Raw genomic sequence first — 90482 nt, 5'->3', positions numbered from 1 at the left:
AACTGTCGGAAGAAGCGTCGGCGCCCGGGTCGCTCTCGCGGCCGGCGCCGATGAGCGGTGTCTACGCATGCCCAGCCGCCCCGTCAACACCCGGCACGACAAACATGGGAAAATCCGCGACGGACCCACGGTGGCCGCCTAGGACCAACGTCGTCGATCAGGGGCCCGATCGGCGGCGGCACCATATCGCCCTCTCACAGCCAGGTTGCGGGGGCGGGGCGACTCTCGCTGCATTCGCGTTTCGCGGCCCGATCGCGTATAGGGGGGCTCACATCCCATTCGAGACGAAGATCATCGAGCCATGGCGACGGCGTCGTTCGACACCGCCCGGCGCGCGGCCAGCGCCGTTTCCCCGATCGAGAAGAGCCCGGACTTCCGGCCCGAGGGCCTGCCTGGACGGCCGGTCTCGCTCGTCGGTCTCACGCGGGCCGAGCTGAAGGAGAAGCTCCTCGCCATCGGCGTCGCCGAGCGCGAGAGCCGCATGCGCGCGGGTCAGATCTGGCACTGGGTCAATTTCCGCGGCGCCACCGACTTCGACGCGATGACGAATGTCGGCAAGGGGCTGAAGGCGGAGCTTGCCCGCGCCTACACGCTGGACCGGCCGGAGGTCGTCAACCAGCAAGTCTCGCGCGACGGCACCCGCAAGTGGCTGCTGCGCATGGCGCCGACCGGCAAGCACGACCACAACCGCGGCGCCGAGATCGAGTGCGTCTACATCCCCGGCCCGGATCGCGGCACGCTCTGCGTGTCGAGCCAGGTCGGCTGCACGCTGACCTGCTCGTTCTGCCACACCGGCACGCAGCGCCTCGTGCGCAACCTCTCGGCGGCCGAGATCGTGTCGCAGCTCGTCGTCGCCCGCGATCAGCTCGGCGACTGGCCGGGTCAGATCCCCGGCAAGGACGCCGCGAGCGAGGCCAGCCGGCTCGTGACCAACATCGTGTTCATGGGCATGGGCGAGCCCCTGTACAATCTCGACAACGTGCTCGACGCGCTCGGCGTGATGTCGGACCAGGAGGGCCTCGGGCTCTCGCGTCGGCGCATCACGGTCTCGACCTCGGGCGTCGTTCCACAGATCGAGCGACTGGGTGCCGAGGGGAACGCCATGCTGGCGATCTCGCTGCACGCGGTGCGCGACGACCTTCGGGACGAGCTGGTGCCGCTGAACCGCAAGTACCCGATCGCCGAGCTGTTGAAGGCGTGCCGCGACTATCCGGGCCTCAGCAACGCGCGGCGCATCACCTTCGAGTACGTGATGCTGAAGGGCGTGAACGACTCGGATGCCGATGCGCGCGAGCTGGTGAGGCTGCTCAAGGGAATCCCGGCCAAGATCAACCTGATCCCGTTCAATCCCTGGCCCGGCAGCGCCTACGAGTGCTCGGACTGGGACCGGATCGAGCGCTTCTCAGACATCGTGTTCAACGCGGGCTACGCCTCGCCGGTGCGCACGCCGCGGGGCCGGGACATCCTGGCGGCCTGCGGCCAGCTCAAGAGCGAGACCGAGAAGCTGCGCGCCCGCGCCCGCATGCTGATGGAGGACGGCCTCGGCGCCGAGGGCTTCTACGCCGCCCCGGAAGCGAACGACTAGGTCCCGGGATCCCAAAGGGCCTGAGGCGTGTAGCCCCAGAATTGGCTCCTGCGGCCCGGCAAAGCCGGGTCGAAGGAGCCAAATGCAGGGCTCTGCCCTGCACCCGCGAAAGGCCTCAGGCCTTTCGAAACCGGGACTTTGCCGCGCGTCAGATCACACCGTCGGCGCGGAGCGCGTCGATCGTGGCGCCGTCGTAGCCGAGTTCCGCCAGGATCGCCGCGCTGTGCTCGCCGAGCGCCGGCACCGGGTCGAGACGCGGCGCGTAGGCCGCGGTCCGGCCGGGCGGCAGCAGCGTCGGCAGGGGGCCGACCGGCGAGCCGATCTCCCCGAACTGCCCGCGAGCGTGCAGCTGCGGATGCGCCCAGAGATCCGCCATCGTGTTGACGCCGGCATTCGCGATGCCGGCCGCGTCGAGCCGGACCATCACCGCCGCGCGGTCGAGCCCTGCGAAGGCCTCCTCGATGGTGGCGGCGAGCTCGGCCCGCGCAGCGCTGCGCCGGGCGTTCGAGCTGAAGCGCGGGTCCGCGATCAGCTCCGGCCGCTCCAGCACGCGGGTGCAGAACAGGGCCCATTCGCGCTCGTTCTGGAGGCCCAGCATCACGGTGCGCCCGTCGCCGGTCGGGAACGGGCCGTAGGGATAGATCGTTGCGTGCGACGCGCCCGCCCGCGGCGGCGGCTCCGCCCCCTCGAAGGCGTAGAGGAGCGGGTAGCCCATCCACTCGGCCATGCATTCGAGCATCGAGATGTCGTAGCGGGCGCCCCGGCCCGTGCGCTCGCGCTGGATCAGCCCGGCCATCACGCTCTGGAGGGCGTACATGCCGGCCGCGATGTCGGCGATCGAGTTGCCGGCCTTGGCGGGCGCGTCCGGGCCGCCGGTGACCGACAGGAAGCCGCCCTCCGCCTGGATCAGCAGGTCGTAGGCCTTCTTCTCGCGGTAGGGCCCGTCGTCGCCGTAGCCGGAGATGTCGCAGACGACGATGCGGGGGTTCTTCAGCGAGACCGCCTCGTACGAGAGGCCGAGCCGGGCGGCGGCACCGGGGGCGAGGTTCTGCACCAGCACGTCGGCGCGCTCGACCAACCGGTCGAGGATCTCGGCGGCCCGCGGCGCCTTGAGATCCAGCGTCAGACTCTCCTTCGAGCGGTTGGTCCAGACGAAGTGCGAGGCCATGCCCCGCACCCGCTCGTCGTAGGCGCGGGCGAAGTCGCCGGTGCCGGGACGCTCGATCTTGATCACCCGTGCGCCGAGATCGGCGAGCTGGCGGGTGCAGAACGGGGCCGCGATGGCGTGCTCCAGCGAGAGCACGGTGATGCCGTCGAGGGGACGGGGCTTCGCGTGCGCGCTCATGCGAAGCTCGCCTGCATGCCGACGCGGCCATCCGCAGTGAGCGTCCAGGCCTCTCCCCTCCCCTCCCCCATCATGCGGGCCGAGACGGTGAGGGGGGCGCCATCGATGACCGGGGTGAGCCCGCGGAAGCGGAAGGTCTCAGGAATGCGACCCGCGAGCCGGGCGGCGAGGTGGAGGAGCCACGTCGCCTGGAGCGGCCCGTGCACCACGAGGCCCGGATAGCCCTCGACCTCCAGCGCGTAGGTCCGGTCGTAGTGGATGCGGTGGCCGTTGAAGGTGAGCGCCGAGTAGCGGAACAGCTGGGTCGGGCCGGGCTCGACGGTCTCGGAGAGGTCGGCCTGCGGCACGCCGCCCGCGGCCTCGAGTGGCTGGCCGGTGCGGCCCGGCGTCATCTCCCGGTAGACGATGTCGTGGCGCTCGGAGACGGCTGGGCCGCGCGCCGTCTCGAAATCGTGGTGGACCGCGACGAAGCAGAGCGGACCGGTGCGCCCGTGCTTCACCTGCACGTCGCCGATGCGGGAGATGCGCCGCACCCGGTCGCCGACGCGAAGCGGATCGCGGTGGACGATCTCGCCGCCCGCCCACATCCGGCGCGGCAGCGGCACTGGTGGCAGGAAGCCGCCGCGGGCCGGGTGGCCGTCGGGGCCGAGTTCGTGCAGCGGCCGGATCGGGGGCGAGAGGCACCAGTGGATCGCCAGCGGCGCGACCTCGCCGGGCTCGGGCACGCCCGGATCTTGGTCAAGCGTCGCACGGAAGGCCCGGACCGTCTGCTCGGAGAGCTGGTCCTCCGCGGTCTCGGTGCGGCCGATCCACCCGCGCAGGTGGTCGAGGTCGAGGGGGCTGGCGTCCATCGGGCTCATTCTGGCGGGGCTCGCGATCCGCGCGACCTTGTCACACCGGGCGCGCCGCGCCCAAGACGGCTTTCTTCTCGCACCCATAAGGCGGTGCTATGCGGCGGGTCTCCCCGCCTGGCTGCCGGACGACACGTGCCATGGACCTGCGCCAGCTCCGCTACTTCGTCGCCATCGTCGAGCAGGGCTCGTTCTCGCGGGCCGCCGAGGCGCTGCGGGTGGCCCAGCCGGCGCTCAGCCAGCACATGCGCCACATGGAGGCGGAACTCGGGCTGCCACTGCTGCACCGGGGCCCGCGCGGCGCGGTGCCGACGGAGGCCGGCTCGCGGCTCCTCACCCATGCCCGCGCCATCCTCGACCGCTTCGCGGAGATCCCCGACAGCGTGCGCGGGGCGGACCGGCCAGTGACGGGAGACGTCCGCATCGGGTTGCCCGGCACGGTCAGCGAAATTCTGTCGGTACCGCTGATCGAGCGGGTGCGGGCCGAGCATCCGGGCATCCGGCTGCGCGTGGCTGAGGCGATGAGCGGCTACATCCTCGACTGGCTCAACCGCGACGCCGTCGATCTCGCGGTTCTCTACAATCCGGCAGCGCCGAAGGGCCTCGTGCTGCGCCACGCGCTCACCGAGGAGCTGTGCCTGTTCGCGCGCGCGCCGGGCGCGGAGCCGGGCGCGGATCTGCCGGACGGTCCGGTGCCGCTGGCGCGCGCGGCCGCCCTGCCCCTGATCCTGCCCGCCCTGTCGCACGGCCTGCGCGACCTGATCGAGGAGGCGGCCCAGGCGGAGGGCGCCGCCGTGACGCCCGGCATCGAGATCGACTCCTACGCGCGCATCAAGGAACTCGCCGCGCGGGGCCACGGCTTCGGGATTCTGCCCCGAGCGGCGGTCGCTGCGGAGCTGGCGGCCGGCCGCTTCCGGGCTTGGCCGATCGGCAGCCCTCCCCTGCGGCGGAGGATCTACCTCGCCCATGCGGCCGACCGGCCGCTCTCGGCGGCCGCAGCGGCGGTGTCGTTCCTCGCCTGGGACCTGCTGGGCGATTTGGTGCGCTCAGGGGTCTGGCCGGCCGAGTTGGCGGGGTAGCGGCGGTCCTGCCAGACCAAGCATCGCCGACGCCGCCGCGATGCAACCGCCCCATGCGGTGAGGGGCATGGTGCCCAAGACCGAAAGCGGGTATTAGACTCAACTCCGCAACACGATTCGAGACCGCTTCGTCCGCGACCTGAGCGCGCCGTCACGCGCCCGTCCGGCCCGGTCGTGAGAGCCTGACTTTGCCGTTTCCCCATCTGCCCGCCGCTATCGCGCGGGCGCTCGACGAGCGCGGCTACGCCGAGCCGACCCCGGTGCAGAGCGCCGTCCTTGAGGCCGCCGGCGCGGGCCGCGACCTCCTCGTCTCGGCCCAGACCGGGTCGGGCAAGACCGTGGCCTACGGGCTGGCCATGGCCGGCACGCTGCTGGGCGAGGCGGAGACGCTGCCGCCGGCGGGCGCCCCGCTCGCACTGGTGATCGCGCCGACCCGCGAACTCGCCCTCCAGGTCCAGCGCGAGCTGTCCTGGCTCTACGCCCCGGCCGGCGGCCGCGTCGTCTCCTGTGTCGGCGGAATGGATCCGCGCCGCGAGGCCCGGATGCTCGCCGACGGCGTCCACATCGTCGTCGGCACGCCGGGGCGCCTGCGCGACCATCTGGAGCGCCGCAACCTGCATCCCGAGGCGCTGCGCACCGTCGTCCTCGACGAGGCCGACGAGATGCTGGATCTCGGCTTCCGCGAGGATATCGAGTTCATCCTCTCGGGCACGCCCGCTGAGCGCGCGACCTTCCTGTTCTCGGCCACCCTGCCGCGGGACATCGAGGCGCTGGCCGAGCGCTACCAGCGCGACGCGCTGCGCCTCGCGATCAAGAGCGAGGTGCGGGGCCACGCCGACATCAGCTACCGGGCGATCCGGGTGGTGCCGCGCGAGATCGAGCACGTGGTGCTCAACGTGCTGCGCGAGGCCGACGCGCCGACCGCGATCGTGTTCTGCAACACCCGCAACGCGGTGCGCCATCTCCAGGCGAGCCTGACCGAGCGCGGCTTCTCGGTCGTCGCGCTCTCGGGCGAGCTCGGCCAGGGCGAGCGCAACGCCGCCCTCCAGGCGCTACGCGACGGGCGCGCCCGGGTCTGCGTGGCGACCGACGTGGCGGCCCGCGGCATCGACCTGCCGACGCTGAGCCTCGTCATCCACGCCGACCTGCCGCACGATGCCGAGGTGATGCAGCACCGCTCGGGCCGCACCGGCCGCGCCGGCCGCAAGGGCGTGAGCGTCCTGCTGGTACCGAACGCCCGCCGCCGCCGGGCCGAGCAGATGCTGGCCATCGCCAAGGTGACGCCCGAGTGGATGGGCCCGCCCACCGCCGACGAGATCCGCCGGCTCGACGGCGAGCGCATGCTCGCCGACCCGCTCTTCAGCGAGCCGCCGGGCGAGGAGGACGTGGCGCTGGCCGAGACGCTGCTGGCCGAACGCAGCCCCGCCGAACTCGCGGCCCTGCTGGCGCGGGTGTACCGCACCCGCCTGCCGGCGCCCGAGGACGTCACCGATCCGGGCGACCGGGGTGGCCGCGCGGTCACGGGCCGCGCGGCCTATGACCCGATGGACGCCGAGCGCATCGCCGCGATGGGTCCGGCCGTATGGTTCCGGCTCAATCTCGGCCGGCGCGACAACGCCGACCCGCGCCGCCTGCTGCCGCTGCTGACCCGGCGCGGCAAGGTCGACCGCGAGGTGATCGGCGCCATCCGCATCTTCGAGCGCGAGACCAAGTTCGAGATCCGCGGCGGCGCGGCCCGCCAGTTCGCCGAGGCCTTCGCCCGCAACGGCTCGCCGGAGATCCAGGTGGAGGCGCTCGGCAACGAGGGTGCGCCGCCGCCGCGGGACTTCAAGAGCCCCCGCGCGACCAAGCACAGCCGTCACGTCGAGCGGGGTGCCGAGCATCCGGCTGGGGCCAAGCCCCACCGCAAGGGCAAGGTCGCCCGCGCGCCGCAGCAGCAGGGCTGAGGCCGCCGCTTCTCCGCCGTCTCCCCCTTCTCCCCGCTGGGGCGGGCCGGAAGGGGGAGACGACAGGCTCAGCTCTTCAGCCGGTAGCCTGTGCGGAAGATGTAGGTCACCGCGCCGAGGCAGAGGACGAGGAACAGCATCGTCATGCCGAGGCTCGCGGCGATGCCGATGTCGGCCCGGCCGAAGAAGCTCCAGCGGAAGCCGCTGATCAGGTAGACGACCGGGTTGGCGAGGCTCACCGTCTGCCAGAAGGGCGGCAGCATCTCGATGGCGTAGAAGCTGCCGCCCAGGAAGGTCAGCGGCGTGATGATGAGGAGCGGCACCATCTGCAGCCGCTCGAACCCGTCCGCCCACAGGCCGATCACGAAGCCGAACAGGCTGAAGGTGACCGCGGTCAGGAGCAGGAAGGCCAGCATCCAGAACGGGTGCTCGACCCGCAGCGGCACGAACAGCGCCGCGGTCGCCAGGATGATCAGCGCGATGATGATCGCCTTCGAGGCCGCCGCGCCCACGTAGCCCAGCACCACCTCGACCGGCGAGATCGGCGCGGACAGGATCTCGTAGATCGTGCCGGCGAAGCGCGGGAAGTAGATGCCGAAGGAGGCATTGGTGATGCTCTGGGTCAGCAGCGAGAGCATCATCAGGCCCGGCACGATGAACAGGCCGTAGGGTACCCCGTCGACCGTGTTCATGCGCGCGCCGATCGCCGCGCCGAAGACCACGAAGTAGAGCGAGGTCGAGATGACGGGGGCCAGGATGCTCTGCGTCGCGGTCCGTAGGAAGCGGTGCATCTCGAAGACGTAGATCGCCCGGACCGCAGGCCAGTTCATGCCATTCATGGTTCAGGCGCGCTCCCGCATCAGCCCGACGAAGATGTCCTCCAGCGAGCTCTGCCGCGTCTGGAGGTCGGTGAAGCTGATCCCGGCCTGCGTGAGATCGTTGAGGAGCCGGGTGATGCCCGTGCGCTCGGCCTGGCTGTCGTAGGTGTAGACGAGTTCCCGGCCGCCCGCGCCGAGTTCGAGGCCGCGATCCGCGAGCGTCTCCGGCAGGACCATCAGCGGCTCCGCGAGCTGGAGGTTGAGCTGCTTGCGGCCGAGCTTGCGCATCAGCTCGGCCTTCTCCTCGACCAGGATGATGCGCCCTTTCCGGATCACGCCGATCCGGTCGGCCATCTCCTCTGCCTCCTCGATGTAGTGGGTGGTCAGGATCACCGTGACGCCCTGGTCACGCAGCCGCCGCACGAGGCGCCACATGTCCTGGCGCAGCTCCACGTCCACGCCCGCCGTCGGCTCGTCGAGGAACAGGAGGCGCGGCTCGTGGGAGAGCGCCTTGGCGATCAGCACCCGCCGCTTCATGCCGCCCGAGAGCTGCATCATCCGGCTGTCGCGCTTCTCCCAGAGCGAGAGATCGCGCAGCACCCGCTCGATATGGGCGGGGTCGCGCCTCAGCCCGAACAGGCCGCGGGTGAAGCTGACCGTCTTGATGACGGTCTCGAAGGCGTCGGTGGTCAGTTCCTGCGGCACGAGGCCGATCGTGGCGCGCGCCTGCCGGTAGTCGCGGGCGATGTCGTGCCCGTCCACCGTGATCGTGCCGCCGCTCGGCGTGACGATGCCGCAGATGATGTTGATCAGCGTCGACTTGCCCGCGCCGTTCGGCCCGAGCAACGCGAAGATCTCGCCGCGGGCGATCTCCAGGTTCACGTCCGCGAGGGCCGATAGGCCGGAGGCGTAGGTCTTCTGGAGATTCTGGATCTGGAGAATCGGCGGCATCGCGGTCAGCGTTTCGAAGTCGGCGCCGAGGTAGCGCAGGGTTGCCCCGGTGGCGACCGCGCGGGCCGCGATCCGGTCACGGGATGGTCCGTCGCGTGCCGAACGGCACATCGGGGGCGGGATTATTCTCTCAACCCGATGGCCGCCCGAGCTTCAGACCGGTGCGAGACCGACCGCCGCCAGCGCCGCGGCGACCTCCGCCTCGTCGAGGGCACGGATCACCGGCCCCGAGGTCCAGACCAGATGCGGCCGGATCGCGTGGCCCGGATAGATCCGGGCGAGCAGGCTCGCGTAGAGCGCGATCTGACCGGCCTCAGCCTCCGGCAGGGCGTCGCCCTCCGGCGGGCGGCCGGTCTTGAAGTCGCAGAGCCAGACCGTGCTGCCTGCCGCCGCGAGGCGGTCGACCCGGCCGAAGACAGGCCGCTCGACGCCGCCGACCACGACCCGGCCCGACAGGCTCACCTCCGCCCGCGCGGTCGGGGCGAAGAGCGGCGCGAGGTCCGGATCCTCGATCACCCGGAGTGCTGCGCGCACGATGCGCTCGCGCTGCGGCTCGGGCAGGGCCGGCGCGCGGGCGCCCACATAGGTGCGGGCCGCGGCCCGGCGCTTAGCCGGCTCCAGCCGGGGCAGGTGCTCCAGGAGAGCGTGGATCAGGATGCCGCGGCGTCGCGCCTCGGCATCGGCCTGCCGCGGCGGGATGAGGCGCTGGCCGTCCGCCGCCTGCATCGCGCCCGAAGGGCTGAGCGGCGGGAGCGCCTCCGACTCGGCCGGGACCGGCGCGTGCAGCCAGACCGGAACCGCGGGCGGCTCGGGCGCGGGCGGGCTCTCGGGCGAGGCCTCGCCCGCCGCTTCCCCGTCGTGCCAGAGCGTGACGGGACCGTAGGGCGTCTCGCGCGCCTCGCCCTCGCCCAGAGCCCGCTCGAGCCCAGCCCGGATCATCCGGCACCACGCGGCCTCGGTCTCGCGCTCGTGGCCACGGTAGGGCGCGATCACCAGCCGGTCGGCGGCCCGGGTCATCGCCACGTAGAGCAGGCGGTTGTGCTCCTCGCGGGCCCGCGCCTGGAGGGCGGCTCGGGCCCGGCCGAGCGCGGCGCAGTCGTAGGCGCGCGCCCCCGACCAGACCGGCGGCAGCGCCTCCTCCTCCGCCATCGGCAGGAGCGGCGGGTCGTTGCGGCCGAGCGGCTCGCAGCCGTCGATCACCACCACGACCGGCGCCTCCAGGCCCTTGGCGCCGTGCACGGTCATCACCCGGACCTCGTCGCGGCCCGATTCCATGTCGCGCTTGACCGTGTGGCCCTCCGCCGAGCCGTGGTAGCGCGCCAGGAAGCCACCGAGCGAGGGCGCGTCGAGGCCCTGCTCGGCCTGGGCGGCGGCGGCCAGAAAGACGTCGATGGCATCGCCCGCCTCGCCACCAAGCCGGGCGACGAGCTTCGCCCGCCCGCCGCGCGGCCCGAGCAGCAACGCGTAGAAGCCGAACGGCCCCTCGGCGCCGGCGAGCCGGATCCACGAGGCCAGCGCATCCCGCCCGCGGATCGCAGCCAGGTCGCCGGCCTCCGCGCGGCGCTGGAGCGCGTCCTCCAGGGTCTCGGCGAGGTCGCGCCGGGCGGCGATGCGCACGAGGTCGTCGTCGTCGAGCCCCACCAGCGGCGTCTTCAGCGCCACCGCGAGGGTCAGGTCGTCGGCCGGCAGCAGCCCGGCGCGGCCGACCGCCACGAGGTCGGCCACCGCGATGTGGGCGGCCACATCCAGCCGGTCCTGGCCGGCCACCGGCACGCCGAGGCCCTTGAGCGCGCGGATCACCTCCTCGAAGGCGGCGCCGCGCTTCCTCACGAGCACCAGGATCTCGCCCGGACGCCAGACGCGGCCCTGCGCGTCGCCCGCCGTGGTCCAGGTGCGGATCGCGCGGGCGATGCGCCGTGCCGTGAGAAGCGCGGGCGCTCCGGCCTCCGGCGCGTCCACGGGCGCCGCCCAGGCGTCGGGCTCCTCCTCCTCGGCGGGCTCGGCGATCGGCCAGAGCTCGACGGCGCCGGGGGCGGTGGGCCGGGCGCTCGCGTGCACGGTGCCGATCGCCGCGTCGCCGAAGGCGAGGCCGCTGTAGTGCTCAGGGACAGCGAAAACCGCGTCGACCGCGCGCAGCACCGCGCGGGTCGAGCGGAAGGAGAGCGTCAGCGGCACGTCCTCGAAGACGAGCTCGGCGCTTCGCGCCTCGCCCACCCAGGCGAGCCGGGTCGCAGCGAATTCGCGGGGGTCGGCACCCTGGAAGCTGTAGATCGACTGCTTCGGGTCGCCCACCGCGAAGCGGGTGCGGTTGAGGGCGCGCGCGCCCTCCCCTACCGCGAACTCGGCGGTGATGCGGCGCAGGATCTCCCACTGCTGCGGGTTGGTGTCCTGCGCCTCGTCGATCAGCACGTGGTCGACGCCGCGGTCGAGCTTGTACAGAACCCAGCCGGCGCCGACCCGCTGCAGCAGGTCGAGGGTCTTGTGAATCAGGTCGTCGAAGTCGAGCGCGCCGAGCCGGGCCTTCTGGGCCTCGACCCGGCGGTGGATCTCGGCGGCGAGCACGAACAGGGCCCGGGTGCGACCGTGCGCGCGGGCGGCGCGCAGGCGATCGAACAGCGGCACGAGGCGGTCGCGCTCGGCGAGCATCGCGGCGCGCACCGGCTCCGGGACGGCCTTGGTGCCGAGGCTACGATCGGCCTTGGGCAGGTCCTTCTCGGTGAAGAAGACCCCGCGATAGAGGTCGAGCGCGCCTTCTGTCTCACGGGCGGTGCGGGCGGCTTCGAGCGCGTCGGCCAGCCCCTCGTCGGTCTTGGCGCCGGTGCGCAGGCCCGCGATCAGCTCGGCGAGGTCGGCGGCGCAGCCGTCGAGGATCACGGCCTCCAGGCTCTCGTCGGTCTCGCCGGCTGCGAGTCCGAGTGCCCGGTGCAGGCGCTCGAAGCGCGCCTCCAGCCCGGCCGCGTCGCCGAGCACCGCGCGGGCCGCCATCGCGCCGCGGATCGCACGGCGCAGCGCGTCACCCGTCGCCTCGGGGGCGACGCGGGCCAGCGCCTCGCTTAAAGTGGGGTTCCCCGCCACCGCATCCGCCAGCACGTTGGCGGTCTCGACCTCGAAGGCCTCGCGGGACTGGGTGTCGTCGAGCACCACGAAGCGGGCCGGCACGTTCGCCTCGAAGGGGAACATGTGCAGCAGGCGCTCGCAGAGGGCGTGCAGGGTCTCGATCTTCAGCCCGCCCGGGGTCTCGACCGCGCGGGCGAAGAGGCGGCGGGCCGCGTCCAGCCGCTCGCGCGAGGCGCGCTCGCCGGTCAGGCGCTCCAGCTCCTCGCCGAGCGCGGCGTCGTCGAGCGTCACCCAGCGCCCGAGGCGCTGGAACACCCGGATCGACATGTTGGCGGCCGCCGCCTTGGTGAAGGTGAGGCAGAGGATCCGCCCCGGTGCCGCACCGTCGAGGAGGAGGCGCACCACCCGGTCGGTGAGTACCTTGGTCTTGCCCGCGCCGGCGTTGGCCGAGACCCAGGCGGAGGCGCGCGGGTCCGCCGCGCGGCGCTGGTTCGCCTCGGTGATGGCGTCGACGACAAGGCGGTGCAGCGTGGGCGCCTGGGCGTTCATCGTGACGGGCTCGCAAGGGTACCGAAGGCGGGCGCATGAAATGCGCCGTTCGCCCTCCCCCCTCTGCGGGGGAGGGTGGCCCTCGCGTCAGCGAGGGTCGGGAGAGGGGAGCGACGGCACCGGATGAAGCGCCGCCCTTCATGCAGGCCTCGCCCTTTCCTGAAGCTGGGTTCCCCTCTCCCCCCTTGCTGTGCAGGGTACCCTCCCCCGCAGTGGGGGGAGGGAAGATGCAGCGATGTCGCGCCCATCACGCTTCCCCCTCCCCCGCCAGCGACCATTCGAGCACCCGCGCGAGGTGGTCGTACGCGCCGTAAGCCCGCGCGTATTTCGGGTACGGCCGGGAGACGTAGGCCGCCTCGCCGGTCATGAAGCGGGCGACCAGACCGCGCAGGCGCTCCGCGTGCTCCTCCACGATCTCCGGCACGCCGCGGGTCTCGCCGCGGGGCGTCTTCACCGGCATCGGCGTAAAGGCTTTGCGCCCGCCCGAGGCGTAGACGTAGAGCAGGTCGGGCGCGGTCGCGGTCTTCGGAAAACCCTTGAAGGCGCCGGCCATCAGCATCGCGGCCTCCAGGGTCAGCTGCGGCGAGAAGCCGGCGAAGACCTCACGGTTGCTCGGCGGCAGGCCGGTCTTGAAGTCGACGATGCAGGCGCCGCCGTCTGCCCGGCGCTCGATCCGGTCGGCCCGGGCGCGCAGCGTGAAGGTCTCCCGGCCCATCGGGATCTCCCAGCGGCCGTAGATCTCGGGATGCACCGCCTTCAGTCCCGCGCGCCGCTCGACCTCCCAGGGCAGGTAGGCGTTCGCCATGCGCTCGTAGCGCGGCCACCACTCGGCGTAGAGTTCCGGATAGGTGTCGATGATCGGCGCAAAGGCGTCGTAGGCCACGCTGTCGAGATACTCGACCGCGACGTCGAAGGCGGGAAGCCCCTCGGGGAAGCGCGCGGAGAAGCGCGCGAAGATGTCGTGCACGATCGAGCCGCGGTCGCTCGCGCCGGGCTGGGCAGCCAGCGGATCGAGCGGGTCGAGCCCGAGCACGTGGCGCGCGAAGATGCTGTAGGGGTCGCGCACCAGAGTCTCGACCTCGGTGACGCTGAGGGAGCGCGGGAACAGGGCCGGGTCCGGCCGGGGCTTCGGCTGTGAAAGGCGCGGCTGCGGCGGCAGGGTGTCGATCGCCGCCACGTATCCGAGGAAGCGCCGGCCCCGTGCCACCGCCTCGCCCCAGGGCGCCTCGCCCGCGAAGGCGCGCACGCGCTGAAGCAGCCGCGAGGGCACGGTCGGCGCGCCCTCGCGCTTGGCCGCCCGGGTGATGACCGCATCGCGCGGCCCCAACCCCTGCACGAAGTCGTGCGCCATCTGGCCGATGCGGCGCTCGGGCGGGTCGAGGCCGACGCGCTCGCGCATCGGACGGTTCAGGAAGGCGTCGGTCGTCGCCCGCATCGGCCAGACACCCTCGTCGAGCCCGGCCAGCACGATCCGGTCGGCCGTGAGCAGGCGCGCCTCCAGGAGGCCGAGGACGCGCAGGCGCGGGTGCGGGGCGGCACCCGCACAGGGCACCATCCGCTCGGCCGCGAGCGCGGTGAAGAAGGCCGGGTAGTCGTCGAAGCGGCCGGGCAGCAGGTCCGGGTCGGTGAGTTCGAGGTCGTCGAACAGGGCGTCGAGGCAGTTCAGCGAGGCGTCGGCGGTCTCGATGGCGTCCTCGGGCGCAGCGGTGAGCCGGTCGCAGGCGGCGCGGTGGCGGCCGGCGAGCGCCACGAGGTTGCAATCGCCCCCCTCGCCCGGCCCGGGGAACGCCGCGAACGCCTCGTCCAGCTTGTCGAGGAGCGCGGCGGCAAGATCCCAGTCGATCTCCTTCAGGCGGCGTTTCGCCCGCGGCTGGCGCTCGGGCGCCCCGGCGCGCTCGGCGGCGAGCGCCTGCCGGATTCCGTCGAAGCCGGGCCTCGGCGCCGGCCCGCGCAGGACGCCGATCTCCAGGGCGGCGGCACCGCGTACCACGTCGGAGCGGGGCATGCCGAGCAGCACGAGCGGGTGTGCGAGCAGGGCCAGCAGGCGCGCGGGGATCGCGTCGCCCTGCCGACGCAAGAGGTCGGCGGCGAGTTCGGCAGCCAGCCGCGCGAGGCGCCCCGCCGGGCTGCGGGCGAGCGGCACCCCGGCGCCGTCCTCGGCGACGATGCCCCAGCGGGCGAGTTCCTGGGCGACGCGGGCGGCAAGCCCGCGGTCGGGCGTGACCAGCGCCGCGGTTGCGCCGAGCACTTCAAGAGTCTCGCGCAGCGCGATCGCGGCGGCCAGCGCCTCCTCGCGCTCGTCGGCCGCCTCGACTACGCAGAGATGGGCGAGACCGTGCGCGGCTTTGCGCGCGCGCTCGGCCGGGTCGAGGCGGGCCCAGGCGTCCGTGGTCTCGGCCGGGCGCAGGGCCTGCGACAGCATCGCGGCGCGCGCCGCCGATTCCGGGTCCGGCCGGCCGAGCTCGACGACGGCCGCGCGCGCGATGTTCAGGCCCTGCCGGCCGAGGAGCCGGTGCAGCACCGCCTGCGGATGGCCGTGGGCGATCTCGCGATCCTCGCCGGTCCCGGTCTCGATGGCGTCCCAGCCGGCCGCGTCGAGGTCGAGGTCGAGGCCGGGCAGCACCACGGCGCCCCGGGGCAGGCCCGCCACCGCGGCGATGAGCTTCGTGGTCGCCGGCACCGACCCGGTCGAGCCCGCGACCACGACGGGGTCCGCCGGCCGCTCCCGGGCGAGGCGCTTGGCCTCGGCCAGCACGAGGCCGCGGGCCCGTGAGACGGGATCGCTCATGCCGCGCTCGTCGAGGATGCCCGGCCAGAACTCGGCGGCGATGCGCACGAAATCGAGGGTGAGGCCGAAATAGCGCGAGTACTCGGCCTCGACGGCGCTGCCGATCTCCGACCAGGGCAGGCCCTCGACGGTGAGCGCGTCCATCAGGCGCTCCAGATCGGCCGCGAGCCCGACCGCGTCGGCGGGCGAGGAGGGCACGAGGAACGGCACCTCGGCATCGAGCGGCAGGAGCTTGCGGTCGACGGTCGCCGCCCAGGCCTGGACGAGGCGGGCGAGGATCAGGCGCCGCTCCAGGGGCGGCATCGGCGCGCTCAGGGGGTCGGGCCCGTTCTCCAGGAGGGGCTCGGCCGCGAGGTCGAGCTCCGCCTCGTCGGCCTCGCCGAGCGGGATCATGCGCGGCAGAAGCGCCGCCCCGCCGAGCCGGCTGCCGAGGAGGGACGCGAAGGCGCGCGCGGCCCGGCGCGTCGGCAGGAACAGGGTGACGCCCGCGAGCGCCAGCGGGTCATGCCCGAGATCGCCGACGAGCCGCCCGTCGAGCAGGGCGTCGGCGAGCGTCGGCAGAAACGGGGCACCGCGGCCGATGGTGAAGATGTGGGACTCGGACATCGGGAGCTTGGGCGATCCGCTCGGCAGCGCCTGGACGCACGGGCGGCATCACGCGTCCGCGCATCCTGACTTACGTGTTCTACGTCCGTTCCACAATCGCGAGGCCGATCTCGGGCGAGGTTTCTCAGGGATGGCGGGCGCTCGCCTTCACGCGCTCCTCGGCCGCCTGGATCGCCTCGGGCGTGCCGACATGGAGCCACTGGCCGTCGAGGCGCAGGCCGTAGAGGCGCTCGCGCGCGATCGCCCGGTCGAACAGGAGGTTGAGCGAGAAGGCGCCGTCCGGCGTGCCGGCGAAGAGCTCGGGCTTCAGGATCGCCACGCCCGCATAGATGAAGGGCGCGACCGCCCGCTCGCCGCGCCGCTCCAGGCGCCCGTCCGCCGCCATCACGAAGTCGCCCGCGCCCTCGTAGCCGAGGCTCGTCGCGGTTGGGGCGACGAGGAGCAGGATGTCCATCGCCTCGGGCTGCCAGCGCTCGATCAGGCGCGCGAGATTCGGGGTCGGCCCCTCAAGCCAGAAGGAATCCGAGTTCATCACCACGAAGGGCTGGGTGCCCACGAGGTCGAGCGCCTTCTTCACGCCGCCGCCGGTCTCGAGGAGCGTCGCGCGCTCGTCGGAGACCACGATGTTCGGGGTGTCGCGCCGGGAGACGTGCGCCTCCACGAGGTCGGCGAGGTAGTGGACGTTGACCACCGCCGTGTCGATGCCGGCCTCCGCCGCCCGGTCGAGAGCGTGGTCGATCAGCGCCTTGCCGGCGACCTCGACCAGCGGCTTCGGGGTGGTCGCCGTGACCGGCCGCATGCGCTTGCCGAGGCCCGCCGCGAGGACGAAGGCGCGGGTGATGCTGGGCTCGCTCATGGTGAGGTCCTGGGAAGCGGTCGTCTTCGAGGGGTCAGGCCGGCGCGACGAGGCCCGGCATGTGCCGCGCGTGCCAGTCGCGCAAGGGGGCCAGCGCCGGGTGCTCGAGGTTGCGGGCGAGGTAGCCCTCGATGCGCGGCAGGTGGGCGAGGTAGCCCGGCTTGCCGTCGCGCTTGTCGAGGCGCGCGAAGATACCGAGGATCTTGGTGGCGCGCTGGGCCGCCAGCAGGGCGTAGGCGGTGGCGAAGCCCGTGACGTCGAAGCCGGGCTCGCGGGCGCGGCGCTCGCGGGCGTAGAGGCCGAGCAGGCGCAGCTCGAACTCGGCACTGGCATCGACCCGCGCGTCCTGCAAGAGCGAGGCGACGTCGTAGGCCGGGTGGCCGAGCACCGCGTCCTGGAAGTCGATCAGGCCGACGCGCTCCAGCCCCTCGCGGTTGGGCAGCCAGATCAGGTTCGGCGAGTGGTAGTCGCGCAGCGTCCAGGTCGGGCGGGCGGGAATCGCGCCGCGCAGCGCCTCGGCCCAAAGGTCGAGGAACTCGGCCCTGGCCTCCGGCGCCAGGGAGACGCCGCGGATGCCGGGCGCGTACCACTCGGGCAGCAGCTCGGTCTCGAACAGCAGCGCTTCCAGGTCGTAGGTCGGGATGCGGTGCTCGACGCCGGCGGCCACCGGCAGGACCGGCGGCAGCTCGGTGGCGTGGAGCTTGGCCAGCAGCCGCGTCGCCTCGACGTAGCGCTCCGGCCGGGGGCCGCTCGCGTCCACCACCGGCTCGGTGCCGAGATCCTCGAGGATGAGGAGGCCCGCGTCGAGATCCTCGCCGTAGATGCGCGGCGCCGAGAAGCCGAGCGCCCGTAATCCCCGGTCCATCGCCACGAAGGCGTGCACACTCTCGGCGAGTTTCACGATGGCGCTGTAGGGCTTGCCGTCGCGCACCGGCGGGCCGTCAGCGCGCGGCGGCGAGATCATCAGCACCGCCGTGGTGCCGTCCGGATTGGTCAGGCGCTGGTAGGCCCGGGAGGAGGCATCGCCCTGCATGTGGGCGCGCTCGGCCAGATCCCAGCCCGCGCGCACCATCAGGGCGCGCACGGCCCGGGCCCGCTCGATGCGGTCGCGCATGCCACCCGTCCCATCGATGCGGGCGAAGCGCGAACCCTCGCCGAACTCCGGACGAAGGGACAGATCGACGGTGAGCACCGGGCCCGCGCGGGGCGGCAGCTGCTCGGGCCACTCGACCAGCGTGATGGCGGACTCGGTCATCTCGTCGAAGCCGAGCTCGACGAGTTCGTCGGCGCCGCGCAGGCGATAGAGGTCGGCGTGCACGATCATGCGCCCGTCCCGGCCCGTATAGGGCTGGACCAGGGTGAAGGTCGGGCTCGGCACTTCGAGGTCGGGATCGCCGGTCAGCTCCCGGATGAGCGCGCGCGCCAGCGTGGTCTTGCCGCCGCCCAGGCCTCCCGACAGGGCAACGACGTCGCCCGGCAGCAGGAACTCGGCGAGGAACAGGCCGAGATCCTCGGTCGCGCCCTCCTCGGGCAGCACGATCTCCCAGGGCTTGGACTCCCCGGGATCGCGGCCCTCGGCGGGCGCCTCGTGCGCAGTCGGATCGTCCTGGTCCAAACCCGCTCCTCCGCGGTCCCCGCGCCTCCTGCCGATCCGGTCCGGGCTCGGCCGCGATGCCCGGATCGTCCGACGACCGCGCGAACGCGGGCGCTCTCGATAACACGACAAGTCGTAGCCGAGGATCGTTAACCGATCATCGCGCTCCGACGCAGCGCGTCCCCGGCGCGGCCCAAGCTTGACAGTGGGCCGCTTTCGCGGAACCGCTCCCGCTCGCAGTCAAGGAGAAGCCTTCCGATGGATGCCCTGTTCGCGCGCCTGTCGCCCCTCGCGCCCTACGCGCTCGCCGCCCTGCGGATCATGGCGGGTCTCCTGTTCCTGGCGCACGGCACGCAGAAGCTGTTCGGCTTCCCACCCTCCAGCGGGCCGGCGCCCGAGCTGCTCTCGCTGCGGGGCATCGGCGGGGTGATCGAGATCGTCACCGGCGCCCTGATCGCGCTCGGCCTGTTCACCCGGCCCGCGGCCTTCCTGGCCTCCGGCCAGATGGCGGTGGCCTACTTCCTGTTCCACGCGCCGCGCGGCTTCTACCCGGCCGTGAACGGGGGCGACGCCGCGATCCTGTTCTGCTTCGTCTTCCTATACCTCGTCACCGCCGGGCCCGGAGCGCTGAGCCTCGACCGGCGGCGCCCGCGGGTCTGAGTCTCGATCGTCGCGTGTGCCGCGGATCCGCTCTCCCCGCCGCGCGGGGAGAGGGGGCAGCCATATTCACCCGATGATCTTGTCCACCGTGATCGGTAGGTGGCGGACGCGCTTGCCGGTGGCGTGGAAGACCGCGTTGGCGACCGCCGCCGCGGTGCCCACGATGCCGATCTCGCCGAGCCCCTTCACGCCGAGTGGGTTCGCCCGGTCCTCCTCGTCCACGAAGATCACCTCGATGTCGTGGATGTCGGCGTTCACCGGCACGTGGTACTCGCCGAGATTGTGGTTCATGAACCGGCCGAGGGTGGTGTCCATCATGGACTCCTCCTCGAGAGCAGCGCCGATGCCCATGACCACGCCGCCGAGGATCTGGCTGCGCGCCGTCTTCGGGTTGAGGATCTTGCCGGCCGCGATCGCCGAGACGACGCGGGTCAGGCGCACCTGTCCCAGTTCCTCGTCGATCTTCACCTCGGCGAAGATGGCGGAGTGGGTATAGGCCTCGTACTGGCTGTTGAAGTCCTTGTCGGGCGCGGCCTGACCGACGGCCTCCAGCTTCTCGACGCCGGCCGCGCGCATCACGTCCACCAGCGCCACGCGGCGGCTCGCGTCGCCCGCGACCTCGATATGGCCGTCCGCGAAGGCAACGCGCTCGAAATCGACGTTGGCGAGGGGCGAGTTGTCCATCTGGCGCGCCAGCCGGAAGATCTGCTCGCCGACGTCCCGGCAGGCCTTCATCACGGCGGTGCCCGAGGATGCCGCCGTCCACGAGCCGCCCGCGATCGGCGCCTCGGGGAGCCGCGTGTCGCCGAGCTTCGTCGTCACCGCCTCCATGGGCAGGCCGAGCGTGTCGGCGGCGATCTGGGTGAGGATCGTGTAGGTGCCGGTGCCGATGTCGCCGGTGGTGTTGCCGACCTCGAGCCGGCCGTCGGCCGTCAGGATGGCGTGGGCGCTCGTCTGCATCATCATCGATTCCCAGACACCGGTGGCCATGCCCCAGCCGACGAGCTCGCGGCCCTCGCGCATGGAGCGCGGCTCCGGGTTGCGCTTCGACCAGCCGAAGCGCTCGGCGCCCTGCTCGAAGCAGCTCTTGAGCGCCTTCGAGCCGAAGGGCTTGTCCTCCTGGGTCTGGTCCCGCTCGGTGTAGTTCTTCAGCCGGAGCTGGATCGGGTCCTGGCCGGTGGCGTGGGCCAGCTCGTCCATCGCCGTCTCGATGGCGAAGACGCCCGTCACGGCACCGGGCGCCCGCATGTCGGCGGGCGTGAAGGTGTCGAGCTTGGCAAGCTTGTAGGTCAGGGCGACGTTGTCACACTTGTAGAGGATGCCCGACCAGTTGACGACGACCTCCTGGTAATCCTCGAACTGCGAGGTCGGCGCCAGCGCGTCGTGGCGCAGCGCCTGGAGGGTGCCGTCCTTATCGGCGCCGAGGCTGATCGTCTGGATCGCCTCGGGGCGGAAGCTGAAGGTCCACATCTGGTCGCGGGTCAGCGCCACGCGCACCGAGCGGCCGAGGTCGCGCGCGGCCAGCATCGCCAGGAAGAGCTGGTATTGCGGCCGCAGCCCCGAGCCGAAGCCGCCGCCGAGATACGGGTTCATCACCCGCACCGCGTCCTTGCTGAGACCGAAGACGTTGGCGAGGTAGCCCTGGCTGTTCGAGACGCCCTGGATCTTGTCGTAGACCGTGTAGGTGCCGTCCTCCTCGACGATCACGGTCGAGGCGTGGGGCTCCATCGGGTTGTGGTGCTCGGTGGCCAGCGTGTACTGCTCGCGGACCTTCACTGCGGCTGTGTCGAAGGCCGCGTCCGCGTCGCCCCAGGGCTTCGGCGGCGGCTTGATGCCGTTGCGCTTCATCGGCGGGTCGTAGGCCAAGTCCCCGACCTTGGTGAGGTCGACGGTCGGTGCCTCCGCCTCGTAATCCACCCTGACCAGCGTCGCGGCGTGGCGCGCGGTGTCGAAACTCTCCGCCACCACCAGCGCGACCGGCTGGCCGCTGTAGTGGATCTTGTCGTCGTAGAGCGCGCGGAAGGGCGCGCCGGGCGGCGCGACCTGATCCTGGTAATTGTAGTTCAGCCAGGCGGTGCGCGGCCGGTTCTCGTGGGTCAGCACCTTGACGACACCGGGCACCGCCTCGGCGGCGCTGGTGTCGATGCTCCGGATCCGGCCCTTGGCGACGATGCCCGACACCACGTAGCCGTGCAGGAGGTCGGGCGCCGAGAACTCGCCCGCGTACTTGGCGAGGCCCGTCACCTTGGCGGGGCCGTCGATGCGGCTGCGGGGCGTGCCGACGAAGGTGTCGTGCCCGGTGGAGGAGAAGGTCTGGGTCATCGGCGGCTCACTGGATGCGCTTGTCGGTGACGGACTGGGGCGTGCCGGCGGCGGCCTGTTCCAGGCCCCGCACGATGGCGCGCCGCGCGAGTTCCACCTTGAAGGCGTTGCCGTGCTGGGGTTTGGCCTCGGCGACGACGAGGTCGGCGGCGGCCTGGAAGCTCTCGCGGGTGGCGGGCTTGCCCTGCAGCAGCGCCTCCGCCTCCGCGTTGCGCCAGGGCTTGTGGGCGACGCCGCCGAGCGCGAGTCGGGCGGTCCTGATCGCGTCGCCGTCGAGGTCGAGGGCGGCGGCGACCGAGACCAGCGCGAAGGCGTAGGAGAGCCGGTCGCGCAGCTTCAGATAGGTGTAGTGGCGCGAGAAATCCTGGTCGGGCAGGTCGACCGAGACGATGATCTCGCCGGGCCTCAGGTTGGTGTCCTTCTCGGGCGCATCGCCCGGCAGGCGGTGGAACTCGGCGAAGGGGATGCTGCGCTCGCCCTCCGGCCCGCTCACCTGCACCACGGCCTCCAGGGCGGCGAGCGCCACGCACATGTCGGAGGGGTGCGTGGCGATGCAGTGCTCACTCGTGCCGAAGATCGCGTGGATACGGTTGACGCCCCCGATCGCCGGGCAGCCGGAGCCGGGCTGCCGCTTGTTGCAGGGCGTGCCCGTGTCGTAGAAGTAGTAGCAGCGGGTGCGCTGCAGCAGGTTGCCGCCGGTCGAGGCGGCGTTGCGCAATTGCGCCGAGGCACCGGCCAGGATCGCGTCGGCGAGCAGCGGGTAGCGCGCCCGGACCCGGTCGTCGTAGGCCACGGTGGCGTTGGTGGCGAGCGCGCCGAGCCGCAAGGATCCGTCGTGCTCCGCGATCTCGCCGAGCGGCAGGCGGGTGATGTCGATGAGCCGGCCGGGGCGCTCGACGTCGTACTTCATCAGGTCGATCAGGTTGGTGCCGCCCGCGATGAAGCGCGCGCCGTTCGCCCCCGCGAAGGCCTGCACGGCCTGCGCAACCGTCTCGGCGCGGACGTAGTCGAAGCGGTTCATCGGGCGCCTCCCTGGGCCATCACGTCCTCGATCGCGTCCACGATGTTGGTGTAGGCACCGCAGCGGCAGATGTTGCCGCTCATCGCCTCGCGGATCTCGTCGCGCGAGCGGGCGTGGCCCTCGTTCATCATGCCGACCGAGGAGCAGAGCTGGCCCGGCGTGCAGTAGCCGCACTGGAAGGCGTCGTGCTCGATGAAGGCCTCCTGGATCGGGTGCAGGCCGTTGGTGCCCGCGCCCCCGTTGGCGAGGCCGGACAGCCCCTCGACCGTGGTGATCTCGGCCCCGTCCTTCATCACCGCCAGAGTCAGGCAGGAATTCACCCGGGTGCCATTGACCAGCACCGTGCAGGCGCCGCACTGGCCGTGGTCGCAGCCCTTCTTCGTGCCGGTGAGGTCGAGATGCTCGCGCAGCAGGTCGAGCAGGGTGGTCCAGGGCGCGACCTGAAGGTCGCGGTGCTGGCCGTTGATGGTCAGGCTGATGCCGACCTTCGTGTCCGCCGCGACGGGCGAACCGCTTTCGATGAGCATGGAGACCTCGCGAGAACGATGAGGCGGACCGGGTCGCGGCCGTAGAAGAAGGCGTTCCATCCGCTGCGGGGTCTCGCGCCGAGGGGCGCGCGGACGGCGAGCGGACGGGTTTGCCGGGCGTCGGGCGCCCGGTCTCACCTCACAACAATTCCAGATTGTCCCTGTTCCCGGCCACCGCCGCGGCGGGCCTGCCACCGTTTCGCTCGGCCGGTGCATCGGCTAACCCTGTGGCGGACCACGCACTCAGCCGGAGACAGCCCATGGCGGCGCTCGACGCGATCCTGAACGACATCGACAAGGACCTCGACAACGCGCTGGAGCGCCTGTTCCGGTTCCTCAGGATCCCGTCGATCTCGACCGACCCGGCCTACGCCGCCGAGTGCCGCAAGGCCGCCGACTGGCTCGCGGCCGACCTCACCGCGCTCGGCTTCGAGACAGGCGTGCACGAGACCAGCCTGCACCCGGTGGTGCTCGCCCACAAACCGAAGCCCGGCACCCCGCACGTGCTGTTCTACGGTCACTACGACGTGCAGCCGGTCGATCCGCTGAGCCTCTGGGAGACGCCGCCCTTCGAGCCGCGCATCAGCGAGGGCGCGGATGGGCAGCGCCGGATCGTCGGGCGCGGCGCCTCCGACGACAAGGGCCAGGTGATGACCTTCGTGGAGGCCTGCCGGGCCCATATCGCGATGGCCGGCGAGCTGCCCTGCGGCGTCACCATCCTGGTCGAGGGCGCGGAGGAGAACGGCTCGCAGGGGCTGCCCGAATGGGTCGAGCAGAACCGGGACAAGCTCGGCGCGGACGTGGTGCTCGTCTGCGACACCAGCATGTGGGACGCGAACACGCCCGCCATCACCACCTCGCTCCGGGGCCTGTGCTACTTCGAGGTGAAGGTCACCTGCGCCGACCGAGACCTGCATTCGGGCTTCTTCGGCGGTGCCGCGCGCAACCCGATCCACGTCCTGTCCAAGATCCTGGCCGATCTCCACGACGCGGACGGGCGCGTGACGGTGCCGGGCTTCTACGACGGCGTGCACGAGCGCCCGCCCGAGGTGATCGAGCAGTGGCGCGGCCTCGGCCTGACGCCTGAGAAGTTCCTGGGGCCGATCGGCCTGAAGGAGCCGGCGGGCGAGCGCGGCCGCATGCCGATCGAGCTGATCCAGTCGCGCCCCGCCTGCGACGTCAACGGCATCATCGGCGGCTACACCGGAGAGGGCACCAAGACGGTGATCGCGAGCGAAGCCTCCGCCAAGGTGTCGTTCCGCCTCGTGGACGACCAGGACCCGCAGGCGCTGGCGCGCAACTTCGAGGCCTTCGTGCGGGCGCGCGTGCCGGCCGATTGCCGGGTCGAGGTCGTCACCTACAAGGGCTCGCGGGCGGTGAGCCTGCCCTTCGACATGCCCGAACTCGGCCTCGCCAAGGCGGCACTCGCGCAGGAATGGGGGGCCGAGGCCGTGACGGTGGGAGCCGGCGGCTCGATCCCGATCGTGGGCGACTTCAAGCGGATCCTCGGGCTCAACACCCTGCTGATCGGCTTCGCGCTCGACGACGACCGCATCCACTCGCCGAACGAGAAGTACGACGTGCGCAGCTTCCACAAGGGCACGCGCTCCTGGGCGCGCATCCTCTCGGCCTTCGGCGGGGCCTGAGGCCCGCCGGAATCTTTCCTTGTTTGGACGCGCGCTTCGCCGGTCCGGCATTCACCTCGGCGGAAAGCGCTTAGCGGCCGATCCGGCGCGCGACCCAGGCCCACAGGGTCCGGATCTCCTCGGCGGCGAGACCGCCGGGTGCCTGCTCGGTGACGCCGGCACCGAGCGCCAGGGCGTCCTGGTGATCGACCCGCTGGATCATCGCCGGATCCGCCAGCACGCCGAGGGTCGCCAGTTGCCGGGCATAGAGGCCGGTGCGCGGCGAGGGCGGGGGCGGGCACTGGTTGAGCACCAGCGCCACCCGGTCGCGCATGCCCTGCCCCGCCATGGCCCGGATCGTCGGCTGCGCCGCCATCAGGTCGAGGCGGGATGGGCGGATCGGGATCAGCACGAGGTCGGCGAGCCGGAGCGCCAGCGCCGCGCCGCCCGAGCCTGAGCCGGCGGTGTCGAGGATCGCGAGTGTCACGCCCTGCTCGGCCGCCTGGCCGAGGATCTCCGGCAGCTGGGCGATCTCCCAGGGCTGGATCCGGTCCACCGCCGGGTTGCCCCGCGCCCGCATGGCGCCCCAGCCCGCGAGCGAGCCCTGCGGGTCGAGGTCGAAGGGCGTCACCCGCTCGTCGGCCTGGGCCGCCGCGACCGCGAGCGAGGCCGCGAGCGTGGTCTTGCCGGTTCCGCCCTTCTGCACCGCGAGGGCGATCACCCGCAGGCCGGCGGAGGCGCTTCGAAGGGTGTCCCCGTTCACGCCGGCCGTCCACCCAGATCCCCCCTGGCCTTCATCCCGACCGCTCCGCCCCCTGCTCCCCGGCCCGCTCCGATGCGCGGCGTTTGCCCGTGCGCTGCCCGGCGTGACGGGACTGTATTCCCGAACGATCCATCCCGGATCAAGTCGCGCCCCACGGCGCGGATTGCAGGGGCCGGCTCAGTGTCGGCGGCACGGTTACCGGATCGCGCCGCGCTCCCGCGCGTTGGGCCGGCATCCCGACCGACGGGAGAGCGATCGGGAGATCGATGCCGCAGTTCGACAGACGCACGCTCCTCAAGGCGAGCCTCGCGCTCTGCGCAGGCGCCCTGGCCGGCAGCCCCGCCCGTGCCGCGCCCGTGGTCCGGGTCGACGATCCGCGCCTCGCGGCCATCGTCGATCCGGAGGCGGACCTCGCGACCCTCTACGCCGAGGGGCGCTGGTGCGAGGGGCCGTGCTGGGCCCCGGCGCTCGGCGGCCTCGTCTTCAGCGACGTGAAGGCGAACCGCATCCTCGTGCTGGGTCCGGAGCCCGCGCCCGGCCGGCCCGCGACCCTCCGGGCGCCCTCCAACAATGCCAACGGCAACACCCTCGACGGGCAGGGCCGGCTCGTCACCTGCGAGCACCGCGGGCGGCGCGTGGTGCGGCGCGAGCCGGGCGGCTCCCTCACGGTGCTGGCCGATTCCTACGACGGGCGGAAGCTGAACTCGCCGAACGACGCCGTCGAGGGACCCGACGGCGCGATCTGGTTCACGGATCCCATCTACGGCATCACCGAGCCCGAGGAGGGCATCCAGGCCGAGCCCGAGCAGGCGGCGCGCCGGGTCTACCGGGTCCCCGAGCCGGGCCGGGTCGAGGCGATGACCGACGTGCTCGACCAGCCCAACGGTCTCGCCTTCGCGCCGGACGGGCGCACCCTCTACGTCAGCGAATCCGGCGCCGCCCTGAACCCCGAGGGCGGCCGGGCGATCCTGGCCTTCCCGGTCGAGGGCGGCCGGCTCGGGCGTCACCGCGTCTTCGCCGAACTGGAGGCCGGGGTGCCGGACGGACTGAAGGTCGACGCGCGCGGGCACCTCTTCGCCGCCTGCATCGACGGGGTGCGGATCTACCACCCGGACGGGACCCCGCTCGGGCGCATCGCCACGCCGGTGGTCGCCGCCAACATGGCGTTCGGCGCGGGCGGGCGCCTCTACATCGCCGCGTCCCACGCGATCCACGCCATCGACCTCAAGGCCTGAGGAGAGCCGCTTGCCCATCGACCGCCGCCACCTGATCGGCTCCGGCCTCGTCGCGCTCGCGGCCGGCGCGGCGGGCCCCGCCCGCGCGAGATCCGAGGCGCGGACCGCCAGCCCGAGCCGCCCGGTCGGCGCGCTCGAACTCGCCCACCTCGCCGACGCACCCTCGACGCCGACCGGCCTTGCGATCGCGCGCGGGGGCCGGGTCTTCGTGATGATGCCGCGCTTCACCGCCGACGTGCCGGTGACTGTGGGCGAGGTGATGCCGGACGGCTCCGTCCGCCCCTATCCCGATGCCGAGAGCAACCGGCCGGACCCGAAGCGCCCGCAGGCGAGCCTGTTCCACGTCCCGAACGGCGTCTTCGACCGTGACGACACGCTCTGGCTGCTCGATGCCGGCCTGCCCGAGGGCAAGGGCGCGCCGGTTCCGGGCGGCGCCAAGCTCGTCCAGATCGACATCGGCACGAACCGAATCGCGCGCGTTGTGCCGCTCGATTCCGGTGTCTCGCCGACCTCCTCGCTGAACGACCTGCGGGTCGGACGGCTGAACGGACGGCCCGTCGCCTACATCACCGACCAGGGCCAGGACGGGAAGGGCGCGATCCTGGCCGTCGATCTCACGAGCGGGCTGGTGCTGCGGCGGCTGGCCGAGCACGCCAGCACGCAGTCGCAGAAGGGCGTCGTCAAGTTCGTCGAGCGGCGGCCGGTGATGCAGACCAAGGGAGACGGTCCGCCGCAGAGCCCGAAGGGCGGCGCCAACGGCATCGCGCTCAGCCCGGACGGGGCGCGGCTCTACTACGCGCCGCTCATGGCCCGGCACCTCTACGCGGTCGACACCGCCGCCCTGCTCGATCCGGGGGCGAGCGACGCGATGGTCGCCGCCAGCGTGAAGGATCTCGGCGAGAAGGGCCTGACGGGCGGCCTGACCACCGACTCGAAGGACCGGGTCTACCTGAGCCTGCAGGAGCACAACGCGGTGGGCCGGCGCGATCCGGACGGGCGGATCACGGTGCTGGCCGCAGACGACCGGCTGGTCTGGGCCGACACCTTCTGGATCACACCGGAGCGCTGGCTCTACATCTCGGCCGCGCAGGTGAACCGCCGGCCGGAATTCAACGCCGGGCAGGACCTGCAAAGGCCGCCCTACGCGATCCTGCGGGTGCGCATCGATGCCGACCCGGTCGACGGGGTCTGACAGTGAGCGGAGCACCGGGCGCAGGATGCCCGGCCCCGCGGCCCCGGCCCCCGTTTCCCGCAGGCGGGAACGGCACTAGACAGGGCCCCTGGCGATGCGACGCGAAGGCCCGATGAGCGCGAAGACCGAGACCCAGCCGAGCGAGACTGCCGAGGGAGGCGCGGGCAAGCCGGTCGGCCCCGGCGACCAAGTGATCCTGGTGGACGGCTCGTCCTTCATCTTCCGGGCCTATTTCCAGTCGATCAACCAAGACCAGAAGTACAATTCCCGGCCCTCGGACGGGCTGCCGACCGGCGCGGTGCGGCTGTTCTGCACCAAGATCGCGCAGTTCCTTCAGGACGGCGCGGCCGGCACGAAGCCCAGCCATCTCGGCATCGTCTTCGACAAGTCGGAAGGGTCTTTCCGCAAGGAGATGTTCCCGGACTACAAGGGCCACCGCCCGGACGCGCCGGACGACCTCAAGCGGCAGATGCCGCTGATGCGCGACGCGGTGCGCGCCTTCGGCCTGCACGCGATCGAGCTGGAGCGCTACGAGGCCGACGACCTCATCGCCACCTACGCGCGGCAGGCGGAGGCGCGGGGCGCGGGCGTCATCATCGTGTCCTCCGACAAGGACCTGATGCAGCTCGTGGGCCCCCTCGTGCGCTTCTACGATTTCGAATCGGGCGCCAAGGGCAAGCCGGGCTACCGGCCCGAGCGCAACCTCGACGTCGAGGCGATCGTCGCCAAGTGGGAGGGGCTGCAGCCGAACCAGATCGGCGACGCGCTGGCGTTGATCGGCGACACCTCCGACAACGTGCCGGGCGTGCCGGGCATCGGCCTGAAGACGGCGGCCGCGCTGATCAAGGAGTTCGGCAGCCTGGAGGCGCTGCTGGAGCGGGCGGGCGAGATCAAGCAGCCCAAGCGCCGCGAGACCCTGCTCGCCAACATCGACCAGGCCAAGCTCTCGCGAAGGCTCGTGGCGCTGATGGAGGACGTGCCCGTCCCCGTGCCGCTCGACGCCCTGGCGCTGCCCGCCCCCGACCCGGAGCGGCTGGTCGGCTTCCTCAAGGCGATGGAGTTCAACACGCTGACGCGGCGCATCGCCCAGATGCTCCATGTCGATCCGGAGGCGGTGCGGCCCGACCCGCGCCTGCTGCCGGGCGCCAGGGCGCACGGCTACGCCAACGCCGAGGGCGGCAGCGACGCGGTGCCGTTCTTCGGCGATGCCGTGCCGCCCGATCCCGAGACTGCGGCGGCGGGGCCTGAGCGCGCGCCGGGCGCCGCGCCGCCGGAGGGCGGCGAGGTCGATCCCTTCGCCGCGTTCGACCTGCCGGATGCGGCACCCCGCAACAGGGCCCCGCCCGAGCCGACGCCCGGTGGCCTCGTGGCGGCCCGCGCGGCGGAGTCGGTCAAGCCCTTCGACACGGAATCCTACGAGACGATCCGCACGCTCGAACATCTCGACGCCTGGATCGCGGAGGCGCGGGAGGCCGGAATCGTCGCGGTCGATACCGAGACCGACGACCTCGACGCGCACCATGCCGGCCTCGTCGGCGTCTCGCTCGCCACCGCGCCGGGGCGGGCCGCCTATATCCCGCTGGAGCATGTCGCGCCGGTCGAGGGCGCGGGCGAGGGCGACCTCTTCGGCACGGCGAAGCAGGCCACCGGCGAGTTCCGGCGCGTAGCCGGCCAGATCGACCCCGCCGCCGCGCTGAAGCGCCTGAAGGGCCTGCTCGAGGATCCGGGCGTCCTGAAGGTTGGCCAGAACCTGAAATACGACTGGCTGGTGCTCGCCCGCCACGGGATCGAGGTGGCGCCCTTCGACGACACGATGCTGATCTCCTACGTGCTCGACGCCGGCAAGGGCGGGCACGGCATGGACGAACTCGCCCGGCGCCATCTCGGCCACCAGCCGATCACCTTCGCGGACGTGGCCGGCACCGGCCGCAACAAGGTGACCTTCGACAAGGTCGCGATCGACAGAGCCACCGCCTACGCGGCCGAGGACGCCGACGTGACCCTGCGCCTCTGGCGCATGATGAAGCCGCGCCTCGTCGCCGAGCGGCGGGTCGCCGTCTACGAGACCCTGGAGCGCCCGCTGATCGCGGTGATCGCCCGGATGGAGCGGGCGGGCATCCGGGTCGATCGCGACATGCTGAGCCGGCTGTCCGGCGACTTCTCGCAGACGCTCGCGCGCCTGGAGGAGGAGATCCAGGAGGACGCGCAGGAGAAGTTCTCGGTCAGCTCCCCGAAGCAGATCGGCGACATCCTGTTCGGCAAGATGGGCCTGCCCGGCGCCAAGAAGACGCCGTCCGGCCAGTGGGCGACCCCCGCGACGCTGCTGGAGGAGCTGGCACAGGCCGGACACGAGCTGCCGAAGAAGATCCTGGAGTGGCGCCAGCTCTCGAAGCTGAAATCGACCTACACGGACGCGCTCCAGGCCCATGCCGACCGGGAATCGAGCCGGGTCCACACCTCGTTCTCGCTCGCCGCCACCACGACGGGCCGGCTCTCCTCCTCCGATCCGAACCTGCAGAACATCCCGATCCGCACGGAAGAAGGCCGGCGCATCCGCCGCGCCTTCGTGGCCGCCCCCGGCAACCGGCTGATCTCGGCCGACTATAGCCAGGTGGAGCTGCGCATCCTGGCCCACATCGCGGACGTGCCGCAGCTGCGCGAGGCCTTCGCGGAGGGCATCGACATCCACGCGGCCACCGCCTCGGCGATGTTCGGCGTGCCGCTCTCCGATATGACGCCGGATCTCAGGCGGCGGGCCAAGACCATCAATTTCGGCATCATCTACGGCATCTCGGCCTTCGGCCTCGCCGACCGGCTCGGCATCGGCCAGGCCGAGGCCTCGGCCTTCATCAAGCAATATTTCGAGCGCTTCCCCGGCATCCGGGACTACATCGACACGACGAAGCGCCTCTGCCGCGACAAGGGCTACGTCACCACCCTGTTCGGCCGGGTCTGCCACTACCCGCAAATCCGCTCGAACAACCCGCAAGAGCGCGCGAGCGTGGAGCGGCAGGCGATCAACGCGCCGATCCAGGGCACGGCCGCCGACATCATCCGGCGCGCCATGGCCAGGATGGAGGGCGCGCTCGCCGCCGAGAAGATCGAGGCGCGCATGCTGCTGCAGGTGCACGACGAGTTGGTCTTCGAGGCGCCCGAGGGCGAGGTCGCCCGGGCGCTCCCCGTGATCGCCGCGGTGATGGAGCAGGCGCCCGCCCCGGCCCTGACGCTGCGGGTGCCGCTGGTGGTCGAGGCCCGAGACGCCGGCAACTGGCAGGAGGCGCACTGAGGAGGCGCACTGAGGAGGCGCGCGGAAGCAGTCGGGGCCGGCCGCAGAACCGCACGGTCGCGCCTTCGGTTGACGAGGCATCCCCCAGACCTCGTGAGCATCCGATGAGCAATCGCGACATCATCGTCATCGGCGGCTCCTCCGGCGCAACCGCACCATTGAAGGCGATTCTGGGCGCGCTGCCGGACACGCTCGCGGCCGCGATCTTCGTGGTGCTGCACATCCCGGCCCGGAGCCTCGGCCTGCTCGCAACGGTGAGCGCCGCCGCCGCGCGCCTGCCGGTCCACCCTGCGGAGGACGGCCTGGCGATCGCGCCGGGGCACATTTATCTCGGTGTGCCCGACCATCACCTCATCCTGGAGGACGGGCGGATCCGGCTCGGGCGGGGCCCGCGCGAGAACATGGCCCGCCCCTCGATCGACCCGCTGTTCCGCTCGGCCGCCGCGACCTACGGGCCGCGGGTGATCGGCGTGATCCTGAGCGGGCTCCTCAACGACGGCGCGGCGGGCCTCGACGCGGTGCGGCGCTGCGGCGGGGTCGCGCTCGTGCAGGATCCGGCGGACGCGATCGCCGACGAGATGCCGAGGAGCGCGCTCGCGGCGGTCGCGGACGGCCTCACCGTGCCGGCCGACCGGATCGGGGACGTTCTCGCCGACCTCGTGCAGGAGCAGGCCGGCCCGCGCCTGCCGGTGCCGCCCGAGATCCGCCTGGAGGTCGACATCGCGGCGGGCGAACGGATCGATAGCGGCGTGTTGCGGCGCTTCGCCGACCCGGTCGCCCTCTCCTGCCCCCATTGCGGCGGCGTGCTCTCGGAGGTGCGCGGGGCCAGACCCCTGCGCTTCCGCTGCCAAGTCGGGCACGCCTACACCGCGGAGGCGGCCGCCAAGGCCCAGGAGGGCGCGGTCGACGAGGCGATGCGGGTCGCGCTGCGCATCGTCGGCGAGCGGGCGGAACTCGTCGCCCGGATGGCCGTCGAGGCGCGGGAGACGGGCCGCAACGCCGTGGCCGAGATGTACGAGGCGCGCGCGGCCGAGTATCGGGACTATACCGAAACGCTCCGCCGCGCGGTGCTCGACACGTTCGAGCCCCGCGGCGGCGGCGGGGAGCCGGAGGCCTGAGGCGCGCCAGCGGGGCGGCCGCAGGGCTTCGATGGCCGCGGGCGCCCGCGGCGCAAGAGGGGTAAGGGTCGTGGCGAAGAAACCGGCCTCGCAGGCAGCTTCCGAGCGCGCGCGCGTGATCGTCGCCCTGACCGGGGACGGGGCCGATACCGCCGCGCTGGAGCGCTTGCTGAAGAGCCTGCCCCTCGGCGGTGGCGTCGCGATCGTGGTGGTCCTGCGCAACCGCCAGGCGCTCGACTCGGAGCGCCTGGCCGAGGCGCTCCGCGCAAACGGGCGCGCGTTCTCGGGGATCGCGGACGGTGAGCCCGTGCTCGAAGGCCGGATCTACCTGCCCGCTTCCGACCTCCTGGTCGGCATCGAGGCGGGGCATTTCCGCACCGCCGTGCCGGAGGAGCAGGCCGGGCGCCGGGGCACGATCGACAGCTTCCTGGTCTCGCTCGCGCGCCACGCGGAGGGCCACGCCATCGCGGTGGTCCTGGGCGATACGGGCGAGGACGGCACCCTGGGCTTCAAGGCGGTCAAGGAGGCCGGCGGCCTCACCCTCGCCGAGGAGACCGAGAGCACCCGGGCGGGCGACCTCGCGATCGGCAACATGCCGGCCGCCCTCGCCGACGCGATCCTGCCGGTCGAGGAGCTCGCGACGCGGCTCGCGGCCTATATCCGGCAATCGACCCGCGAGGAGGTCGGAACGGGCGCCGACACGGCGGCGCTCGCCAGCATCGCGGCGGTGCTGCGCGACAGGACCGGGCACGATTTCCACGGCTACAAGCCCGGCACCTTCCTGCGCCGGGTGCAGCGCCGGATGCAGGTCGTCCAGCGCAGCGAGATCGGGGCCTATGTCGAGTACCTGCGCGGCCAGCACGAGGAGGTGCAGCAGCTCTTCAACGACCTGCTGATCGGCGTGACCCAGTTCTTCCGCGACGCCCGGGAATTCGCGGTGCTGGAGCGCGCGGTGATCCCGCAGCTCTTCGCGGGCAAGGGGCGCAACGACCATGTCCGCGTCTGGGTGGTCGGCTGCTCGACGGGCGAGGAGGCCTACTCGCTCGGCATCCTGCTGCGCGAGCACATGGCGACCCTGGACGAGGCGCCGCAGGTCCAGATCTTCGCAACCGACCTCGACGGGCGGGCGCTCGCCGCCGCGCGCGCCGCGCGCTACGCCGACACCGTCGCCCGCGACGTCGGTCCGGAGCGGCTGGCGCGCTGGTTCGTGCGGGAGGGCAACACCTACCACATCATCAAGGAGCTGCGGGAGATGTGCATCTTCTCGCAGCACAGCATCATCAAGGATCCGCCCTTCTCGCGCCTCGACCTGATCTCCTGCCGCAACCTGCTGATCTATCTCGACACCGATCTGCAGAGCCGGGCGATCCCTGTCTTCCACTTCGCGCTCCGCCCGGGCGGCGCGCTCTTCCTCGGCACCTCCGAGAACGTGTCGCGCCACGCCAACCTGTTCACGCCGGTGGAGAACCGCTCCCGCATCTTCTGGCGGCTGGAGACCCACGCCCGGATTCTTCCCGACTTCCCCTTCACGGCGGTGCGCCGGCCCGGTCCCGCCGGAACCACGACGGACGAGCGCCCCCGCCACATCGAGGCGGGTCTCGCGCGCCGGGCCGAGCGCCTCGCCGAGCGCCACGCCCCCGCCTACGTGATCGTGGACGAGGCCTGCACGGTCCTGCACTTCTCGGGCCGCACCGGGCGCTTCATCGACCCGGCGGGCGGCACCGCGACCCTGAACCTCCTCCAGCTCGTCCATCCCGACCTGCGCCTCGACCTCCGCACGGCGCTGGAGCGGGCGATGGCGGACCGGAGCCCCGTCCGGACCGAGGGCGTGCGGATGGGGGTCAACGGACACCGCATCATGGTCGAGATCGTGGTGGAGCCGCTCCAGGACGAGCCGGGCCGGCCGGCGAGCTACTTCGTGCTGTTCAAGGACGGCTCGGCGGCGCGCGACGCGGATGCGGATTCCGGTGGCTCCGCCTCGGGCCAGCACGCCTATACCCGCGGGCTCGAGGCGGAGCTGCGCACCACGAAGGACCGGCTGCAGGCGACGATCGAGGAGCTGGAGAGCACCAACGAGGAGCTGAAGGCCTCGAACGAGGAGTACCAGTCCCTCAACGAGGAGCTGCAATCGGCCAACGAGGAGCTGGAGACCTCGAAGGAGGAGCTGCAATCGGTCAACGAGGAGCTGACGACCGTCAACGGCGAGCTCGGCCACCGGGTGCAGGAGCTCGGGCGCATCAACAGCGACCTCAAGAACTTCCTGGAGAGCACCCAGATCGCGACGGTCTTCCTCGACAACGACCTCCGGGTGACCAACCACACGCCCGCGGTCACCGAGATCTTCCACCTCGTCGAGTCCGACGTCGGCCGGCCGATCGCCCACATCAAGTCGCGCATCGCCTACGAGGAGCTGCAGGACGACGCCCGGCGCGTGCTGCGCACGCTCGCCGCCGTGGAGCGCGAGATCACCGGCTCGACCACGGGCGCGCGCTACATGGTCCGGGTCCTGCCCTACCGCAGCGTCGACAACTTCATCGCGGGCGTGGTCGTCACCTTCGTTGACATCACGGCCCGCAAGCTCGCGGAGGAGCGCCAGCAGGCGAGCGAGCGGCGCCTGCGCGCCCTGGTGGAGGGCATGCCGCAGCTCGTCTGGCGGGCGGTCGATGGCGGGCGCTGGCAATGGACCAGCCCGCAATGGTGCGCCTATACCGGCCTGACGGAGGCGGAGAGCCGCGACCACGGCTGGCTCAAGGCCCTGCATCCCGACGAGCGGGCGGCGGTGCTCGCGCACTGGCGCGAGGCCGAGGGCACCGGACAGCTCGCGGTGGAGAGCCGGATCTGCCACGGCGGGACGGGCCTCTACCGCTGGTTCAAGATGCGCGCGACCGCGGTGCGCGACGAGCGCGGCGCCATCGTGGAGTGGCTCGGGACCTCGACCGACATCGACGACCTGCGCCAGCTGCAGGAGAAGCAGGAGGTGATGGTCAACGAGTTGCAGCACCGTACCCGCAATCTGATCACGGTGGTGCGCTCCATCGCCCACCAGACCATGGCGTCGAGCGCGACGTTCGACGACTTCCGCACGCGCTTCAACGACCGCCTCGGTGCGCTTTCCCGTGTGCAGGGTCTGCTCTCGCGGGCGGGCGACGAGTCGATCATGCTGAGCGCCCTGATCCGCAGCGAGCTCGACGCGCTCGGGGCGGCGATGACCGAGCGCGTCAGCCTCGAAGGACCGGACGTCTGCCTGCGCAAGGCCAGCGTCCAGACCCTGGCGCTGGCGCTCCACGAGCTGGCCACCAACGCCCGCAAGTACGGCGCGCTGGCCTCGAAGGACGGCCTGCTCCGCGTGCGTTGGCGGACCTATGCGGACGAGGCGGGCGAGCGCCGCCTCGCCCTGGAATGGACCGAGGAAGGCGTCGTCCGGACGCCTGCTGCGGAGGGCGCGGTGAATGGCGGCTACGGCCGCGAGCTGATCGAGAAAGCCCTGCCCTACGCGCTCGACGCCCGCACGCACTACGAGCTGCGGGATGGCACCGTGCACTGCACGATCGACCTGCCGCTCGAGCGGCGGCGGCGGGACGGTGCCGGTCCGGGCTAGGGCCAGTCTGGCAATCATTCGAGCGCGGCGGCGAGGTACAGTCTACAGCGGAAGGCGTGGCTTGTTTCGTCGTCGCGCGTGGCGAGGGCGCACCATTCGTTGAGCTGCGCCCAGAGGTTCTCGACCCCATGCCACAATCGATCGGCTGTCCGGTACAGAGGGCAGCGTTGCGGTGGGTCGGATGAGCGGGCACCACCGGCTAGGCCCCGATCCGGCGGATCGTCTCGCGCCACGCATCGGACGAAGAGCCACGATCGCAGATCACCCGCTGGATCGGCCCAAGGCGTCTGGCAGCTGCGGGCACGCTCGGGGCTGGGCGAGTTCCGCCGCCGGCCCGGGGATCCGCGAGACGGCGAGCGCCTTGCCGCGACCCTCGCAGACGACGCACTCTCCGGTGCCGCATCCGCCCCGTGAACGGTCAAGCGCCGTAGCGCCCCCGTTTTGCCTGCCGCCTCGGGGCGGGTGATCCGCATCTTCGTAGTCGCAATGCTCGCCGGTATGGCGGCGCACGGGCAGCTCGGCCCACGGTCTAGACGTTCCAGATGAAGCAGGACAGGCCTCAATCAGGCGCATGTGTAGCCAGGGCGTGCGCGGGCGTAGGACGGATGCCTACAGGCGCGGCTGTCTCCAGCTCACAGATCACAGCCGTCGCCGCCGACTTCGCTGCACAGACGGCTCGACAGCTCCATGTCAGGCCCGATCTGGATGGAACTGCAATGCTTGGCTGGTGCAGCCGGCGAAAACGCCCTGACGGTTCTCGGCCACGCGACGGCTCCTCGACCGGGCAGTTGACCTGGGCCGGCTTTGCCCCTAAGTGAGCCGCACCCGAGCGGATCGCCCCACGGCACCGCGACCGGGATCAGCATCGCCGCTGCCGAATCTTGGGCGCGTCGCGATTGGGGGATAGTTTAACGGTAGAACGGTGGACTCTGACTCCTCTAGTCCTGGTTCGAATCCAGGTCCCCCAGCCATCTAATTCAGCCCGCTAAGTCAACGACTTGGCGGGTTTTTCAATGCCTAAACGCCTGCTCGAACGGCTTGCAACACGCCGCAACACGCCCCCTGCTTTTACAATGGGTTACGCTGGGCGGTCGGCGGCTCCGTGCAACACGGATGGAACACGGGCGCCCCTGAAATCGGCGGCCTCACCCTGGCTCCGGAGGGCACTTCTTCCGTGACGATGCGGGCGCCTCGCTGACCATCGGCAAGGACCGATTGAGAACGGCGAGGAGGGCCACTTGAGCAGCTGCGAAACGCTCTTCGGCGGGCAGCTCGATCTGTGGAGGAGAGTGGGGAGGTGCGGTCCGCGGCATGCCTCCCGCATCGCTCCGATATCCCGGAGGGTCGTGAACTCCTTCCCTGCCACGATTTCGGTTTGCAGTCGGCAGGCGTCCCTCTCTCGACGCAAGCCACTCACGGTCATGCCACCGCCAGGGAAGGCGATGGCCGCGGCGACCGCAAGGCGGAGCGGCGTATCCTCGGTGATCACCACTTTCGCTTGAGGACATCCTGCAGCATGGAGCAGTCCAGCGTCAGGTCGGCCACCAGTCGTTTGAGCTTGCTGTTCTCGTCCTCCAGCTGCTTCAACCGCCGGATCTCCGGCACGCCCATGCCGACGAACTGCTTCTTCCAGCGGTAAAATGTCGGCTCAGACACGCCCATCTTCCGGCAGACCTCGTCCACCGTCGCGCCGCTCTCCGCCTGTCGCAGGGCGAAGGCGATCTGCTCGTTCGTGAAGCGTTTGCGGGGCATGGCATCCACCCTCCTTCAGGGTTCAGGATGCCCAAAAACTTGCGCTCAGCGCGGACCAGCTTGCTGGGTCAGGGTCACGGCCTTTGCTCCACGGGTAGCTTGGCCGGCGGAGCCGGTCGGGTGAGCGCAGCCGGCCAAGCGGACAAGGTGGGCACGAACACCTCCGGGGCCGGTGGTCGGTAGCCGAGCGAGGCGTGCGGGCGCATGCCATTGTAGTGTCGTCGCCAACTCCCGATCACGATCTGCGCCTCCTTGAGCGTGTAGAAGATCTCGCCGTTCAGAAGTTCATCTCTCAGGCGCGCGTTGAAGCTCTCGACGTATCCGTTCTCCCACGGCGAGCCGGGGGCGATGTAGGCTGTTTGGGCGCCGACGCCGGTGATCCAGGCCTGCACCGACTTGGCGACGAACTCTGGTCCGTTGTCCGAGCGGATGTGGCCGGGCACACCGCGCAGGATGAACAGGTCGGACAGCACGTCGATGACGTCCGCCGCCTTGAGCGTGCGCGCGACCCGGATCGCCAAGCACTCCCGCGTCAACTCATCGACCACGTTGAGCATCCGGAACTTGCGCCCGTCATAGGTGCGCGCTTCGACGAAGTCGTAGAACCAGACATGATCGCGACGCTCCGCCCGCAGTCGCAGGCACGAGCCGTCCTCGTCCCAGATGCGGCCACGCTTGGGCTGTCTGGCCGGGACCTTCAGCCCCTCGCGCCGCCAGATCCGCTCCACCCGCTTGTCGTGGACCAGCCAGCCGGCCGCCTTCAGCACTGCGCTGATCTTGCGATAGCCGTAGCGGCCATCCGCTCCACCGCAACCACGTCTGGAGCTTCGACTTCGTGCAGGGGCAGACTCACGACGGGCGAAGCCTGCGCATCCTGACGCTGATCGACGAGCACAGCCGGGCTTGCCTCGCGCTGAAGGTGGCGCGGCGCATCAACAGCCTCGGTGTGACCGAGGCACTGGCCGACGCCATGTGCCTGCACGGCATCCCCGAGCACATCCGCTGCGACAATGGCCCTGAGATGATCGCGAAGGCCCTGCGCAAGCGGGCCGCCAAGACAGGCTCGCAGATCCAGTACATCGCCCCGGGCTCACCGTGGGAGAACGGGTACTGTGAGAGCTTCAACGGCAAGCTGCGCGACGAGTGCCTGCGCCAGGAGATCGTCTACGCGCTCCAGGAAGCCCAGGCTGTAATCGCCCTGTGGCAGAACACCTACAACCGCGTCCGGCCGCACGCGTCCCTAGGCTATCGGCCGCCCGCGCCCGTGAGCTTCCCCGATCCGGCCTTCCGCCTACCCATGGCAGCGGCCATGCAGTAGCCTCTCACGCGGCTCGGTCCAAAATACCGGTCAGGTCAGGGCCATACCTCAGGGCGGACCACTTCGGTCGGGGCGGATCAAGGTCGGCGGATGCGCGCTGCATCATGGCTCGGATGGTCGGTGCCACCGCTCTGGAGCCGAGGCTGAAAGCTAAGCAGACGAGGGCGATCAGGAGCAGGTGCTGGATCATCGATCTCGTCGGCGGTCCGCTTGCGTCCGGCCGCCGCCTGGCACGCGGCGCCAGCCTTCTGTCCCGGCGTCGAGATCAGGCTGCGAGCTGCCGGAGCCAGGCACCCAGCATCGAGCCCGGATCGCTGTGCATCGGAAGAACCGCCCGATCGGTGGCGGCGTCGCGCGGCAGGAAGCCGAACCGCCGCTTGAAGGCGCGGCTGAAGGTCTTCTCGTCCGTGAATCCCACCGCGTAGGCGATGCTCGACACGCGCGGCCGCCCGTTGCCCGGGCGCGTGAGCAGCGTCATGGCCCGGGCGAGGCGCCGGTTGCGGATGTGGTTCTGCACCCCGTCATCGGCCGCGAACTGCCGGTAGAGCGTGGCGCGGGAGAGACCGAAGCGCTCGCAGATCATATCCGGTCCGAGGTCCGGTGCGCCGAGATGCGTCTGGATGAAGGCGCGGATCTCGATGCTGACCCGGCGCTCGGCCATGACGGCGTCGCCGGCCGCGGCCGGAAGGGCCGCGCAGCATAGCTTGGCCGCCGCCTCCGCGATGCCGGGATGGTAGGACGCCGCGAGCTGCTCGCTGTGGGCGACCACGTCCTGCAGGTAGGCGGAGAAGATCCGCGTGGCCGCATCGCGCCCGCCGTTGAAAACGCAGCCGTGCAGGCCATCGATCGAGGCGATCCGCTCCCCGAGCACCGCGCGGGGCAGCAGGATGTTCGTCGCGGTCACGGCCGAGGCCGTCATGCTGATCGGCTGGGCGAGGTCGTAGACCACGAAGTCGGAGGGGCGGACCTCCGCCTCGCCGCGCTCCGTGCGCACCACGCTCGTTCCGCCGCGATAGTACTGGACGAGCACATGGTCGAGGCCCTGCGCCGCGGCCTTGCGGGCACTGCGCTCGAGGCTCTGGGCCGGCGCAGAGACCTCGCCGACGAGGACGGTGCCGAGATTGTAGCTGCGCATCCCGATCGACGCGCCGACATGGGTGTCAGCAACAGGCCGGGCGTCGAAGATCGGCGCCAAGTGTTCGGTCCAGGCTTTCCACGCCGCGACAGGATCATCGCAGGGGACGAATTGGGCAAAAGGTGTGTCCGACATCGTCAAGCTATGCAGGAAACAAGTCCAGCCACACGTCGAAACGGCATCCGTTGCTGGACCAGGCCGAAACCCGCTTCAACACCGAGCAGCGTTTCCTAATCGACGCTGGTTGATCGGCGAAAATTCTTAGACCCGACTTCAGCGGCCGGCAATCGGACCGAAATGTCAAAATTTGCGACGATCTCGGTCTCGGAGTTTGCCGCCCCCCCGTGACCGCCGAACGCCTCGGTATATCCGTACTGATTGAGACGAAAAGCGAAGAATATGCGACGTGACGATCCCTAATAGTTCTTTGAGACTCGAGAGCACTTTATTGATTTTCTGTGCGACCAATATCGGATCAATCCGATCAAATCTTGAGAACGGGATTAATTCATCGGGCGCCTGATGGTGACGTCGCCGACGTGCTCGGCCTCTCGCCCGACTGGATCTCAGAATGTCATCCATCACGCTCTCGGCCGCGACGCGGCAGAACCTGCTCTCGCTGCAGGACACCGCGAACCTGCTCTCGACCACCCAGTCCCGTCTCTCGACCGGCAAGAAGGTGACCTCGGCGCTCGACAACCCGACGAACTTCTTCACCTCGCAGAGCCTGACCGCGCGCTCGTCCGACCTCTCGGCGCTGATGGACGGCATCTCGAACGGCATCCAGACGATCCAGGCGGCGAGCCAGGGCATCAGCTCGATCCAGAAGCTGATCGACACCGCCAAGTCGACGGCCCAGCAGGCGATCGCCGACAAGACGGGCGGCGGCGGCGGCGTGAAGGGCGGCGCCACCGCCCAGGCGGCCAAGGCCGCGGGCACCGCGACGCTCGACAATCTCGGCACCAAGGGCCTAGACGGCAGCACGACCTTCGACCTGTCGAGCCCGACCAAGGACGCCTCGCTCGACATCTCGCTCGACGGCGGCACGACCAAGACCACGATCCGGCTCGACTCGACCGCGCTCGCCAATACCGGCCTGACGGATCTCTCGAAGCTCTCGGCCGACGACCTCCTCAAGGCGATCGACTCGCAGATCGCCGGCAGCGGCCTCGCGGGCAAGGTCAAGGCCAGCATCGGCGACGACGGCCGCCTCGGCTTCGCCACCACGGCGACCGGCTCCTCCGCCAAGGTCTCGGTGGCGGCGTCGGGCAACGCGACCGTCGATATCGGCTTCGGCGTGGCCAAGACGCCCCCGAAGGCCGCCACCGTCACCGCCAACGCCGCGCTCGGGCCCACGGCCGATTTCGGCAACGGCGGCAGCGCGAGCTTCACCGTCTTCGACGGCAGCAAGACCGTGACGGTCAAGCTCGACAAGGACACGGTGCTCAACGACAGCGGCAGCCGCAAGCTGGTCGACGCCGCGACCGGTCAGGCCCAGAAGGCCGACATCGTCGACGCGATCAACTACCAGCTCGGCAAGGCCGGCTCGACCGCCACGGTGCGGTTGGGCACCCAGGCGCTCGACGGCTCGGCCAACGTCGACAAGCTCGTCTTCGTCTCGGGCGATACCGGGCCGGACGCCCAGCTCTCGGTCACGGGCGGCACCGACACGACCACCGGGGGAGCCAACGGCACCGGCATCGGCTTCAACACGTTCACGGCCGGGACGAACGCCGCCAGGGCGCCGACCGATTTGCCAAGCTCGGCCTCCACGGCGGGCGCGGGCGCGAGCTTCGCTGCCCCGGCGGGCGGGACGCAAGGGTCGGCCGCCTTCGGCAAGATCCTGGGCGCCCCCACTGCCAACACGGCGATCGTGGCCGGTCTGAGCACCACCTTCACGGTCAACACCAAGCAGATCACGATCGATTCCACCTCGGCGAAGAGCGGCGGCGGTCAACTCGGCAACGCTCCGGCCAACAGCGACATCATCGGAGCGATCAACAAGCAGCTGGCGGATGCCGGCCTGGGCACCGTGACGGCAAGCCTCAACGGCAACAACAGCCTGACCTTCACGGATGCGAACCGGGCCAACCCGGCGCTCGCCATCTCGGTCGCCAACGACCAGATCGGCCTGATGTCGACGCCGTCCACGGTCACGTTCGCGGCCGACTTGGATGCGTCGACCAACCTCAGTTCCAACGGGGCGGAATTCACGATCGGCGGCAAGACGATCAAGATCGATGCCAATTCGCCGGCTGGCCCTTCGGGAACGCTCGGGGCCAACGGGAGTGCGGTCACACGCGAACAGATCGTCGCCTCGATCAACGAGCAACTGCGGCAGACCGGTACACCGACAAATCCGACGACGATCAAGGCCTACCTCACCGGCGCCAAGCTGACATTCGTCGACGGCGAAGCGAGTAGCGGCACCGCTCTCGCCTTCACCTCCGTCAGCAACAGCACCCCCAATCAGGGCCTGACCGCGACCGGAGCGACGCAATCCTCGGACGGTGCCGCAGCGGGGACGCCGACCACCACGCCTCCGGTCAAGGCGTCCATCACGGCGACGAACGCGTTGCCGACGCTGAGCACCCTGACCTTCGGCACCGGCCAGCAGACGACGTTCAAGGTCGGAACCGCGTCCGTCACGCTGGACGGCAACAGCAGCTACAACGGGTCCGGCGGAAAGCTCAGCGATGCCTCGCTCGATGGGTCCCGCCTTGCCAGTGCGATCAATCTGCAATTGCAGGCCCAGGGCTCGACTGCCGTCGCCAGCGTGAACGGCAGCAATCAGCTCGTGTTCAGCGACGGTACCGGCAGCGCGACGGCTCCGAGCGTCGCGACGTCCGCCTCGCCGACCAATCCAGGACTGAAGGACCAACTCGGGCTCTTCGGCACGCCCGCGAAGACGTCGCTCGGCACCAATCTCAACACGGCGTTCCCGGGCGGCAACCTCGCCTTCGGTTCGGGTCAGGCCGCCAGCTTCACCATCGGCAGCACGCAGGTGACGATCAACGGAACGACTGCGAACGGGAGTGGCGGCACCCTCAGCCAGACCCCGACCCTCGCGGCGGCCGTGGGCGCGATCAACAGCCAACTCAGCACGAGCGGCTACTCGGCCTACATCGACTCCGCCTCGGGCAGGCTGACCTTCGTCGGTCCGAACAGCGCCTCGGCGGCTCCCACCCTATCGGGTGTCAGCGACACGATCGGTTTCGGCTTCGGCACCGCCGCCACGACCACGGCCGGCTCCGCGGCGGCCTTCGACGCCGTGAGCGGCAAGATCGACCTGTCGGGCGGGAAGTCGGCAAGCTTCACGATCGGCGACGGAACCACCACGTCCCGCACCATCACGATCAACGCAGCCAGCGTCGGCAGCGATGGGCTGACCAAGATCGGCAGCACCGGCAGCGCCACGAAGGCCGATGTCCTGGCGGCGATCCAATATCAGCTCGACAACAACAGGAACGCCACGACCAACGCCCCGGCGGCCATCCAGGCACGCGTCTCGTTCGACCAGAACGGCGCCCTCACTGTCACCTCGAACGCGGTCGGCGCCTCCGCCTCCGTGTCGCTCAACGCGCTCAGCGACGACATGGGGCTCGGCCTCGGCCGGAACACGGCCGCCAACGGCACCTTCGCGGCCGGCAGCGGCACGGCGGCCGACGCCGTGACCTCGTCGGGCAGCGACGCGACCGACGGCTCGTCCACCGCGACGATCGTCGGGGGCACGCTGAACACGGTCTCCGCCCTCGGCAGCCTGAACGCCGGCGCCAACGCCTCGTTCGACCTGAAGCTCGGCTCCAACCCGGCCAAGACGATCAACGTCTCGACCATCGCCGGGACGACGCTGACCGCGGCGCAGCTCGTCACCACGATCAACCAGCAGATCGCGGCCGATACGGGGCTCGCCGGCAAGGTCCAGGCCAGCATCAACAACGGCAAGCTGCAGATCTCGACCACGACGGCCGGCTCCGACCAGAAGCTGACGCTCCAGGCGAAGGGCACCGACAATATCGGGTTCGGCACCGCGACCTCGACCGCGATGACCTCCACCGGCACCGATGTCGGCGGCAGCAAGGGGGCGAGTTCCGTGCGGCAGACGCTGGCGTCGCAGTTCAACGACCTGCTCGGCCAGATCAGCCAGCAGGCCCGGGATTCGAGCTACAACGGCATCAACCTGCTGTTCCGCACGGGTAACAACAGCAACGACAACACGCTGCACATCGCGCTCAACGAGAAGAACACCTCGGCGGTCGACGTGAAGGGCGTGCGTTTCGACGCGGACGGGCTCGGCCTCAACACCGTGACCGGCGGCTTCCAGACGGACGACGAGATCACCTCCATGATCGAGAAGCTCAACACGGCGACCAACACGCTGCGCACGCAGTCCTCGACCTTCGGCGCCAACCTCTCGGTGGTGCAGAACCGGCAGGAGTTCTCGAAGGCGCTGATCAACATCCTCGACACCGGCGCGGCCAACCTCACCAACGCCGACATGAACGAGGAGGCAGCCAACTCCCAGGCGCTCTCGACCCGCAACTCGCTGGCGGTCTCGGCGCTGTCGCTCGCCAACCAGGCGCAGCAGGGCATCCTGCAGCTCCTGCGCTGAGCGCGCGACGCGACGCGACGCCGGCCGGTGGGACGACCGGCCGGCGTCGTGCAACGGGCCGCCGGCCCGTCCTCAGGATCACGGAGCGGTCCTGGGATCGCCCGTTTTTCGTGGGGCAATCCCAGGACCGGTCACGTGGGCGACGCGCGAGACTGCAGCGCCCGGTCCAGCACGCGCGCGACGTGCTCGGCCCGGCGTCCTAAGCCGTCGTGGATCTGGTGGCGGCAGCTGGTGCCGTCGGCCACCACGAGGTCGTCCGGCCCGGCCTCCCGAAGTGCCGGGAACAGGGACAGCTCGGCCATCGCGAAGGACACGTCGATCGTGTCGGCGCGGTAGCCGAAGGCGCCGGCCATGCCGCAGCAGCTCGATTCGATCACCCGCAGGTCGAGGCCCGGGATCTGGCGCAGGACGGTCTCGACCGCCCCCATCGCGCCGAACGCCTTCTGGTGGCAATGCCCGTGCAGATGGGCGACGCGGCCGCCCTGGTCGGCGAACCTCAGCGCGATCCGGCCGGCCGCGAGGTCGGCGGCGAGCAGTTCCTCGAAGAGCACCGCGCGCTCGGCGAGCGCCCGCGCCTCCGCACCGGGCAGCAGCGCCAGGAACTCGTCCCGGAAGGTGAGCAGGCAGGAGGGTTCGAGCCCGACGACGCGGGCCCCGGCCCGCACGTAGGGCAGCAGCGCGTCGAGGGTGCGCCGCGCCTCGGCGCGCGCCCGCTCGGTCTGGCCCGAGGCCAGGTAGGTCCGGCCGCAGCAGAGCGGGCGCCGCCCCCGGGGCGGGCCGACGCGGTGCAGGCGGTAGCCCGCGGCGCGCAGCACCCGCTCGGCCGCCTCCAGGTTCTCCCGCTCGAAGGCCCGGTTGAAGGTGTCGCCGAACAGGACGATGTCGCGGAACTCGCCCGCGACGTCCTGCGGGTGGGCGAACTCGCCCGCCTCGCGCCAGGGGCTGCCCCAGCGGGGCAGCGAGCGGCGGGCGGAGAGGCCTGCCACCCGCTCCGAGAGCTGCGCCAGCCCCGGCACCCGGTCGCGCAGGTTGAGGAGCGGGGCGAGCGCCGCCGCCGCCCCGGCGTAGAGCGGCAGCTCGGCCACCAGCCGTTCGCGCAGGGGCAGGCCGTGGCGGGCGTGGTAGTGGTGCAGGAACTCGATCTTCATCCGGGCCATGTCGACGCCGGTCGGGCATTCCCGGCGGCAGGCCTTGCAGGAGACGCAGAGGTCGAGCGTCCGCTTCATCTCCGGGCTGGTGAAGGCATCCGGCCCGAGCTGGCCCGAGATCGCGAGCCGCAGGGAGTTGGCGCGCCCGCGGGTAAGGTGCTGCTCCTCGCGCGTCGCCCGGTAGGAGGGGCACATCGCCCCGCCGGCGAGCTTCCGGCAGGTACCGTTGTTGTTGCACATCTCGACCGCAGACCCGAACCCGCCCCAGTCCGACCAGTCGAGAGCGGGTTTCGCGGGCGCCGAGACGCGGTAGTCGGGCTTGAAGCGGAACAGGCTGCGGTCGTCGAATTTCGGCGCGCGCACGATCTTGCCGGGGTTGAGGTGATTGCCCGGATCGAAGGCGTCCTTCACGCTCTCGAAGGCGCGGGTCAGGCGCGGCCCGAACAGCGGCTCGACGAATTCCGAGCGCGAGAGCCCGTCGCCGTGCTCGCCCGAGTAGGAGCCGTGATAGCGGCGCACCAGCTCCGCCGTCTCCTCCGCGATGGCGCGCATCCGGGCGACGTCGCCCCCCTGCTTCATGTCGAGGATCGGGCGCACGTGCAGGCAGCCGACCGAGGCGTGGGCGTACCACGTGCCGCGGGTGCCGTGCTTGGCGAACACCTCGGTGACGGCGTCGGTGTAGTCGGCGAGGTGCTCCAGCGGCACCGCGCAATCCTCGATGAAGGAGACGGGCTTGGCGTCGCCCTTCATCGACATCATGATGTTCAGGCAGGCCTCGCGGACCTCCCAGACGGTGCGCTGCCGGGCGGGCTCCACCACCTCGACCACCGCGTCCGGGAAGCCGTGGTCGCTCATGCAGGCGTCGAGACGCCTGAGGTCGCGCTTGAGCGCCGCGAGGTCGTCGCCCGCGAACTCCGTCAGCAGCAGGCAGTTCGGCTGCCCCCGCGTGATGTCGGCGAGCGTCGTGCGGAACAGCGGGATGTCGGCGCCGAGCACCAGCACGTTGTTGTCCACGAGCTCGACCGCGACCGGCGCCAGATCGACGATGGCCTTCGTCGTCTCCATCGCGGCCCGGAACGAGGGGAAGTGGCACACGCCCATGACCCGGTGGGCCGGCAGCCGCGAGAGCTTCAGCGTCACCGCAGTGGTGGCGGCCAGCGTGCCCTCCGAGCCGACGAGGAGATGGGCGAGATTGGGCCTCGCCTCGATCAGGCTGTCGAGATTGTAGCCGCCGACCCGGCGCTGAACCCTGGGATAGACCCGCTCGATTTCGTCGCGGTGGGTGCCGGCCAGCGCCAGCATCCGCCGGGCGAGGTCGGCGGCGCGCTCGGGGCCCGCGACGCCGTCCGCGTCGTTGCCGGTGAGGCCGAAGCCGAAGGGCGTGCCGTCGTGCAGGAGCGCCTCGATCGCCAGCACGTTGTCGCTCATCTTGCCGTAGCGCAGCGAGCGGGCGCCGCAGGAATTGTTGCCCGCCATGCCGCCGATGGTGCAACGGCTCGCCGTGGAGGGCTCCACGGGGAAGAACCAGCCGTCGCCCTTGAGCCGCGTGTTGAGCCGTTCCAGCACGAGGCCCGGCTCGACCGTGACGGCGCCGCCGTCCGGGTCGTAGGCGCGGACGCCGTTGAAGTGGCGCGAGCAGTCGAGGACGAGGCCCGATCCGATGGGCTGCCCGTTCTGCGAGGTGCCGCCCCCGCGCATGACCACGGGCACGCCCTGGTCGGCCGCGACCGATAAGCAGGCCGCGACGTCCGCGGCGTCGCGGGGCAGAACCACGCCGGCCGGCATGATCTGGTAGATCGAGGCGTCGGTGCTGTAGCGCCCGCGGGTGAAGGCGTCGAAGCGCACCTCGCCCTGCACGGCCCCGACGAGGCGCCGCTCCAACTCCGCGGCCTCCGCCGCCGGAACGGCCTTCGGCCGGACGCTTGCTCCCATGGTCATGCCCTTTTTGTGTTCGGGCCGTCGCCGGGGCGGGCGCGGCCGGAAGAGTGTTCTATAAGACCTCGGCCGGGCTCGGTCTGCCCGGCGCCATTGCCGCACGCGCCGGCCGCATGCCCCGGGAGTGACCGTGACCGTCGACCTGTTCAGCGATACCCAGACCCGCCCGACCCCCGGCATGCGCGAGGCGATGGCCCGGGCCGAGGTCGGCGACGAGCAGTCGGGCTCGGACCCGACCACCAACGCCCTCTGCGCGCGGGTGGCCGACCTCCTCGGCATGGAGGCGGGCGTGTTCATGCCGTCCGGCACGATGTGCAACCTCGCCGCGATCCTGGTCCAGACGCGGGCGGGCGACGAGATCATCGTCGACGACCAGTCCCACATCTACAACACGGAGGCCGCGGGCGCCGCGGCGATCGGCGGCGTCTCGGTGCGGGCGCTGCCCACACGGAACGGCCTCTACACGCCGGAGCAGGCGGAAGCGGCGATCCGCGCGCCGCAGCGCACGGCGCCGCGCTCGGCCCTGATCTCGGTCGAGCAGACCACGAGCTTCTCCGGCGGCTCGATCTGGGACCTCGCGGCGATGCGCCGGATCCGCGACATCGCCCGGGCACGCGGACTCAAGGCCCATATCGACGGGGCGCGGCTCCTCAATGCGGTCGCGGCCACCGGCATCCCGGCGCGCACCTACGCTGAGGGGTTCGACAGCGCCTGGATCGACCTGAGCAAGGGGCTCGGCTGCCCGGTCGGCGCGGTCCTGTGCGGGTCGCATGACTTCGTCACCGAGGCGTGGCGCTGGAAGTACCGGCTCGGCGGCGCCATGCGGCAGAGCGGGGTCCTGGCGGCGGCCGGGCTCTACGCCCTCGACCACCATATCGACCAACTCGCCGAGGACAACGCCAACGCGGGCCGCCTGGGCGCGGCGCTCGCCGGAACGCCGGGCCTCGCCTTCGAGCCGGAGGCGGGGCAGTCGAACATCCTGAGCTTCTCGGTGGCCGGGCTCGGCGTCCCGGCCGCCGCCTTCGCCGATGCCTGCCTCGCGCAGGGCGTGCGCGTGCGGGCGCTCGGGTCCGAGCAGATCCGTGCGACCACCCATCTCGACGTGGATCGCGCCGGCATCGCGCGCGCCGCCGCGGTGATCCGCGCCGAGGCCGAGCGCATCGCCGCGGAGCGCGGGTGAGGATCCCCGTTTCCTCTCCGTCATGCCGGGGCCCCGCAGCGGAGCCCGGGACGACGGCGGGGCAGGCCGGATCGCCGGACGCGATCGCTCCGCGCCGATCGGCAGATTCGGGTCAGGTCCCGGTCCAAGCGGGCTTCTGCTTGGCCAGGAAGGCCTCGACCCCGATCCGGAAATCGCGGCTGCCGTAGCACTCCGCCACCAGATCGTCGCCGTCGGGAAGACCCTCGCCCACCACGCGCCGGATGCCCTCCTTGACGACGCGCATCGTCACGGGCGCGTTGGCGAGGAGCTTGGAGACCATCGTGCCGACGCGCGCATCCAGCACGTCGGGCTCGGCGATCTCGGCGACGAAGCCCGCCGCATGGGCCTCCTCGGCGCTCAGGATCTCGGCCAGCATCAGCATGCGCTTGGCGCGCGCGGCGCCGACAGAGGCGACGACGCGGGCGACGTTGGCGATCGACAGGCAGTTGCCGAGTGTGCGCGCGATCGGGATGCCGAACCTGGCGGACGGCGTGGCGATGCGGAAATCGCAGGCCGCCGTGATCGCGAGGCCGCCGCCGATCGCCCAGCCGTCCACGATCGCGACGGTCGGTACCGGCAGGCGCTCGATCTGGCCGATGCGCCGGTCGATCACCGCCTCGTAGTCCAGCCCGTCCTGCCCGGTCTCGAAGCCGCGGAACTGCTCGATGTCGGTGCCGGCGACAAAGGCCTCGCCACCCGCGCCGCGGAAGGTGACGGCGCGGACATCGCCCTCGCGGACGATGCGCTCGCAGATCTCGCCCAGCGCGTCGTACATCGCCCAGGTCATGGCGTTGCGCGCCTCGGGACGGTCGAACACGACCGCGCCGACCCCGTTCTCGACGGTGTAGTGAACCTGCCCGCTCATGCGCCGAACGCTCCCCGCGCCTTCAGTCCCGCGATCTCGCCCGCATCCATGCCGATCTCGGCGAGAACGCCCTCGGTATGCTCACCGAGCAGCGGCGGATGCCGCCGGATCTGCTGCGGCGTGCCCATCAGCTTCACCGGGAAGCCGATATTGGGCACCGTGCCTTCCAGCGGATGCGGGATCTCGAGGCGCATGTTGCGATGCCGGCCGTGCTCGCTCTCGAACGCCTCCGGATAGGTGCTCATCTTGCCGGCTGGGATGCCCACCGCGAGCAACTCGTCCACCCACTCGTCCGAGGTCTTGGTGGCGAAGGTCGTCTCCAATTCGGCGATCAGCGCCTCGCGGTTGCGCAGGCGCAGCGGGTTGCTGGCGAAGCGCTCGTCCGCCAGCAGATCCTCCCGGCCGATCTGACCGCAGAGCTGAACCCAGAGCTTCTGGTTGGTCGCCCCCATGACGAAGTAGCCGTCCTTGGAGGCCACCGCCTGGTAGGGCGCGCTCATCTTGTTGGAGGTGCCGACCGGGCCCGGCACCACGCCGGTGCCCCAGTACTCGGACGTGTCCCAGATCGAGAAGGCGAGCGCCGCCTCGAACAGGGAGGCGTCGATGTACTGGCCGACGCCGCTCGTCTGGCGACCGATATAGGCGCTCAAGAGCGCGTAGGTGCAGAACAGCGCGCAGCCGATATCGGCGACCGGCACGCCCGCCTTCACCGGCGGCATGCCCGGATGGCCGGTGACGCTCATCACGCCGGACATGGCCTGGGCCATCAGGTCGAAGCCGGGGCGGTCCGCCCAGGGCCCGGTCTGGCCGAAGCCGGAGATCGAGGCGTAGATCAGCCTCGGGTTGATCGCTTTCAGGGTCTCGTAATCGACGCCGAGCTTCTTCACCACGCCCGGCCGGTAGTTCTCGACCAGGATGTCGGCCGTCTCCACCAGCCGGTAGAAGGTCTCGCGGCCCGCCTCGCTCTTCAGGTCGAGCGTGATGGAGCGCTTGTTGCGGTTCATGTTGAGGAAGCCCATCGAGTCGGGCCCCTTCATCTTGAAGCCCATCGCCGAGCGGGTCTGGTCGCCCGTCGGCGGCTCGATCTTGATCACGTCGGCGCCGAGATCGGCGAGCAGCATGGTCGAGAACGGACCGGCCATGACCTGGCTGAAATCGAGCACCCGCACGCCTGCCAGCGGCAGCGCCGCCGCGGCAGTGACGGAGTCGGTCCGGGCTTCCGCCTCCGGGCGGGTCCCGGGGTGGTCGAGACGATCGGTCATGTGTCCTCCAGTTCCGACGGGCGCGGCACGCCCTAATCAATAATTAAATGGGCTCGGGCGCGCGATCCTGGCCGGCGCCCCGGCGTGTTTGGGTTCAGTTCGGGGCGCGACCTGCGCCGAGGGGCTGATCAGCGCCGTTCGCTTCCGCCTTCTGCCGGATGTAGTCCCGGGCGATGCCGACCGTGGTGCCCGTCACGTGCCGCTCCAGCAGCGAGCCCAGGGTCTCGCCATCGCGCGCCTCTAGCGCGGCGATCATCTGCTCGTGCTCCAGCACCGCGGCGCGCCAGTGCTCGGGCGTCTTGCGCATGACGAAGCGGCAGGAATGGATGCGTGTCAGCACCTGCTGATAGTAGGCGTGCAGCGTCGCGTTGCCGGCGATGACGAAGAACGCGTCGTGGATGCGGCGGTTGGCGGCGAGATAGTTCGGCTCGTCGCCGGCCGCGTAGAGGCGCATCATCTCGTCGTGCAGCGCGCGCACGCGGGCGATGTCCGCGTCGGTGGCGGCCGCGCAGGCGAGCTTGCCCGCCAGCCGCTCCAGCGCGGCCATGATCGGGAACAGCTCGTTGACCTGATCCTCGGTGATCCTCGCGACGATGGCGCCGCGATGGGGCATGATCTGCAGCACGCCCTCGGCGGCCAGCACTTTCAGCGCCTCGCGGATCGGCGTGCGCGACACCCCGAAGCGCTCGCAGAGCTGCTCCTCGGGCACCTTCTCGCCCGCGCGGAGCTCGCCCGAGAGGATCATCTCGCGTAGCGGCGCGACGAGCGACTCGTGCAGGCTCTGGCGGATCAGCGTGCTGGAGGACATGGGGCAGCTCCACCGTCTCGCCCGCCCGGCCGGGGCATCGCGGGACAGGACCATTCTCTCACAACCGCGCTCATGTCGAGCCGATCTCCCGCTGCGGCGGCAGCGCCTTCCGGCGCAGGCCGATGCCCGTTTCGCGCAGCAGCTTCGAGATCAGCGGCAGGCAGAGCAGCAGGACGCCCAGCGCCATCATCGTCCCGACGAGGCCGTTCGACCAGAAGATCGAGGCCGAGCCGCCCGAGGTGAGCATCGCCTGCCGGAAGGCGTCCTCGGCCTTGTCGCCGAGTACCATCGCCAGCACGAAGGGCGCCAGCGGGTAGTCGAGCTTCTTGAACACGTAGCCGGCGATGCCGAAGACCAGCGCGAGCCAGATGTCGAAGGTGTGGCTGGCCACCGTGTAGGCCCCGATGATGCAGACCACCGTGATCATCGGGCCCACGATGCGGAACGGCGCGCGCAGGATGTAGGCGAAGAGCGGCACGGTCGCGAGCACCAGCACCACCGCGATGATGTTGCCGAGATACATGCTGGCGATGAGGCCCCAGACGAAGTCGGGGCGCGTGGTGAACAGCATGGGCCCGGGCGCGAGGCCCCAGATCATCAGCCCGCCCATCATCACCGCGGCGGTGGCCGAGCCCGGAATGCCGAGCGCCAGCATCGGCAGGAGCGCGCAGGATCCGGCCGAGTGGTCGGCGGTCTCCGGCGCCACGATGCCCTCCGGCGCGCCCTTGCCGAAGCGCGTGCCGTTCTTGGCGAAGCGGGCGCCGATCGCGTAGCTCATGAAGGAGGCCGCGGTCGGACCGCCGGGGGTGATGCCCATCCAGCAGCCAATGAGCGCGCTGCGCACGACGGTGGCCCAGTAGCGGGGCATCTCCAGCACGGCGCGCGCGATCTCGCGCAGACTGAGCCTGGCCTTCACGCCGTGGAACTGGAGGTTTTCCTCCATCGTCATGATCAATTCGCCGAGGCCGAACAGGCCGATGACCGCGACGAGGAAGCTGACGCCGCCGATCAGCTGATCGAAGTCGAAGGTGAGCCGGCTCTCGCCCGAGATGGTGTCGGCGCCGATGGTCGCGCAGGCGAAGCCCAGCATCATCGAGACCAGCGTCTTGAAGGGCGAGCCGCTCGACATGCCGATGAAGCTCGCGAACGCCATGAAGTACACGGCGAAGTACTCGGCCGCGCCGAACCGGAGCGCGAAGTTCGCCACCCAGCCCGACAGCAGCGTGATGACGATGACGCCGGTCAGCGCCCCGATCCCAGCGGACGAGAAGGCGAGCGTCAGCGCCCGCACCGCCTCGCCCTGCCGGGCCATCGGATAGCCGTCGAAGGTCGTGGCGACCGAGGATGGCTCGCCCGGGATGTTGAACAGGATCGAGGTGGTCGAGCCGCCGAACAGCGCGCCCCAGTACATGCTGGTGAGCAGGATGATCGCCGAGACCGGGTCCATCGAGAAGGTCAGCGGCAGCAGGAGCGAGACGCCGTTCGGCGCGCCCAGGCCGGGCAGGACGCCGACGACGAGGCCGAGCAGCACACCGCCGACCATGATCAGCACGTGATGGGTGCTGAGGGCGACGCCGAAGCCGTCGAGGAGCAGGCTGATGTTGCTCATGGTCCGCGCCTCAGTAGATGCCGACGGCGTTCAGCAGGGGCCCCTTGAGCAGGGGCACCATGAACAGCTTCTCGAAGATGACGAAGTTGACGGCGGCGACGGCCAGGCCCGCCGCGATCGAGGTCGCGAGCCGCAGCCTGCCGGGCACGTACATCGCGTAGACGATGTAAATCGCCATCGCGACGTAGAGGCCGAGCCAGACCGAGAGCGCCGCGAAGGCCACGATCGGCAGGAAGAACAGGATCGCGGCGCGGGCGCGCTCGCCGTCCAGGAAGGGCGGCTGCACCCGGCCTGAGCGGAGCAGCGCCTGCGCGCCGGTGACGGCGCTGCCGAAGACGATCAGGCACCCGACGCAGAAGGGGAAGAAGCCGGAGCTCGGGCCCGATTCTTCCCAGGCGATCCCGTTCTGCAGGGCGCCGTAGCAGACGATCAGGCCGACGAGCGCGGTGGCCGCGGCGGTGGCGATCTCGCTGGACCGGCGTGAGATTTCCATGGGCATGATCCTGCCGTTCCGTCCCGGCATGCGGCGCGGGCGGTGAGCTGTGGTGGCTTCGGTCCCGGATGGACGGCGGCGCCGAGGGCGCCGCCCCGCACCTCAGTCGACGACGCCCTTCAGCCAGCCGTTGTTCTTGTAGTACTCGGCGTAGGTCGCCCGATGCTGCGCGATGAAGGCCTTCAGCTCGTCGCCGGTGAGCGTGCGCGGGATCTGCGCGCCCCGCGCCATGTAGCCCTTGAACTCCTCGGTCTGCGCGACCTTCCGGAACAGGTTCGTGTAGTAGGCCAGCGCCTCCGGCGGGATGCCCTTGGCCGCCCAGATGGTGCGCGGCTGCGCGAAGGACTTGATGTCGAGGCCCGCCTCGACGCAGGTCGGGATCGCGTTCCACGACAGGCCGTCGGCGATGACCGTGGTGTCGGCGAGACGTTTCTCCTCGAACACGCAGAGCGGCTTCTGCACGCCGGCCCGCCACTGCTCCACGCTCTCGCTCGGATTGTTGACGTTGGCCTGGATGTGGCCGCCCGCGACCTGCACCGCGGCCTCGCTGCCGCTCTTGTAGGGGATGTAGGAGAGGTCGATGCCGGCCGCCTTCTCGATGAGCGTCATCAGCGTCTCGTCGGCTTCCTTGGCCTTGGCGCCGCCGACCTTGATGCTCCCGGGCGCCGCCTTCGCCTTCTCGATGAAATCCTTCACGTCCTGAATGCCGGAGGCCTTCGGGTTCACCCAGAGGATGAACGGGTCGAAGGTCATCGCCGCGACCGGCTCCAGATCCTTCAGGCTGTAGGACAGCTTGTTGGCGAGCGGCAGGGCGTAGGCGTCCTGCGTGCCGAAGAAGAGCTTGTAGGGATCGCCGCCCGAGGTCTTGGCGTAGATGAACGTCTCCGCGCCGCTGCCGCCGGCCTTGTTGGTGACGATGACGGGCACGTCGAGCAGCTTGTCCTTGGACAGTGCCGACTGCACGACCCGGGCGAAGAGATCCGTTCCGCCCCCGGGGCCCGCGGCTGCCACGAACTCGACCGGGCGCTCCGCCTTCCAGTCGGCCGCGGCCGGAGACGCGACGGCGAGGATCGCGGCCGACAACACGGCGGCGATCGTGCGCGAATTCAGGGGCATATGCCCTCCCTATGGATAGTTTTTTATCGGCGCCGCGCATCCCGAACGATCGGCCGCGCTTCGCATCAATAATTATAGATACATCTTTGAACGGCTGACAAGCGCGCTGCGGCTGTGCACAGGGCCGGCGGGCTCGCATGGCCGTCCCGGTCGGCTCCCTTGGGCCTGACCCTCGCAGCCTCGATAGCACCGGAGGAGCCATCCTTTCGCCTCGTGTACTCACCGGCGCTTGGGGTTTGGCGATATAGTTCAGCCCCCCCACGATGCGCGGCGGTGTCGCGCCGCGGTCAAGTCGCTTTGGCGTGTCCGGTCACGTTCCTGCCCACTCAGGAGCGTGCAAAGCCATTCATCTGTCGCTTCGAGCCCTTGCGCGCTCTTGCATCATAATTCAGTGTTTGGTCGACCGCCGGCTCGTTCCCGAGGCTGTGCGCCCCGAGGTCTGTCGATGTCCGGTCCCGGCCTACAGCCGAGCATTCGTGTCGTGATCCCCCGGAATTGCCCGCTCCGATGGACTGTACGTGCGGCCGGAAGATCCTGATCAATCAGAATGGAACGGGTGCCCGGAAGAGCACCGCGAGAGGAAGCGCCATGGGATGTGCTGTGCGAGCCGCGATCGGGGCTCTGTTGCTGACCGCTACCTCGGCCCAGGCCTGGGAGCCCACGAAGCCGATCGAGATCATCGTTCCGTTCCCGCCCGGCGGCGCGTCCGACCAGATGGCGCGCACCATCCAGGGCGCGATCCAGAAGGGCAACCTCGTCAAGCAGCCGATCATCATCGTCAACAAGCCCGCGGCCGCCGGCGGCGAGGCGATGCTCGACATCCAGAAATCGGCCGGTGACCCGCACAAGCTCATCACGACGTCGAGCGGCATCTACATGACGCCGCTCGCCACCAAGCTTCCGGTGAGCTGGAAGGACTTCACCCCGGTCGCCATGATGGCGCAGGACGCGTTCGTGCTCTGGGTCAACGCCGCCAAGCCCTACAAGACCGCGCAGGACTTCATCGCGGCCGCCAAGACCGCGACCCCGCCGCTCAAGACCGGCGGCAACGGCTCGAAGCGCGAGGACCATCTCATCTCGGTGACGATGGAGCAGGCGACCGGCACCAAGATTACCTACGTGCCCTACCAGGGCGGCGGACCGGCCTCGGTGCAGCTCGCAGGCGGGCATATCGACGCCAACATGAACAACCCGGCCGAGGAGATCGCCAACTGGCGCTCCGGTGCCGTGAAGCCGCTCTGCGTCTTCTCGCCCAAGCCCATGGAATACACGCAGAAGATCACGGCCGACATGGCGTGGTCGGACATCCCGACCTGCCCGTCGCAGGGCGTGACCGTCACCTACCAGATGCTGCGCGGCATGTTCATGCCCGGCAAGGTGACGCCGGAGCAGCAGGCCTTCTACGTCGACCTGTTCCAGAAGGTCACCCAGACCCCCGAATGGAAGGCCTATCTGGAGCGCAACGCTCTGGTGCCCGACTTCCGCGCCGGCCAGAGCTTCGTCGACTTCCTCACGGAGGACGAGCGCAAGCACAAGGAGCTGATGACCAAGGCCGGCTTCATCGCCACGAACTGAGCGCGGCCCCCGGCCGAGACGCTGACCGATCCCGGAAGGATCCACCATGGCGCAAGCCTCATCCCCGCTCCCCGAGCGCGGCCTGTCGCGCCGGCTCGTCGAGATCGTCGTGGCGCTCTTGCTGATCGGGATCGCAGCGCTCGCCCTCTGGGATTCCTACGGGCGCGGGGCAGGCTGGGACAACGGGCCCGAGAACGGCTTCTTCCCGGCCCGCGTCGCCGCGATCCTGGCGATCGCGGCCGGCGCCGTGCTGGTGGGGGCGGTGCGCCGGGAGGACAGCGTCTTCGTCACCTACGGCCAGCTCCGCCTCGTGGCCCAGGTCTTCGTGCCCCTGTTCCTCTACGTGCTGGCGATCGCGTTCTTCGGCATCTATCTCGCCTCGGCGCTATTCATGGGCCTGTTCATGGTGATGCTCGGCGCCTTCCGCTGGTGGCAGGTCGCGCTCGCCGTCGTGCTCACGCCGCTCGTCACCTTCTGGGTGTTCGAGCTGCAGTTCCGGGTCCCGCTGCCGAAGGGTCCCGTCGAGGCCATGCTGGGCTTCTGAGCCCATCCCGAGGCGGCCGGTCGACGGCGGAGAGATCAGATGGACGACCTCAACCAGCTCCTGCTCGGCTTCCAGGTCGCGCTGACCTGGCACAACGTGCTGTTCATGGTCGTGGGCGTCTTGCTCGGGATCGTGGTCGGCGTGCTGCCGGGCCTAGGGGGGCCGAACGGCGTCGCGATCCTGCTGCCGCTCACCTTCGGGATGGACCCGACCTCGGCGATCATCCTGCTGTCCTCGATCTACTGGGGTGCCCTGTTCGGCGGCGCCATCACGTCGATCCTGTTCAACATTCCGGGCGAGGCGTGGTCGGTGGCCACCACCTTCGACGGCTACCCGCTGGCGCAGCAGGGCCGGGCCGGCGAGGCCCTGACCGCGGCCTTCACGGCCTCGTTCATCGGCGCGCTCTCGGGCGTCGTGCTGATCACCTTCGTGGCGCCGCTGGTCGCGAAGTTCGCCCTGCGCTTCGGCCCGGCGGAGTTCTTCGGGGTCTTCTTCCTGACCTTCTGCTCGTTCATCGGCATGGGCCGGGAGAACAAGGCCAAGATCGTCGCCTCCCTGGCGCTCGGCTTCCTCCTCGCGGCGGTGGGCCTCGACACCATCTCGGGCGACCTGCGCCTGACCTTCGGCTCGCCCGAGCTGATGAAGGGCTTCGACTTCCTCGTCGTGGTGATCGGCCTGTTCGGCGTCTCCGAGATCCTGCTCACCATCGAGGAGGGGCTGCACTTCAAGGGCAAGCGCGCGGCCATCGATCTCGGCGTGGTCCTGCGCACCTGGGCGGGGCTTCCGCGCTACTGGGCGACCCTGATCCGCTCCTCGGTGGTGGGGATGTGGATGGGCGTGACGCCCGGCGGGGCGATCGCGGCCTCGTTCATGGGCTACGGCCTCGCCAAGCGGTTCTCCCGCCAGCCCGACGCGTTCGGGCGCGGCGAGATCGAGGGCGTGCTGGCCCCCGAGACCGCCGCGCACGCCGCGGGCACCTCGGCGCTGCTGCCGATGCTGGCGCTCGGCATTCCGGGTTCGGCGACCGCCGCGGTCCTGCTCGGCGGCCTGATGATCTGGGGCCTGCAGCCCGGCCCGATGCTGTTCATCGAGAAGAAGGAGTTCGTCTGGGGGCTGATCGCATCGATGTATCTCGGCAACCTCGCGGGGCTCCTCATCGTGCTCGCCACGGTCCCGGTCTTCGCCGCGATCATGCGCATCCCCTTCGCGCTCGTCGCGCCGATCATCCTCGTGGTCTGCGCCATCGGCGCCTTCACGGTCGAATCCTCGCGCTTCGACATCTGGCTGATGCTCGTGTTCGGCGTGGTCGGCTACGTGTTCAAGAAGCTCGACTACCCGCTCGCCCCTCTGGTGCTCGCCCTCGTCCTCGGCGACCGCGCGGAGGACGCCTTCCGGCAGGCGCTGCTCGGATCGGGGGGGGACCTCTCGGTCTTCTTCTCGAACGGCCTCGTCTCGACCCTGATGATCCTCGGCCTGCTGCTCCTGTTCTGGGGACCGCTCGGCAGCCTGCGCCAGCGCCTCAGACGCAAGGGCGGCATCGATCGGCCGAACCGGGAGGTTGCCGGTTCCGGAGCTTCGTAAGAGCCTCCCTCCCTACGCGCACGACGCGCAGGGGCGTCGTGCGGGCGGGATCTTCCCACGTCATCGCCTCTGGGCGGATCAGGCTCTTGATAGCGCGCAGCCACCCTTTCAGTTCTCCGGCAGCGTGAGGTCTTTGCGCTCTGCTCGCTTGGGCGATGCGATCATACCGGCTTGACGAGCGCCGAAGCGTGACCATACGTCGGCTGAATGCGGATCGCTCTGCCACGATGGGCTGCCTGCCGCGTGGTCATTGCCGTGGCCGCGCTGTACGCGCTCGCGCTTCAGGCGATCCTGGGCGGCATGCTCATGGCGGGACCGCTCGGACCGGCCCACGCGCTCTGCCTCCAATCTGCCGGATCGGCCGACGCGGATCCCGAGAAGGTTCCGGTCGCCCACGACCATCTCGCCTGCTGCACGGCAGCGCCGCACATCCCCGCCCTGCAGGCTCCGGCGACGACCGCGCTGCCGATCGTCTGGCCGCAGCGCCGAATCGCGGTCCTGGCTTGGCGGCCCGAGGTCGTCGCCGTCCCGCGGGCGCCCCCTCGTTTCCGACACAGCGCCCGCGCCCCGCCCGTCGTCTGATTGATCGCACCACCCGATCTCTTCAGACCACGGACCTATTCCATGCACCGGATCCCACGGGCCGATTTGTGCGCCGCCCTGTCGCTGGCGCTGCTCGCCTCCACGTCGACCCTCGCCCAAACCGCCGCATCCTCGGCCGTCACCCTGCCCGAACTCAGCGTCTCCGGCGCCGCCATCCCTAGTGCGGGCCCGTCATCCACGGCCGGCGAGAACTCCGGCTCCGTCACCGTGCCGAGCGTCGCCCGACAGCGCGCCGCGGTGAACGGCACCGTCGGCTCGGTCGCGTTCGTGGATGCCGCGAGCTTCCAGAACCGCTACGCCAATACGCTGCGGGACGTTCTCAAGGACACGCCCGGCGTCTACGTGCAGGAGCGCTACGGCCAGGAGCTGCGCCTCTCGGTGCGCGGCTCCGGCATCAGCCGCGGCTTCCACCTGCGCGGCCTGGAGATCCTGCAGGACGGCATCCCCTTCAATCTCGCCGACGGCAGCGGTGACTTCTACCAGATCGATCCGCTCGCCCTGCGCTCGGTCGAGGTCTACAAGGGCGGCAACGCCCTGACGTTCGGGGCCACCACCCTGGGCGGCGCGGTCAACTTCGTCACGCCGACCGCCTACACGGCCTTCGCGCCGAACATTCTGCGCCTCGACGGCGGCTCGTTCGGCACGATCCGGGAGCACTTCCAGGTCTCGCGCATCTCAGGGCCCGTCGATGTCCTGATCAACGGCACCGTCACGAACGCGAACGGGTTTCGGATCCACGAGACCCAGCGCACGCAGAATTTCAACGCCAACATCGGCTACCGGCTGGCCCCGGGCGTCGAGACCCGCTTCTATATCGGCGCCTACCTGACCGACCAGAAGCTCCCCGGCAGCGTCACGCTCGGCAGCGCGCTGACGACTCCGCGCCTGCCCAGCCTCGCGGCGATCACCGGCAATCAGTCCCGGCAGGTCGAGACGGAGCGCGTCGCGAACCGCACCTCCCTCGTGCTCGAGGTGGGCAAGCTCGACATCGACACCTGGGCGATCCACAAGTCGCTCTACCACCCGATCTTCCAGGTCATCGACCAGGACGGCTGGACCTACGGCATCTCGCCCCACTGGGCCGGGACCTTCGAGGTCGGCGGCTTCCGCAACGACACCGTCCTGGGCCTGCGCGCCTTCGCCGGCCAGAACTCGGCGTTCCAGTTCGTCAACATCGCCGGCAACCGCGGGGCGCAGACGCTGCGAGCCCTGCAGAGCGCCTCGAACTACGAGGCCTACGGCGAGAACCGGTTCTGGTTCCTGCCGGACGTCGCCCTGATGACGGGCGCCAAGCTGTTCTCGTCGAACCGCACCTACAGCAACAAGGGGGGCTTCGCGGCCAATCCGCGGGTCCAGTTCGGCAACGTCACCTATGAGGGCGTGAACCCGAAGATCGGCCTGCTCTGGCAGCCGCTGCCGGACATCCAGGTCTTCGGCGACGTCACCCGCTCGCGCGACGTGCCGGACTTCTCCGACCTCGTGCAGCAGAACACGCTCAACACGACCTTCGTGCCGTTGCAGGCCCAGCGCGCCTGGACCTACGAGGCGGGCTCGCGCGGCCGCGTCGACCGGCTCTCCTGGGACGTGACGCTCTACCGTTCCGAGATCCGCGACGAGTTGATCAACTTCTCGATCAATCCCGGTCTCAACATCCCGGCCGCGACCTTCAACGCGCCGCGCACCCTGCACCAGGGCGTCGAGGCGGCCGTCTCGCTCGACATCGCCCGCGACCTGACCGGCATCGGCGACACGCTGGCGGTGACGCAGATCTGGACGCACAACGACTTCCGCTTCGTGCGCGATCCGGCCTTCGGCAACAACCGCATCGCCGGCATCCCGGACGACGTGCTGCGCACGGTGCTGAGCTACGTGCACCCGAGCGGGTTCTACCTCTCGCCCTCGGTCGATTGGGTGCCGCGCGGTGCTTTCGCCGACCACGCCAACACGCTGCAGGTACCCGGCTACGCGCTGTTCAACATCCAGACCGGGATGGAGTTCAAGAACGGCGTGGCGCTGTTCGCTGACGCCCGCAACCTCACGGACGAGCGCTACATCTCGGACATCTCGGTCGTCACCAACGCCCGCGCGACGGCAGGCGGTGCAGCGGCCCTCGCAGCCTTCTACCCCGGCAACGGCCGCAGCGTCTTCGCTGGCATCCGGGCTTCCTTCTAACGCCCCCAAGGGCGGCCGATACTCGGCGGCCCCAAGAGCGGCGACCGCTGAGCGGCCGGCCGCCTCACGCGCCACCTTCGATCCCGATCTCAACGGAGTCCGCCATGACCGCGACCAACCGCGCCGTGCTCGCCGCCATCCTGGTGACGATTCCCGCGGCCCAGCCTCTCGCGCACGCCGTGCTCGACCGCAAGGAAGCCTCGCCCAACGCGCCCTACCGCGGTGTCGTGCAGATCACCCATGGCTGCGAGGGGGCGGCCACGACCCGGGTCAGCGTGACCATCCCGGAGGGTGTCGTCGGCGCGAAGCCGATGCCGAAGCCGGGCTGGCAGGTGACGACGACGAAGGGCCCCTACGCCAAGGCCTACCCCTACTACCACGGCCCAATCTCGGAGGGCGTGAAGACGATCACCTGGACCGGCTCCAGCCTGCCGGACGATCAGGTCGACGAGTTCACCTTCTTCGCCCGGATCTCCGACGCCTTCGTGCCCGGCCAGATTGTCTACTTCCCCGTCGAGCAGGACTGCGAAAGGGGCAGCTATCGCTGGAGCGAGATCCCGTCCGCGGGCACCTCGGCCCACGCCCTGAAGCAGCCCGCCCCCGGTGTCCGCATCGTCGCCGCACAGGCGCCCGCCGTGATCGCGAGCGGGGTCAAGGCGGGCGCGCTGTCGATCCAGACGCCGTGGGTGCGGGCCACGCCCGGCGGGGCCAAGGTCGCGGGCGGCTACGTAACGGTCAGCAACACGGGGACGGAGCCGGATCGCCTGATCGGCGGCACGTTTGCCCAGGCCGCACGCGTTGAGGTGCACGCGATGTCCATGGACGGTACCACTATGAAAATGGCGCCCCTCGAGGAGGGCCTGACGATCAAGCCCGGCGAGACCATGAGGCTCGCACCGGGCGGCTACCACCTGATGCTGATGGACCTTAAGGCACCGCTGAAGCCCGGCGTGTCCGTTCCCGGCACGCTGACCTTCGAGAAGGCCGGCAGCGTCCCGGTCACGTTCACGGTCGAGGCGATCGCGGCTCAGACCCCGGCCGCCGGCCATCACGATCATCAGCACTGAACCTCGTCGCAACGCGGTCCTGGCGCCGGATGTCGGCGCCCGGTCGATGCTCGAACGATCGTCGATCCGGCAAGCGTGACGTTCCGAGAGGCCGTACTTCTCTCGGATGCCAGCCACCGCCTGCCGGCGTCGCTCGGGGGCGAACCAAGGTTCCCGAGGCGACGTCCGCCAGCACCTGCTTCTCCAGGGACAGGTCAGCTACAAGCCACCGCAGCCGAGCGTTCTCGCGCTCCAGATCCTTCATCTTCCTGGCCTGATCGACCTGGAGGCCGCCGTACTCCTTGCGCCATCGGTCGTAGCTCTGCTCGGAGATCTACGCCTCCTGAGCTGAGCCAAAGCCAAACTCTTGCCCTGGGCGGTCTGGACCTCGATCTGGCGCAGCGTCAGCACGACCTGCTCCGCGCGCGTCTTCTGACCTCGCCGCTTGTCCGACGCCTTCGATCCCAGTTGATCCTCTCAATCAGCCCGGTCCAAAACCAGCCGGTCAGGTCAAAGGCGGCGGCAGGAGAGCTGAGGAAGCCGACAACGGCCTGACGCAGCCGTCAGGTGGTCGCGATCCTATTGGATCGGAGATAGCACAGGGTAGGCGACGGCGGCGCTGGCACGCTGGACGGCTTGAGGTTGGGAGGCACCCGCTGGCCAGCAACCGGGGTATGAGAGAAACCCGGCGGGTGCATTAGCCGGGGGATCGGACCCCGACGAAAACGACGCTAAGGGCGCATCATGACAGCCGCGAGACGACCTATCATGTGCCGTGCGGTTTAGCGGCTGCTTCCGCCGCCGCCCTGGGGCGCCACTCGGGAGGGCTGGCCCGCGTTCCCGGCCGCGGAGGAATCGTTGGAGATCGAGTCCGCGGGACGGCCGGTTGGAGAGTAGCTGCCAGCGGCTGGGGAGCCGGTCGCGTTGGTCGTGGGAGCAGCCACGCCCGAAGTTCCTGGAGCCGGAGCACCCGGAGCGGGCGCTACACTGGTTTGAGCCACAGCCGCACCGGCAAATGCCACAGCCAGCGGTAGGGCGAATAGGACAGAACGCATTCGGAGACCTCTCTTACGGTTCGGGGGCAAACGTTCGGGAGGGCAGAAGGGTTCACGAGACCGCGAGATGGAGCGGAGCTTGACCAATCGGAAGCTGGTCAGCCTGTCCTTGTAAGGGAACACGTGCCCACCGTGTTCGCGAAGGCGCTGCGCAATCGCATGCCGAGATCGGGCTGCGGACCCAGTAGATCGCGCCCATCACCTCACCGGATCCGGCCCTCCGGCAACCCATGCCTGCCCTCACGCAATGGCCTCTCGGGTGGCTCGGTGCAAAAGTTCGGTGACGCCACAGATCGATGCTGCGCTCAGGGCGCTTATGGGAAGGTGGGTGTCATGGATCAGCTCGAAGAGATGCGAAAGCGCCCGGCATCAAATTTTTCGGCATGAGATGTTGAATAAATCAATCAAGCAATACGACGCTTGGCAGCGTTTTCGGCGCAGCCCAAAATTTGGACAGAAGCTCAGCGCGCCAACCCGGCTGCCGATGCGCGCGCACCACAGGCGGCACATATCGAATGACAAGACCTGTCGATCGAGGCGGCCGTGCTCGCCGGGCTGCAGACAAGCTTGCCGGCTCACGATAGATGGACGCACCCTCACGGTGCTGCTTCGATGCCCCTACTATCCGCCGTCTTATTCCGTATCATCCTAGCCGCCGTAGCGACGGGCGGTCTTTCGCTGCTGGCCGACAGCGCGATACAAGCTCAGTTAGTGCGGGCAGTGGACGAAGAAGCATCGCCTCCACAATACCTACGGTTAGCCGAGAGCGTTGCGATCCGCTGAGGGAGCATCGGCCGCTCACCGAACGTCTGATGCACTGACAGCACCGGTTGCGGCGGCCGCCAGGGTGACGCTCAGCATGCCGAGAAACGCAATCGTAACCATTGGGCGAAAGCCTCGTGCTGTTTGGGGTAGCACGAGCATCGAAAGGTTAACGCCCTCTTAATATTGAGCGGCCCACCGCCGTGAATTTTCACCGAGCCGTTGGCCAGTACAGAAAAGGCAGGGCATTGCTGCCCTGGCCATGCCCCTCGAATGTCGACCCGCTCAACGCCTGGTTCCCGCCGGCCCGGCAGCGTCCCCGCTGCCACTGCTCATCGGGCTGGATCCGTTGCTGTTCATCTGCTTGCTGGGAGCGGTCCCGGTAGTGCTCGGTGAAGCAGAAGGGTCTGTCGAATCTCTCATCGGACCTGCGGCGTTGGACTCCGATAATGAAGAGCCCACGCCTGTGACCGTGCCAGCTTTGTCCATCGCTGAAACGCCCCCGGCGGGGTTCTCCGCAGCAAGCGCAGCACCAGTCATAGCCAAGGTGCTGGCAAGCACGATCATCACCCGCTTCATCGACTGATCTCTCATGGTCATGGTTTACCTCTGAGGAACGTGAGCACGACACTGACGTTCCAGCATTTTTCGATCGCTGAAGCCAAATTTTTTGGGATTATTTCCGCACTAGATTGCTCAGCTTGGCCTCTACGCTACGTTTGGCGCCAACAAGCAGGCTCGGCCAGGATCTGCGCCGTTATGGCCGAGACTTCGCTGCGGTCGGGTTGAGCGGTGCACTGCGCTCGGGCCCCTAGTTCTTATGGCCGCCATCCTCAGGTGGGGCCGCCACCGTTGCAGGATCGCGCCGCCGTTGCGTGCCCGCGTCACGCCAGCGCATACGCGCGCTATCCTCGTTTTCCACAGCGCCTCAACAGCGCTTGCAGCGAGGCTTGAACCACCGCCCACTCCGAGCTTTGTTCATGCTTCGTTCCAACGAGGCAGGCCATGCAGGCGAACCAATCCGATGTGCTTCTCACGGAGGCCGAGACGATCGCGTTGGCCTATCGCAAGGCCGCGCACGGCGACGCTTGGGCCGCGCTGGTGCGAGCCATAGAGGATGCCCTGTCGGATCTCGCAGAAGCCGAGCGCCGATCCCTGCGGAGGGACCGCCTCATCTCGCGGGGCTTCATCCGTGCCGGCTTGCTCGATCAGTGACCGAGCAACTGTGCGACTTGCGAGGGCGTAGATTCGTCATCGCCTGCGATCCCTGCGGCCGGCGTGGCTCATACGGCCTTGATCGCCTCCGCGCCCGCTTCGGGGGGCGTGTCCCCTGGCCTGGTGTCGCTTCGGCATGGCCACCACGATTGCCGACTTGGGCCGGGAGGATCAGGCTGCCAGGGTGAGCGGGCTGATGCGGGGATCATCGCTGATGGGGCGATGCTTTTCTGGGTGATGTAGCGGGAGCGCTGGACGGCCCACTTGTCGCTCTGTTCCAGCAGGATCGCTCCCACAAGACGGGTGATGGCTGCCTCGTTGGGGAAGAGGCCGACCACCTCGGTCCCGTGTTTGATCTCGCCGTTCAGGCGCTCCAGCGGGTTTGTGCTGTGGAGCTCGACCCGGTGTGCGGCCGGGAAGCCCATGGCAGCCAGCACGTCCGGCTCGGCCTCGTCCATCAGCGCGGCGAGTTTGGGCACCTTAGGCCGGAGCTGATCGGCGACGCGCCGCCACTGGAGCCGGGCCGGCTCGCCGTCATCCTGGGCGAGGGCCTGGCGCTGCAGGCGGAGACGACACGCCGCCCGCTGCGCCCAGCATGGGCGAGCACGTTGGGTATGAAGTGGACGCGGCAGCGCTGCCAGGTCGTGTCCATGACCTTGGCCATTGACACCTCGACGCCCTCATGCGCATCCGAGATGACCAGCTTTACCCCGCGCAGACCCCGGCGAGCGCGCTTGCGGAGATAAGTCCCTCCAGAACGTCTCGGCTTCAGAGGGACCGACATTCATGCCCAGCACCTCGTGACGGCCGTTGCCATTGACGCCCGCCGCCACGATCACCGCCACCGAGACGATGCGTCCGTCCTAGCGCACCTTCACGCAGGTCGCATCGATCCAGAGATATGGCTACTCGCCCTCGATCGGCCGGTCGAGGAGCACGCCCAAGCGCTCGTCGATCTCCTGGCAGAGCCGGCTGACCTGCCTCTTCGATACGTCGGTGCCTCCCATGGCTTGGACCCAAGTCGTCCACGGACCGGATCGAGAGGCCCTGGATGTGGGTCTCCTGGATCACCGCTGTGAGCGCCTTCTAGGCCATGCGTCGCGGCTCCGGGAAGCCCGGAAAGGAGCTGCCCTTGCCCAGCTTCGAAATGCGCAGCTTCGGAATGCCCAGCTCGACCGTGCCGGCGCGCGTCTGCCAATCGCCTCTTCGTCATCGGATGCATCGGACGGATGGGCTTTCCGGGACAGGCTCAAGGCCCATCATCTGAGCCACACGGCCGACAGGTCCATAACAGCCTTTCGGTGGCGTATCATCTGACCTCGGTTTAGCGGGCTCTCGCCGAGCGCCCCTGCGAGGCCTTCGTTCCAGGAGCCGCTCAACTTTTTCGATAAGGCGATTGCAGCCGAGTCATGGAGCCAACTCAACAGGATCGCCGCGTGGCATGGCTGGCATGCGAGACTACGCGCTACACGACCGCGCAAGCCGACATTCGCGGAACCCAAACGTCCCGGGGCGCAACGCGCTCAAGTCAAGCGATACGGCTTAATCAGCCGGCCCGGAAAGCGGCTCACGTAAGGCACATTCCCCTCGACCGGGTCGCACGCCGGCCGCAGCTGGGGGCACCGGCAGTGCACCCACGATCCCGCATCCCCTACGATTCGAATCCGCGACCTTTGTCTATGGACAATGGGGCGAGGATCCCTTGAAGCGCAATCTCTTCCACTGCCCCGTTGCACGGCGCAAGCAGTTCGGCTAATCAGGCTCCCGAGCAGCACCCGTAGCTCAGCTGGATAGAGCGTTGCCCTCCGAAGGCAAAGGTCACACGTTCGAATCGTGTCGGGTGCGCCAATCTTCTCAATGACTTAGCTAGTTTGCAGCCCGGCTGGCAGCAGGGTTGCGGAAGCGCTGCGGAAGCAGCGTGCGATCATACGATGATTCGTGTGGTCGAATGCCGCATGCCGGCCAGCGGCCAAGGTTAGAGACCTCGGCCAGCCCATCTGAGCGCCGAGCTCGCCTCTCCAGAGAAGCTACCGCGCATGCCGATCAAGGCCCTGAACGATCGCAAGAAGCTCTCGTCCGACTTCAACGAGGCCAACGACGCCTTCATCGACGTGGTGCTCAGCGCGCTTCAGGCCGGCGAGATCCCGCTCGACCTAGCCCGGGCCTATCTCGCCCATCCGGTCGCCATGATGCACGCGGACGGGGCGCAGGCGGTGGCCAACTATTTCGAGCGCATCCTGTCGCAGAGGCCGAAGATCGACTGGACGCCGGGTGGCTGAGCGGTGGCCATGACGAAGCTGCCGCTGGGCATCACCCCGCGCGGGCTCACCCGCGAGCAGGCCGCGGAATACTGCGGCTGCGAGACCCTGGACGCTTTCGACAATTGGGTCCGGCGCGAGATCGTGCCTGGGCCTATCCCGGGGACCAAGCGCTGGGACCGGCGCGCGATCGATCGCGCGCTGGACCGCCGGTCGGGGCTGACAGCCGACATCGGCCCGTCGATCGACGAGTGGCTGGCCAAGCATGGTTGATCGCGCTTTCTGGAACAGCTCAATCGTGGTCCGGGCTAGCCCCGCGCGATCCAAGCCGTAACGCTCCTTCGAATCGCGGGAGAGAACGTCCGCCGATGCTATCTGGGTCGTAATCTGCAGGTTCTGCGCACACCCAAGTTCGGTCTAGCCGAGCGTGCACCTCGACAGTGGCTACGTGCAACGTAGGATCATCCGAACGCCGCCGGACCGCTCCCCATGCCGCCGCTCTACACGCTCGCCGGGATCCTTGTCTCGCTCGGTGGTTTCGGCTTGGTCGTGGGGCTCCGCAGACAGCGCGCCAAGCAACGCGGTCAGATCCTGGCATTCGCAGGAGACGCTTCCGACACACTGCTAGAAGTTGAGGCGCCGCCCGCTGCGCTCGTAGCACTGCCGGTCGCGGAACCCGCGCCGACACAGATCATCGAGCCGCCACCTGCTCCAGTGCCGAACCTTCCCGCCTTGATGCCGAACCTGCTGGCGCCGAGGCAGGGGCCGCCGCCTACAGCGTCATGGAGAAACGACTTCACGCACCGCTTCCCGCCCCTCCCCAGACCGCAGGCGCCCTCGGCCGCTCCGCCGGCGCCGACACCAGTGCCGGTCGTGATGGGCGTGCCCGTGCCGACACCGCCGCCGCCGCCGCCCACGCAACCGATGCACTATGTGCCACCACCGATGCCTGAGCCGCAGCGGTTGACCTCGAAGGATTTGCTCCGCGGCGCGCGGGCAGCCGCAAAGTTGCCGAGCCGGGGCGCGACCGCGAAGGCGCAGTCCCCGTCGGCCCCGCCCGCTCAGACAGCGTCCGCGCCGATCTCTATCCGGGCGGCTCAGCGGCCCCGCAAAACGCCTGCTCGTGGCGGACACTCACTGCGGGGCTCGAAGTACCTGCTGCTCTACGCCGATGCATGGGGAGGAGTGACGGAGCGGCAGATCCGGCTCGAGCGCGTGACGGAGGATGCGGATTGCGTGCGGCTGCACGCGCACTGCTACCTGCGGGGAGAGCGCAGAGAGTTCCGCACGGACCGAATTCTGAGCCTCACGGACCTTGGGACTGGGCTGCGGATCGCAAACCCGGAGGTGCACTTCACGACCTTGCATTGACGCTACCCTTGCAATCACCTGGCTCGTCGCGATATAGAACAAACGACGAACAAACAGGGGCGGACAGACAGGACGGCGCTCGGTCACGGCAAAATGCTGGCGCGTAGCGGTAAGGTTGAGAATTAGCGGGAAAAGACGGGTTGCTCGCTGACTCCGCTCTCGATCCGTGATCTCTAAGCTCAAAGCTAGAGATGGGATCGTGAACGTGGCTCGCGGTATCAACGTACTTTACTCAAAGGCAAATGTTCGCAGAGGTGATCTAAACTTCCCAAGCTTGGAGCAGGCGCTGAGAGCAAGCTTGGGCAGGCGAATTGGTGGTGTTCAGGTAAGCACGGACGCGAGTCATAGGCGGTACGATCAGTTTCAAGACTACGGAAGTCTTGTGATGAACTCTGCGCAGGTCATGCCACGCGGCATCTTCTTGGAAATCGTCCGCTTCGCGCCGGGGTCGCGCATCCCGCTGATCCAGACGGGTGCCGGCGGCAGTGAGTACCAGCTGCGCAATGCGAACACGCCTCAGGGCACCGAGCTGATCCGCGGGTTTCTATACGCACTGCTAATCGGCGACCACTTCCTGTACGTGAACCGCGAAATCGCGATGAACCGGAACGAGGCCTTCTTGGAGTGGATGCTGGGCACTAAGACCGGGATCTCCACCCCCGATCTCTCGCTCCGGTTCACGCCGACCGTCAACATCGAGGAGTTGCCCTCGGTGCAGCGGATGGTCCTTCGCCCGCGCGAGGCAGCTGATGCAGCGGAGATGCGCGCCGGGCCGGGACAGGTGCGGACCGCCGAAACTCGGGCCGACACCGAGCGGCTATCCGGCTCGACCGTGTTCGGGATACTGAAGGCGGCGCATTTCACGGACGAGCGCATCGCAGCCCTCGAAGCGGAGGGCGTCGACATAGAGCTCAAGCTGGAGGTGTACTTCAAATCTGACGGCTCGAAGTATGAAATTTCGAGGGATCAGGTCTCTGACTTGATCCGAGACGTTCCCGAAGACGAATTGACCCTATATTCTCATGCGGGCCGCGAGCGGTCGGGCCACATCAAGCGGGTGGCTTACCCCGCGCAAGTCGAGACTGAAGGCGAACTTTTCGATCGGCCAAGCATCTCCGGCGCCCTGTGGGACGCCTTCAACCATTTCAACAGACAAGGTTACGTCTAGACGTGAGCAGGGTTCGCAAGCTGGTCGGCAGATGGAAGGGCTTGACGGTCGCCGCCGTCATGGCTGCCGCTGCCGCGCGGTTCGCGCCTCCGGACTTTATCGCGACGGTGAGCGGCGAGCTGATCAACCTCTTCGGCTTCGTGATCGCGGCCGTCCTGCCGGCCATGGCGCTGACCGCCACATCCCTGCGCGGCAGCGGCATGTCCATCAAGCGTCTGATCCAGCTACGCAAGAACCTGGAGCAGCAGATGGATTTCTGGGCCGGGCTCGTGATCATGAGCTTCGCCGGGGTCGCCTTCGTCGTCATGCTCAAGCCGTACGTGGCGTGCCCGCCGGGCGGCGGCACCTGCGCGCCTGCCGTGGCCTTCTCTTACGAAGGATGGGCAGTCGATGCGCGCTGGGCAAACGCGGTCCTCGGCTACATCTCCGGGCTGATCCTATCGCAGCTCATGAACGTGCTGCGGGGCCTGCGCGGGCTGCTCGTCGTGAACTCGGAAGCGGCAATGGGTGAGGCGCAGCAGCGCTTCGATGACCAGATGGCCGAGACTGGGCGGCACATCGCGCAGATACGCAACCCGCCGGGCTACGGGGACACCTTCGAGCTGCCCGAGATGACGGACCAGCGGTAGCCGATGAGGGGCTAACCGCGGCTGCTGCAAATGCGTCGTGCTTTCATCATTTGCAAGGCGGCTGCTCAGGCGCACAGAGCGGCCTCATGATTCACCCACCGAGGGCGAGTTCACGAACGCCTGCGCGATGCGGCCGGTGCTGACGCAAGGCGCCTCCACTGTCAGACCTTCCCACCCGGGATCAGCCGTAGCGCCGGACCGGGCGCCCCCTTCTCCGCTGGTGCCTGACGGGTCTGCCCGAGCAGGCTGCGCAACACGCTATCCCGCTCCGGATCCGAGCCCATCTCGGCCCGCATCGCAGTCAGGGCGGTCTCGACCAGCTCAGCGCGATCCACACCGCAGCGCTCCTCCATCTCGCGGGAGAGCCCCGCCACGCAGCTCATCAGGGCGGTGATCTGCCGGCCTTGCATCTCGACCGCGCGGGTGGCCTGGGTAGCCGCCTCGGTCAGCTTGGCGCACATCCTCCGAGGTCGAGTGAACGACGCGGCCGAGGCGTGCAGTGGCCCAGGCGTCGAGGAGGTCGACCGGGTAGAGCGGCACGCGCCCGGCCTTCTGGAAGGGCGGCCCGCCGCCGAGGCAGGCGAGCTTTGCCAAGGTGGAGACCGCCAACTCGATCCCGTGGCGGTCCCGGAGATGCCGGCTCGCCTCCCAGCGGCGCAGCCGAGGCTTGCCGGCTGCAGGCTTTGGGCAAGGCTCCGCCGGACCCCTCGAGAGGGGCTGTTCAACGCTCGTCATTTTGCAGCTCCTAAGAATTCAGTGCTTCAGGCAGGCCCGAAGCCGCGAGTACGGCCCTAGGACTCGGCGTCGTGTTTCAGGTGCTCACCTTCAGCAATGAGCTTCTTCATATTAGTAATCCCCGCCCAATCGGTCCGAGCGCGCTCGCGGAAGGAGAATGGTGTCGACCAAAACTCTTCAGGGATCTCGATCTGATTGTTGAGCGCTCGCCTAATGAGGGTGGCAAGCGCGTGAGAGGCGCTGGATAAGGTCAAGCGTGCGTTCATCTTGCCTGAGGCCTTGAGCTTCTGCGCAATCTCGTCATGAGTCCCGCAGATGGGCTCGGCGCGCTCCGGTCCGGCCGACTGGCACCGGCCGCACATAATCGGATCGACACCTGCTCCATCGCGTTCGAATAGCTTTTCAGCTGTCTCGACAACGCGTGACCACTCCGGCTCCAAAACCGCCGGGACCGCTGCAGCGATTTCGGCAGCTCGCGTCAAATTGACCCCGTGCCCCTCAACGAACTCGTTCGCCAGGATCATCAGGAACGCCTCGAACAGGGTGTAACCGCGCCCTGAAGCTTTTTGGTCAACCATGAACGGGATCTGACCTCGCCGGGTCAGCGACTTCAACGCGTCCGGCGAGAGACACGTGATTTCGCAGAACTGGCTGCGGGACAGATCGGGCATAGGGCACTCCGATTGGGTGCGGGCTGACACCTTAGTTCCACCATAGTAGAACGATGGTGTCAACACGCACCCTTGTAGATTCTCATGGTCCTACTTCGAGATCCCGATCGTTGCCGGCTGCCCAGGCCCGCTGGGACGGACCGCCGGCAGGCGCACCCAGCGACGGCTCGGCATCACCACCGTCTTCGGCATCAGGATCACCGTCCGCCTGATCGAGCAGCAGGACGATCCGGTCGACCACATCGAGGGCGAGCTCGGCCAGCCGCTCGAACTCCTCGCGCGGGATGGTGGCGGCCGGCATGCGGCGGCCATGGGGGAAGCGGACAACGGTTGTCATCGGGCCCCCTCCGCATCAAGCATCGAGAGCGGGTCGCACCGCGTTGGCAGGTAGCGCCTCACGACCCCTGCATCCCGCTTTTCGCCAGTGATTGCGCAGAGTGCGGCTGCGATGGAGAAAAGGCAGCGCTGCGCGATCTCCTCACCTGACCGCCGTATGGTGGGGTTGCTTCCGTTGGCTGCGGAGTCGAGGCCGTCAGATGCCACGGCGAGTAGTGTGAGGATTCCTGCGGGTGAGGAAGCACGTGCGAAGCTGATCGCGATCTCTCGCGCCCGAATCTGTTCGAGGGTCACATCGGACATGAACCCTAGGACCGCCCGATTGTCTGGCGTGATTTGCTCGTCCCACTTCTCGTGCTCGACCCAAGCTTGATCGAGAAGGTTGCCGAGCGCCGCGGCTGGGCAGCAGTCCGGCTTTTTGCGAGGCACTCGCGTGATTGACTCGCGTGAGGCACTCGCCCGCTCGCGCAGACCCGCATGTTGCGGCGAGTAGGCGGTCTTGCGTGCTGCTGACATGCTCCCCTCCCCTCACGCGACTGGCAGGTGGCCGTAGGCGAGCACGCCCCCGGCGACGATCGAGAAGCCCACCAGCAGTTCGCCGGCCACGTCTAGGAAGCGCGGCGCGCGGGCATGAGCAGTGTCCGGCCGGATCGGCGCGATCGCCTCCCAGGCCTCGACGGTGCCAGGCGCAGCCTCGTCCGGCTCGATGACCGGCTGAGGGCGCGAATAGAGCGCTGCGGGCGAGCGGGAGCGTTCACCGGCGCGGGCCGGTGCTGTAGAATGTCGGATAGCCATGTTGCGTCATGCCTCGACGTGCGTGGTCAGGCTCGGCTGGAGGCTCCTAACCCTCCTGCCGGGCCGTTTCGTTCTTGCGAACGCACCTCGATTTACCTACAATGTCGGAACGATGTCAACGTCATTGTAGGTAAAAGTTGGAATGGCGAAGACGCCGTCGCTCGGGATCCGGGTGCAGCCCGAAACCAAGGTCGCCCTCGAACAGGCGGCTAAGGATGATCTGCGTTCAGTCTCATCGTTGGTTGAGAAGATCCTTGTCGAGTGGCTCCGAACCAAGAACTACCTGAAGTGACGGACGCCAGCGGCCAGCCTGAACGAATGGCTGAGGTCGCGCGGCTTGCGGCGATGATCGCCGACCGCATCCTTCAGCTGAATGCAGCTGGCGAGCCCATCCCACCCGAGCAGTTCGTCATGCTGGTCCGTGCTGCGCGGGCGCTCCTAGACAATGACGTGCCGTGGCCGCTTTCGGTGGAGTACGTCATCACGGAAGTCGCCAAGCGGGTCGAGCAGCCTCATGCTGCTGGGCAGACCGCATGAGGATCTTCCCTATGCACGTCAGCCCACCACCGAGTCGCACCTCCTGAACGAAGCCGCCGGCCCACGGCTTGGCACTTCGTATGCCGAGGAGCTCCGCCATGGTATCCCGTTCCGAGACCCAACCACCGCCAGCCAATCTGCTGGTCGACACGCCGCCCGCGTCCGACAACCCGACGACGGCCATGCTGAAGGCGGACATCGATAGCGGCGCCACAGGCGACAAGGTCGAGCACTACGATGTCGGGATGGTGCAGCTCGGCACCTGCGATGAGGCTGCCGGCACACCCCCTACGCCCGAGCGGATCGCCCTGGCGCGAAAGACTGCGGCCGCAACGCGCGCGACACGGGACGCGGCTGACCCGCATGGCCAGCGCAGTTGGGTCATGCCCGCCTTCGCTGGCTTCATTGTCGCCACCGCCATGGTTATCGGTGGCGCATTTTGGGTGGGGTTGTGAGGAGAGCCGCTTCCTGGCTTCCATCGATGAACGGGGTTGCTCCCTGCTGGGTTGAACCTGTCTGGCATATTGGTGAACTGAAGAGCTTGAGCAATGGAGCAGGACACGCCTGAGGTTGATCGGACGGCACGCACGATCGCCGAGAACGTCTTCGCGGCGTACATGCGCCAAGCCGAGGGCGGCAGGCATCCCCAGAGCGAGCAGACGCTGGTGACCCGGCTCGTCGAGGCGATCCGGCCCGAGGTCCCAGGTGGCACGCCTCGCGATATCATCGATGCGGCCAACGGAGCCCTGGATGCGTGGGAGCAGTTGCAGGGCGGGGGCGGCGGTCCACGCGTCACCGCGCTCAACCGGGCTGACGGCTCAGTGGGATTGAGCACGACCTGAGGCCAGCTCACGCTGAGATGGTGCTCGCCGTCAGACGCGAGGCATCAGCAAGCCTCGCGCAGCGAGCCGGCCGCGTCGGCCCGCTCTTGCAGCTGCTCGATCTGCCCCTCCATGTGGTCCGCGATCACGCTTGGCGCTGTCGCCCACGTCATTGCAGAGGACGAGCCGCCTGGCCGGGCCGGACTTGCGTTGGCAGCCACACCTGTAGCGCTGGGGGATGTCGGCAATCGGGTGGACGCGCTCGGCAACCGCTACCGGATGTGGGCAGCTTGGTAGAAGGCCGCCGCGTCGCCTCAAGCGGCCTGCACGCTAGCTTGGCCTTCAGCGAGCTCCTGCTCGACTCTTGCGAGCTGCTTGCAGACTTTTATGGCCTTGTGGAAGTGCCCCTCCGTAATCGCACTCTGCATTTGCGCCATGAAGGGTGCCGCCTCCGGCATCATACTCATGATCGCAGTCGCTTGCTTGTAGAAGAGATCTTCGACCTCCGCGCGGTGGTCGGTCAAATACATGACCTGCAACGTTACCCAGAGCTTTTTTGAAGGCGTATCGGCTTCACTCTCATGCAGGATCTCGCTCTCTCGCAGAAACTTGCTGTGCGATTCAATGAGGAAGTCGCTGTTCCGATTGCCGTTCCGAATTGAAGCTCCATTGATGATGAGCCTCTCGTTCGGCTTTAGCGTGATGCGGAGCCCCATGGCCAATCCTCTGTTGGACGTCCATCGGTTTTATGAGGGATTTGTTAACGATCTCGAAACGGATCGACAGGCTCTCGGAGCGGCTTAGGAAATCGGCAAGGCGCACGGCGCATCTTGGGCGTGGCCGCAATATGGCGGATCACAAACCGTAGAAACGGACCATCGATGTCTAGCATCACCCTCTCTGCCGCGACGCGGCAGAACCTGCTCTCTCTGCAGGACACGGCCTCGCTGCTGTCGACCACGCAGAGCCGCCTCTCAACCGGCAAGAAGGTGACTTCGGCCCTCGACAACCCGACGAACTTCTTCACCTCGCAGAGCCTCACGGCGCGCTCGTCGGATCTGAGCAACCTGCTCGACGGCATCTCGAATGGCATCCAGACCATCCAGGCTGCGAACCAAGGCATCACCTCGATTCAGAAGCTGGTTGATTCGGCGAAGTCCACGGCGAGTCAAGCGCTTGCCGACAAGAGCGGTACGAAGGGTACGATCGTCGGCGGCGTTCCGGCCCAGGCTGCTATCGTGACGGGCACGAGCACGCTGAGCACGACATACGACCTTTCAAGCCTCGACAAGGACGCATCGCTTGATATCTCGCTCGACGGCGGCGCCACCAAAGCAACTATTCGCCTCGACTCTTCGACGCTCAAGAATGTGACTAACAATACTGCTAACGTTACACAGGATCAGCTTCTTACGGCAATCAATGGCCAGATTGCAGCTAGCTCGAATTTGTCTGGCAAAGTGACGGCATCGATCGGAACCAACGGCCGCTTAAGTTTCACCACTACAGACACCGGCTCGACCTCGCAGGTTTCTGTCAATGGCTCCGCGAATGCCAATACAGACATTGGTTTTGGCAAGTCGGCAACGACCACTGCAGCAAAGATCGTTGCAGGCGCGGCTCTCGCTACAGCTACCGACTTTACAAATGGCAAGACCGCAAGCTTTACGATCGGCGACGGCTCGAAGTCTGTAACGGTAACTTTAAATGCGAATTCACCAACGGATAACATCGGAGGCGTTCTCGGAACAACGGCAGGTACGCCCCCTGTTACTTCGGCGACCAAAGACGACATCATCAAAGCCATCAACAAGCAGCTCTCGGATCGTGGATCGTCGGTAACAGCTCGGCTCGGCACGACTGCTGCAGACGGCGCCGGGAACGCTGACAAGATAGTTTTTGTTACTGCTGACAAAGGCCTTGATGCCCAGCTGTCGATCAGCGGCATCACCGATACTACAACAGCTGGTACGGGTGCATCAGCATCGGGAACTGGGCTCGGCTTCGAGACAGTGGCGTCGAACGCGCCAACGTCCAAGACGACAGGCAACGGAACCTCGACTTTTTCCAGCATCACAGGAGCAGCAACCCTGCTCGCCAACGTGGATCTGAGCTCTGGAAAAAGCGCCAATTTCAGCATCACAAATACAGCCGGCGTTGCGACCGATATCAAGATTGATTCGACCACAACAGCAAGCGGCAATACGCTCGGCCCTAATCCGACTCAAGCTCAAGTGGCTCAGGCTATCCAAGATCAGCTTACGGCCGCAACTGCGGGCATCAACGTAACTGTTGTTGGTAACGCCTTGAAGTTCACATCGACCGCAAATACCGCCACAGACCTTCTTATCTCGACGACTAACGATTCGATCGGTCTTGGCTTTAGCTCAACCAATGCCACAACGGGAGCTTTTACCGCAGGCGGTGGTACTGCCTCAGCGGTGATTACCAACACCGGCGCTGATGCTTCGGACGGGTCGTCCAAAGCATCCATCACTGGCTCTGCTCTTGGTTCGATTTACAATACCAGCACTAAAGCTTTCGACTTCACGACGCAGGTCAGCGGTCAGGCGCCAAACGCGTCATTCACCCTCAAGCTCGGAAACGGCAACGATAAAACCATCAGCCTTGCTTCCGGAACTGTCATCGACAGCAATGGGACGACACTCGGGGGTTCTCCGAGTCAGGCCAAGCTCGCGCAGGCCATCAACTACCAGATTTCCCAGGATACGGGGCTCAGCGGTAAGGTCAAAGCTTCCTTCGTTAACGACAAGCTGACCGTTCAGACGACGGCATTTGGCTCCGATCAAATGCTCACGCTCAAGGCTGGAGGAAACATCGATATAGGATTTGGCACCTCTGGAACTGCTGCTATTCCGAGCACTGGAACTGATATCGGAGGTGCCAAGGGCAATAGCTCCACAAGGGCGACCCTTGCGGCCCAGTTCAACAACCTACTCGCTCAGATCACCCAGCAGGCTCAAGACTCTGGGTACAACGGTATCAATCTTCTGTCGCGCACCAGCTCTGACGTGAACGAAAATAGCCTGAAGGTAACCTTCAACGAAAAAGGAACCTCAAATCTAAACATTGCCGGCGTGAAGTACGATGCGGACGGACTTGGATTGAAGTCAGTCGTCAATAACTTCCAAAACGACGACGAGATCAATGTTGCAATGCAACAACTTACGGACGCAACTGCCAAGCTTCGTACGCAGTCTTCGACGTTCGGCTCGAATCTTACGATCGTGCAGAACCGGCAGGACTTCTCGAAGCAGATGATCAACATCCTCGATACAGGCTCGGCAAACCTTGTCAACGCCGACATGAACGAGGAGGCAGCCAACTCCCAGGCGCTCTCGACCCGCAACTCGCTGGCCGTCTCGGCGCTGTCGCTCGCCAATCAGGCGCAGCAGGGCATCCTGCAGCTCCTGCGCTGAGCGGACTAGCACTGACGTACTGAGCGGCCGGGCGAAAGCCCGGCCGTTTCTCGTTCTACGGCCCGCCAGCCAAGCAGGTGGCCACCCGGTCCGCCACCCGATCCGCGGCCGCGATGAGCACCGCATCAAGGTGGTGAATGTACCGAGAGGTCACGCCATGCCCAGCGTGGCCGAGCATCGCCCCGATCGTCGAATCACTGTAGCCGAGGTCGCCGGCCGTAGAGGCGAAGGAGTGGCGCAGGGTGTGAGCCGTGACGCCCTCCAGGCCAGCGCGTTCTGTGATCCGCTCAAGCGCATCGGGCAGGCTGGTGAAGGCGCCGATACCGCGGGCCGCCGGCAGCACGTAGGGCAAGCCAGGAACGCGCTGCAGCCGCTCCAGCACCGCCGCGGCGGCCTTGCCGAGCGGTCGCACCGAGGCGCCCTCCTTCGTCTCCTCCAGCCGCAGACAGGACCCGGCCGCATCGATCTCCGACCAGCGCAGCCGCACGATCTCCCCAAGACGGCAGCCGGTAAGAGCCAGAAGGCGGATGCCAGCCACGGCCTGCCAGCGCTCGGATCCATCGCCCTCGGCCGCCAGCAGCACCTTGCCTAGGGCGGCGTACTCCTCGGGTGCTAGCCGCCGCTTCCGCTTCTTGTCAGCCGGCCGCTTCACCCCGGCGGCCGGGTTCGCGGTGATGATCTGCTCGCTGATCGCGAAGCTCAGGATCCCGCCCAGCAGGCCCACGGTGCGAGCTGCCGTGCCAGGGCCGCCCTCCACCACCGCCTTGCCGCGGAAGCCCGTCTTGATCACGCCAGCCGTCTTGCCGGCTTGGACGTCCCGCACGAAGCGCTGCACGTCCGGCTGCGTCAACTCGGCGACCAGGCGCCGGCCGAGCAGCGGCTTGATGTGCCGTTCGATCCGGCCGCGATCGACGTAGAGGGTCGAGGCCTTCTTCGCGGCGCCGCGCTTGCCCATGATCAGTCCCTTGTCGACGGCGTCGAGGTAGCGGTCGCAGAGCTCGGCGATGGTCAAAGAGGCGCGACGCGTGGCGCGCTCCTCCGCGGGATCCTCCCCGCGCGCGACCTGACCGAGAAGCGCCTTGGCCTCGCGACGCGCCTCGTCCGCCGTCAGGGCTCCGTGCAGGCCGATCGTCGCGCGCCGGCTGCGTCCGTTGGCCCGGTACTGGACGAGGTAGCTGCGTCGTCCTGAGGCGAAGATCCGGATGCCGAAGCCCGGCAGCTCGTCGCACCAGATGAAGTAGTCCCGGCCGTTCGGCTCGGCGGCCTCAACGAGCCGCTTCGTGATCCTTGGCATCCCCCATCCCCTCGCGCTGCGGAAGCACTGCGGAAGCACGCGGAAGCAAATCGCCGCCGCCGGCCGCAAACGAGGGAAAAGCCGATCCGGCAGATTTCACAAGTTAGGTCAGAGGCTTAGCAATCACGGGAAAACTCGCGCAATCACGCGAAAACCCCGTTCCACAATCCTCCGAAGGCAAAGGTCACACGTTCGAATCGTGTCGGGTGCGCCACTCTAAGTCTCTGAAAGACCTCAAGGTTTTAGGCTTAGCTGCCAGACGAAGGTCCCTAGTAGATCAGCCTGTCACGCTGCTGTCACAAGCACCGAGGCAAGGCACGGATGGCGACCATACGCAGGCGAGGCTCGTCCTGGCAGGTTCAGGTCAGGCGAGACGGCTACCCACCAATCTCAAAATCCTTCAGCACCAAGGCTGACGCACTCTCCTGGGCGAGGGAGAAGGAGCGAGCCATTGAGAGGGCTGAACTCCCGGCATGCCCAAGGCAGGCAGCGGGTCTGACCGTAGGGGATCTCCTCAAGCGATACGAGGCGAGTGTCACACCGGCCAAGCGAGGGGCCAGGGCGGAGCAATCACGCATCAGGACCCTCCTATCCCACGCCATATCGGAGGCTTCCCTGGTCAAGCTCTCCCCTGGGCTTGTTGCTCGCTACCGTGATGACCGGCTGGCTGTCGTAAGCGGCGATTCGGTGAGGCGTGAGCTGACCATCCTGCGGCACTGCCTGACCGTGGCTATGCGAGAGTGGGATGCCCCGCTGTCCAGCAACCCGGTTCTGAGCATCGGCCTGCCTAAGCCATCCAAAGCCCGAGACAGACGCCTTGAGCAGGACGACGGTCAAAAGCTGAGTGCCGCCATCAGGTCAGCCCATGCGTGGTACCTGCGGCCGATCATCGAGCTTGCCATCGAGACAGGCATGAGGCGGGGCGAATTGCTCAGCCTTAAGTGGGCCCATGTCAGCCTTGAGCGGCGAACGGCACACCTCCCAGTCACCAAGATTGGTCACGCTAGAACGGTAGCACTCACCCCCAGGGCCATTGAGGTACTGAGAGGAATCGCCAGGGAGGATGCCAGGGTCTTCCCCGATCCGGACCTTCGGAGCGTCCGCTTTTAGGCAGACTGATAGAACGGACGCATTTACCGGAATGGATGTTGATAGGGCTGGAGATGCCCTATCCCGCTTAAGGTCTGATGCGCCCTAACACCTCAAACCCAGAGTCTGCCTTAGGTCGAAGGACGGCGATCTCGCCCTCTGCCGGGACGAGCCCGGTGAGCGCAGTGATGTTCACCTGATGTGTCACGAGCACGAGGGTACCCGGTCGGCCCAACCAATCCCGAATGCGGTCGCGGAGGGCTGCGCTCTGGTCCGACTCGGTTTTGCGATCGGCAAAGAAGCTGTCGAGAGCCGGATCAGCCTCGACCGTGACGTCGGGAAACGCGAGGGCGGCGGTATCGCGTGCGCGGCACCAGCGGCTGGACCGAACCGCGTTCACGACTACGAACTCACGTCTCAACCGTATGCCGAGCGCAGCGGCCTGTGCGCGGCCCGCCTCGCTGAGATTGCGCTGCGTCTCGCAGGCACCGAGCCTGAAGCCTGCCGGATCGCCGAAGCCTGGAGCGTTGGCGTGCCGCAGCAACATCACCGTCCCGCCAGCCCGTGCTGCCGCCCAAGCCGCCTCGGTGGCGGATGCAGGGGTAGCGAATAGGACCAGAGCGAGGCCGAAAACGAGATGTGCGTGCATGGAGGAAAGCTCAATCTCAGCCTGCCTTGCCACAGGGCGCCTCCGCCTAGCACGCAAAAACGCGCGCGACTTGGATGGCTGAGCGCGACGGTATCGAAGGCAGCCCCCAAGTGTCGGGCCGGCACCTCTCTTGCGCGTAGCCTCCGCGCTATTGAGCGGCGACGAGCGCGCTCGTCGACCGTACGGGCTCCGCACCGAAAGTCTTCCGGCAGTAAGCGACCAACCGGTCGGCCCGGTCGGCGTCGCCGCGGAAGGCGATGTGCCCGTCCGGGCGAACGAGCACCAAGGCCGGCCGACCTTCCAGCCCGTAGGCCCCTTGCGCCTTGCCGTCCATGTCCGAGAGGACGGGGACGCCCGCACCATCGACCATGGCGCCGGCCAAGACGAGGCGCGGCCGCACCCAGGTCCAGGGCGTCACGGCCTCGACGGCGTCGAGCAGCGAGGCACTCGCATCCGAGGACCGACCATCGAAGCACAAGAGAGCCCAACCGGTCGTGTGGCTGTCCGGGTTGTAGAGGAACCGGAACAGGCTCGTGGTCTCTCCGCCGTGCGTCACCTCTGCGTCTGGCGCACGCTCGCCGGGCTTCGGCCCCGGCCGGAGCAAGCTCGCCAGGCCCGACAGGCGGTCCTCGTTCAGGAGGCTCTTCGGGTACTCGACCCCTATCTGCTGCATGTCGTCCGTACCCTGCAGCAGCGAACCCAGGTTCGGCAGAGCCTTCGCGGCCAGCCCCAACACCGTGTCAGTGACCGGACCGCGGTAGACGGTCCACCGGAACCCGCGCGCCTGCTGGGCGCTCAGCCGGGCGTGCTCGCCACCCCGCTCGCCGTCGTAGGAATCGAGGATCACCGGCGCCGCCTCGCCGCGCAGTGTCATGGCGAGCCGCCACGCGATCTCCACCGCGTCGTGCAGGCCCGCGTTCATGCCATGGCCGCCGATGGGCAGGGACAGGTGCCCGGCATCGCCCGCCAGGAAGACGCGGCCGCGGGCGTAGCGGGGCGAGACCCCGTACTGGAAGCGGCTATGGGTGAGCCATTGCGGGTCCGACAGGGTGAGGGTCTCGTCGCCCGTGACCTCGCGCGCCACCGCCTGCATCTCGTCGAGCGTCGGGTCACGGTCCGGCACGCCGGTGTCGTCGGCCAGGAAGAACAGCCGGTGATAGCCGCCCCAGACCGGCAGGATGCCCGCGAAACCCCGCTCGTAGTAGAAGAACCAGAGCTGGTCGGGCTCCTGCGAGCGGCGCCAGGACAGCCTGGCGTCGACCTGCCGGTTCATGCAGTTCGGCAGCCGCACTGGCTCGAAATCCAGGTCGAGCATCGGCCGGATGGTGCTCTTGGCGCCATCGGCGGCCACGAGGTAGCGGCAGCGGCGTTGCTCCTGCGGCCCGTCCTTGCCTCGCTGAAGCACCACCGTGACGCCGCTCTCGTCCTGGACGACGTCGGTCACGGTGCAGCCTCGGTCGAGCCGGCCGCCCCGCCGCTCGAACTCCGCGGTCAGGGTCCGCTCGATCACGTCCTGCCCGCTGTAGAGCACCTTCGGGTAGGGACTGACGACGTCGGAGATGGGGATGGCTGTCGTCGGCCGGCCGTTGACGAAGAAGTTGATGGTGTCGATGGCGTAGCTGTTCTCGGCCAGGGCGTCGCGAAGCCCGATACCGGCGAGCAGCTCCTGCGGGCGTGCCCAGAGGTTGTTGGCCCGCGAGTACGCCTTAGGGCCGGTGCGCTCCTCCAGGAGCAGGCACGAGACGCCGTGGTGGCGCAGGGCATTGCCGGTCGTGAGGCCGATGGGCCCGGCGCCGACGACGATCACGTCGGCATCGTACTCCTGCGAGGCGTCGGCGCGGTTCATTCCTGTCTCTCCTTCCGGGTGGCGGCGGCGATGGATGCGATGTGGCCGTGGGAGGCGCCGATCCGCTGCTGAAGCGTGCGCAGCACCGTGCAGGCAGCCTCGATGTCTTCGGACGACAGCCCCTCGGTCAGCACGTCGGCCCAAAGGTCCTTGCGCGCCATCGCCTGGTCGTAGGCGGCCTCGCCCCGCGGGGTCATGGCAACGAGCGGTGCGCGGCGATGGTGGGGATTAGGTTCGGTTCGGACCAACCCGTCGTCGCGCATGTCATCGACGATGCGCTGCACCGACTGGCGAGCGAGGCCCATGTTGCGGGCGATGTGGGCGACCGGCAGCGGAACCGGGGAAAGGGCGACGGCACCCAAGACCTGCCAGCGGGCGCTGGTCAGGCCGAGGTCCTGCACAAGGGCGTCCCCCCCTTCGATCAGGTCGCCGTTGAGGCGGAACACGTCGACGACGAGACCCGACCATGCCCGGCGCAGGCGGTCGGTGTCCTTCAAGCCTTTTCTCGCCACGGTACCGATGATGAGCTCCGATTCGCCAACTCACTGCGCTAACGACAGCATGCTGTCATTAGCGCAGTTAACTCAAGTTGGAGCAGTCAGTTCCGGCCTCAAAGGGTCACACTCAGCCGCTCAGGGCATCGGGCAAACGACTGCATCTCAGCCCGGGACGAAGTTGCCAGATGGCTGAGGAATGGCAGCTTCCGAGAAGCGCCAGCAGCGATTTGAACGACCGGCGTGGGTCGGAGACGGAACGTCCGCTTCAAGGCAGAGGTCCAAAGCCCGCTTCCCACCCTGAGCGGTCCTCGACCATCAATTCGATCTGCGTGGTCGGTGGCTAATCGCTAGGCTGCGCCAAAGCCGATCAGAAGACCACCGGTGAGCTGCGCAAAGCCGTCGAGATCAACGACGCAGTGGATGCGGCGATCGCGAAGCCGGACATAGGATCGTACTCGATCGGAGGTGGCCACCACGCCCAACGCAATGAAGTCATCCAGCGCCTGTCCCGGGCCGACCGAGGGCAGTTGATCCACGTCGCTCACCACCAGCGGCGCAGCGTGCTCGGGCACGGCCTTCGGCAGGGCGTTCATCAGCGGCACGTCGGGCATCGACGCCTCGTCGTGCACGAGCAGGTCGCAGTTGAGCGGGTTCTCCTCGTTCCGCGAGAAGCCGCCGTGCTTCGGGTCGATCTCGAGCAGGCGGTGGACTCTTCGCCTCCAGCCCGGTCTGCTCGGTCATGCGCTTGGCCGCCCGGCCGGCGGGGGCGGCGAGCAGTACGCGCACGCCCATGGCCACCAGGATGCGCAGCATCGTGTCCAGCGTCGAGGTCTTGCCGACGCCCGGCCCGCCGGTGACGACGCTGAGCTTGGCCCCAAGCACGAGGCGCACGGCCTCGGCCTGCGAGGGCGAGAGCGCTCGGCCGCTCCTGCCCTCGACCCAGGGCAGCGCCCGGTCGAGGTAGATCGCCGGCCAGGGCGGGCAACCGGTGACGCGGGCGCGCAGGCGCTCGACGATCATCCGTTCGGCCGCATGCAGGCCCGAGGCGAGGCCAGGAGCCGCCTTCTGCACCACCCGATGCTGCTACGGGTGCCGGCCAAAGAGCGAACCCGCTGCGCAGGATGACGCAAGCGGTGAATCGAAGTAAGGCTGGCCTCTCGCGTGGCGTTTGAGGCTCGCCGTGTAGAGCCGCGTCCGTCCATATCGCGACCAGCCACGCCGTGCACTTCTTGCGAGATCAGCGTCAAGCCTTTGCGGCCGACCCGTACCGATATGTGCCGCCCGGAGTTTCACCTCAGGCGGGCCTTATGGTGTACCTCAGCCCGCCGTAGCCAGCGTCGCGATTTCGGCCTGGGATCGTCTCCGGCGGCATTCCCTCTAGAACATGCCGCGCATCGGCCATGACTTCTTTCGAGAGACGAAAGTACTGATGCCCCAAGGTTAAGATTATCGAGTCTGCCACCTCGGTGCAGTTTAGCCAGAACGCGTTCGTCAAAGTCACCCCGTTCTCATCTTGAATCGGGAACGAGTAGGGCCCGTGTTGTCCCAGTTCTGGGGTGCCGTCATTCGCGAGTTGCCCCGCTGCCAATGCTCCATCATTTCCGTTGGTGTATATATTCAAGCTGCTCTTATACATCTTCAATACGGGCTGTAGCTTGCTCGGTTTTTGAAAGGCCTCATAATCCTCGTCGGCGGCGAACAGCAAGATGTGCTCGAAGTATGGCTTAAGGTACTTCGGGTCTTTCAGAGCTTGAGCGATCGAGCTCATCACTCTATTGCCCATAGAGTGGCAGACGAGGCTAAGTCTGGGAGGATTCGCCAGGGCGGCAACCTCATCCAGCAGATCCCGTAAGAATTGCCCGGCGGCCGTGCCGGATCCATAGGCGTGGTCGCGATCCTCCGGATACTTGAAGTGGTCTCCGTACGAAGGCCAGGAGAAGAACAGGTTGTTCGGGCAGCCATAGCCGTTGACGATGGCGGCCTCGACGGCAGCGATCTCCACGAACTTGAAGGCATAGCCGTGGATGAATACTAGGGAGTGCTTCCGCCTTACAGGCTCATCCATCTCACGACCGGACGCATTATCCAGAAAGTCGCGAATGACGTTCTTTGGCTCCTGCGCTAGATTGATCTGCCCGTGAGAGGCCGCCACTGTGGCATTCTCATGCACCAGGGCCCCTTCTTGAAGTGGCTTGGAGAGGGAGATCGTTCCCGCATGATAGCGAGGGTCGTTTGGCCCCCACTCGAACCTCGATCCGAATTGGTCGGGTGGACCAACGCGATTTCGGTTTGTCCCGAACCGGATGGTTGTCGTGAAACCCGCCGAAGTTGGCTTGGTCCCGCGATTTGTTACGGGAGTGGCGGCCTTGTCATGGGCGCTCATGCGAACGGACCCTCCGCTGCCTGTATCTTCGCCGATTTTGATTCGCGACAACACTGACCGTCAAATCCTGCGCCAGAATGTCAAATTCAAATTGGGATGTACGGGCGGAAATATTGTCTGAGTCCGATATTTCTATTTTGCAGTGCGGTACATTCAGCGCGTTGTGGTGGACCGTTTGAGGCCTCCAGGACGTAGTGTATCTCGCGCATGTTTACACCCTCATGCAAACCACACGCAGTAATTTTCAGTTCTGATAGACAGCTTCGAATTTGCCGTTCAAGCATCAAACCAGCATCAATAAAACAGATTGATTGGGTCTTTCGGACAACATGGGTAGAGACATATGATCATCGGAATTTTCGAGAACGCACCTGAATCGGCGGTGCATCTGTAGCCGCCCGCAGCCCATCGAGATGCAGGTCCGGAATGAGAATGTCCCGCGAACGCGCAAGCGACAGATCCGGCGGTACTGCCGAACGGGACGGGGTAATGCGCTGATCAGGGGAGCCACGGTGCCGGGCCTCGTCGCCGCGGCCCGTCGCCAGCGGAAATCCCTCGTCTCCTCCGACTCGACCCAGCCACGACGACAGGTCGACGAGGTGCTCGGCGATTAGGTGCAGGACCTTACCCTGCCGCTGTACGCGACCGCGGCAGCCGAGCAGCCCAGCGCGCAATACCAGCGCCCGCTGCCGCTCGAACAGGCCGGGCCAGATGATCAGGTTGGCGATGCCGGTCTCGTCCTCCAGCGTGATGAACATGACGCCCTTGGCCGAGCCCGGCTTCTGGCGAATCAGCACCAAGCCGGCGACCGCGACGCGCCCACCGTCCCGCGTCCGTTCGAGGTCCGAGCAGCGGGCGTAGCGCTCCGCGGCGAGGTCGGCGCGTAGAAATGCCAGGGGGTGACCGCGTAGGGACAGGCTGGTGGCGCGGTAGTCCTCGGCGACCTCGCGGCCCGGCGTCATGGGCCGGAGCCGCACCGGCTCCTCAGCCAACTCCCCTTGCGTCGCGCTTGTGCGTGCGTCGGCGGCCGCGAACAGCGGCAGCGGTGCCTCGCGCAACGCCCGGATCGCCCAGAGCGCCTCGCGCCGCGCCAGCCCGAAGGCCGGCCCGAATGCGTCGGCCGCCGCTAGGCGGCGCAAGGCCGCGACCGGCACGCCGGCCCTGCGCCACGCGTCCTCGACCGATGCGTAGGGCTCGAGGGCACGCACCAGCACGAGGCGCGCGCCGTCGTCGTTGCGGAGGCCCCGCACCGTGCGCAGGCCGAGCCGGACCGCGTGCCGTTCCGCACGGCCGGTCGGCTCGAGGGTGCAATCCCAGGCCGAGGCGTTCACGCAGACCGGGCGCACCTCGACACCGTGGTCGCGCGCGTCCCGCACGAGCTGGGCCGGTGCATAGAAGCCCATCGGCTGGGCGTTCAGGATCGCGCAGCAGAACACGTCCGGGTGGTGGCACTTCATCCAGGAGGAGGCGTAGGCGATCAGAGCGAACGAGGCCGCGTGGCTCTCCGGGAAGCCATAGCTGCCGAAGCCCTCCAGCTGCTTGAAGGTGCGCTCGGCAAAATCCGGGGCGTAGCCGTTGCCGACCATGCCGGCGATCAGCTTGTCGCGGAACTTCGACACGCCGGCCGTGAACTTGAAGGTCGCCATGGCGCGGCGCAGCTGGTCGGCCTCCGAGGGAGTGAAGCCCGCGGCCACGATCGCCACCTGCATCGCCTGCTCCTGGAACAGGGGCACACCCAGCGTCTTGCCGAGCACCCGCCGCAGCGCCTCGGTCGGGTAGGTCACGGCCTCGCGCCCCTCGCGGCGGCGCAGGTACGGGTGAACCATGTCGCCCTGGATCGGGCCGGGGCGCACTACCGCCACCTCGATAACGAGGTCGTAGAAAGTTCGGGGGGCCATGCGCGGCAGCATTGCCATCTGCGCCCGGCTCTCGATCTGGAACACGCCGAGCGTGTCCGCGCGCCGGATCATCGCGTAGGTGGCCGGGTCCTCCGCCGGGATCGTCGCTAGGTCGAGCCGCACGCCCTTGTGCTCGGCCAAGAGGTCGAAGGCGCGGCGCATGCAGCCGAGCATGCCGAGGCCCAACACGTCGACCTTCATGAATTTCAGCGCCTCGATGTCGTCCTTGTCCCACTCGATCACCTGTCGGTCGACCATGCTGGCGGGCTCGACCGGGACGAGTTCGTCGAGGCGGTCGTTCGTCAGCACGAAGCCGCCGGGATGCTGCGACAGGTGGCGTGGCGTGCCGATCAACTGCCGAGCAAGATCGAGGGTCAGGCGCAGCCGCCGATCGGCGAGGTTGAGATTGAGCTCGGCCGCGTGCTTCTCCTCGACGCCGTCGGCCGACCAGCCCCAGACGAGACCGGCGAGCGCGCCGGTGACGTCCTCGGGCACGCCGAGCGCCTTGCCGACCTCGCGCACCGCGCCGCGGGCCCGGTAGCGGATCACGGTGGCGCAGAGGGCGGCGCGGTCGCGTCCGTAGGTCTCGTAGACCCACTGGATCACCTCCTCGCGCCGCTCGTGCTCGAAATCGACGTCGATGTCGGGCGGCTCGCGTCGCTCCTCGGAGATGAAGCGCTCGAAGAGCAGTCCCTGGCGCACCGGATCGATGCTGGTGATGCCGAGCACGTAGCAGACCGCCGAGTTCGCGGCCGAGCCCCGGCCCTGGCAGAGGATGCCGCGCGAGCGCGCGAACCGCACGATGCTGTTCACGGTGAGGAAGTACGGCGCGTAGCCGAAGCGCTCGATCAGGGTGAGCTCGTGGCGCAGTTGCAGCGCGACCGCGTCGGGCAGGCCATCCGGGTAGCGGGCGCGCGCGCCGGTCCAGGTCAGCTCCTCCAGCGTCTCCTGCGGGGTCCTGGCCGGATCCTCGCGCTCGTCCGGGTACTGGTAGGTCAGCTCGGCGAGGGAGAAACGGCAGCGCTCGGCGATCTCGAGGCTGCGCGCCACCGCGCCGGGATGGGCGGCGAACAGGCGCGCGACCTCGGCCGGGTCCTTCAGATGACGGTCGGCATGTGCGTCGAGGCGGAAGCCCGCGGCATCGACCGTGCAGCCCTCGCGGATGCAGGTGACGACGTCCTGCAGGATGCGTCGCGTCTCGGCGTGGTAGAGCACGTCGCCGGTGGCGACCGTCGGCACCCTCGCCGCGCGGGCGACGCCAGCCAGGGCGTCGAGCCGGGCGTGATCGTCCTGCACGAAGCGGCGGGTGAGGCCGCAGTAGAGGCGATCGGCGAACACGGCGCGCAGCCGGCGCAGGTCGGCAGCGACCGTCGCTCCGTCCCTGCCCTCCGTGAGGGCGACCGCGACGAGGCCGCCGCTCCAGGCAAAGACGTCCTCGAGCGTGAGCGTGCAGCTGCCCTTGCCGGCCGCGCGCTTGCCGATGGTGAGCAGGCGGCAGAGCCGGGCATAGGCCGCGCGATCGGTCGGGTAGACCAGCAGCGGCGGCCCGTCGGTCGGGTCGAGGCGGCAGCCGACGATCAGGGGCAGGCCGGTCGTGCGGGAGGCCGCGTGGGCGCGCACGATGCCGGCGAGCGAGCCACGGTCGGTCACGGCCATCGCCCGCAGGCCGAGCAGACGGCCGGCCGCGAACAGCTCCTCGGGCGAGGACGCGCCGCGCAGGAACGAGAAGTGGCTAGTGACCCGGAGTTCGGCGTAGGACATGGCCGGTCCCACCGTTCAGGGCACTGGGCCGGTGGCCGGAGGCGGCCGGCTCACCCGAACACCCCCTGCAGCCACCAGCGCGGTCCCTCCGCCATCGGCGCGTCGCGGTAGATCCAGTAGCGCGCGCCATCCTCGGTCTCGACGCGGTAGTAGTCGCGGAGGCTGGCGAGCTCGCCCTCGGCCGCCCACCACTCGCCGCGGACGCGTTCGGGCCCGTCGGCGCGCACGACGCGGTGGCGCACGCCGCGCCAGACGAACAGGGCCGGCGGCGCGTCGGGCAGGAGCGCGGTCGCCTGCACCGGCTCGGGCGGCTCGAACAGGCGGGCCGGCCGCGCGAGGTCGGCGGGCCAGGAGCGGCCGTCCGCAGGCGCGAGCGGCGGGGCCCGGCGCTGGCTGCGCTCCGGCACCCGGCTCTCGACGGGTACCACCCGGAACACCCGGCGCGCCCCGGCCCGCGCCGCGAGGCGATCGACGAGCACGGCGAGATCGACCTGCGCCGTCTCGCCAGTATCAAGACCCTCCCCCTGCACGGCCGCCAGAGGCTCGGTCCGGCCGGCAGCCAGGGTCGCCTCGTCGAGGCCGAAGCCCGGATCGACCTCCGCGAGGCGGGCGCAGAGCAGCCGGGTGAGATGCGCGGCGTCGCGCGTGGCGGAGGCCGTGCCGACGCAGATCGCGTGGACGCCGCCATCGACCCGTCGAAAGGTCAGGTCGAGGCGGCGCGCACCGAGGCCGCGGCGGGCGAGCAGTGCGACCAGATCGCCCGTCAGGTCCGTGGCCACCCGCTCCAGTGTACTGGGTGCCGAGATCGGCTCCGGGAACGCGCGGCGCACCACCACGGCCTCGGCGGGCATCACCCAGGCGATCGGCTCCGGGGCGTGCCCGAGCACTTGGTCGAGCCGCTGCAGCACGGCGCGACCGACGCGCAGGCTCAGCGGTCCGCGCGGCAGCGCCGCGAGTTGCGCCACCCGCTCGATGCCGAGTTCCACCAGCCCGGCGACGGTCTCGGGGGCGAGCCGGAGCGCGCGCACGGGCAGACTCGCGACCGCGGCCGCCATCTGGCCCGGTCCGACCAGGGGCGAGGTCTCGCGCGGCGCGAAGCGAGCCACGGCCCAGGCCGCGCCCGGG

At 68.9% G+C, this 90482-nt stretch carries 62 protein-coding genes, 2 tRNA genes and 6 pseudogenes (1 of these 70 cut by a window edge); 32 read left to right on the top strand and 38 right to left on the bottom strand.

What is annotated here, in order from left to right:
• Nucleotides 1–301: 301 nt before the first annotated feature.
• Nucleotides 302–1585 (top strand): dual-specificity RNA methyltransferase RlmN, encoded by a 1284-nt coding sequence (gene rlmN, locus DK427_RS09385; protein ID WP_109951034.1) that lies wholly within the window; start codon nt 302–304, stop codon nt 1583–1585.
• A 148-nt stretch (nt 1586–1733) separates the two neighbouring features.
• On the opposite strand, the gene DK427_RS09380 is transcribed toward rlmN, so the two are convergent.
• Nucleotides 1734–2930 (bottom strand): CaiB/BaiF CoA transferase family protein, encoded by a 1197-nt coding sequence (locus DK427_RS09380; protein WP_109951033.1) that lies wholly within the window; start codon nt 2928–2930, stop codon nt 1734–1736.
• Nucleotides 2927–3781, bottom strand: a complete 855-nt coding sequence (locus DK427_RS09375) for an HTD2 family dehydratase (protein ID WP_109951032.1) — start codon at nt 3779–3781, stop codon at nt 2927–2929. Before DK427_RS09375 ends, DK427_RS09380 begins: the two co-directional genes overlap by 4 nt.
• A 140-nt stretch (nt 3782–3921) precedes the next feature.
• Here DK427_RS09375 and DK427_RS09370 point away from each other — a divergent pair, with 140 nt between their 5' ends.
• Both DK427_RS09370 and DK427_RS09365 read left to right on the top strand, forming a co-directional pair.
• Nucleotides 3922–4860 (top strand): LysR family transcriptional regulator, encoded by a 939-nt coding sequence (locus DK427_RS09370; protein ID WP_109951031.1) that lies wholly within the window; start codon nt 3922–3924, stop codon nt 4858–4860.
• A gap of 188 nt (nt 4861–5048) precedes the next feature.
• Nucleotides 5049–6806, top strand: coding sequence for a DEAD/DEAH box helicase (locus DK427_RS09365; protein ID WP_109951030.1), 1758 nt, complete (start codon nt 5049–5051; stop codon nt 6804–6806).
• Between the two features lie 68 nt (nt 6807–6874).
• Here DK427_RS09365 and DK427_RS09360 read toward each other — a convergent pair whose 3' ends face one another.
• The 6 genes from DK427_RS09360 to tsaE form a co-directional block, all read right to left on the bottom strand.
• Nucleotides 6875–7636 carry an ABC transporter permease gene (locus tag DK427_RS09360; RefSeq protein ID WP_109951029.1) on the bottom strand — a complete coding sequence of 254 codons (762 nt, stop codon included), beginning with the start codon at nt 7634–7636 and terminating at the stop codon, nt 6875–6877.
• 12 nt (nt 7637–7648) lie between these two features.
• On the bottom strand, nt 7649–8575 hold the full coding sequence (locus DK427_RS09355; RefSeq protein ID WP_109954080.1) for an ABC transporter ATP-binding protein: 927 nt from the start codon (nt 8573–8575) through the stop codon (nt 7649–7651).
• A gap of 153 nt (nt 8576–8728) precedes the next feature.
• A complete protein-coding gene (gene addA, locus DK427_RS09350) occupies nt 8729–12181 on the bottom strand; it encodes a double-strand break repair helicase AddA (protein ID WP_109951028.1) in 3453 nt (1150 codons plus the stop codon).
• Nucleotides 12182–12428: 247 nt separating this feature from the next.
• Nucleotides 12429–15575, bottom strand: coding sequence for a double-strand break repair protein AddB (gene addB / locus DK427_RS09340; protein WP_109951026.1), 3147 nt, complete (start codon nt 15573–15575; stop codon nt 12429–12431).
• A gap of 124 nt (nt 15576–15699) precedes the next feature.
• On the bottom strand, nt 15700–16431 hold the full coding sequence (locus tag DK427_RS09335) for a nucleotidyltransferase family protein (protein ID WP_109951025.1): 732 nt from the start codon (nt 16429–16431) through the stop codon (nt 15700–15702).
• Nucleotides 16432–16465: 34 nt separating this feature from the next.
• Nucleotides 16466–18046, bottom strand: coding sequence for a tRNA (adenosine(37)-N6)-threonylcarbamoyltransferase complex ATPase subunit type 1 TsaE (gene tsaE / locus DK427_RS09330; protein ID WP_109951024.1), 1581 nt, complete (start codon nt 18044–18046; stop codon nt 16466–16468).
• A gap of 237 nt (nt 18047–18283) precedes the next feature.
• Here tsaE and DK427_RS09325 point away from each other — a divergent pair, with 237 nt between their 5' ends.
• Nucleotides 18284–18685 (top strand): DoxX family protein, encoded by a 402-nt coding sequence (locus tag DK427_RS09325; protein ID WP_109951023.1) that lies wholly within the window; start codon nt 18284–18286, stop codon nt 18683–18685.
• A 66-nt stretch (nt 18686–18751) separates the two neighbouring features.
• Here the strand turns inward: DK427_RS09325 and DK427_RS09320 are convergent, their stop codons facing one another.
• The 3 genes from DK427_RS09320 to DK427_RS09310 are packed head-to-tail and all read right to left on the bottom strand — an operon-like array spanning nt 18752 to nt 22555.
• The gene (locus DK427_RS09320; RefSeq protein ID WP_109951022.1) at nt 18752–21007 is read right to left on the bottom strand and encodes a xanthine dehydrogenase family protein molybdopterin-binding subunit; all 2256 of its coding nucleotides are present in this window, start codon (nt 21005–21007) and stop codon (nt 18752–18754) included.
• A gap of 7 nt (nt 21008–21014) precedes the next feature.
• The gene (locus tag DK427_RS09315; RefSeq protein ID WP_109951021.1) at nt 21015–22028 is read right to left on the bottom strand and encodes an FAD binding domain-containing protein; all 1014 of its coding nucleotides are present in this window, start codon (nt 22026–22028) and stop codon (nt 21015–21017) included.
• Entirely contained in the window at nt 22025–22555 is a 531-nt protein-coding gene (locus tag DK427_RS09310) for a (2Fe-2S)-binding protein (RefSeq protein ID WP_109951020.1), read from the bottom strand. Before DK427_RS09310 ends, DK427_RS09315 begins: the two co-directional genes overlap by 4 nt.
• Before the next feature lie 260 nt (nt 22556–22815).
• Between DK427_RS09310 and DK427_RS09305 the strand changes: the two genes are divergently transcribed.
• Complete coding sequence (locus tag DK427_RS09305) at nt 22816–24201, top strand: dipeptidase (RefSeq protein ID WP_109951019.1); 1386 nt, start codon at nt 22816–22818, stop codon at nt 24199–24201.
• A gap of 70 nt (nt 24202–24271) precedes the next feature.
• Here DK427_RS09305 and DK427_RS09300 read toward each other — a convergent pair whose 3' ends face one another.
• Entirely contained in the window at nt 24272–24943 is a 672-nt protein-coding gene (locus tag DK427_RS09300) for a nucleotide-binding protein (RefSeq protein WP_245930858.1), read from the bottom strand.
• Between the two features lie 266 nt (nt 24944–25209).
• Here DK427_RS09300 and DK427_RS09295 point away from each other — a divergent pair, with 266 nt between their 5' ends.
• From DK427_RS09295 to DK427_RS09270, 6 genes are all read left to right on the top strand, one after another.
• Nucleotides 25210–26178 (top strand): SMP-30/gluconolactonase/LRE family protein, encoded by a 969-nt coding sequence (locus DK427_RS09295; RefSeq protein WP_109951018.1) that lies wholly within the window; start codon nt 25210–25212, stop codon nt 26176–26178.
• A 10-nt stretch (nt 26179–26188) separates the two neighbouring features.
• On the top strand, nt 26189–27370 hold the full coding sequence (locus DK427_RS09290) for an SMP-30/gluconolactonase/LRE family protein (RefSeq protein ID WP_109951017.1): 1182 nt from the start codon (nt 26189–26191) through the stop codon (nt 27368–27370).
• A 112-nt stretch (nt 27371–27482) separates the two neighbouring features.
• The gene (gene polA / locus DK427_RS09285; RefSeq protein ID WP_109951016.1) at nt 27483–30656 is read left to right on the top strand and encodes a DNA polymerase I; all 3174 of its coding nucleotides are present in this window, start codon (nt 27483–27485) and stop codon (nt 30654–30656) included.
• 104 nt (nt 30657–30760) lie between these two features.
• On the top strand, nt 30761–31774 hold the full coding sequence (locus tag DK427_RS09280; RefSeq protein WP_109951015.1) for a chemotaxis protein CheB: 1014 nt from the start codon (nt 30761–30763) through the stop codon (nt 31772–31774).
• A 70-nt stretch (nt 31775–31844) separates the two neighbouring features.
• A complete protein-coding gene (locus DK427_RS09275; protein WP_342772544.1) occupies nt 31845–35372 on the top strand; it encodes a CheR family methyltransferase in 3528 nt (1175 codons plus the stop codon).
• Between the two features lie 897 nt (nt 35373–36269).
• Nucleotides 36270–36343: transfer RNA gene (locus DK427_RS09270), tRNA-Gln, on the top strand.
• 520 nt (nt 36344–36863) lie between these two features.
• Here DK427_RS09270 and DK427_RS09260 read toward each other — a convergent pair.
• Both DK427_RS09260 and DK427_RS09255 read right to left on the bottom strand, forming a co-directional pair.
• Nucleotides 36864–37124: pseudogene (locus tag DK427_RS09260) on the bottom strand (transposase); the annotation flags it as partial.
• A 74-nt stretch (nt 37125–37198) separates the two neighbouring features.
• Nucleotides 37199–37921: pseudogene (locus DK427_RS09255) on the bottom strand (IS3 family transposase); the annotation flags it as partial.
• 2 nt (nt 37922–37923) lie between these two features.
• Here DK427_RS09255 and DK427_RS09250 point away from each other — a divergent pair.
• Nucleotides 37924–38442, top strand: a pseudogene (locus tag DK427_RS09250) (integrase core domain-containing protein); the annotation flags it as partial.
• Nucleotides 38443–38707: 265 nt separating this feature from the next.
• On the opposite strand, the gene DK427_RS09240 reads toward DK427_RS09250, so the two are convergent.
• Nucleotides 38708–39637, bottom strand: coding sequence for a helix-turn-helix domain-containing protein (locus DK427_RS09240; RefSeq protein ID WP_162559756.1), 930 nt, complete (start codon nt 39635–39637; stop codon nt 38708–38710).
• Between the two features lie 511 nt (nt 39638–40148).
• On the opposite strand from DK427_RS09240, the gene DK427_RS09235 reads away from it, so the two are divergent.
• A complete protein-coding gene (locus DK427_RS09235; RefSeq protein WP_109951011.1) occupies nt 40149–44189 on the top strand; it encodes a flagellin N-terminal helical domain-containing protein in 4041 nt (1346 codons plus the stop codon).
• A gap of 131 nt (nt 44190–44320) precedes the next feature.
• On the opposite strand, the gene DK427_RS09230 is transcribed toward DK427_RS09235, so the two are convergent.
• Nucleotides 44321–47269, bottom strand: coding sequence for an FAD-binding and (Fe-S)-binding domain-containing protein (locus tag DK427_RS09230; protein WP_425452593.1), 2949 nt, complete (start codon nt 47267–47269; stop codon nt 44321–44323).
• 133 nt (nt 47270–47402) lie between these two features.
• Here DK427_RS09230 and DK427_RS09225 point away from each other — a divergent pair, with 133 nt between their 5' ends.
• Nucleotides 47403–48452, top strand: a complete 1050-nt coding sequence (locus DK427_RS09225; RefSeq protein ID WP_281276983.1) for a threonine aldolase family protein — start codon at nt 47403–47405, stop codon at nt 48450–48452.
• Between the two features lie 112 nt (nt 48453–48564).
• Here DK427_RS09225 and DK427_RS09220 read toward each other — a convergent pair whose 3' ends face one another.
• The 6 genes from DK427_RS09220 to DK427_RS09195 form a co-directional block, all read right to left on the bottom strand.
• Nucleotides 48565–49338: an enoyl-CoA hydratase/isomerase family protein gene (locus DK427_RS09220; RefSeq protein WP_109951009.1), complete on the bottom strand. Its 774-nt coding sequence runs from the start codon at nt 49336–49338 to the stop codon at nt 48565–48567.
• A complete protein-coding gene (locus DK427_RS09215; RefSeq protein WP_109951008.1) occupies nt 49335–50600 on the bottom strand; it encodes a CaiB/BaiF CoA transferase family protein in 1266 nt (421 codons plus the stop codon). Before DK427_RS09215 ends, DK427_RS09220 begins: the two co-directional genes overlap by 4 nt.
• 94 nt (nt 50601–50694) lie before the next feature.
• Nucleotides 50695–51408 (bottom strand): GntR family transcriptional regulator, encoded by a 714-nt coding sequence (locus tag DK427_RS09210; protein WP_109951007.1) that lies wholly within the window; start codon nt 51406–51408, stop codon nt 50695–50697.
• Nucleotides 51409–51478: 70 nt separating this feature from the next.
• Nucleotides 51479–53017: a tripartite tricarboxylate transporter permease gene (locus DK427_RS09205; protein WP_109951006.1), complete on the bottom strand. Its 1539-nt coding sequence runs from the start codon at nt 53015–53017 to the stop codon at nt 51479–51481.
• A gap of 10 nt (nt 53018–53027) precedes the next feature.
• Entirely contained in the window at nt 53028–53510 is a 483-nt protein-coding gene (locus DK427_RS09200; RefSeq protein ID WP_109951005.1) for a tripartite tricarboxylate transporter TctB family protein, read from the bottom strand.
• Between the two features lie 102 nt (nt 53511–53612).
• Complete coding sequence (locus DK427_RS09195) at nt 53613–54626, bottom strand: Bug family tripartite tricarboxylate transporter substrate binding protein (RefSeq protein WP_109951004.1); 1014 nt, start codon at nt 54624–54626, stop codon at nt 53613–53615.
• A 588-nt stretch (nt 54627–55214) separates the two neighbouring features.
• Between DK427_RS09195 and DK427_RS09190 the strand changes: the two genes are divergently transcribed.
• The 6 genes from DK427_RS09190 to DK427_RS09165 all read left to right on the top strand — a co-directional run bounded on the left by DK427_RS09190 (nt 55215) and on the right by DK427_RS09165 (nt 62168).
• Nucleotides 55215–56201 carry a Bug family tripartite tricarboxylate transporter substrate binding protein gene (locus DK427_RS09190; RefSeq protein ID WP_109951003.1) on the top strand — a complete coding sequence of 329 codons (987 nt, stop codon included), beginning with the start codon at nt 55215–55217 and terminating at the stop codon, nt 56199–56201.
• 46 nt (nt 56202–56247) lie between these two features.
• On the top strand, nt 56248–56745 hold the full coding sequence (locus DK427_RS09185; protein ID WP_109951002.1) for a tripartite tricarboxylate transporter TctB family protein: 498 nt from the start codon (nt 56248–56250) through the stop codon (nt 56743–56745).
• Between the two features lie 39 nt (nt 56746–56784).
• Nucleotides 56785–58326 (top strand): tripartite tricarboxylate transporter permease, encoded by a 1542-nt coding sequence (locus DK427_RS09180; protein ID WP_109951001.1) that lies wholly within the window; start codon nt 56785–56787, stop codon nt 58324–58326.
• 255 nt (nt 58327–58581) lie between these two features.
• The gene (locus DK427_RS09175; RefSeq protein WP_245930857.1) at nt 58582–58908 is read left to right on the top strand and encodes a hypothetical protein; all 327 of its coding nucleotides are present in this window, start codon (nt 58582–58584) and stop codon (nt 58906–58908) included.
• 42 nt (nt 58909–58950) lie between these two features.
• The gene (locus tag DK427_RS09170; protein WP_109950999.1) at nt 58951–61101 is read left to right on the top strand and encodes a TonB-dependent receptor family protein; all 2151 of its coding nucleotides are present in this window, start codon (nt 58951–58953) and stop codon (nt 61099–61101) included.
• A 104-nt stretch (nt 61102–61205) separates the two neighbouring features.
• The gene (locus DK427_RS09165) at nt 61206–62168 is read left to right on the top strand and encodes a copper chaperone PCu(A)C domain-containing protein (protein WP_109950998.1); all 963 of its coding nucleotides are present in this window, start codon (nt 61206–61208) and stop codon (nt 62166–62168) included.
• Between the two features lie 63 nt (nt 62169–62231).
• Here DK427_RS09165 and DK427_RS09160 read toward each other — a convergent pair.
• Nucleotides 62232–62615 (bottom strand): annotated as a pseudogene (locus DK427_RS09160) (transposase); the annotation flags it as partial.
• Nucleotides 62616–64969: 2354 nt separating this feature from the next.
• Here DK427_RS09160 and DK427_RS09150 point away from each other — a divergent pair.
• Nucleotides 64970–65179, top strand: a complete 210-nt coding sequence (locus DK427_RS09150; protein ID WP_109950996.1) for a hypothetical protein — start codon at nt 64970–64972, stop codon at nt 65177–65179.
• Between the two features lie 171 nt (nt 65180–65350).
• Here DK427_RS09150 and DK427_RS09145 read toward each other — a convergent pair.
• Nucleotides 65351–66388, bottom strand: a pseudogene (locus DK427_RS09145) (IS256 family transposase); the annotation flags it as partial.
• Nucleotides 66389–66950: 562 nt separating this feature from the next.
• Between DK427_RS09145 and DK427_RS09140 the strand changes: the two are divergent.
• The 5 genes from DK427_RS09140 (at nt 66951) to DK427_RS09115 (ending at nt 70605) form a co-directional block, all read left to right on the top strand.
• Nucleotides 66951–67027, top strand: a tRNA-Arg gene (locus DK427_RS09140).
• Nucleotides 67028–67215: 188 nt separating this feature from the next.
• Nucleotides 67216–67458 (top strand): hypothetical protein, encoded by a 243-nt coding sequence (locus tag DK427_RS09135; protein WP_109950995.1) that lies wholly within the window; start codon nt 67216–67218, stop codon nt 67456–67458.
• Between the two features lie 9 nt (nt 67459–67467).
• Nucleotides 67468–67710, top strand: coding sequence for a hypothetical protein (locus tag DK427_RS09130; RefSeq protein WP_109950994.1), 243 nt, complete (start codon nt 67468–67470; stop codon nt 67708–67710).
• A gap of 1483 nt (nt 67711–69193) precedes the next feature.
• Nucleotides 69194–69976, top strand: coding sequence for a hypothetical protein (locus DK427_RS09120; protein WP_109950992.1), 783 nt, complete (start codon nt 69194–69196; stop codon nt 69974–69976).
• Nucleotides 69977–70017: 41 nt separating this feature from the next.
• Nucleotides 70018–70605, top strand: coding sequence for a hypothetical protein (locus tag DK427_RS09115; protein WP_109950991.1), 588 nt, complete (start codon nt 70018–70020; stop codon nt 70603–70605).
• A 161-nt stretch (nt 70606–70766) separates the two neighbouring features.
• Here the strand turns inward: DK427_RS09115 and DK427_RS26230 are convergent, their stop codons facing one another.
• From DK427_RS26230 to DK427_RS09095, 5 genes are all read right to left on the bottom strand, one after another.
• Nucleotides 70767–71066 carry a hypothetical protein gene (locus DK427_RS26230; protein WP_162559755.1) on the bottom strand — a complete coding sequence of 100 codons (300 nt, stop codon included), beginning with the start codon at nt 71064–71066 and terminating at the stop codon, nt 70767–70769.
• 330 nt (nt 71067–71396) lie between these two features.
• Nucleotides 71397–72011, bottom strand: a complete 615-nt coding sequence (locus DK427_RS09105; protein WP_109950990.1) for a hypothetical protein — start codon at nt 72009–72011, stop codon at nt 71397–71399.
• 82 nt (nt 72012–72093) lie between these two features.
• On the bottom strand, nt 72094–72348 hold the full coding sequence (locus DK427_RS09100; RefSeq protein WP_109950989.1) for a hypothetical protein: 255 nt from the start codon (nt 72346–72348) through the stop codon (nt 72094–72096).
• On the bottom strand, nt 72345–72863 hold the full coding sequence (locus tag DK427_RS26225) for a hypothetical protein (protein WP_156454028.1): 519 nt from the start codon (nt 72861–72863) through the stop codon (nt 72345–72347). The genes DK427_RS09100 and DK427_RS26225 overlap by 4 nt, the downstream gene beginning before the upstream one ends.
• A gap of 12 nt (nt 72864–72875) precedes the next feature.
• Nucleotides 72876–73142: a hypothetical protein gene (locus tag DK427_RS09095; protein ID WP_109950988.1), complete on the bottom strand. Its 267-nt coding sequence runs from the start codon at nt 73140–73142 to the stop codon at nt 72876–72878.
• A gap of 142 nt (nt 73143–73284) precedes the next feature.
• Between DK427_RS09095 and DK427_RS26680 the strand changes: the two genes are divergently transcribed.
• From DK427_RS26680 to DK427_RS09080, 4 genes are all read left to right on the top strand, one after another.
• Complete coding sequence (locus DK427_RS26680) at nt 73285–73434, top strand: type II toxin-antitoxin system antitoxin (RefSeq protein ID WP_204165295.1); 150 nt, start codon at nt 73285–73287, stop codon at nt 73432–73434.
• Complete coding sequence (locus DK427_RS09090) at nt 73431–73679, top strand: hypothetical protein (RefSeq protein ID WP_204165294.1); 249 nt, start codon at nt 73431–73433, stop codon at nt 73677–73679. Before DK427_RS26680 ends, DK427_RS09090 begins: the two co-directional genes overlap by 4 nt.
• Nucleotides 73680–73777: 98 nt before the next feature.
• The gene (locus DK427_RS09085; protein ID WP_109950987.1) at nt 73778–74134 is read left to right on the top strand and encodes a hypothetical protein; all 357 of its coding nucleotides are present in this window, start codon (nt 73778–73780) and stop codon (nt 74132–74134) included.
• A gap of 93 nt (nt 74135–74227) precedes the next feature.
• Nucleotides 74228–74521 carry a hypothetical protein gene (locus DK427_RS09080; protein WP_109950986.1) on the top strand — a complete coding sequence of 98 codons (294 nt, stop codon included), beginning with the start codon at nt 74228–74230 and terminating at the stop codon, nt 74519–74521.
• A gap of 293 nt (nt 74522–74814) precedes the next feature.
• Here DK427_RS09080 and DK427_RS09075 read toward each other — a convergent pair whose 3' ends face one another.
• A complete protein-coding gene (locus DK427_RS09075; protein ID WP_109950985.1) occupies nt 74815–75216 on the bottom strand; it encodes a flagellar biosynthesis repressor FlbT in 402 nt (133 codons plus the stop codon).
• Between the two features lie 165 nt (nt 75217–75381).
• Here DK427_RS09075 and DK427_RS26220 point away from each other — a divergent pair, with 165 nt between their 5' ends.
• Nucleotides 75382–77940: a flagellin N-terminal helical domain-containing protein gene (locus DK427_RS26220; RefSeq protein WP_162559754.1), complete on the top strand. Its 2559-nt coding sequence runs from the start codon at nt 75382–75384 to the stop codon at nt 77938–77940.
• A gap of 55 nt (nt 77941–77995) precedes the next feature.
• Here the strand turns inward: DK427_RS26220 and DK427_RS09055 are convergent, their stop codons facing one another.
• A complete protein-coding gene (locus tag DK427_RS09055; RefSeq protein ID WP_109950983.1) occupies nt 77996–79234 on the bottom strand; it encodes a tyrosine-type recombinase/integrase in 1239 nt (412 codons plus the stop codon).
• Nucleotides 79235–79555: 321 nt separating this feature from the next.
• Between DK427_RS09055 and DK427_RS09050 the strand changes: the two genes are divergently transcribed.
• The gene (locus tag DK427_RS09050; RefSeq protein ID WP_245930856.1) at nt 79556–80344 is read left to right on the top strand and encodes a tyrosine-type recombinase/integrase; all 789 of its coding nucleotides are present in this window, start codon (nt 79556–79558) and stop codon (nt 80342–80344) included.
• Nucleotides 80345–80411: 67 nt separating this feature from the next.
• On the opposite strand, the gene DK427_RS09045 is transcribed toward DK427_RS09050, so the two are convergent.
• The 7 genes and pseudogenes from DK427_RS09045 to DK427_RS09015 all read right to left on the bottom strand — a co-directional run.
• Nucleotides 80412–80870: a histidine phosphatase family protein gene (locus DK427_RS09045; protein ID WP_245930855.1), complete on the bottom strand. Its 459-nt coding sequence runs from the start codon at nt 80868–80870 to the stop codon at nt 80412–80414.
• Between the two features lie 250 nt (nt 80871–81120).
• Nucleotides 81121–82818: an FAD-dependent monooxygenase gene (locus DK427_RS09040; protein ID WP_109950982.1), complete on the bottom strand. Its 1698-nt coding sequence runs from the start codon at nt 82816–82818 to the stop codon at nt 81121–81123.
• The gene (locus DK427_RS09035) at nt 82815–83315 is read right to left on the bottom strand and encodes a MarR family winged helix-turn-helix transcriptional regulator (protein WP_245930854.1); all 501 of its coding nucleotides are present in this window, start codon (nt 83313–83315) and stop codon (nt 82815–82817) included. Before DK427_RS09035 ends, DK427_RS09040 begins: the two co-directional genes overlap by 4 nt.
• Before the next feature lie 419 nt (nt 83316–83734).
• Nucleotides 83735–84356, bottom strand: a pseudogene (locus DK427_RS09030) (ATP-dependent DNA helicase); the annotation flags it as partial.
• 253 nt (nt 84357–84609) lie between these two features.
• Nucleotides 84610–85698 (bottom strand): alpha/beta hydrolase, encoded by a 1089-nt coding sequence (locus tag DK427_RS09025; protein ID WP_109950980.1) that lies wholly within the window; start codon nt 85696–85698, stop codon nt 84610–84612.
• A gap of 347 nt (nt 85699–86045) precedes the next feature.
• On the bottom strand, nt 86046–89357 hold the full coding sequence (locus DK427_RS09020; RefSeq protein WP_109950979.1) for an error-prone DNA polymerase: 3312 nt from the start codon (nt 89355–89357) through the stop codon (nt 86046–86048).
• Nucleotides 89358–89407: 50 nt separating this feature from the next.
• On the bottom strand, nt 89408–90482 hold the 3' portion of the coding sequence (locus tag DK427_RS09015) for a DUF6504 family protein (RefSeq protein ID WP_109950978.1). Its footprint extends 437 nt past the window's final position; the window shows 1075 of its 1512 coding nt (coding positions 438–1512); its start codon lies off the right edge, out of view — the gene reads right to left on this strand; its stop codon occupies nt 89408–89410.

It is taken from the genome of Methylobacterium radiodurans (assembly GCF_003173735.1).
In the GTDB taxonomy this organism is placed as follows: Bacteria; Pseudomonadota; Alphaproteobacteria; order Rhizobiales; family Beijerinckiaceae; genus Methylobacterium; species Methylobacterium radiodurans.
This window is presented reverse-complemented; position numbering and strand designations above follow the sequence as displayed.

Bases quoted from the DNA above. Each gene is read 5' to 3' on its own strand.
- DK427_RS09165 (WP_109950998.1), top strand. From the start codon at position 61,206: ATGACCGCGACCAACCGCGCCGTGCTCGCCGCCATCCTGGTGACGATT.
- DK427_RS09135 (WP_109950995.1), top strand. From the start codon at position 67,216: ATGCCGATCAAGGCCCTGAACGATCGCAAGAAGCTCTCGTCCGACTTC.
- DK427_RS09045 (WP_245930855.1), bottom strand. From the start codon at position 80,870: ATGTTGCTGCGGCACGCCAACGCTCCAGGCTTCGGCGATCCGGCAGGC.
- DK427_RS09280 (WP_109951015.1), top strand. From the start codon at position 30,761: ATGAGCAATCGCGACATCATCGTCATCGGCGGCTCCTCCGGCGCAACC.
- DK427_RS26220 (WP_162559754.1), top strand. From the start codon at position 75,382: ATGTCTAGCATCACCCTCTCTGCCGCGACGCGGCAGAACCTGCTCTCT.
- DK427_RS09095 (WP_109950988.1), bottom strand. From the start codon at position 73,142: ATGGCTATCCGACATTCTACAGCACCGGCCCGCGCCGGTGAACGCTCC.
- DK427_RS09305 (WP_109951019.1), top strand. From the start codon at position 22,816: ATGGCGGCGCTCGACGCGATCCTGAACGACATCGACAAGGACCTCGAC.
- DK427_RS09200 (WP_109951005.1), bottom strand. From the start codon at position 53,510: ATGGAAATCTCACGCCGGTCCAGCGAGATCGCCACCGCCGCGGCCACC.
- DK427_RS09080 (WP_109950986.1), top strand. From the start codon at position 74,228: ATGGAGCAGGACACGCCTGAGGTTGATCGGACGGCACGCACGATCGCC.
- DK427_RS09375 (WP_109951032.1), bottom strand. From the start codon at position 3,781: ATGGACGCCAGCCCCCTCGACCTCGACCACCTGCGCGGGTGGATCGGC.
- DK427_RS09215 (WP_109951008.1), bottom strand. From the start codon at position 50,600: ATGACCGATCGTCTCGACCACCCCGGGACCCGCCCGGAGGCGGAAGCC.
- DK427_RS09100 (WP_109950989.1), bottom strand. From the start codon at position 72,348: ATGACAACCGTTGTCCGCTTCCCCCATGGCCGCCGCATGCCGGCCGCC.
- DK427_RS09325 (WP_109951023.1), top strand. From the start codon at position 18,284: ATGGATGCCCTGTTCGCGCGCCTGTCGCCCCTCGCGCCCTACGCGCTC.
- rlmN (WP_109951034.1), top strand. From the start codon at position 302: ATGGCGACGGCGTCGTTCGACACCGCCCGGCGCGCGGCCAGCGCCGTT.
- DK427_RS09235 (WP_109951011.1), top strand. From the start codon at position 40,149: ATGTCATCCATCACGCTCTCGGCCGCGACGCGGCAGAACCTGCTCTCG.
- addB (WP_109951026.1), bottom strand. From the start codon at position 15,575: ATGTCCGAGTCCCACATCTTCACCATCGGCCGCGGTGCCCCGTTTCTG.
- DK427_RS09020 (WP_109950979.1), bottom strand. From the start codon at position 89,357: ATGTCCTACGCCGAACTCCGGGTCACTAGCCACTTCTCGTTCCTGCGC.
- DK427_RS09210 (WP_109951007.1), bottom strand. From the start codon at position 51,408: ATGTCCTCCAGCACGCTGATCCGCCAGAGCCTGCACGAGTCGCTCGTC.
- DK427_RS09105 (WP_109950990.1), bottom strand. From the start codon at position 72,011: ATGCCCGATCTGTCCCGCAGCCAGTTCTGCGAAATCACGTGTCTCTCG.
- DK427_RS09150 (WP_109950996.1), top strand. From the start codon at position 64,970: ATGCAGGCGAACCAATCCGATGTGCTTCTCACGGAGGCCGAGACGATC.
- DK427_RS09195 (WP_109951004.1), bottom strand. From the start codon at position 54,626: ATGCCCCTGAATTCGCGCACGATCGCCGCCGTGTTGTCGGCCGCGATC.
- DK427_RS09170 (WP_109950999.1), top strand. From the start codon at position 58,951: ATGCACCGGATCCCACGGGCCGATTTGTGCGCCGCCCTGTCGCTGGCG.
- DK427_RS09180 (WP_109951001.1), top strand. From the start codon at position 56,785: ATGGACGACCTCAACCAGCTCCTGCTCGGCTTCCAGGTCGCGCTGACC.
- DK427_RS09190 (WP_109951003.1), top strand. From the start codon at position 55,215: ATGGGATGTGCTGTGCGAGCCGCGATCGGGGCTCTGTTGCTGACCGCT.
- DK427_RS09185 (WP_109951002.1), top strand. From the start codon at position 56,248: ATGGCGCAAGCCTCATCCCCGCTCCCCGAGCGCGGCCTGTCGCGCCGG.
- DK427_RS09055 (WP_109950983.1), bottom strand. From the start codon at position 79,234: ATGCCAAGGATCACGAAGCGGCTCGTTGAGGCCGCCGAGCCGAACGGC.
- DK427_RS09085 (WP_109950987.1), top strand. From the start codon at position 73,778: ATGGTATCCCGTTCCGAGACCCAACCACCGCCAGCCAATCTGCTGGTC.
- polA (WP_109951016.1), top strand. From the start codon at position 27,483: ATGAGCGCGAAGACCGAGACCCAGCCGAGCGAGACTGCCGAGGGAGGC.
- DK427_RS09335 (WP_109951025.1), bottom strand. From the start codon at position 16,431: ATGAGCGAGCCCAGCATCACCCGCGCCTTCGTCCTCGCGGCGGGCCTC.
- DK427_RS09220 (WP_109951009.1), bottom strand. From the start codon at position 49,338: ATGAGCGGGCAGGTTCACTACACCGTCGAGAACGGGGTCGGCGCGGTC.
- DK427_RS26230 (WP_162559755.1), bottom strand. From the start codon at position 71,066: ATGTGCGCCAAGCTGACCGAGGCGGCTACCCAGGCCACCCGCGCGGTC.
- DK427_RS09205 (WP_109951006.1), bottom strand. From the start codon at position 53,017: ATGAGCAACATCAGCCTGCTCCTCGACGGCTTCGGCGTCGCCCTCAGC.
- DK427_RS09230 (WP_425452593.1), bottom strand. From the start codon at position 47,269: ATGGGAGCAAGCGTCCGGCCGAAGGCCGTTCCGGCGGCGGAGGCCGCG.
- DK427_RS09075 (WP_109950985.1), bottom strand. From the start codon at position 75,216: ATGGGGCTCCGCATCACGCTAAAGCCGAACGAGAGGCTCATCATCAAT.
- DK427_RS09130 (WP_109950994.1), top strand. From the start codon at position 67,468: ATGACGAAGCTGCCGCTGGGCATCACCCCGCGCGGGCTCACCCGCGAG.
- DK427_RS09295 (WP_109951018.1), top strand. From the start codon at position 25,210: ATGCCGCAGTTCGACAGACGCACGCTCCTCAAGGCGAGCCTCGCGCTC.
- DK427_RS09315 (WP_109951021.1), bottom strand. From the start codon at position 22,028: ATGAACCGCTTCGACTACGTCCGCGCCGAGACGGTTGCGCAGGCCGTG.
- DK427_RS09380 (WP_109951033.1), bottom strand. From the start codon at position 2,930: ATGAGCGCGCACGCGAAGCCCCGTCCCCTCGACGGCATCACCGTGCTC.
- DK427_RS26680 (WP_204165295.1), top strand. From the start codon at position 73,285: ATGGCGAAGACGCCGTCGCTCGGGATCCGGGTGCAGCCCGAAACCAAG.
- DK427_RS09040 (WP_109950982.1), bottom strand. From the start codon at position 82,818: ATGAACCGCGCCGACGCCTCGCAGGAGTACGATGCCGACGTGATCGTC.
- DK427_RS09355 (WP_109954080.1), bottom strand. From the start codon at position 8,575: ATGCCGCCGATTCTCCAGATCCAGAATCTCCAGAAGACCTACGCCTCC.
- DK427_RS09120 (WP_109950992.1), top strand. From the start codon at position 69,194: ATGAACTCTGCGCAGGTCATGCCACGCGGCATCTTCTTGGAAATCGTC.
- DK427_RS09320 (WP_109951022.1), bottom strand. From the start codon at position 21,007: ATGACCCAGACCTTCTCCTCCACCGGGCACGACACCTTCGTCGGCACG.
- DK427_RS09050 (WP_245930856.1), top strand. From the start codon at position 79,556: ATGGCGACCATACGCAGGCGAGGCTCGTCCTGGCAGGTTCAGGTCAGG.
- DK427_RS09370 (WP_109951031.1), top strand. From the start codon at position 3,922: ATGGACCTGCGCCAGCTCCGCTACTTCGTCGCCATCGTCGAGCAGGGC.
- DK427_RS09025 (WP_109950980.1), bottom strand. From the start codon at position 85,698: ATGAGCGCCCATGACAAGGCCGCCACTCCCGTAACAAATCGCGGGACC.
- DK427_RS09360 (WP_109951029.1), bottom strand. From the start codon at position 7,636: ATGAACTGGCCTGCGGTCCGGGCGATCTACGTCTTCGAGATGCACCGC.
- DK427_RS09310 (WP_109951020.1), bottom strand. From the start codon at position 22,555: ATGCTCATCGAAAGCGGTTCGCCCGTCGCGGCGGACACGAAGGTCGGC.
- addA (WP_109951028.1), bottom strand. From the start codon at position 12,181: ATGAACGCCCAGGCGCCCACGCTGCACCGCCTTGTCGTCGACGCCATC.
- DK427_RS26225 (WP_156454028.1), bottom strand. From the start codon at position 72,863: ATGTCAGCAGCACGCAAGACCGCCTACTCGCCGCAACATGCGGGTCTG.